The 112,437-nt window shown below is 71.3% G+C and carries 105 protein-coding genes, 11 pseudogenes and 1 riboswitch; of the genes and pseudogenes, 49 read left to right on the forward strand and 67 right to left on the reverse strand.

Annotated features, from left to right (window positions below):
• Positions 1–588 precede the first annotated feature (588 nt).
• Both ID554_RS10150 and ID554_RS10155 read left to right on the forward strand, forming a co-directional pair.
• Entirely contained in the window at positions 589–834 is a 246-nt protein-coding gene (locus ID554_RS10150) for a FitA-like ribbon-helix-helix domain-containing protein (RefSeq protein ID WP_117230341.1), read from the forward strand.
• Complete coding sequence (locus tag ID554_RS10155) at positions 834–1,259, forward strand: type II toxin-antitoxin system VapC family toxin (protein ID WP_117230382.1); 426 nt, start codon at positions 834–836, stop codon at positions 1,257–1,259. The genes ID554_RS10150 and ID554_RS10155 overlap by 1 nt, the downstream gene beginning before the upstream one ends.
• A 291-nt stretch (positions 1,260–1,550) precedes the next feature.
• On the opposite strand, the gene ID554_RS10160 is transcribed toward ID554_RS10155, so the two are convergent.
• Both ID554_RS10160 and ID554_RS10165 read right to left on the reverse strand, forming a co-directional pair.
• Entirely contained in the window at positions 1,551–2,702 is a 1,152-nt protein-coding gene (locus ID554_RS10160) for a hypothetical protein (RefSeq protein ID WP_117230343.1), read from the reverse strand.
• Between the two features lie 7 nt (positions 2,703–2,709).
• The gene (locus ID554_RS10165) at positions 2,710–2,895 is read right to left on the reverse strand and encodes a hypothetical protein (RefSeq protein WP_117230344.1); all 186 of its coding nucleotides are present in this window, start codon (positions 2,893–2,895) and stop codon (positions 2,710–2,712) included.
• Positions 2,896–3,189: 294 nt separating this feature from the next.
• Between ID554_RS10165 and ID554_RS10170 the strand changes: the two genes are divergently transcribed.
• From ID554_RS10170 to ID554_RS10205, 7 genes and pseudogenes are all read left to right on the forward strand, one after another.
• Positions 3,190–4,758, forward strand: a complete 1,569-nt coding sequence (locus ID554_RS10170) for a TIGR02677 family protein (RefSeq protein ID WP_117230345.1) — start codon at positions 3,190–3,192, stop codon at positions 4,756–4,758.
• Positions 4,755–6,146: a TIGR02678 family protein gene (locus tag ID554_RS10175; RefSeq protein ID WP_117230346.1), complete on the forward strand. Its 1,392-nt coding sequence runs from the start codon at positions 4,755–4,757 to the stop codon at positions 6,144–6,146. The genes ID554_RS10170 and ID554_RS10175 overlap by 4 nt, the downstream gene beginning before the upstream one ends.
• 12 nt (positions 6,147–6,158) lie before the next feature.
• Entirely contained in the window at positions 6,159–10,283 is a 4,125-nt protein-coding gene (locus ID554_RS10180; protein ID WP_117230347.1) for a TIGR02680 family protein, read from the forward strand.
• A complete protein-coding gene (locus ID554_RS10185) occupies positions 10,280–11,566 on the forward strand; it encodes a TIGR02679 domain-containing protein (RefSeq protein WP_117230348.1) in 1,287 nt (428 codons plus the stop codon). The genes ID554_RS10180 and ID554_RS10185 overlap by 4 nt, the downstream gene beginning before the upstream one ends.
• A gap of 656 nt (positions 11,567–12,222) precedes the next feature.
• A pseudogene (locus ID554_RS32750) lies at positions 12,223–12,414 on the forward strand (DUF4143 domain-containing protein); the annotation flags it as partial.
• Between the two features lie 29 nt (positions 12,415–12,443).
• A complete protein-coding gene (locus tag ID554_RS10200) occupies positions 12,444–13,766 on the forward strand; it encodes an ATP-grasp domain-containing protein (protein WP_117230349.1) in 1,323 nt (440 codons plus the stop codon).
• A gap of 572 nt (positions 13,767–14,338) precedes the next feature.
• On the forward strand, positions 14,339–14,473 hold the full coding sequence (locus ID554_RS10205; RefSeq protein ID WP_396888545.1) for a LuxR C-terminal-related transcriptional regulator: 135 nt from the start codon (positions 14,339–14,341) through the stop codon (positions 14,471–14,473).
• A gap of 261 nt (positions 14,474–14,734) precedes the next feature.
• Here the strand turns inward: ID554_RS10205 and ID554_RS10210 are convergent, their stop codons facing one another.
• From ID554_RS10210 to ID554_RS10225, 4 genes are read right to left on the reverse strand one after another with little or no spacing between them, the layout of a single operon-like run.
• The gene (locus ID554_RS10210) at positions 14,735–15,832 is read right to left on the reverse strand and encodes an ABC transporter ATP-binding protein (RefSeq protein WP_117230383.1); all 1,098 of its coding nucleotides are present in this window, start codon (positions 15,830–15,832) and stop codon (positions 14,735–14,737) included.
• Positions 15,829–16,641 (reverse strand): ABC transporter permease, encoded by an 813-nt coding sequence (locus tag ID554_RS10215; protein WP_117230351.1) that lies wholly within the window; start codon positions 16,639–16,641, stop codon positions 15,829–15,831. Before ID554_RS10215 ends, ID554_RS10210 begins: the two co-directional genes overlap by 4 nt.
• Before the next feature lie 3 nt (positions 16,642–16,644).
• A complete protein-coding gene (gene modA / locus ID554_RS10220; RefSeq protein ID WP_117230352.1) occupies positions 16,645–17,418 on the reverse strand; it encodes a molybdate ABC transporter substrate-binding protein in 774 nt (257 codons plus the stop codon).
• Positions 17,415–17,840 carry a TOBE domain-containing protein gene (locus ID554_RS10225; protein ID WP_117230353.1) on the reverse strand — a complete coding sequence of 142 codons (426 nt, stop codon included), beginning with the start codon at positions 17,838–17,840 and terminating at the stop codon, positions 17,415–17,417. Before ID554_RS10225 ends, modA begins: the two co-directional genes overlap by 4 nt.
• 153 nt (positions 17,841–17,993) lie before the next feature.
• Here ID554_RS10225 and ID554_RS10230 point away from each other — a divergent pair.
• The 3 genes and pseudogenes from ID554_RS10230 to ID554_RS10240 all read left to right on the forward strand — a co-directional run.
• Positions 17,994–18,200, forward strand: a pseudogene (locus tag ID554_RS10230) (copper chaperone PCu(A)C); the annotation flags it as partial.
• 4 nt (positions 18,201–18,204) lie between these two features.
• Positions 18,205–19,267: pseudogene (locus ID554_RS10235) on the forward strand (Dyp-type peroxidase); the annotation flags it as partial.
• A 16-nt stretch (positions 19,268–19,283) separates the two neighbouring features.
• Complete coding sequence (locus ID554_RS10240; RefSeq protein WP_117230354.1) at positions 19,284–19,898, forward strand: copper resistance CopC family protein; 615 nt, start codon at positions 19,284–19,286, stop codon at positions 19,896–19,898.
• Positions 19,899–19,977: 79 nt separating this feature from the next.
• Here the strand turns inward: ID554_RS10240 and ID554_RS31510 are convergent, their stop codons facing one another.
• The 6 genes from ID554_RS31510 to ID554_RS10265 all read right to left on the reverse strand — a co-directional run bounded on the left by ID554_RS31510 (position 19,978) and on the right by ID554_RS10265 (position 24,837).
• The gene (locus ID554_RS31510) at positions 19,978–20,352 is read right to left on the reverse strand and encodes a hypothetical protein (protein WP_117230355.1); all 375 of its coding nucleotides are present in this window, start codon (positions 20,350–20,352) and stop codon (positions 19,978–19,980) included.
• Complete coding sequence (locus ID554_RS10245; RefSeq protein WP_117230356.1) at positions 20,325–21,269, reverse strand: L-type lectin family protein; 945 nt, start codon at positions 21,267–21,269, stop codon at positions 20,325–20,327. The genes ID554_RS31510 and ID554_RS10245 overlap by 28 nt, the downstream gene beginning before the upstream one ends.
• Positions 21,270–21,684: 415 nt before the next feature.
• The gene (locus tag ID554_RS10250) at positions 21,685–22,020 is read right to left on the reverse strand and encodes a YnfA family protein (protein ID WP_117230384.1); all 336 of its coding nucleotides are present in this window, start codon (positions 22,018–22,020) and stop codon (positions 21,685–21,687) included.
• Between the two features lie 77 nt (positions 22,021–22,097).
• Complete coding sequence (locus ID554_RS10255) at positions 22,098–23,210, reverse strand: FUSC family protein (protein ID WP_117230385.1); 1,113 nt, start codon at positions 23,208–23,210, stop codon at positions 22,098–22,100.
• Between the two features lie 32 nt (positions 23,211–23,242).
• Positions 23,243–23,620, reverse strand: coding sequence for a sensory rhodopsin transducer (locus ID554_RS10260; RefSeq protein WP_191088773.1), 378 nt, complete (start codon positions 23,618–23,620; stop codon positions 23,243–23,245).
• Positions 23,620–24,837, reverse strand: coding sequence for a D-arabinono-1,4-lactone oxidase (locus ID554_RS10265; protein ID WP_117230358.1), 1,218 nt, complete (start codon positions 24,835–24,837; stop codon positions 23,620–23,622). The genes ID554_RS10260 and ID554_RS10265 overlap by 1 nt, the downstream gene beginning before the upstream one ends.
• Before the next feature lie 99 nt (positions 24,838–24,936).
• On the opposite strand from ID554_RS10265, the gene ID554_RS10270 reads away from it, so the two are divergent.
• A complete protein-coding gene (locus tag ID554_RS10270; protein ID WP_117230359.1) occupies positions 24,937–26,736 on the forward strand; it encodes a glycoside hydrolase family 15 protein in 1,800 nt (599 codons plus the stop codon).
• 80 nt (positions 26,737–26,816) lie between these two features.
• Positions 26,817–27,614, forward strand: coding sequence for a zf-HC2 domain-containing protein (locus tag ID554_RS10275; RefSeq protein ID WP_117230360.1), 798 nt, complete (start codon positions 26,817–26,819; stop codon positions 27,612–27,614).
• 36 nt (positions 27,615–27,650) lie between these two features.
• On the opposite strand, the gene ID554_RS10280 is transcribed toward ID554_RS10275, so the two are convergent.
• From ID554_RS10280 to ID554_RS10300, 5 genes are all read right to left on the reverse strand, one after another.
• A complete protein-coding gene (locus tag ID554_RS10280) occupies positions 27,651–28,232 on the reverse strand; it encodes a sigma-70 family RNA polymerase sigma factor (protein WP_117230361.1) in 582 nt (193 codons plus the stop codon).
• Positions 28,233–28,349: 117 nt separating this feature from the next.
• Positions 28,350–28,523 carry a CsbD family protein gene (locus ID554_RS10285; protein ID WP_117230362.1) on the reverse strand — a complete coding sequence of 58 codons (174 nt, stop codon included), beginning with the start codon at positions 28,521–28,523 and terminating at the stop codon, positions 28,350–28,352.
• A 42-nt stretch (positions 28,524–28,565) separates the two neighbouring features.
• On the reverse strand, positions 28,566–30,851 hold the full coding sequence (locus tag ID554_RS10290) for a heavy metal translocating P-type ATPase (RefSeq protein ID WP_117230363.1): 2,286 nt from the start codon (positions 30,849–30,851) through the stop codon (positions 28,566–28,568).
• A gap of 11 nt (positions 30,852–30,862) precedes the next feature.
• Complete coding sequence (locus ID554_RS10295) at positions 30,863–31,825, reverse strand: hypothetical protein (protein WP_117230364.1); 963 nt, start codon at positions 31,823–31,825, stop codon at positions 30,863–30,865.
• Positions 31,826–31,850: 25 nt separating this feature from the next.
• Positions 31,851–32,060 carry a heavy-metal-associated domain-containing protein gene (locus tag ID554_RS10300; protein ID WP_117230365.1) on the reverse strand — a complete coding sequence of 70 codons (210 nt, stop codon included), beginning with the start codon at positions 32,058–32,060 and terminating at the stop codon, positions 31,851–31,853.
• Between the two features lie 115 nt (positions 32,061–32,175).
• On the opposite strand from ID554_RS10300, the gene ID554_RS10305 reads away from it, so the two are divergent.
• From ID554_RS10305 to ID554_RS10315, 3 genes are all read left to right on the forward strand, one after another.
• Positions 32,176–32,472: a metal-sensitive transcriptional regulator gene (locus ID554_RS10305; RefSeq protein WP_117230386.1), complete on the forward strand. Its 297-nt coding sequence runs from the start codon at positions 32,176–32,178 to the stop codon at positions 32,470–32,472.
• Positions 32,473–32,804: 332 nt separating this feature from the next.
• Complete coding sequence (locus tag ID554_RS10310) at positions 32,805–34,184, forward strand: YibE/F family protein (RefSeq protein ID WP_117230366.1); 1,380 nt, start codon at positions 32,805–32,807, stop codon at positions 34,182–34,184.
• A gap of 166 nt (positions 34,185–34,350) precedes the next feature.
• A riboswitch (cyclic di-AMP (ydaO/yuaA leader) is annotated at positions 34,351–34,482 on the forward strand.
• Positions 34,483–34,485: 3 nt separating this feature from the next.
• Positions 34,486–35,502, forward strand: a complete 1,017-nt coding sequence (locus tag ID554_RS10315; RefSeq protein ID WP_117230367.1) for a coiled-coil domain-containing protein — start codon at positions 34,486–34,488, stop codon at positions 35,500–35,502.
• 77 nt (positions 35,503–35,579) lie between these two features.
• Here the strand turns inward: ID554_RS10315 and ID554_RS10320 are convergent, their stop codons facing one another.
• Positions 35,580–36,278, reverse strand: a complete 699-nt coding sequence (locus tag ID554_RS10320) for a carbonic anhydrase (protein ID WP_117230368.1) — start codon at positions 36,276–36,278, stop codon at positions 35,580–35,582.
• A gap of 198 nt (positions 36,279–36,476) precedes the next feature.
• Between ID554_RS10320 and ID554_RS10325 the strand changes: the two genes are divergently transcribed.
• From ID554_RS10325 to ID554_RS10340, 4 genes are all read left to right on the forward strand, one after another.
• The gene (locus tag ID554_RS10325; RefSeq protein ID WP_117230369.1) at positions 36,477–36,812 is read left to right on the forward strand and encodes a helix-turn-helix transcriptional regulator; all 336 of its coding nucleotides are present in this window, start codon (positions 36,477–36,479) and stop codon (positions 36,810–36,812) included.
• Between the two features lie 93 nt (positions 36,813–36,905).
• Positions 36,906–37,334 carry a hypothetical protein gene (locus ID554_RS10330; protein ID WP_117230370.1) on the forward strand — a complete coding sequence of 143 codons (429 nt, stop codon included), beginning with the start codon at positions 36,906–36,908 and terminating at the stop codon, positions 37,332–37,334.
• Between the two features lie 210 nt (positions 37,335–37,544).
• Complete coding sequence (locus ID554_RS10335; RefSeq protein WP_191088774.1) at positions 37,545–38,333, forward strand: hypothetical protein; 789 nt, start codon at positions 37,545–37,547, stop codon at positions 38,331–38,333.
• A 153-nt stretch (positions 38,334–38,486) separates the two neighbouring features.
• Positions 38,487–39,665, forward strand: a complete 1,179-nt coding sequence (locus ID554_RS10340; protein WP_117230372.1) for an AI-2E family transporter — start codon at positions 38,487–38,489, stop codon at positions 39,663–39,665.
• A 98-nt stretch (positions 39,666–39,763) separates the two neighbouring features.
• On the opposite strand, the pseudogene ID554_RS31515 reads toward ID554_RS10340, so the two are convergent.
• The 3 genes and pseudogenes from ID554_RS31515 to ID554_RS10350 all read right to left on the reverse strand — a co-directional run.
• Positions 39,764–40,147, reverse strand: a pseudogene (locus ID554_RS31515) (hydrolase); the annotation flags it as partial.
• A gap of 234 nt (positions 40,148–40,381) precedes the next feature.
• Positions 40,382–42,757, reverse strand: a complete 2,376-nt coding sequence (locus ID554_RS10345; RefSeq protein WP_117230373.1) for a glycoside hydrolase family 65 protein — start codon at positions 42,755–42,757, stop codon at positions 40,382–40,384.
• Positions 42,754–43,506: a beta-phosphoglucomutase family hydrolase gene (locus ID554_RS10350; RefSeq protein ID WP_117230374.1), complete on the reverse strand. Its 753-nt coding sequence runs from the start codon at positions 43,504–43,506 to the stop codon at positions 42,754–42,756. Before ID554_RS10350 ends, ID554_RS10345 begins: the two co-directional genes overlap by 4 nt.
• A gap of 389 nt (positions 43,507–43,895) precedes the next feature.
• Between ID554_RS10350 and ID554_RS10355 the strand changes: the two genes are divergently transcribed.
• From ID554_RS10355 to ID554_RS10365, 3 genes are read left to right on the forward strand one after another with little or no spacing between them, the layout of a single operon-like run.
• Positions 43,896–44,324: an SRPBCC domain-containing protein gene (locus ID554_RS10355; RefSeq protein ID WP_117230375.1), complete on the forward strand. Its 429-nt coding sequence runs from the start codon at positions 43,896–43,898 to the stop codon at positions 44,322–44,324.
• On the forward strand, positions 44,317–44,646 hold the full coding sequence (locus ID554_RS10360; protein WP_117230376.1) for an ArsR/SmtB family transcription factor: 330 nt from the start codon (positions 44,317–44,319) through the stop codon (positions 44,644–44,646). Before ID554_RS10355 ends, ID554_RS10360 begins: the two co-directional genes overlap by 8 nt.
• 22 nt (positions 44,647–44,668) lie before the next feature.
• Positions 44,669–45,145: an SRPBCC family protein gene (locus ID554_RS10365; protein WP_117230377.1), complete on the forward strand. Its 477-nt coding sequence runs from the start codon at positions 44,669–44,671 to the stop codon at positions 45,143–45,145.
• Between the two features lie 32 nt (positions 45,146–45,177).
• On the opposite strand, the gene ID554_RS10370 is transcribed toward ID554_RS10365, so the two are convergent.
• From ID554_RS10370 to ID554_RS10380, 3 genes and pseudogenes are all read right to left on the reverse strand, one after another.
• Entirely contained in the window at positions 45,178–45,642 is a 465-nt protein-coding gene (locus tag ID554_RS10370; protein ID WP_117230378.1) for a DUF4442 domain-containing protein, read from the reverse strand.
• 46 nt (positions 45,643–45,688) lie between these two features.
• Positions 45,689–45,877, reverse strand: coding sequence for a DUF397 domain-containing protein (locus ID554_RS10375; protein ID WP_117230379.1), 189 nt, complete (start codon positions 45,875–45,877; stop codon positions 45,689–45,691).
• Positions 45,868–46,529: pseudogene (locus ID554_RS10380) on the reverse strand (helix-turn-helix domain-containing protein). Before ID554_RS10380 ends, ID554_RS10375 begins: the two are co-directional and overlap by 10 nt.
• Positions 46,530–46,762: 233 nt before the next feature.
• Here ID554_RS10380 and ID554_RS31525 point away from each other — a divergent pair.
• Positions 46,763–47,014 (forward strand): annotated as a pseudogene (locus ID554_RS31525) (hypothetical protein); the annotation flags it as partial.
• Here the strand turns inward: ID554_RS31525 and ID554_RS10385 are convergent.
• The 8 genes from ID554_RS10385 to ID554_RS10415 form a co-directional block, all read right to left on the reverse strand.
• Positions 47,007–47,159 (reverse strand): hypothetical protein, encoded by a 153-nt coding sequence (locus tag ID554_RS10385; protein WP_158573816.1) that lies wholly within the window; start codon positions 47,157–47,159, stop codon positions 47,007–47,009. The pseudogene ID554_RS31525 and the gene ID554_RS10385 sit on opposite strands and share 8 nt — an antisense overlap.
• 243 nt (positions 47,160–47,402) lie before the next feature.
• Positions 47,403–48,299 (reverse strand): S1 family peptidase, encoded by an 897-nt coding sequence (locus tag ID554_RS10390; protein WP_117230380.1) that lies wholly within the window; start codon positions 48,297–48,299, stop codon positions 47,403–47,405.
• 90 nt (positions 48,300–48,389) lie between these two features.
• Positions 48,390–48,512 carry a hypothetical protein gene (locus ID554_RS32380; protein ID WP_263407330.1) on the reverse strand — a complete coding sequence of 41 codons (123 nt, stop codon included), beginning with the start codon at positions 48,510–48,512 and terminating at the stop codon, positions 48,390–48,392.
• Between the two features lie 31 nt (positions 48,513–48,543).
• Complete coding sequence (locus ID554_RS10395) at positions 48,544–49,023, reverse strand: hypothetical protein (protein WP_147333559.1); 480 nt, start codon at positions 49,021–49,023, stop codon at positions 48,544–48,546.
• Positions 49,020–49,937 carry an IS5 family transposase gene (locus ID554_RS10400; RefSeq protein WP_113974896.1) on the reverse strand — a complete coding sequence of 306 codons (918 nt, stop codon included), beginning with the start codon at positions 49,935–49,937 and terminating at the stop codon, positions 49,020–49,022. The genes ID554_RS10395 and ID554_RS10400 overlap by 4 nt, the downstream gene beginning before the upstream one ends.
• Positions 49,938–50,049: 112 nt before the next feature.
• Positions 50,050–50,412 carry a class I SAM-dependent methyltransferase gene (locus ID554_RS10405; protein ID WP_117231334.1) on the reverse strand — a complete coding sequence of 121 codons (363 nt, stop codon included), beginning with the start codon at positions 50,410–50,412 and terminating at the stop codon, positions 50,050–50,052.
• Between the two features lie 36 nt (positions 50,413–50,448).
• Positions 50,449–51,192, reverse strand: coding sequence for an ABC transporter permease (locus ID554_RS10410; protein ID WP_223884522.1), 744 nt, complete (start codon positions 51,190–51,192; stop codon positions 50,449–50,451).
• A 62-nt stretch (positions 51,193–51,254) separates the two neighbouring features.
• Positions 51,255–52,313 carry an ABC transporter substrate-binding protein gene (locus ID554_RS10415; protein ID WP_117231333.1) on the reverse strand — a complete coding sequence of 353 codons (1,059 nt, stop codon included), beginning with the start codon at positions 52,311–52,313 and terminating at the stop codon, positions 51,255–51,257.
• A 288-nt stretch (positions 52,314–52,601) separates the two neighbouring features.
• On the opposite strand from ID554_RS10415, the gene ID554_RS10420 reads away from it, so the two are divergent.
• On the forward strand, positions 52,602–52,847 hold the full coding sequence (locus ID554_RS10420) for a GntR family transcriptional regulator (protein WP_117231335.1): 246 nt from the start codon (positions 52,602–52,604) through the stop codon (positions 52,845–52,847).
• On the opposite strand, the gene ID554_RS10425 is transcribed toward ID554_RS10420, so the two are convergent.
• The 4 genes from ID554_RS10425 to ID554_RS10440 all read right to left on the reverse strand — a co-directional run bounded on the left by ID554_RS10425 (position 52,844) and on the right by ID554_RS10440 (position 54,421).
• Positions 52,844–53,095, reverse strand: a complete 252-nt coding sequence (locus tag ID554_RS10425; protein ID WP_117231332.1) for a hypothetical protein — start codon at positions 53,093–53,095, stop codon at positions 52,844–52,846. The genes ID554_RS10420 and ID554_RS10425 overlap by 4 nt on opposite strands.
• The gene (locus ID554_RS10430; protein ID WP_158573887.1) at positions 53,092–53,562 is read right to left on the reverse strand and encodes a hypothetical protein; all 471 of its coding nucleotides are present in this window, start codon (positions 53,560–53,562) and stop codon (positions 53,092–53,094) included. The genes ID554_RS10425 and ID554_RS10430 overlap by 4 nt, the downstream gene beginning before the upstream one ends.
• 86 nt (positions 53,563–53,648) lie before the next feature.
• The gene (locus ID554_RS10435; RefSeq protein ID WP_191088775.1) at positions 53,649–54,089 is read right to left on the reverse strand and encodes a helix-turn-helix domain-containing protein; all 441 of its coding nucleotides are present in this window, start codon (positions 54,087–54,089) and stop codon (positions 53,649–53,651) included.
• A 26-nt stretch (positions 54,090–54,115) separates the two neighbouring features.
• Positions 54,116–54,421: a hypothetical protein gene (locus ID554_RS10440; protein WP_147333649.1), complete on the reverse strand. Its 306-nt coding sequence runs from the start codon at positions 54,419–54,421 to the stop codon at positions 54,116–54,118.
• Between the two features lie 291 nt (positions 54,422–54,712).
• On the opposite strand from ID554_RS10440, the gene ID554_RS10445 reads away from it, so the two are divergent.
• Positions 54,713–56,145, forward strand: a protein-coding gene (locus ID554_RS10445) for an IS3 family transposase (RefSeq protein WP_396888540.1) whose coding sequence is annotated in 2 segments (ribosomal slippage) — positions 54,713–55,070 and positions 55,070–56,145 — 1,434 coding nt in all. Because the reading frame shifts where the segments join, the coding sequence is not laid out codon by codon here.
• Positions 56,146–56,196: 51 nt separating this feature from the next.
• Here the strand turns inward: ID554_RS10445 and ID554_RS10450 are convergent.
• The 3 genes from ID554_RS10450 to ID554_RS10460 all read right to left on the reverse strand — a co-directional run bounded on the left by ID554_RS10450 (position 56,197) and on the right by ID554_RS10460 (position 57,892).
• Positions 56,197–57,102: a JmjC domain-containing protein gene (locus ID554_RS10450; RefSeq protein WP_191088776.1), complete on the reverse strand. Its 906-nt coding sequence runs from the start codon at positions 57,100–57,102 to the stop codon at positions 56,197–56,199.
• A gap of 17 nt (positions 57,103–57,119) precedes the next feature.
• Positions 57,120–57,515, reverse strand: a complete 396-nt coding sequence (locus tag ID554_RS10455) for a hypothetical protein (protein WP_117231342.1) — start codon at positions 57,513–57,515, stop codon at positions 57,120–57,122.
• Between the two features lie 113 nt (positions 57,516–57,628).
• Complete coding sequence (locus ID554_RS10460; protein ID WP_117231343.1) at positions 57,629–57,892, reverse strand: DUF397 domain-containing protein; 264 nt, start codon at positions 57,890–57,892, stop codon at positions 57,629–57,631.
• Positions 57,893–58,281: 389 nt separating this feature from the next.
• On the opposite strand from ID554_RS10460, the gene ID554_RS10465 reads away from it, so the two are divergent.
• Together ID554_RS10465 and ID554_RS10470 are read left to right on the forward strand one after the other, a co-directional pair.
• Complete coding sequence (locus ID554_RS10465; RefSeq protein WP_117231344.1) at positions 58,282–59,487, forward strand: helix-turn-helix domain-containing protein; 1,206 nt, start codon at positions 58,282–58,284, stop codon at positions 59,485–59,487.
• Between the two features lie 1,007 nt (positions 59,488–60,494).
• Positions 60,495–62,549 (forward strand): reverse transcriptase/maturase family protein, encoded by a 2,055-nt coding sequence (locus tag ID554_RS10470; RefSeq protein ID WP_223884523.1) that lies wholly within the window; start codon positions 60,495–60,497, stop codon positions 62,547–62,549.
• Between the two features lie 197 nt (positions 62,550–62,746).
• On the opposite strand, the gene ID554_RS10480 is transcribed toward ID554_RS10470, so the two are convergent.
• From ID554_RS10480 to ID554_RS10505, 6 genes and pseudogenes are all read right to left on the reverse strand, one after another.
• Positions 62,747–64,108 carry an ABC transporter ATP-binding protein gene (locus ID554_RS10480; RefSeq protein WP_396888498.1) on the reverse strand — a complete coding sequence of 454 codons (1,362 nt, stop codon included), beginning with the start codon at positions 64,106–64,108 and terminating at the stop codon, positions 62,747–62,749.
• 92 nt (positions 64,109–64,200) lie between these two features.
• Entirely contained in the window at positions 64,201–66,402 is a 2,202-nt protein-coding gene (locus tag ID554_RS10485; RefSeq protein WP_117230300.1) for a bifunctional glycosyltransferase/CDP-glycerol:glycerophosphate glycerophosphotransferase, read from the reverse strand.
• Between the two features lie 15 nt (positions 66,403–66,417).
• Complete coding sequence (locus ID554_RS10490; RefSeq protein WP_117230301.1) at positions 66,418–68,397, reverse strand: DUF5941 domain-containing protein; 1,980 nt, start codon at positions 68,395–68,397, stop codon at positions 66,418–66,420.
• A pseudogene (locus ID554_RS10495) lies at positions 68,394–68,999 on the reverse strand (ABC transporter ATP-binding protein); the annotation flags it as partial. The gene ID554_RS10490 and the pseudogene ID554_RS10495, both read right to left, overlap by 4 nt.
• A gap of 140 nt (positions 69,000–69,139) precedes the next feature.
• Entirely contained in the window at positions 69,140–69,967 is an 828-nt protein-coding gene (locus ID554_RS10500; RefSeq protein ID WP_117230303.1) for an ABC transporter permease, read from the reverse strand.
• Between the two features lie 57 nt (positions 69,968–70,024).
• Positions 70,025–71,401 carry an L-serine ammonia-lyase gene (locus tag ID554_RS10505; RefSeq protein ID WP_117230304.1) on the reverse strand — a complete coding sequence of 459 codons (1,377 nt, stop codon included), beginning with the start codon at positions 71,399–71,401 and terminating at the stop codon, positions 70,025–70,027.
• 386 nt (positions 71,402–71,787) lie between these two features.
• Here ID554_RS10505 and ID554_RS10510 point away from each other — a divergent pair, with 386 nt between their 5' ends.
• Positions 71,788–71,994 (forward strand): PspC domain-containing protein, encoded by a 207-nt coding sequence (locus ID554_RS10510; RefSeq protein WP_117230305.1) that lies wholly within the window; start codon positions 71,788–71,790, stop codon positions 71,992–71,994.
• A gap of 296 nt (positions 71,995–72,290) precedes the next feature.
• On the opposite strand, the gene ID554_RS10515 is transcribed toward ID554_RS10510, so the two are convergent.
• From ID554_RS10515 to pdxH, 6 genes and pseudogenes are all read right to left on the reverse strand, one after another.
• Complete coding sequence (locus ID554_RS10515) at positions 72,291–73,046, reverse strand: DUF4230 domain-containing protein (RefSeq protein ID WP_117230306.1); 756 nt, start codon at positions 73,044–73,046, stop codon at positions 72,291–72,293.
• Between the two features lie 217 nt (positions 73,047–73,263).
• Complete coding sequence (locus ID554_RS10520) at positions 73,264–73,569, reverse strand: type II toxin-antitoxin system VapB family antitoxin (RefSeq protein WP_117230307.1); 306 nt, start codon at positions 73,567–73,569, stop codon at positions 73,264–73,266.
• Between the two features lie 185 nt (positions 73,570–73,754).
• Complete coding sequence (locus ID554_RS10525) at positions 73,755–74,357, reverse strand: nitroreductase family protein (RefSeq protein WP_117230308.1); 603 nt, start codon at positions 74,355–74,357, stop codon at positions 73,755–73,757.
• 19 nt (positions 74,358–74,376) lie between these two features.
• A complete protein-coding gene (locus ID554_RS10530; protein WP_117230309.1) occupies positions 74,377–75,306 on the reverse strand; it encodes an aldose 1-epimerase family protein in 930 nt (309 codons plus the stop codon).
• 56 nt (positions 75,307–75,362) lie between these two features.
• Positions 75,363–75,503 (reverse strand): annotated as a pseudogene (locus ID554_RS10535) (MFS transporter); the annotation flags it as partial.
• Complete coding sequence (gene pdxH / locus ID554_RS10540) at positions 75,500–76,126, reverse strand: pyridoxamine 5'-phosphate oxidase (RefSeq protein WP_117230338.1); 627 nt, start codon at positions 76,124–76,126, stop codon at positions 75,500–75,502. The gene pdxH and the pseudogene ID554_RS10535, both read right to left, overlap by 4 nt.
• Before the next feature lie 281 nt (positions 76,127–76,407).
• On the opposite strand from pdxH, the gene ID554_RS10545 reads away from it, so the two are divergent.
• The 3 genes from ID554_RS10545 to sepH all read left to right on the forward strand — a co-directional run bounded on the left by ID554_RS10545 (position 76,408) and on the right by sepH (position 80,212).
• The gene (locus ID554_RS10545; RefSeq protein ID WP_117230310.1) at positions 76,408–77,514 is read left to right on the forward strand and encodes a citrate synthase 2; all 1,107 of its coding nucleotides are present in this window, start codon (positions 76,408–76,410) and stop codon (positions 77,512–77,514) included.
• 228 nt (positions 77,515–77,742) lie between these two features.
• Complete coding sequence (serC, locus tag ID554_RS10550; RefSeq protein ID WP_117230311.1) at positions 77,743–78,870, forward strand: phosphoserine transaminase; 1,128 nt, start codon at positions 77,743–77,745, stop codon at positions 78,868–78,870.
• A 262-nt stretch (positions 78,871–79,132) separates the two neighbouring features.
• Positions 79,133–80,212 (forward strand): septation protein SepH, encoded by a 1,080-nt coding sequence (gene sepH / locus ID554_RS10555; RefSeq protein ID WP_117230312.1) that lies wholly within the window; start codon positions 79,133–79,135, stop codon positions 80,210–80,212.
• A gap of 171 nt (positions 80,213–80,383) precedes the next feature.
• Here sepH and ID554_RS10560 read toward each other — a convergent pair whose 3' ends face one another.
• Positions 80,384–81,661: an MFS transporter gene (locus tag ID554_RS10560; RefSeq protein WP_117230313.1), complete on the reverse strand. Its 1,278-nt coding sequence runs from the start codon at positions 81,659–81,661 to the stop codon at positions 80,384–80,386.
• A 76-nt stretch (positions 81,662–81,737) separates the two neighbouring features.
• Complete coding sequence (locus ID554_RS10565) at positions 81,738–82,187, reverse strand: MarR family winged helix-turn-helix transcriptional regulator (RefSeq protein WP_117230314.1); 450 nt, start codon at positions 82,185–82,187, stop codon at positions 81,738–81,740.
• A gap of 179 nt (positions 82,188–82,366) precedes the next feature.
• Between ID554_RS10565 and ID554_RS10570 the strand changes: the two genes are divergently transcribed.
• Positions 82,367–82,609 (forward strand): DUF2530 domain-containing protein, encoded by a 243-nt coding sequence (locus ID554_RS10570; protein WP_191088777.1) that lies wholly within the window; start codon positions 82,367–82,369, stop codon positions 82,607–82,609.
• A gap of 43 nt (positions 82,610–82,652) precedes the next feature.
• Here ID554_RS10570 and ID554_RS10575 read toward each other — a convergent pair whose 3' ends face one another.
• Positions 82,653–83,489 (reverse strand): DUF3027 domain-containing protein, encoded by an 837-nt coding sequence (locus ID554_RS10575; RefSeq protein WP_117230315.1) that lies wholly within the window; start codon positions 83,487–83,489, stop codon positions 82,653–82,655.
• Between the two features lie 87 nt (positions 83,490–83,576).
• Here ID554_RS10575 and ID554_RS10580 point away from each other — a divergent pair, with 87 nt between their 5' ends.
• A complete protein-coding gene (locus ID554_RS10580) occupies positions 83,577–85,235 on the forward strand; it encodes an MFS transporter (RefSeq protein WP_117230316.1) in 1,659 nt (552 codons plus the stop codon).
• Entirely contained in the window at positions 85,232–85,882 is a 651-nt protein-coding gene (locus tag ID554_RS10585; RefSeq protein ID WP_117230317.1) for a futalosine hydrolase, read from the forward strand. The genes ID554_RS10580 and ID554_RS10585 overlap by 4 nt, the downstream gene beginning before the upstream one ends.
• Positions 85,883–85,998: 116 nt before the next feature.
• Here ID554_RS10585 and ID554_RS10590 read toward each other — a convergent pair whose 3' ends face one another.
• Positions 85,999–86,853, reverse strand: coding sequence for a GNAT family N-acetyltransferase (locus ID554_RS10590; RefSeq protein WP_223884524.1), 855 nt, complete (start codon positions 86,851–86,853; stop codon positions 85,999–86,001).
• A gap of 589 nt (positions 86,854–87,442) precedes the next feature.
• Here ID554_RS10590 and ID554_RS10595 point away from each other — a divergent pair.
• The gene (locus ID554_RS10595) at positions 87,443–88,291 is read left to right on the forward strand and encodes a 1,4-dihydroxy-6-naphthoate synthase (RefSeq protein ID WP_117230318.1); all 849 of its coding nucleotides are present in this window, start codon (positions 87,443–87,445) and stop codon (positions 88,289–88,291) included.
• Here the strand turns inward: ID554_RS10595 and ID554_RS10600 are convergent.
• Entirely contained in the window at positions 88,252–88,638 is a 387-nt protein-coding gene (locus tag ID554_RS10600) for a cold-shock protein (RefSeq protein ID WP_091455543.1), read from the reverse strand. The two genes, ID554_RS10595 and ID554_RS10600, sit on opposite strands and share 40 nt — an antisense overlap.
• 28 nt (positions 88,639–88,666) lie before the next feature.
• Positions 88,667–89,290 (reverse strand): HAD family hydrolase, encoded by a 624-nt coding sequence (locus tag ID554_RS10605; RefSeq protein WP_117230319.1) that lies wholly within the window; start codon positions 89,288–89,290, stop codon positions 88,667–88,669.
• An 83-nt stretch (positions 89,291–89,373) separates the two neighbouring features.
• On the opposite strand from ID554_RS10605, the gene ID554_RS10610 reads away from it, so the two are divergent.
• Entirely contained in the window at positions 89,374–91,845 is a 2,472-nt protein-coding gene (locus ID554_RS10610) for a helicase-associated domain-containing protein (RefSeq protein ID WP_117230320.1), read from the forward strand.
• 29 nt (positions 91,846–91,874) lie between these two features.
• On the opposite strand, the gene ID554_RS10615 is transcribed toward ID554_RS10610, so the two are convergent.
• Positions 91,875–92,114: a hypothetical protein gene (locus ID554_RS10615; protein ID WP_117230321.1), complete on the reverse strand. Its 240-nt coding sequence runs from the start codon at positions 92,112–92,114 to the stop codon at positions 91,875–91,877.
• Positions 92,115–92,360: 246 nt separating this feature from the next.
• On the opposite strand from ID554_RS10615, the gene ID554_RS10620 reads away from it, so the two are divergent.
• On the forward strand, positions 92,361–94,040 hold the full coding sequence (locus ID554_RS10620; RefSeq protein ID WP_117230322.1) for a DNA repair helicase XPB: 1,680 nt from the start codon (positions 92,361–92,363) through the stop codon (positions 94,038–94,040).
• Between the two features lie 73 nt (positions 94,041–94,113).
• Here the strand turns inward: ID554_RS10620 and ID554_RS10625 are convergent, their stop codons facing one another.
• The 3 genes from ID554_RS10625 to ligD (ID554_RS10635) all read right to left on the reverse strand — a co-directional run bounded on the left by ID554_RS10625 (position 94,114) and on the right by ligD (ID554_RS10635) (position 96,970).
• Positions 94,114–94,866 (reverse strand): TIGR03089 family protein, encoded by a 753-nt coding sequence (locus tag ID554_RS10625; RefSeq protein WP_117230323.1) that lies wholly within the window; start codon positions 94,864–94,866, stop codon positions 94,114–94,116.
• A 261-nt stretch (positions 94,867–95,127) separates the two neighbouring features.
• Positions 95,128–96,039, reverse strand: a complete 912-nt coding sequence (gene ligD, locus ID554_RS10630; RefSeq protein ID WP_117230324.1) for a non-homologous end-joining DNA ligase — start codon at positions 96,037–96,039, stop codon at positions 95,128–95,130.
• The gene (gene ligD, locus ID554_RS10635) at positions 96,029–96,970 is read right to left on the reverse strand and encodes a non-homologous end-joining DNA ligase (protein ID WP_117230325.1); all 942 of its coding nucleotides are present in this window, start codon (positions 96,968–96,970) and stop codon (positions 96,029–96,031) included. The genes ligD (ID554_RS10630) and ligD (ID554_RS10635) overlap by 11 nt, the downstream gene beginning before the upstream one ends.
• Positions 96,971–97,056: 86 nt before the next feature.
• Between ligD (ID554_RS10635) and ku the strand changes: the two genes are divergently transcribed.
• The 9 genes and pseudogenes from ku to ID554_RS10680 all read left to right on the forward strand — a co-directional run bounded on the left by ku (position 97,057) and on the right by ID554_RS10680 (position 106,267).
• Positions 97,057–98,097 carry a non-homologous end joining protein Ku gene (gene ku, locus ID554_RS10640; protein ID WP_117230326.1) on the forward strand — a complete coding sequence of 347 codons (1,041 nt, stop codon included), beginning with the start codon at positions 97,057–97,059 and terminating at the stop codon, positions 98,095–98,097.
• 169 nt (positions 98,098–98,266) lie between these two features.
• On the forward strand, positions 98,267–98,914 hold the full coding sequence (locus ID554_RS10645; RefSeq protein WP_117230327.1) for an FKBP-type peptidyl-prolyl cis-trans isomerase: 648 nt from the start codon (positions 98,267–98,269) through the stop codon (positions 98,912–98,914).
• Positions 98,915–98,917: 3 nt separating this feature from the next.
• A pseudogene (locus tag ID554_RS10650) lies at positions 98,918–99,782 on the forward strand (SCO6745 family protein).
• 116 nt (positions 99,783–99,898) lie between these two features.
• The gene (locus ID554_RS10655) at positions 99,899–100,552 is read left to right on the forward strand and encodes an HAD family hydrolase (RefSeq protein ID WP_117230340.1); all 654 of its coding nucleotides are present in this window, start codon (positions 99,899–99,901) and stop codon (positions 100,550–100,552) included.
• A 41-nt stretch (positions 100,553–100,593) separates the two neighbouring features.
• Positions 100,594–101,730 (forward strand): glutathione-independent formaldehyde dehydrogenase, encoded by a 1,137-nt coding sequence (locus tag ID554_RS10660; protein WP_117230328.1) that lies wholly within the window; start codon positions 100,594–100,596, stop codon positions 101,728–101,730.
• Positions 101,731–101,908: 178 nt separating this feature from the next.
• Positions 101,909–102,458: pseudogene (locus ID554_RS10665) on the forward strand (hypothetical protein).
• Positions 102,459–102,701: 243 nt separating this feature from the next.
• Positions 102,702–103,193 (forward strand): NUDIX domain-containing protein, encoded by a 492-nt coding sequence (locus ID554_RS10670; RefSeq protein WP_117230329.1) that lies wholly within the window; start codon positions 102,702–102,704, stop codon positions 103,191–103,193.
• 273 nt (positions 103,194–103,466) lie between these two features.
• A complete protein-coding gene (rfaE2, locus tag ID554_RS10675) occupies positions 103,467–105,404 on the forward strand; it encodes a D-glycero-beta-D-manno-heptose 1-phosphate adenylyltransferase (RefSeq protein ID WP_117230330.1) in 1,938 nt (645 codons plus the stop codon).
• A complete protein-coding gene (locus ID554_RS10680) occupies positions 105,401–106,267 on the forward strand; it encodes a glycosyltransferase family 2 protein (RefSeq protein WP_117230331.1) in 867 nt (288 codons plus the stop codon). Before rfaE2 ends, ID554_RS10680 begins: the two co-directional genes overlap by 4 nt.
• Before the next feature lie 67 nt (positions 106,268–106,334).
• Here the strand turns inward: ID554_RS10680 and ID554_RS10685 are convergent, their stop codons facing one another.
• From ID554_RS10685 to ID554_RS10695, 3 genes are read right to left on the reverse strand one after another with little or no spacing between them, the layout of a single operon-like run.
• On the reverse strand, positions 106,335–107,441 hold the full coding sequence (locus tag ID554_RS10685; protein ID WP_117230332.1) for a glycosyltransferase family 9 protein: 1,107 nt from the start codon (positions 107,439–107,441) through the stop codon (positions 106,335–106,337).
• Positions 107,442–107,448: 7 nt separating this feature from the next.
• Positions 107,449–107,961: an Hsp20/alpha crystallin family protein gene (locus ID554_RS10690; RefSeq protein WP_117230333.1), complete on the reverse strand. Its 513-nt coding sequence runs from the start codon at positions 107,959–107,961 to the stop codon at positions 107,449–107,451.
• The gene (locus ID554_RS10695; protein ID WP_117230334.1) at positions 107,958–108,464 is read right to left on the reverse strand and encodes a DUF2231 domain-containing protein; all 507 of its coding nucleotides are present in this window, start codon (positions 108,462–108,464) and stop codon (positions 107,958–107,960) included. Before ID554_RS10695 ends, ID554_RS10690 begins: the two co-directional genes overlap by 4 nt.
• 167 nt (positions 108,465–108,631) lie before the next feature.
• Here ID554_RS10695 and ID554_RS10700 point away from each other — a divergent pair, with 167 nt between their 5' ends.
• Positions 108,632–109,249 (forward strand): pyridoxamine 5'-phosphate oxidase family protein, encoded by a 618-nt coding sequence (locus ID554_RS10700; protein ID WP_117230335.1) that lies wholly within the window; start codon positions 108,632–108,634, stop codon positions 109,247–109,249.
• On the opposite strand, the gene ID554_RS10705 is transcribed toward ID554_RS10700, so the two are convergent.
• The 3 genes and pseudogenes from ID554_RS10705 to ltrA all read right to left on the reverse strand — a co-directional run bounded on the left by ID554_RS10705 (position 109,240) and on the right by ltrA (position 112,020).
• Positions 109,240–109,656 carry a VOC family protein gene (locus ID554_RS10705; protein WP_117230336.1) on the reverse strand — a complete coding sequence of 139 codons (417 nt, stop codon included), beginning with the start codon at positions 109,654–109,656 and terminating at the stop codon, positions 109,240–109,242. The genes ID554_RS10700 and ID554_RS10705 overlap by 10 nt on opposite strands.
• Positions 109,559–109,813: pseudogene (locus ID554_RS33010) on the reverse strand (hypothetical protein); the annotation flags it as partial. The gene ID554_RS10705 and the pseudogene ID554_RS33010, both read right to left, overlap by 98 nt.
• 743 nt (positions 109,814–110,556) lie before the next feature.
• Positions 110,557–112,020 (reverse strand): group II intron reverse transcriptase/maturase, encoded by a 1,464-nt coding sequence (gene ltrA, locus ID554_RS10710; RefSeq protein WP_199489335.1) that lies wholly within the window; start codon positions 112,018–112,020, stop codon positions 110,557–110,559.
• Between the last annotated feature and the right edge of the window lie 417 nt (positions 112,021–112,437).

Raw genomic sequence — 112,437 nt, forward strand, 5'->3', positions numbered from 1 at the left:
GATAGAAGCGTCAACACTCCTATCCTTCCAGTTCAGGGGGCACTTTCTATACCCGGGGTCCCGCCGGTTCGACCTTCATCGGTGGATCGAGGCTAAGCGACAGGCCAACGTGGGGAGCATGCGGAAAACCGCCGGTCATCGGCCTGCATAAACGGGCAGCGACCGGCATTAGGAAACCGATGCTCTATCCCCTGAGCTACGAGGGCCGGACGATCGATACCGCTCGGCGGCGGCTGTCAGCGTACCGCAGGAAGCTCCCGGGGTGATCAGCGCTGGCACCGCCACCAGCGGATCACACGCCGACCGCACGTCGCCGGGCCGGCCGGGCCGGCCGGCACCGGCGGTCACGGTCGCGCGACGCCGTTCACCTACGGTCACCGGCTGCGGAGCACACATCGCACACATCAGCCAAGATCATCTACCGGGCTGGGGGCCCGCTGACCAAGGGTCCCGTCCCGGGGCCCGCAACTCTGGTGCCGATCTTGACGCTGTCAGCCGCACACCGAATGTATGTCCTGGCGAAGCTGCGGTGACCCACCCACTACAGGTGCTAGCATTGCTCTCATTGGCTCGGTGGCGGGAGAAGCGATGGCGGCCCTCAGCATCAGAGATCTCGACGACACGGTGCGGGAAAAGCTGCGTCTCCGCGCTGCACAGCACGGCCGATCCATGGAAGCCGAGGTCCGGCACATCCTCACCGCGGCCGTCGCCGAGGATGTGCCGGCAACCGATCTGTTCAGCGCACTCACCGATCGATTCGCCCGACTCGGCGGCGTCGAACTGGATCTACCGGCCCGTTCCACGCCACCCCGGGCGGCGAGCCTGCCCGAGTGATGATCGTTCTCGACACCAACGTCGTCTCCGAACTCATGCGGGCCGAGCCCGCGCCAGCGGTGGTCGCGTGGCTCCAGCAGAGTTCGAACGCCGGGTTGTACACCACAGCCGTCACCGTCGCCGAGATCCGCTACGGCATCGCTCGGCTGCCGGAGGGCCAGCGCCGGGAATCACTGCACCAAGCCGCCAATGAGATCTTCGCCGCCTTCCCCCGCCAGGTACTGCCCTTCGACCTGGCTGCAGCCGGCGCCTACGCCGACGTAGTCGCTGGCAGGGAAAGGCTGCGCCACCCGATCGACGGCTTCGACGCCCAGATTGCCGCCATCTGTCGTACCCGAACTGCCGCCCTCGCCACCCGTAACGCCAAGGACTTCACCGACACAGGGATCGAGGTTATCGATCCTTGGCAGGACGCGATCACCTGAGACGGTCACCCTGCCAGCCTCCGCGGAAGCGCTGTGGCGCGCGGCGCTTCACCCGCCACATGACGCTCGTCGCAGTGCGTGGCGGAACGGAGCGGACGCGCGGCATCCACCTGCGCGATGCGCACATCTGCCGCTCGGGGGGACTGGTCGTGCGGGAAGGCGGCGATGGCGGCGACGGTAGTGGCCGCGGGCCGCCGGGTCGTCTGGCGACACCGGAGCCGACCGGTGGTCACGAGGTGCAGCACGGCGTGCAGGTTGGTCTGGGCGGACGCGGCAGTCGCCCGGATCTGTTCAGGCATTCAGGCCTGCGAGGTTGAGGCGTTCGAGCAGGCTGGGCTTGCGGGCGTGCACCGCCCGCAGCTCGGCCAACCGGTTTCGGAACGATGAGCTGTCCCCGTCGCGTTCGCCGAGGTCGCGCAGATCGACGAGGAGTTGAACAGCGGTGTCGTACTCGCGGGGTTTCTTCGTGGCGATGAGTTCGGCGACCCGCTGCCAGGCGGCGGGTTGGTCGACCGCGAGGGTGTCGAGGTGCCGTTGCCGGGCGGCTGCTGCGGACCGTTCCCGGCGAGCCCGGTCGCGTTCGCGCCGCTCGGCGTCGAGGCGTTCCCGTTCGGCGCGTAGCTTCCCGGCGGTGGCGAGTAGTTCCCCGGCGGTGCGGGCGGCAGCCGGGGTGGGCATATCGGTGCGGTGTGCGTCGCGGTAGCGACGTAGCAGTCGGCTGCGCAGGTGACTGTCACTGTCGGTGATCAGGTCGGCCAGGATGGCGTCCTTGTCCCGGGCTGGCAGCCCGACGACCCAGGTGCGGAGTTGCGCGGCGGTCGGTTCACCGGGGGCGACCGGAGGCGACCCGGCCGCCGCGGCTGCGATCAGGTCAGGGTCGACGCGCAGGAACTCGGCGACGGCGGTGAGGGGCGCGTCGAGGGTGCCCAGGCCGGCCGGGACGGGCGGTTCGGGCTCGTCGTCGGCGATCTCGGCAGACTGTACGCAGCGCAGCCAGGCCAGGTAGAGCAGGCGCAGGTCGCCAGCGGCGAGGCCGGCCCGGACCGGGATGATGGAGGTGAGCAGGCCGTGGCCGTCGAGGTCCCACTCGTCGGTGCCGTCCTCGTCCTCGTCGTGGAGGTCGATGATGACGTGCTTGCCGACGGTCCAGACGGACGCGCTGTCGCCCTGGCAGTACCGGGCGACGGTGGCGGGGTCGAGCACGTGTTTCGGCAGCCGCAGCATGAGCTGGCGGGTGCCCCAGTTCGCCAGGTACAGGTGCGCGTCGAAGTACCGCTCCATCAGCGTGCGCGGGTCGCCCTTGAAGTCGCCCCACTCGTAGGTGTTCACGAAGCTGGTCGCGGTGATGTCGGCCCGGGTGGACAGCGACCGCAGCGCGGCCCGCTCCCGGTCGCTGAGAGGCCGGTCGACGGCGGTGAACTCGTAGTACTGGTACTCGCTCACTGCCGGCCTACCTTCCGGCCCAGTGCCGGTAGGCGTCGATCCACCCGGCGCCGCCCGACGCGGGGGTGGGCAGCGGCAGGTCGAGCAGGTCGATACTCTGCCGGTAATGGCGGACGCCGAAGACGGTGGTGAACGGCACCACCAGATGCTCCTCGGTCATCGCCTCCTGCGTGGCGTTGTCCTTCGATGCCATCGGCGGAGGCTACCGGACCGGTGCCGGGAGTTCGAAGTCTGGTACACGAGAATGGTCGGCATGGGTTCGGTGGGCGACACGACTTCGTCGGTCCCGCACGTGGCCAGCCTGTCCGATCTTGGGACTACCGGTCGCGCCGGCCAGGGCTGCGGGCCGCAGTGCCTGACCAGGCGCAGCAGCCCTGGACGCAGGTTCCACGGTCGCCTCGGAGACCCTGACGCCTCGCGCGTCTCGCCACCTTCCGGGGCCGGCTGGGTAGGGTAGATGGCTGTTCGCGTCCTGTGGAGGAGAACGATGACCGCGCAGCCATCCAAGCCCACGTTCGGTTTGGACGATTTCGGGCTGGACGACCGGATGCGGCTGTTCGGGTACGTCACGGCGGAGAACCGGTTCGCCTACCTGTGGCTGCTGCGGGCGTTCGACTCGGCGCGGTCCAGCTATCACGTGGTGCTGCACACCTCCGACGTGGCTGCCGCGCTGGCGGCGCTACACGAGACGCACGCCGACTGCCCGGCCCCGGCCGGGCTGGAGTTGCCGCGACTGCTCGACGCTCTGGTGGAGTGGGGGGTACTCGACCGGGGGCAGGACGGTTCCCGGGCCACGACGCTGGCGGAGTACCGCAACCGGCACTCGGTGTATCAGTTCACCGAGGCCGGATACCGGGCGCACCGGGCGGTGGAGGCGGTGCTGTCGGCGAGCATGGACGACTCGACGCTGTCCCGGCTGGTCTTCGCCGACCTCCTCGCCGACCTCACCGCGCTCGCGGTGGCCAACGAGGCCGGGGACGCCGAGGAGGTCTACCGCAAGTTCAACCGGCTGGACCGGGCGTTGGCCGACATCGCCGAGCGGGCGGCGCGCTTTTACCACATGCTGGGTGACCTGGGCCGGACCAACGACGTGCGGCCGGAGGTGTTCCTGGCCCACAAGGACGCGCTGCTGGCGCACCTGCGGGACTTCCACGACGAGTTGCAGCGGTACACACCCCGGCTACGCGCGGCGGTGCACGAGGTCGAGGCGACCGGGCTGGACCGGCTGATCGAGGCCGCCGCCGAGGCCGACGAGCGGCTGTTCCACACCCCGGTGCAGCGGATCGAGGACTGGCGGCGGCGCTGGGCGGGGCTGCGGTCATGGTTGGCGCCCCCGGGCCCGGAGCAGCGCAGCGAGGCGGACCGTTTGTCGGACGCCACCATCGCCGCGATCGGTGACGTCCTGGCCCTGCTGCGCCGGGTCACCGAGGCGCGACGTGGCGGGGTGAGCCGGGAGTCGCAGTTACGGCACCTGGCCGCGTGGTTCACCCGCACCGGCACCCAGGAGGCCGCGCACGCCCTGTTCGACATCGTGTTCGGCCTCGGCGCTCCGCGCCACGTCGGGGTGGCGCACCCGGACCCGGAGGCGATCGCCAGCCGGCTGTCGTGGTGGGAGGCGCCGGCGGTGGAGCTGTCCCGCACCCTGGTGACCACCGGCCGGGCACCGGGGCAGGGCCGGGGACGGCCGGCCCGGCTGGACCGGGTCGACGAGCGCCGGCACCGGCTACGCGGCGACCAACTCGCCCGGGAACGCCGGTGGGCCGACGCGGCGACGGCGCTGGCCTCCGAGGGTGTGGACGATCACCGGTTGGACGGGCCGCAGACCCAGGTCCTGCTGCGCCTGCTCGACATCGCGCTGGCCGCTCGGGTGGGCGGCCGAGCCGGGGTGCCGCTGGCGGCCGCCGCGCACGGCGTGCGGCTCACCCTCACCCCGACGCCGGGCGGGTTCACCACGGTGCGCACCGCCGAGGGCCGGCTGCATCTGGACGGGTACGCCCTGACGGTCACCGCCGCGCAGCACACCGCAGTCCGCCGTCCCGAGTTGGTGCCGGCGTGACGGCGGAATCCAACGCTCCCCGGCCGGCGGTCCACCGGTTCGCCGTCGACGTCCCAGAGCTGGAGTTGGCCGACTACCAGCGGGCGGTGCGGCTGGTCCTGCGCCACCCGCTGATCACGGCGACGTGGCCGGACGAGCGGGCGCTGCCCCGGGTGCGCCGGTTCTCCGCCGCCCTGCGCCGGGATCTCGCCGAGGCGTTCGGGTACCGGTTGGAGCTGCACGGTGCCACAGCCCGGCTGGTACGGGCGAAGGACCGGCTCGACGGCACCCAGCCGGCGGTGTCGCGCACCGGGCGGCCGTTCGACCGGCAGCGCTACGCGTACCTGTCGTTGTGCCTGGCGGTGCTGGGCCGTGCCGGGATCCAGATCACCCTCAGCGAGTTGGCGGACTCGGTGGCCGCAGATGCGAACCGGATCACCGGACTGGGGTTGGATCCGGATCACGGCTCGGACCGGCGGTCGTTCGTGGACGCGGTCGGCTGGCTGGAGGAGCGGGGCGTGCTGCGACTGGCCGATGGCTCCAGCGCCGCCTGGGCCAGTGACCCGGGCGCCGGAGAGGCGCTCTACGACGTGGCGCGGGACGTGGTGTTCGCGCTGTTCCGGCCGACCCGGGTGGTGCAGCACGTCGACTCGGTGTCGGCGCTGCTGGACCGGGCGATGAGCAGCAGCGGCAACGCCGAGCGCCGGCAGGCGGCCCAGGCAGCCCGGCGGGCGGTGGTGGAGTCGCCGGTCGTCTACCACGCCGACGTCGAACCGGCGGTCGCCAATCATCTGCGCGGCTCCGCGCTCGCCGCCGACCTGGCCCGGCTGACCGGGCTGCGGGTGGAACGGCGGGCCGAGGGCGTGCTGCTGGTGGACACCGCCGGGTTCACCGCAGAGCGGTTCCCGGGCACCGGCTCGGTGGCACAGGCCGCGGTGCTGCTGGCGGCGGAGATGGCCGACCGGGTGGCCGATCCCGACGGCCGCCGGGTCAAGCGGCTCGCCCCGCCCGACGGGCACGCCCAGCAGCAGGCGCTCGTAGGCCACATCGATGCCAGCCTGCCCACGGCCACCCTGGTACGCCTCGACGACGCCGACCCGGACAAGGACTGGACTGTCGAAGGCGAAAGCGGCCCCGACGAGGCCGACGGCACCGGCCGGTTGCCGTTCATCACCGACAGCTTCCTGCGTTCCGCCGTCGGGGAGATCCTGCAGCGGTACGGTACGGCGTTCGGGGCCCAGTGGCACGCCGACCCGGACCGGCTGCGCGCCGAGGCCGTCGCGCTGCTGGAACGATTCGGCGCGGTCACCGCCGTGCCGGGCGGGGTGCTCGTCCGGCCGCTGGTCGGTCGCTACCGCCACACCGTCGCCACGGTGAAGCCCCGCGCCACCACCGAAACCCTGTTCTGAGGAAAGTCGATCGTGATCGAGCAACGTGCCGTCGGCCGGTTCGCCCCGACCCGGGCCGGGATCATCAACCTGTGGGACTACCGGGACGAGGAGTTCATCTTCGTCGACGGGTGGCTGGTGCTGCGCGGGCCCAACGGCTCCGGCAAGACCAAGGCGCTGGAGGTGCTGTTCCCGTTCGTCCTCGACGGGCGGATCGAACCGCGCCGGCTCAACCCGTTCGCCAGCGAGGACCGGACGATGAAGTCGAACCTGCTCTACCGGGGGCAGGAGGTCACCCACGCGTACGTGTGGATGGAGTTCGGCGACGGCGAGCAGTACGTGACCGTCGGCATCGGGTTGCGGGCACACCGGCACGTCGACCGGGTCACCCGCTGGCACTTCGTGGTCGACGGCCGGGTCGGGGTGGACTTCTCCCTGCTGGACGCCGACGACCGGCCGCTGAACCGCCGCGACCTGATCGACCGGCTGGGCGCCGAGGCGGTTCGGGACTCGGCGGCGGACTACCGGCAGCTCGTCGACGACCGGCTGTTCGGCCTCGGCCCGGCCCGCTACGAGCAGCTGCTGGACCTGGTGCTGACCCTGCGCAAGCCGCAATTGGCCAAGGACCTCAACCCGGTGGAGTTGTCCCGCACGTTGCAACGGGGGCTGCGCCCGGTCGAGGACCACCTGCTGGTGGAGGCCGCCCGCTCGTTCGACGACATGGAGGCGGTCGCCCGTACCCTCGAAGGGCTGGTGGCGGCGGACGGCGCCACCGCCGCGTTCCTGACGGTCTACTCGACCTATCTGCGCACTCACGCGCGGGCGGCCGCCGATGCCCTGACCGCCCGCCGCGACGCGGTCGCCACCCGGTCGACCGCACTCGACGACGCCCGTCACGCTGCCGACGCCGCGGCCGAGTCAGCGACCGAGGCGGGTGAGCGGCTTCGGGCTGTCGAGGGCGAGCCCGGACGGCTCCGCGCCCACCTGGACAGTCTGAAGGCCTCAGCGGCATACCAGTCCCACGAGCAGCTCGCCGACCTGCAACGACACGTGCACGACCTGGCCGAGGCGGCCGGGCGTGCCGACGAGGCCGTCGTCGCCGAGGAGAGCGCGATGGCGCGGCGGCGTACCGAATGGGAACGGGCGACGGTCGCGGCCCGGGACACGCGGACGGCGGCCGATCGGCTCGCCGCCGATCTCCTGCTCGACGCCGAGGCGGCCGGGATCACCTGGAGCGCCGACGACACCGCCCCGGACGACCTGGCGGCCCGGATCACCGCGCGGGCTGCCGCCCGGCACGACGACGTGCGCGCCGTCCGCGCGCAGGTGGCGCGGCACGACCAGGCCGACCGGGACCACGCCCGGGCCGCCGCCGACGCGGCCGGCGCCTCGGCCGCCGCCGTCGACGCCGAGCAGGCCGAGCGGCACGCCGAGGACGCCGTCGCGCAGGCCCGCGCCCGGCTGCGCGCCCAGCTACAGCAGTGGGCGCAGGGCAACGCCGGGCTGCTGGCCGACATCGCCCGCCCGGACCTGACCGAGGTACTGGCCGCCGTCGTGGACGCCACCGGCGAGCCGGGCGCGCGGACCCTGCGCGAGGCGTACGCCGAGGCCACGGCTACCACGGTGGCCGAGCGGCGGGACCGGCTCGCGGCGCTGGCGGCGCAGCGCGCGGCGCTGGCCGACCGGCGGGCCGAGGTGGCCACCGAACGGGACCGGATCGCCGCCGAGCACGACGACGCGCCACCCGTCCCGGTGACCCGGCCCGCGCCACGCGCCGGCCGACCCGGGGCGCCGCTGTGGCGGCTGGTCCGTTTTGCCGACGGTGTGACCGGCGCGAACGCGGCGGCCGTCGAGGCGGCGCTACACGCGGCCGGGCTGCTGGACGCCTGGCTGCATCCCGACCCTGGGACCGCGACGGCCGCGCTGGCCGGCGACGACCTCGACGGCTACCTGCTGCCGCTGCCGCCGCACCGGCGGCCCACCGAAGCCACCCTCGCCGACGTGCTGGCACCCGAGAAACAGGACGACGTGCCGGCCGCACGGATCATCGAGGTGCTCACCTCGGTGGCGCTGGCCGACGTGACCACGCCCGACGCCGCGCCGGTGATCGGCGTGGACGGCCGGTACGTCCAGGGCATCGCCGCCGGACGGTTCGCCAAGACCTCCTGCGAGTACATCGGCGCGACCGCCCGGGCCACCCGCCGTGCCGCCCGGGTCGCCGAGTGCGACCGGCTGCTGGTCGTCATCGACGCCGACCTCGACGCGGTGGACCGCGACCGGGCGTCCGTCGAGGCGCTGCTGGCGGCGGTGGACGCGGCCGCCGCGCACCTGCCGGCACCCGCGCCGGTCCACACCGCGCTGCGTGAGCTGGATCGGGCCGCCGCGACGCTGCGCGCCCGGCAGGAGGCCAGCGCGGCCGCCGCCACCCGCCTCGACCAGGCCCTGGCCGAGGCGGCCGCTGCTGCGGCCGCGCTGCGCCGGAGCACGGCAGAGCGGTCGCTGCCGGTCGACCGGCTCGACGACACCGCCGAAGCGGTGAGCCGCTTCGAGAAGCGAGGGGTACGCCTGGAGGGCGCGCGGACCGCCGCCGCGCGTGCCACCGAGCAGGAGGACCAGGCCCGGCAGCGCCACGACGAGGCAGTCGACCGGTTCACCGCCGCGGCGGACACGGCACGCACCGCCCTCGTGCGGCACCAGGAGAAGGCGGAGGCGTACCGGACGTTGCGCGACAGCGTGGGCGTCGACGCGGAACGGGTGCTGGCCGACGTGGCCCGGACCGCCGACGCGATCATCGAGGCGGAACAGGCCGTCGAGCAGGCCCGCACCGCACTCGCCACTGCCCGGGAGCGGCGGATCGCCGTGCTCACCCGGGTGGAGTTGGGCGAGCAGGCCCTGGTTGCCGCCGTCACCGAGGCGCAGCACGACGCCCAGCGGCTGCGCCCGTACGCCCAGCCGGACCTGCTCGGCATGCTGCGCTGTCCGACCGACCTGCGTTGGCCGGCGCAGACCTCGGAGGACGAGCTGCATCCGCAGGTGGCCGCCCTGCACGAGGCGATCCTCGCCGCCACGCGGGAGCTGAGCCCCACCGAGACGTCGCTGAAGCAGAGCGCCACCCGCCTCACCACCGCGCTGACCGAGTTGCAGGCGCAACTTCCCGCCGCCGGCCTCGATCACCGGCCCGAGTGGGACACCGACGACGGGGTGATCGTGGTCCGGGTCGCCGACGAGCAGGGCTTGAGCCCGGTCGCGCACTTCGCCGACCGGATCGCCCGCGAGCGCCGCGACCAGGAGCAACTGCTGACCGACTCCGAGCAGCGGGTGCTGGAGGACGCCCTGCTCGGGCAACTCGCCCGGCAGATCCACCACCGGACCATCGAGGCCCGTGACCTGGTGGCGGCTATGGACAGCCAGATGCGGGCCCGACGGATGTCCTCCGGGCTCACCGTAGGCGTCGGCTGGCGGCTCGCCGACGACCTCGACGCCGAGCAACGCGACGTCTGCAAGCTCCTCGAACGCGACCCGGCCCGGCTCGGGCCGGCCCAGCTCACCACCATGCGCCGGCACTTCGCCGCCCGGATCAAGACGGCGCGGGCCACCGCGCCCGAACGGCCCTACCGGGAACTACTCGGCGACGTCCTCGACTACCGGCAGTGGCGGACGTTCGCGTTTACCCTGCACCGGCCCGGCGGCGGCACGGAGGCGCTGACCCGGGCCCGACACAGCCAGCTCTCCGGCGGCGAACAGTCGGTCTCCCTGCACCTGCCACTGTTCGCCGCCGCCAACGCGCTGTTCGGCTCGGCGCGACCCGATGCACCCCGGCTGCTCGGCCTCGACGAGGCATTCGCCGGCGTGGACGACACCGGACGGGGTGAGCTGATGGCCTTGGCGAAACAGTTCGACCTGGACCTGTTCATGACCGGCTACGACCTCTGGGCCACCCACCCGGCGGTCAGCGGCGCCGCCCACTACGACCTGTCGCACTCCGCCGTGGAACACGCCGTGTCGACGGTGCTGCTGGTCTGGGACGGCACAACCAACATCGCCGACTTCGACGGAACCCTGGCCCGTGCCCTCGGCTCCCCGGAGACCCGCCGCGCCCCCGGTGTTCGCGACGAACCTAAGCGGGCCGGCGTGCTGCTCGACCTCACCGACGAATGACCGACGGGCGCGGCGAACGGCCGTCGGACCGGTCCGCCGCACATCCGTCGCTCATGCCGGCCGGGCGGGATCGGCCGGGCGGTCCGGCGGGTCTCGTCGAGCAGCCCGGCTGGCGGCGATTGCTGGCGGCCGCCCGGCGCAGCCTGGAACGCAGCGGTGGCCGGCTCGACACCACTGTGACGCTTTCCATCCCCACCGACGACGAACGTCTCGTGATCATCGGCATCACCGGCACCCACCGCTCGGCCGCAGCGGCACGCCTCAGCGTCCGACTCGGCGCGGTGGACGAGCACCTTCACGCGGCGCACGGAGTCGGCCTGATCGAAGTGCTCACCGCGACGGCCCCACTGCGCAACCGACCGTCCGACCTCAAACGCGAGGCGGTGGCCCGCGATGCCGTCCTCGCTGCGGCCCACGAGGGCCGACACGCCGGCACCGCCTGGTACGCCGAGTGGCTCGACGGGCTGCGCCGCGACGGCACCCTGACCCGCATCGTCCGCGCCGGACTGCCGTTCGAGGATGTGGTCCGCGTCCTGGACGCGCTGCCCGTGGCCGACGAACCGATACCGGTCTTCGCCGATCGGGTGCTGGACGACACGAAGGCCCTCACTGACGGGCCGCTGCGCGGGCTCGTTCTCCGTGCCGTCGCCGCCTGGCAGCAGACGGCGCTCCCGGTCGACGGCGAGCAGGAACGGGCGTTGTGGGAATCGGTCGGTCTGGTCCCGGACGACCTCGCCAGCCAGGTGCTGGTACTCAACGCACCGGCCACCGGCGGGCTGGTCGGGCGGTGGCTGACGGAAGCCGCGCAGGCAGGTGTGCCAATGCGGGTCACCCTGCACCAACTGCGCCTGGCACCGCTCACACTGAACTGCGACGAGTTGTACGTCTGCGAGAACCCCGCTGTGCTGCGCGCGGCCACCACCGCGCTGGGGGCCCAGGCCCCACCGCTGATCTGCACCGAAGGGGTGCCGTCGGTCGCCGTTCACACGTTGCTGAGCGCGGCACAGGGAGCGGTGATCTGGTGGCGCAACGACTTCGACTGGGCCGGCGTACGACTGACCGCGGCGGCTCTCCAGCGGTATCCGGGCGCGGTTCCGTGGCGGATGACGGCGGCTGACTACCTGCCGAGGGCGGGCACCGGCACGGCACTGATCGGTACGCCCACCCGGACGCCGTGGGACGAGTCGCTGGGCGAGTCGATGCGGCGGACCAGCCGCGCGGTGATGGAGGAGCGGCTGCTCGACCTGCTGATCGCCGACCTGCGCGTGAGCGGAGCCGGGTAACGGCTGGCAGGAGTCGACCAACTCACTGGATGCCGCAGGTCGAACGCCGCAGGCCCGGGTAGCCGCAAATCGAAAGAGCGCCTCGTCGCAGATCGAACGTGCGCTGGTTGAGTTGACCGGTCATCGACGAGGTCCGACTCGCTCCGGAACTACTGCTGGCCATCAAGGCAACCCTCGGTGAGGACCCGGTCATCGGCCTGCATAAACGGGCAGCGACCGGTGTTAGGAAACCGGTGCTCTACTCCCTGAGCTACGCGGGCCGGACGATCAACGCCATTCGGCGGCGGCTGTCAGCGTACCGCAGGAAGCTCCCGGGGTGATCAGCGCTGGCACCGCCACCAGTGGATCACACACCGACCGCACATCGCTGCGACGGCCCCCTCGGGCGGTCTGTGTGCGCTGTCGAGCTGACAGCGCGAATGGGGTCGACCTCCGGGCGGAGCGGTTACGCGCGGAGAACGCCCGGCTGGCACGTCTGCTGGAACTGCGCGGCCAGGACACGACTGCGGCACCGGAACGCCCGTACCGGCGCTGCCGGGTGGATGCCTGCGGTCGCCGGAGGCTGGCGTAAGGGTGTGGACCGGCGGGGTGCCGCCTACCTGCCACGTACGACGGAGGTCGTCGCGGCGCATCTGGTCGGCGACATGTTCATGGGCCTGTCCGAGCTGTCCCGGCAGCTCACCTGGTCCGAGGAGTTCCTCGACCTGGCCCACTACCGCGACCAGAGCAGGTACGAAGTCGACGCAGTGCTGGAGAGCAGAGCCGGCCAGGTGCTCGGGATCGGAGTCAAAGCAGCCACCACCGTCGGACCCGACGACTTCCGCGGGCTACGCCGGCTCGCCGACCGCGGCAGGCACAGCCTTTCTCGGGAGGGCATATGACCAGGCCATCGGTTCTCATGATCGGCGCCGACCCATACGTGTTGCGGGCCTGCGAGGCGCACGACGTCGAGACCGTCCTCCTCTGCAACTCCGGCGCCTACGATTCGGGACGCATTCACATGCCCCCCGGCGGGACGATAATCCGGGTCGACGACGTGACCAATGTCGAGGACCTCGTCGGCGGGCTGCACCGCGCCGGCATGGGCGGTCGCTCGTTCGACGCCGTCCAGACGACCTGGGAGTTCTCGGTGGTCACCGCCGCCGTACTCGCCCGCACCATGGGCACCCGCGGCATCGCCCCAGAGACCGCCCTGCACTTCCGGGACAAGTCGCTGCAGAAGAGCAGGTTGGCGGCGGCAGGTGTCCCGGTCGCCCGCACCGAGGTCGTCCACGACCTATACGACGTCAGCACCGTCGAATTCGCTTTCGAACGCGCGGTGCTCAAGCCGATCGCCGGCGGCGGCACCACCTCGACCAGCGTCGTCCGCGACCGCGCCGAGCTGGAGAAGCTCAGCCGTGAGTGCCGCGAGAAGAAGGAGACCGCCCGGACCTTCTTGCTGGAGGAGTTTGTCGAGGGCGACGAGTGGATGGCCGAGGGCGTCGTCCACGACGGCGAGATTCTCTTCTTCGGCCTGGGCGCCTACACCGAGCCTTGCCTGGCGGCGGTCGACGGGCAGGAGCCGCTGTCGCTGCGCCGGCTCGACCCGACCACTGACGCCGACGCCTACGCCGCAACGGAGCCGGTCGTCCGCGACGCGATCGCCGCGCTGGGCCTGCGCGACAGCGTCTTCCACATGGAGCTGTTCCGCGAGAAGGAGACCGGGCGCATCGTCTTCAGCGAGTGTGCGGCCCGTCGTGGAGGCGCCCTCACCCAGGAACAGGTGCTCGCCAAGTTCAACGTCGACCTGGGCGAGGCCGCCCTGCTCTGCGCCCTCGGCCGCAGGCCGCGGCTCGATGTGAAGGTTCACCCGGGTACCGTCGGCTGCGCTGGCCTGTACGGTCCACCCGGAACCATCGTCGACTACCCGGACACCGACGCCCTGATGGCCTTGCCCGACGTCGCCTTCGTGCAGCTGTGGGTGCCGCCCGGCGCCACCCTGAGCAGCAAGTTCTCCGCCTCGGCCGACATGCTCGGCGCAGTCCTGCTGGTCAGTGACTCGGTGGAGGAGTTCGACCGGCGGGTGACCGAGACGAGGCAGTGGTTCGCCAATCGGCTGGCCGTCGCAGACCCGGCCTTGACCGGCGGGCAGCGCTGGGCATGGGTACGCCGGCAGTGGCCTGACCGCAACTACTCCGACAGCCTGTTCCCGCCGGCGTGACCGCCGGCCCGACGACGACCGCATCAGCACGTGCCCTGATCCGTCGCCTACTGCCTCCGACGGGGCCGCAGCGGGCGCTGGCCGGGTCGGTCTTCGCCGTCACCATCGGCGGCGGCATGATGTTCAGCAGCTCGCTGTACCTGACTCGGATCATCGGCAGCCGGTGCCCCGGCCGCCGCCCGGCCGTGGCCGCCCGCGGTACGACGCCATCACGGCAGGGCTGGCCACCGAAGGCCCGCAGTGGCGACACGCAGGACATCCGCCGTCCCCAGCGGCACCTTCGACCGCCCACCGGCGACCACCCGGCCGAACCATAATTCGAGCACTCGGCGAACGCGCTCCGGAGGGATACCCATTCCCTAAATGGCCGCGCCGACATCGGCACAAGAGAGGGTAGGAATTCCGGGCAGAACACACCGCGACCGCAGAATTCGGAGGGTCGCCGCGCTAATCGTTCGATCACCCACCCAGATCCAGATCGACGCCGTTGACGGCCACGTACCGGCCCGTTCTCACTCGCAAGCCCACGGCCTGCACTGTCGTCGTCACGATCTTCTCCGCTCAACGACGAGATCGCCGGACGGCTCTACGTGACGCTGTCGACGGTCAAGACGCATCTGGCGAACGTGCAACGCAAACTGGCCGCCCGCAACCGGGTCGAGATCGCGGCCTGGGCGTGGCGCAACGACGTCTGCTCCCCGACCTGACCGAGCCGGCACGCAAAAGACACACATCACATACCAACTGCCCGCAAATCGACCATGGATCTTCCCGCAAATCGAAAGCGGAAGGTGCCGCAGATCGAAAGTTTGCGGCCTATGCTGGTCCGATCGGGGTGCGGCGGTGCTGCACCTGCTGCGGGTGCAGCACGACGGGGCACGGGTGCTGGGTGCGCTCGGTGTTGATGTCGGCCTCCACCATCGTGGTCGCGCTCAACTGCTGCGCCGGGTCCGGCTCCGGCCGCAGGATCAGACGGGTGCGGCGGGGTAGGCGCGGGTCTCGGCGGCCTTGACCGCGGCCCAGACCGGTTGCCCCGGAGTGAGCGCGAGTTGGGCGGCGGCGGACGGGGTGACGTCGGCGGCGACCTCGATCGGGCCGGTGAGCTGGATGCGCAGGTTGTCGCCGTGCCGCTGGACCCCGGTGATGGTGGCCGGCCAGGTGTTGCGCGGGCTGCCGTCGGGTTGGCGGGGGTGCAGCGCCACCGCGGACGGCGGGAACGCCACGAACACGTCGCCGTCGTGCGGGTCCCCGGCGGTCAGCCGGAACCCGTCACCGAGCCGGACGTGATGCCCGCTGGCGTGCCCGCGGTAGAGGTTGAGGCCGACCAGGCGGGCCACGTAGTCGGTGCGGGGCTGCGCGGTGATGGTGGCGGCGCTGCCCTCCTGCACGACGCAGCCGTGTTCGATGATGACCAGCCGGTCGGCGAGCACCAGGGCGTCGAGCGGGTCGTGGGTGACCAGCAGGGTGGCTCCGGTGTGCGCGGCGAGGTGCCGCTGCAACTGGGCCCGGGTGTCGAGCCGGGTGCCGGCGTCGAGCGCGGCGAGTGGCTCGTCGAGCAGCAGCAGCGCCGGTTCGACAGCCAGAGCGCGGGCGAGGGCGACCCGCTGGGCCTGCCCGCCGGAGAGCTGCCGGGGCTTGTGCCGGGCGTACTCGGCCAGTCCCATCCGGGCCAGCCAGTCGGCGGCCCGCTGCCGGGCCCGCTGCCGGTTCAGGCCCTGCCGTCGGGGGCCGAAGGCGATGTTGTCCAGCGCGGTGAGGTGCGGAAAGAGTAGGTAGTCCTGGAAGACCACGCCGACGGACCGGCGCTCGGGCGGGGTCCAGATCCGCCGCTCGGGGTGGTCGAGGTCGCGGCCGTCCAGGGTGAGCTGCCCGGCCGAGAGCGGGAGCAGCCCGGCGAGGGTACGCAGCGCGGTGGTCTTGCCGGCCCCGTTGGGCCCGAGCAGCGCGACCACCTCGCCGGGGCCGATGGTCAGCGGCAGGTCCAGCCGGAAGTCACCCCGCGTCACCACCAGGTGGGCATCGAGCAGCGGCGACCCGGCGGCAGGTGTCGGTGGCGGTGTGGTCATGACGAGCTGATCCACCGGTCGCGGAGGCAGGCCAGGATCACCACGGAGACGGTGAGCAGGATGAGGCTGAGCACGATCGCGGCCTCCAGATCGGTCTCCAGGGCGAGGTAGACGGCCAGCGGCATGGTCTGGGTCCGACCGGGATAGTTGCCGGCGAAGGTGATGGTGGCGCCGAACTCGCCGAGGGCACGAGCCCAGCAGAGCACCGCCCCGGCCGCGATGCCGGGTGCGACGAGCGGCAGGGTGACGTGGGTGAAGGTGGTCCACCGGCCGGCGCCGAGGGTGGCGGCGGCCTCCTCGTAGCGGGTGTCGGCGCCGCGCAGCGCCCCCTCCACGGCGATGATCAGGAAGGGCATGGCGACGAACGCCTCGGCGAGCACCACCGCCGTGGTGGTGAACGGCAGGGTGATGCCGAACGTGCTGTCGAGCCAGGAGCCGACCAGCCCGCGCCGGCCGAAGACCAGCAGCAACGCCACGCCGCCCACCACCGGGGGCAGCACCAGCGGCACGGTGATCAGTGCGCGGACCACCCGGCGGCCGGGGAACGACACCCGTGCCAGCAACCAGGCCAGCGGGATGCCGAGGACGAGACAGAGCAGGGTGGCCAGCGAGGCGGTCTGCACCGACAGCCGCAGCGCGGTGAGCACGCCCGGTTCGGTGAGTCGCTGCGGCAGGGTGCTCCACGGCGTCCGGACCAGCAGCCCGACCAGGGGCAACACCAGGAAGACCAGTCCGAGCGCCGCAGGCACCAGCAGCCCGATCGGAATCCGCCCGGTACGCCGGGTACGGGTGCGCACGGTGCGGGTCACCGGCTACGGCGCCTGGAATCCGGCTTCGGTCAGCACGGCCTGCCCGGTGTCGGAACGGACGTACTCCAGGAAGGCCCGGGCGGTGGGCTTGTTGGTGGCGTCCTTGAGCAGCACGATCGGGTAGTCGTTGATCGCCCCCGCCGATTCGGGGAACTCCACGCCGTCGACCTCCGCGTCAGCGGCCCGTACGTCGGTGCGGTAGACCAGCGCGGCATCCACCTCGCCCAGGCGCACCTTGGACAACGCCGCCTTCACGTCCTGCTCCAGGGTGACCGGGGTGAGCGCCACGCCGGCCGCGTCCAGCACCGTACGCGCCGCCGCCCCGCAGGGCACCTGCTCGGCGCAGAGGGCGACCTTCGCGCCGGGCCTGGTCAGGTCACTCAGCCCGGTCACCCGGTCGGGGTTGCCCTGCGGTACGGCGATGACGAGCTGGTTGCGGACGAAGGTGGCCGGCTCACCGTCGGCGTTGCCCGCCTCGGTGACGGTGGCCATCGGGGCCGGGGCGGCGGAGGCGAACACATCGGCGGGTGCGCCCTGGTTGATCTGGGTGGCCAGCGCGGAACTGCCGGCGAAGCTGAAGGTCACCTGCACGCCCTGGTGGGCCGCCTCGAAGTCCCGCCCGATCCGGGTGAACGACTCGGTCAGTGACGCGGCGGCGAAGACGGTCAGCTCACCGCCGATCCCGTTCCCGCCGGCCGGTGGGGCGGCGGCGTCGTCGGCGCATCCGCCGAGCAGCGCGAGTGCGGTGACCGCGGCCAGGAGTCGTACTGCCTTCACGAGTGGGCCCTTCCTCTGGTGCCGGCCGGCACGGTGGGTCTCTCCACCACGACGGTGGTCGACTTGATCACTGCCACCGCCACGGACCCCACCTCCAGGCCGAGGTGGTCGACCGCTTCCCGGCTCATCAGCGAGACCAGCCGGAACGGGCCGGCCTGGATGTCGACCTGGGCCATCACCGCGTCCTTGACCACGGCGGTGACGATGCCGCGCAACCGGTTCCGCGCCGAGGACTCGTCGGCCCGCCCGCCGGGATCGGCGGCCTGGGCGCGGACGAACGCGGCCAGCTCGACGCCGTCGATCACCCGGTGGCCGTGCTCGTCACGGCCGGCGGTGAGCCGACCGGCGTCCACCCAGCGACGCATGGTGTCGACGCTGACCCCGAGCAGCTCGGCCGCCTCACCCATCCGGAACATGGTCACGGGCGGATCGTAGCGGGCCGCAGGTACGACTCGGAAGCCCTCATCTCGGCCGCATCCGCGATGCCCTACACGTAGCTGCGGCCGTATCCGCGCCGGGAAGACTCCTGCGGCCGACGGTGACCGGAGTTACCCCGCTCGGCGGAACTTCCGGCGTCGGCCACCCCGGCCGCCGCCGCGCCGAGCGAGGCCGCCGGAGTGCTGGGCGTACGTGATCCGTGGGTGAAGGCCGCCGACGACGGCATGACCGCGGCGTTCGCCACGCTGGTCAACGACGGCGACACCGACGTCACGCTGACCGGCGCCAGCACCGAGGTGTCCCCGATGGAGGTGCACGAGATGGCCATGCGGGACGGCGAGATGCGCGGCGGTCGAGCCGTTCCACGGCGTACACCAGTCCGGGATCGCGACCGAACCGCAGGCCCACGCGGCCTTCGTCGCCTTCACCCTGCGCCCCGGCACCGACCGGGCTGCCCTGCGCCGGATGCTGCGGCTGCTCTCCGACGACGCCGCCCGGCTCACCCAGGGCCGACCGGCGCTGGCCGACACCGAGCCGGAACTGGGTCTGCTGCCCGCCCGGCTCACCGTCACCTTCGGCTTCGGCCCCGGCCTGTTCACCGGCGCCAGCCTCGACGACCGCCGCCCGCCCTCGCTCGCCGACCTGCCCGCGTTCCGGATCGACCGGCTGCAACCACGGTGGTCCGGCGGGGACCTGCTCGTGCAGGTGTGCGCCGACGACCCGATCACGGTCGCGCACGCCCAGCGGGTGCTGGTCAAGGACAGCCGCCCGTTCGCCACCGTCCGTTGGGTCCAGCAGGGCTTCCGGCGGGCCGCTGGTGCCGAGCCGGGCCACACCCAACGCAACCTGTTCGGCCAGCTCGACGGCACCGCCAACCCGAAGCCGGGGCACACCGGTGGCGACTGCGGTCTGGGTGCCGGACTGGCCGGACTGGCTTCGGCACGGCACCACGCTCGTGGTGCGGCGGATCAGCATGGACCTGGAGACCTGGGACCTACTCGGCCGCGTCGACCGGGAACTGGCGGTCGGCCGGCGACTGGGCAGCGGTGCCCCGCTGACCGGGGTGCACGAGCACGACGAGCCCGACTTCGCGGCCCTCGGCCCGGACGGGTTGACCGTGATGCCGAATTTCTCGCACGTCACCCGGGCACACGTCACCGACGACCGGTTCCGGATCCTTCGCCGCCCCTACAACTACGATGGGACACCGGCCGCCGACGGCACCGCCGACAGCGGACTTATCTTCGCCTCCTACCAGGCCGACATCGACCGGAAGTTCCTGCCCATCCAGCGGCGGCTCGCCGAGCGGGACCTGCTCAACGAGTGGGTCACCCCGATCGGTTCCGCCGTCTTCGCCGTCCCGCCGGGGTGCCCGGAGGGCGGCTGGATCGGCCAGCAACTGCTCGACTGACGAGGAGAATCACCGCATGTCCACCCGCCTCCGCCACCGGGTCACCGCCGCACTGGCCGCCTCGCTGCTGGCCGCCACGGCGCTGCTGGCCACGCCCGCGTCCCCCGCGTACGCGCACAACGTGCTGACCAAGGCGACCCCGGCCCAGGACGCCGAGCTCACCAAGGCGCCGACCAAGGTCACCCTCCAGTTCCTGCAGCGGCTGAACCCCGACTACACCACGATCACGCTCAGCGACGCGGACAAGGCGAAGGTGGCCACCAGCGAGGCCGAGGTGGACGGCACCAAGGGCACGATCACCATCGACACGCCGCTGGTCAACGGCACCTACACGGTGGCGTACCGGATCGTCTCCGCCGACGGGCACCCGGTGCAGGGGTCGTACCAGTTCACCGTGGCCGACCCGACCGCCACCGCCGAGCCCACCCCCACGCTTAGCCCCACGCCCAGCCCGGAGCCGACCGAGGCGGCGCCGTCGGCCGAGCCGACCGTCTCCGCCAGCCCCGCCGCGAGCGGCGCCGACGACGACTCGACCCCGGTGGGGCTGCTGGTCGGTGCCGGGGTGCTGATCGTGCTGGCGGCCGGTGCGGCGGGGTTTCTGCTGCGCCGTCGCCGCACCGCCGGGCAGTGACCGACCCGGCTCACCGTCACCTTCGGCTTCGGCCCCGGCCGACCACCCTGGCCAACCCGACATCCGGCTAACCGAACTTTTAACCCATGCTGCCGTCGCCGACCGGCAGTCCGACGCCCGGCCCGCAGCCGACACCGCACCCGACAGGGCAGCCGACACCGCACCCGACCTGGCAACCGACAGCACACCCGAGCCGGCAGCCGCTGCCGGTCACCGGGCCGGGCTCCGGCCCGGGTCCGATGCCGGCCCCGGCCACCCTGCTGATCGCCGGAGTGACCGTGAGGCCGGTCGGCGCGGTCAGCGGGGTGGCCGCCGTGGTGTAGCCGGGACTCGCGTCGATGGACGACGCGGTGGCCACCGTGCCGGTCTGGATCAGCGCCGGTGTCACGGAGGTCCCGGTCACGGTGGCGACCACGGTGATCGGCGTCAGGTTACTGCCGCCGGGGAACGGCACGTTGGAGTTCGTGCAGGTGATGCTCTGCCCGGAGGGCGTGCCACAGGCGGTAGCGCGCCGGACAGGGTTCGGGCCGTACCGCCGACCGGGGTGAGCCGGACCGCGTACCGGCCTGCCGGCACGGTGATCCCGGTGCTGGTGGTGTACTCCGACCCGGTGGTGTTGGCGACCACCTCGACCGGCACCACGGAGGCAGTACGGGTGCTCGCCCGCAGCGCGATGGCCGCCGACGAGGTGCTGGTGGCGGTGCTGTTGATCGCGCAGTAGCCGACGCCGTTGCGGCCCGGTCCGCGGATCACGACCTGGCCCGGCACCCGCCCGCCGGTGGTGGAGATGTACGCCGGGTTCGTGCAGCCGGTGCCCTGGTAGATGCTGTTGCTGTAGTTGCCGTAGACGTCGAAGCCGATGCCCAGGTAACCGTTGGAGAGGCCGACCGAGCCGCCGCTGAAGGCGGCCGAGTAGCCGAGCGATCCGCCCGGCTGGCCGATGATCGACGGCGAGCGCGGGTCTGCGGGGTCGACGGCGGCGAGCACGAAGGCCAGGCCGTCCGCCCCGGTGCTGGTGCCGCCATACTGGTAGGCGTTGAAGGTGACGTGTAGTCCCTGTGACGTCGGCACGCTCACCGCACCGAACACGCCGCCCTGCCGGGTCAACGACGCGGGTGTCAGCCGGAGCTTGCCGCTGCCCGGCTGGTCGGTGCTGGTCGGGCAGCTCAGCAGCGGGCCGGTGGCGGTGTTGCCGGACGCGCTCAGGCAGGCGCTGTTGCTGCTGGTGCCCGAGGGCACACCCGGCACCGCCACCGCGCCGACGCCGTTGGCGGTGTTGTTGCGGAAGGGTTGGTCGAACAGCACGGTGCCATCCGCCGCAGCCGTGCCGGGCAGCGCGACCAGCACTCCTGCGGTCAGCGCGACCGACATCGCCGTTGCGACCCTCGGTCGTCCCCATCGCGCGAACGACATGCACCCCTCCGGACTCATCCACCTCGCCAACCTCACAGGAGCCTTGCGGTGCCTTTGGTGACAAAAGTGACCACACCCGACATTGAGGGTCAGGCGGGTCACTCGGCGCGGACACGACGTCGGGGTGACGGCCATGGCGCACCCCTCGGGCGGGTGGATGGCGCAGCACCCGGCGACACGCACACCGGACAAGCTACCGACTTCGTCACCGAAGGCGTTCGTAACGCTACCTATGGCCACTGTCGACGTGTCGCTGGTCCAGCCCTGTCGGCGTGCCGACCCGCCCGGGAGTCGGCGATGCGGCATCCGGCCGGAATCGATCACCTTCACGCCCTGGTGGGCCGCCTCGAAGTCCCCCTCACCGGTCGGTACGTCAGGCGCTGCGCGGGGCGTACATGATCACGGCCACGCCGAGCAGGCAGACCGCCGCGCCGGTGACGTCCCAGCGGTCCGGCCGGAACCCGTCGAAGATCATTCCCCAGGCCAGCGAACCGGCGACGAACACCCCGCCGTACGCGGCCAGGATGCGCCCGAAGTTCGGGTCCGGCTGGAAGGTGGCGACGAAGCCGTACGCCCCGAGGGCGAGCACCCCGGCGGCCACGAACCACAGTCCGCGATGCTCCCGCCAGCCCTGCCACACCAGCCAGGCCCCGCCGATCTCGGCGACGGCGGCGAGCACGAACAGCAGTACGGAACGCAGCACGGTCACGGCCCGCACCCTACCGCCGGCCCAGATGTAAGGAAGGGTCCCCTGCTATACACCAGGCGTTAGTACGGGACCCTTCCTTACATCCCGGCGGCGGCGTGCCGGACCAGGCGACGGGCTTCGTCGCCGGGTACTCCGGTGGCCCGCAGCAGGTCGTTGGCGACGGTCCGCAACTGCGACACCACGATGGTGCCGGAGAAGCCCATCTCCTGTCGGCACGCCACACCGGCCTCCCGGACCGCCCGCAGCACCCGCTCCCGGGCGCGCTGCGGCTCCTGCCTGGCCAGGAACTCCTGGTGCAGCAGGCGTACGGCCTGGCCGAAGTGCTCGATGGCGGCGGGCAGGTCCGCCGGTACCGGCTCCTGGTCGCGCAGCGTCGTGTGGATGCGGCGGACCAGGGTCCGGCTGTTGCGGAACGCCCGGTCCAGATGACCGGCTCCGGCCCGGTACGCGCTCAGCGCCCGCCGTCGCCGCCAGTACAGCGGTGAGAACCGGACCACCTCGGCGGCGGCGGTCACCACCTCGTGGACCTGCCGCAACTGCGTCTCCGAGTGACGCATATCGTTGAGCAGCCTCTCCACTCCGCGACCGTCGCCCCGAGCCAGCCTCTCGGCGGCGGTGGTCATCTGCCTGGCGAAGGTGTCCAGCGCCGGCCCTGCCACCCGGCGCAGGCTGCGGATCGGGTTCATCGGGGCGAGCAGCAGCACCACGACCAGTCCGGTCGCGCCACCGACCAGCGCGTTGACCGTCCGGGGCAGGAGGACGTCCGGTGAGTTCGGGGCCAGCGTGGCGATCAGCACCGCCGTACCGCCGGCCTGGGTCACCAGGCCACCGGTCCCCCGTACGGCCACCGCCGCCAGCAGCGCCCCGAACACGATCACGAAGGTCTGCCAGGGACCGGTGCCGACCGTGTCGACCAGCAGGTCGCCGACGAAGATGCCGAGCAGCACGCCGAGGATCAGTTCGGCGGCACGAATGGCGCGGCGGCCGATCGACGCGGCGATCACACCGACCGCGGCGGCCGGGGCAAAGGTGGGTTCCGGGTTGCCGAGCACCTGGCCGGCGATCACGAAGGCCAGTGTTGCGGCCAGCCCACCCTGGAACGCCAGCAGAAGGTACTGCCGCACCCGCCGGAAGCTGCTCTGCCCCGCGGTCGACGCGTGGCCGCGCAGGCTGTCCACCGAGATCCGCATGAGCACGGGTACCCGATGCGTGGCCGGGCAACCTAACCGGCCGGGTGGGCCATGGTGCCGGTGAGCGTGACGGTGCCCGAAAGCCGGGTGTCCTGCCGCAGGAACTGCACCACCACCGGCACCGGGGAGTGCAGGACGCAGCCGTACGGGCGGTCCAGGCGGACGGCCTCAGGATCGATCAGGTCGTTGACCCGTATGTGGCGGATCCGCCGGGGACCGACGGCGAAGTGGTACGGCCCGACCGGTTCGGCGTCCTCGTAGTAGAAGGTGAGCGTGAGCCTGGCCTCGGCATCGGTGGTGTTGAGCACGCAGATCTTGTCGTAGCTGGTGAACTCCGGTTCCGGTCCGTTGCTGTCGAGCGGGATGTGCCCGCCCGGCACCACCCAGACGCGCCCGCCGAGCTGTCCCATCACGCCTCCTCCAGCAGTCGGGCCAGAGCGGGGGTGAGAAACACCCCGCCCGGGTCGAGTCGACGCCGCGCCTGCCGGAAGTCGTCCCAGTGTGGGAAGAGCGGACGCAGCTCACGGGCGGTCAACCAGTGCTTCTTGCCCCAGTGCGGTCGACCGCCGTACTGGCGGAAGATCGCCTCCATGTCGCGGAAGTACTCCTCGTACGGCAACGAGACGTTCTGCAGGCAGGCGATGGTGGTGGTGGGCCGGTCGTAGGCGTTGCTGAGCCAGATGTCGTCGGCGGCGATCGTCCGCACCAACACCCGCCAGCCCACGATGCGCCGGTGCCGGTTCAGGATCCGCTTCCGGACCTCGGCGAAGCAGGCCGCGAACGCCTCTGCCGGAAGCATGTACTCGATCTCCTCGAAGCGCAGGTCCCGGTTCTGCGGAATGGTCCGGTGGGTCGGGCCGATCTCCAGTTCCCGGGGTTCGCTCCACGGCGTTGACTCCAGCGCCCGGCGGGCCCCCCACATCTGCCCCTCGGGCAGGTCGTCGGCGCGGTTCATGGTGCGGATCTGGGTCAGGTCGCTGCGCGGGTACCAGTAGAAGTCCATGTTGCGGTTGGTGTGCTGCAACTCGGCCAGGTGGTCCAGGGTCCAGTCGACCGGCGCGCACCAGGCCCGTCGGCGCAGCTCGTACCGGGGCTGGGCGTCGAGGGTGATCTGAGTGACCACGCCCAACGCGCCGAGCGAGAGTCGAGCGGCGGGCAGCAGGTCGACGTTGCTGGTCGGCGAGATCTCCAGCGCCTCGCCGGTGCCGGTGACCAGCCGTACTCCGGCGACCTGGGTCGAGAGGTTGCCGAACCGGACGCCGGTGCCGTGCGTACCGGTGGCGGTGGCGCCCGCGATCGACTGGTAGTCGACGTCGCCGAGGTTCTCCATCGCCAGCCCGGCGTCGTAGAGGCTCTCGCCGAGCGCCTTCAACCGGCTGCCGCCCCACACGGTGACCTGATCGCCGTCCTGACCGATCACCCCGGCCATCCGGTCCAGGCTGACCAGGGTCCCGTCGGTACGCACCAGCGGGCTCGACGAGTGACCCGAGCCGACCGGCCGCAGGTGCGTGCCCGACTCACGGGCCCGCAGCACCAGGTCGCGCAGTTCGTCCTCGTCGGCGGGCGCCGCGTGATCACCGGGGGTGAAGGACAGGCTGCCGGACCAGTTCACGAACGGGCGTGACATCCGCTACCTCTCTCCCTGCGGGCAGCACGCTTACCCCGCCTCCGCCCCGGGTAGTCGTAACCGCAGACGGCACCCCACCCACGTCCCTCCGGAGCTGCGATGACCTTTCCCCCGATCGACTCGTACGCGTTCCTCTCCGACACCCACACCGCCGCGCTGGTCGCCGCCGACGGCGCGGTCGAGTGGTTCTGCGTGCCGCATTTCGCCGGTGACGCCGTATTCGCCCGCCTGCTCGACCGGAAGGTCGGCGGCGCGCTCGACCTTTCCGTGGCCGGCTGCGACGGCCCGATCCGGCGGTACCTGCCCGACACGCTGGTGCTGGAGAGCCGGTGGTCGACGCCCGACGGGGTGGCGGTCGTCAAGGACTTCCTCGCGGTGGCGCCGGGGGACGCCGTCCAGCCGCTGCGCGCGGACAAGGTGCTGGTGCGCCGGGTGACGGTGGAGGAGGGCACGGTCCGGCTGGCCGTGCGGATCCGGCCCCGCCCCGACCACGGCGCCCGGGACACCGCGTGGGAACGGGTCGACGGGCGGTGGCGGGCCGCCGGCACCCCCCTCTGGGTGGACACCGACCTGCCGGCCGAGCACGGCGACGGGGTGCTGCGGATCGAGGCGGAGCTCTCCGCCGGTCAGCAGGCGGCAGTGCTGGTCGGCTACGACGAGGATGCCACCCGGGACGTCGATCCGGACGAGATGCTGGCGCGTACCTGCCGGACCTGGCAGGAGTGGTCCACCCGCAGCGACTATGCCGGTTTCGGCGCGGGTGCGGTCCGGCACAGCGCGTTGGTGCTGCGCGGGCTCTCCTTCGACGAGACCGGTGCGTTGATCGCCGCGCCGACCACCAGCTTGCCGGAGCACATCGGCGGGGTACGCAACTGGGACTACCGGTACGCCTGGCACCGGGACGCCGCGCTGCTGCTGCTCGCGTTGTTCCGTCTCGGGCACGCCGAGGAGGGCCGCCGCTACCTGCACTTCCTGCTCTCCGTCTGCACCGGCGACCTGCTCACCCCGCTGATCGGCATCCACGGTCACATCGACGAGGAGCGCGAGCTGTCGCACCTGGAGGGGTACGCCGGATCGCGGCCGGTCCGGGTCGGCAACGAGGCCGTCGAACAGGTGCAGTTCGACACGTACGGGCACATCCTGGACGCCGCGCTGGCGTACCACGAGTTGACCGGTGGGCTGACCGAGGACCAGTGGGCGCTGCTGCGCAAGCACGTCGAGGTGATGGCCGACCGGTGGAACGAGCCGGACCACGGCATCTGGGAGGTCCGTGGACCGCGCCAGCACTACGTCAACGCGAAGGTGATGACCTGGGTCTGCCTGGACCGGGGCATTCGGCTGGCCGAGCTGCTCGACGACCGGACGGCGGATGTCGACCGCTGGCGGGCGGCCCGCGACGCGGTGCACGCCGAGGTGCTCGAACGCGGTTTCGACCCGGAGGTCGGCAGCTTCGTGATGGCGTACGGCTCCACCGAGCTGGACGCCTCCCTGCTGCGCATCCCGCTGGTCGGCTTCCTGCCCGGCGACGACCCCCGGATGCAGTCCACCATCGACCGGCTCCGGCAGGAGCTGGAGGTCGGCCCCGCCCTGCTGCGCCGCTACCGGGCCGACGACGGACTGCCCGGCGAGGAGGGCGCGTTCCTGCTCTGCTCGTTCGAGCTGGTCTCGGCGCTGGTGCTGGCCGGTCGACGGGACGAGGCCCGCAAGGCGTTCGACCAGCTCCTCAGCTACGCGGGTCCGCTCGGCCTGTACGCCGAACAGCTCGACGCCGACGGGACGGCGCTGGGCAACTACCCGCAGGCGTTCACGCACCTGGCCTTGATCGAGGCGGCGTTGAACCTCGACGAGGCCGGTGACCGGGAGGCCCTGCACGCCTGGGCCGCCCGCGGCGGCTCCTGACCGCAGCGGCCAGGCCGGCTGACCTCGGCGCTTTCCGTTCCGGCGGGAACCATGCCGGGTCCGGGAGCGACTACGAATACATGGGGTGTGAGCAGTGGCGGGAGATTCTCTCGGCGCAGTTGGACGGCGAGGCGACGGCAGATGAGCTGCACGGGGTCGACCTGCACCTGAGCAGGTGCGCCGGTTGCCGCCGGTGGCTGGACACCGCGGCGACGGTGACCCGGCGGGCGCGTACCCAGGTGGTGACCGCGCTGCCGGACCTGACCGCCACGATCCTCGCCGCCGCACCGCCGCCGCGCCGGGGCTGGCGCGTCCGGCTCGCCGCCGTCACGCCGCGTGTCGACCTGTTCACGTCGCTGGCCGGACGTGCCCGTACGATCACCGGGCTGCGCGTGGCGCTGGGCCTGCTCGGCGCGGTGCAACTGGTGCTCGGCCTGGCGCAGATCGGCCGGGCCGGGGCGGCCGAGCACGGGCACGCCACCGGCCAGCACCTGTGGCACGAGTCCGCCGCCTGGAACGTGGCGGTCGGCGCCGGATTCCTCTTCGTCGCGCTGCGCCGGACCGCTCCGTCCGGGCTGCTGCCGATGCTCAGCGCCTTCGTGGCCACCCTGGTCCTGCTCTCGGTCAACGACCTGGTCACCTCGCAGGTCGCCGTGGAACGGCTGATCAGCCACGGGTTCCTGGTGGTCGGTTACCTGATCACCGTGTTGCTGGCCCGCAGCCTGCGTCGCCTCGGTGACCCGAGCGACCGGCAGCGACCCGAGCGCTCCCGCTGGCGGCTGCGGCTCGACGAGGTCGACGAGCCCGCGCCGCTGCGGCTGCTGCCGCCGCACTCGGCCCAGGCCCGGCACGGTCACGACCACCGCCGCGCTGCCTGACGGCGCGGTCCCAGTCGGGGCCGGGACGGCACCGCGTCAGCCGGCGGTGCCGTCCCGGCCCCGATGTCGGTGCGGGGTCGCCGGCGCCATCGCCGCGACGAGGTCCTCGCGGGCGCGGGCCACCCGGGACCGGATCGTGCCGACCGGTACGTCGCACACCTGGGCCGCCTCGGCGTAGGAGAGCCCCAGCAGTTGGGTGGCGACGAACGCCTCCCGCCGCTCGTGGACGAGCCCGTCCAGGAGCCCACGCAGCACCACCTGCTCGTCCACGGCGGCCTCGACGCCGCCCGGGGTCGCCTCGGCGGCGGCCTGCCAGTCGGCGAGGTTGGCGGTGCGGGGCCGGGCCACGGCCGCCCGCACCTGGTCGACGGCGACCCGGCGGGCGATGGAGAGCAGCCAGGTCCGGGCGCTGGAACGGCCGGCGAACGAGGGCAGCGCCCGCCAGGCCCGCAGGTACGTCTCCTGGACCAGGTCGTCGACCTCCCGCACCCCGGGCAGGTGGGCCAGGAACCGCCGTACGTCGTGCTGCGTGGCGCGCACGAACGCGGCGGCGGCGGCCTGGTCGCCCCGCCCCGCGGCGAACGCGTACCCGCTGATGTCGTCGGTCACGGCAGTCATCGCCGTATTGGTCGCTCGGACGCCCGGGTTGGTTCCCGGCGCCGGGCGGAATTCGTCGGCGCACGCGACACCGCCGGGCCGACGATGCGGCCCGGCGGTGTCGCAGGTTCGTTCCGGTCAGCTCCGGAAGACGTCCTTGATCTTCTCGCCCGCCTGCTTGAGGTTGGCGCGCGCCTGGTCGCCGCGACCCTCGGCCTCCAACCGCTCGTTGTCGGTGGCCCGGCCGACGCCTTCCTTCACCTTGCCGGTGGTGTTCTCGGTGGTGTTGTTGACCTTGTCCTCGAAGCCCATGTCAGCCTCCCGGGGTATCGGCTCGTGCTCTTGCTACGCAGATCAGGTACCCAGCCGAACCACACCGGAACCGTCTCGTTTCGAGGAAATCGGACGGAAGCGGCCTAGCCGGAGACTGTTGGCGACCACGAACACCGAGGAGAAGGCCATCGCCGCACCGGCGATCATCGGGTTCAGCAGTCCGGCAGCGGCCAGCGGCAGGGCTGCCACGTTGTAGGCAAAGGCCCAGAACAGGTTCCCCTTGATCGTGCCGAGGGTGCTGCGGGCGAGCCGGATGGCGTCCACCGCGGCCAGCAGGTCGTCGCGGACCAGGGTCAGGTCGGACGCCTCGATCGCCACATCCGTACCGGTGCCCATGGCCAGCCCCAGGTCGGCCTGGGCGAGCGCGGCGGCGTCGTTGACCCCGTCGCCGACCATCGCCACCGCCCGGCCCTCGGCCTGCAACCGCGCGACCACCTCGACCTTCTCGGTCGGCAGCACCTCGGCGATCACCTCGTCGATGCCGACCTCGGCGGCGACCGCCCGGGCGACGGTGGCGTTGTCGCCGGTGAGCAGCACCGGGGTCAGACCGAGGGCGCGCAGCCGCCGGACCGCCTCCCGGCTGGTCGGCTTGACCTGGTCGGCCACCGCGAGCATGCCCCGCGCCCGCCCCGACCAGCCGACCAGCACCGCGGTACGTCCGGCCGCCTCCGCGGCGGTCGCCGCCCGCACCAGGTCCTCGGGTACGACGAGCCCCCGCTCGCGCAGCAGCCGGGCCCGACCGAGCAGCACCTCGTGGCCGTCCACCGTGCCGGTCACGCCCAGCCCCTCGGCGTTGGCGAAGCCGGTGACCGGCGGCAGCTCGCCCATCTCGGCGGCACCGGCGACGACCGCCCGGGCGACCGGGTGCTCGGAGCCGGACTCCAGCGCGGCGGCCAACCGCAGCACCTCGGCGCGCTGCTCGCCCTCGCCCGGGTGGACGTCGAGCAGCGTCATCCGGCCGGTGGTGACGGTGCCGGTCTTGTCCAGCACGACGGTCTTCACCCGCCGGGTGGACTCCAGCGCCTCCGGCCCCTTGATCAGGACGCCGAACTGGGCACCCCGCCCGGTGCCGACCAGCAGCGCGGTCGGCGTGGCCAGGCCGAGGGCGCACGGGCAGGCGATGATCAGCACCGCCACCGCAGCGGTGAAGGCCGCGGTCGGCCCGGCGCCGGAGCCCAGCCACCAGCCCAGCGTGCCGGCGGCCAGGGCGATCACGATCGGGACGAAGATCCCGGAGATGCGGTCGGCGAGCCGCTGCGCGGCGGCCTTGCCGGTCTGCGCCTGCTCGACCAGCCGGGCCATCTGGGCCAGTTGGGTGTCGGCACCGACCCGGGTGGCGGTGACCACCAGCCGTCCGCCGGCGTTGACGCAGCCACCGACCACCGCGTCGCCCACGCCCACCTCGACCGGCACCGACTCACCGGTGACCATGCTGGCGTCGACCGCCGAGGAGCCCTCGTGCACCGTGCCGTCGGTGGCGATCTTCTCGCCGGGCCGCACCACGAACCGGTCCCCCACCGCGAGCCGGTCGACCGGAATCCGGGTCTCCACGCCGTTGCGCAGCACGGCGACGTCCTTGGCGCCCAACTCCAGCAACGCCCGCAGCGCCGCGCCCGCGGTGCGCTTCGCGCGGGCCTCGAAGTACCGGCCCGCGAGGATGAACGCGGTGACCCCGGCCGCCGCCTCCAGATAGATGTTGCCGGTGCCGTCGGTCCGGCTGATGGCGAAGCTGAACGGGTGGGTCATGCCGGGCGTGCCGGCGGTGCCCAGGAACAGCGCCCAGACCGACCAACCGAGCGCGGCGAGCGTGCCCACCGAGACCAGGGTGTCCATGGTCGCCGCGCCGTGCCGCAGGTTGACCAGGGCGGCCCGGTGGAACGGCAGCCCGCCGTAGACCACCACCGGGGCGGCCAGCGTCAGCGACAGCCACTGCCAGTACGTGAACTGCCACGCCGGCACCATGGCCAGCGCGATCACCGGCACGGTCAGCACCACCGACACCCACAGCCGGGTACGCAGCGGACGCAGCTCGTCCACCGGCGCGACGGCCTCCGGCGTGTCCTGCCGGGGCGGCGGCACCGCCGCCGTGTAGCCGGTCTTCTCGACCGTGGCGATCAGCTCCTGCGAGGTGACCGGGTCCGCGTAGGAGACGGTGGCCTTCTCGGTGGCGTAGTTCACGGTGGCCTGCACGCCGTCCAGGCGGTTCAGCTTCTTCTCGATGCGGGCGGCGCAGGAGGCGCAGGTCATGCCGCCGATGGACAACTCGATCAGGTTCGCTGCCGTGGGTAGGGGACGGCTCGTGGTCATGGCTGGTCCCCTCAGTCGTGCCCGTGTCCGGGCGTACCGTGCCCGTCTTCGGGGGCGGTGGTGGGGCCGACCGGGTTCCCGACGTGCACCGTGAACTCGGCGGTGCGGACCACCCCGTCGTGGCGGAAGTCGAGATAGAGCCGGTAGGCGCCGACGGACGGGAACTCGGTCGCGAAGCTCACCCGGGGCCCGGGCTGCGTGCGTCCGTCGCCCGGTACCCCCTCCGGGTGCACGTGCAGGTACGCCAGGTCGCCCTGCCGCAGCGCGACCAGATGCCCGTACGCCCCGAGGTACGGCTCCAGGTCGGTGACGGGTACGCCGCCGTCGCGCTCGACGGTCAGCGTCAGCGTGGACGGGTGGCCCGGCTGCGGGTTGCCGTCCAGGGTGACCGTGTAGCCGTCGACCGTGGCTCTGCGTGCCGGGGCTGGCAACGGCTGCTCGGTCAGGGCACCGGGGACGGTCACGTCGACACCGAGCGTCAGTGGCTCGCCACCGGTCGGGGTGAAGTCCGCGAACGCCCGCCAGACACCGGGCGAGGTCAGTGGCGTGGCGACCCGCCAGGTGCCGTCCGGGGCCAGCTCGGGGTGCACGTGGCGGAAGCCGGAGAGGTCACGCCGGGCGACGATCAGGTGCATCGGCTTGTCGTGCACCACGTCGTACCCGGTCACCGGCCGGCTGTCCGGGCCGGTGATCCGGAAGGCGAACTCACCGGTCGGCGCGCCGACCGGCACGAGGGTGTAGCCGCGCTCGGAGACGAGCAGTCCGCCGGGCAGGTGCCCGGCCGCGCTCTCGCCGTGTCCGGCGCTCTCGTCGTGCCCGGCGAGGTCCGGGCCGTCGCCGTGGCTCGCCGCGCCGTCGTGGCCGGTGGCGGTGATCGGAGCCGCCGGGCCGGTCACCTGGCCGACGCCGTACGCCGCGCCGAACACCGCCGCGAGGCCGACCGCGAAGCCGCTCAGCTTCGTCGCCGTGTTCATCGGGACACCTCGGTCTCCGGTCGCCTCAGGCGGCGACCAGCTCGTAGCCGGCCTCGTCGACCGCCGCCCGGACGGCGGCCGGGTCAAGGGGCCGCTGGCTGGTGACGGTGATCTGGCCGGTGGCCAGGTCGACCTGGATGTCGTCGACACCCGGGATCGCGCCGACCTCGGCGCTGACCGCGCTGACGCAGTGGCCGCAGGTCATGCCCTGCACCTGGTACGTCGTGGTGACCATGGCAACTCTCCTCTCCAGGCCCGTCCACCCGGGCGGGCACGCGCCAAATACCCTCAGGGGGTATTGACAACCGCGACCGTACCATACCCCCCAGGGGTACGTTATCCTCGTGTTCATGAGCACACCCGCGCCGATCCGCGGCTACACCGCCAGCAAGGACCAACTGCTCGCCCGGCTGCGCCGGGTCGAGGGGCAGGTGCGCGGCGTCGAGAAGATGGTCGACGAGGATCGCTACTGCATCGACGTGCTCACCCAGATCTCCGCGATCCAGGCCGCGCTGGACAAGGTCGCCCTCGGCCTACTCGACGGGCACGCCCGGCACTGCATGCACGAGGGTGCCGCCGAGGGCCGCGCCGACGAGATGGCCTCCGAGATGATGGCCGCCGTCGGTCGCCTGATGAAACGCGGCTGACCCGCCCCACCCAGCACGCCCGACCGGGTGCCTTTTCCGGCGTCCGGCTCCCGACACACGCTCGCGACCTGCGTTCCGATACTGATCTGGCTACCATTCGCCACGATGGCCAGCCGACACGGATGCCTCCCGGCCCCCGCCCGCCGTCGGGCGCGCACCGCCGTCGCAGCGCTTCTGCGACGGCTGGCCAGAGCCGGCCCCGCCCTCACGGTACGCGGCCATCCTGCCACGCTCGGGCCAATTCTGGGGCCCGCCGCAGCGGCCGTCCGGCGGCGCTGAACCAACCCGCCCGTCGGTACGTAGTTCGCCTTGGAATCGTTGGGAGACAATGAATGGGCGCCGACCACACCCGTTCCGCTCCGCCCACCCCACCCCGGGTGCGGCGGATCCTCATCGTTCTGGTGGTCCCCCTCTTCCTCGCCACGCTGGTCGCCGCCCTCGTGCTCTGGCCCTCGGACCCACCCCGTCCCGAGGCCGCCAACGACACTCCGCGATACCACGGCACGGTCACCCGGGTGGTGAACGAGCCCTGCCCACCGAACCCGGTCGTGCCCGAGGGCACCCCGACCACCGCCGGGCGGCAGTGCGGCACGGTGACCGTACGGGTCGACAGCGGCCCGGACGCCGGCCAGGACGTGCAGACGCCGCTGCCGGACGGGCCGGGGGCACCCCGGGTCAGCGTCGGCAACGAGATCATCCTGGTCTCCCTGATCGATCCCGAGGACCCCTCGATCAGCGCCTACAACATCGCCGAGCACCAGCGGGGCAAACCGCTGATCTGGCTCGCGGTGATGTTCGCCGCCGCCATCGTCGCCTTCGGACGGCTTCGCGGCCTGGCCGCGTTGGGCGGTCTGGCGGCCAGCTTCGCCATCCTGATCACCTTCGTGCTGCCCGGCATCAGCGCCGGCCAGCCGCCGCTGGTGGTGGCCATCGTCGGCGCGGCACTGATCATGTTCGTGGTGCTGTACCTGACGCACGGCATCTCCGCAGAGACCTCGGTGGCCGTCCTCGGCACGCTCGGCAGCCTGGTGCTCACCGGCCTGCTCGGGCTGGCCGCCACCCGGGCCACCCACCTGACCGGTTTCGGCAGCGAGGACGCCACCACGCTGTCCATGTTCCGCAGCGACGTCGACCTGCACGGCCTGCTGCTCGCCGGCATCATCATCGGCTCGCTCGGTGTGCTCGACGACGTCACGGTGACCCAGTCCGCCGCCGTGACCGAGCTACGTCACGCCAACCCGAGCTTCACCCGCCGGGAGTTGTACCGCTCGGCGACCCGGGTCGGCCGGGCGCACATCGCCTCGGTGGTCAACACCATCGTACTGGCGTACGCGGGCGCATCCCTGCCGCTGTTGCTCCTGCTCACCGCCGACACCCGCGCGCTCGGCCAGATCGTGACCAGCGAGTTCCTCACCCAGGAGATCGTCCGCAGCGTGGTGGCCACGTTGGGGCTGGTCGCCGCCGTACCGCTGACGACCGCACTGGCCGCGCTGGTGGTCACCGCCGGGTGGCGGGACACGCCGGGGCCCGGCGGGCCCGGCGGTCACGACGACGGGCCGGACGGCGACGGACCCACCCCACCGACTCCCCGGCCCGGGACGGACCGGTCCGAGGCCCTGCACGCGCTCAGCACCGCGCGTGCGCGTGACACATCCCCCGCCACCGGATCGCGGTGGCCCGACCCGGACAGGAGCACGGACACCACATGGTGACACCCCGCAGCGTGACCGCCCCTGCCGACACGGTTCGTGCCCGTGTCGTTGGTCACCCATCGCGATTACGAAATGACGCATCTAGTCGGGTTCGAGGCGTAGAGACCGACATGGACTGTCGGGTAACCTCACTGCCGGTCACCGACGAAGGCGCGCAGCGGCGCCTGCGGTGCCACCGCCCAATCGCCGCGAGGCGAGCCGGGGACCCAGGTAGGTGGGGTGAATCCGCGTCAGCGGTAGGGGCCACTTCCGTTCCGAACCCGTCAGCTAACCCGGTCGGCGGTCGATGGAAGGGAAAGAAGTGACGGCACCCCTACGCCGCTGGATGACACCTGTGGTGGCCGTGTTCGCCGCGTTCGCCGTGTTCGCCGGGCCCCTGCCGGCCATGGCCACACCGACACCACCCCGCCCCGCCGAGCACGACGACGACCCGCCGATGCTCAACGACTTGATCGAGTCCGCCAACCGCGACTTCTCCAAGGCCAAGAACCAGCTGGAGAAGTCCAAGAAACGGCAGCTCAAGCTCGACGTCGAGCTACGCCGCGCACAGGCCGACCTCGACGCGCTCACACCGCAGGTCGCCAAGATCGCGACGCAGTCGTACCGGACCGGCCGGGTGGGCGCGATAGCGATGTTGTTGCAGAGCAGCGCTCCGGACTCGTTCATGGACCGCGCCTCCGCCCTGGACGAGTTGAACCTGGTCAACGACAAGAAGTTGGGCGAGATCAACGCGGTCAAGGAGCGCGCCGACCAGGCCAAGATCGCGTCCGACGCCGAGGTGCGCGAGCAGCAGAAGCTGACCAACGACATGGCCCGCAAGAAGACCGAGGCGGAGAAGTCGCTGCGTCTGGTCGGCGGCGAGAGCCTGACCGGTGGCCTGGTGGCCGCCACCTCGCCGGTCGCCCGGGTGGCGCCGAACCGCGCGTCCGACGGCAGTTGGAAGCCGGAGTCGTGCAACCAGAACGACCCGACCACGTCGGGCTGCATCACGCCCCGCACGCTGCACATGTACAAGGAGGTCAAGCGGGCCGGCTTCAACCGCTTCGTCGGTTGCTGGCGACCGGGTGACAAGTTCGAGCACCCCAAGGGCCGGGCCTGTGACTGGTCGTTGCAGAACAGCGGGTTCAGCCCCTGGCACAACAACGACACCCGGATCTACGGCAACAACCTGGCGGCCTTCCTGGTTCGCAACGCCGACCGGCTCGGCATCTACTACGTGATCTGGAACCGGCAGATCTGGTTCCCGACCGAGAATAGGTGGCGGTCCTACAGCGGCCCGTCCAACCACACGGACCACGTGCACGTGTCGCTGCTCTGAGCACCAGCCGGTGACCTGCGAGGGCCGTTCCGCCATCCGGCGGAACGGCCCTCGTCGTCCGTGTCGGTGAGCGCGGGTCAGGCCGCGGCTGCCACCACACCCGCCATCTCGGTGGGCTCCGCCGCGACGATCCGCACCTCACCGGCGGCCAGCCGGTACGACATGCCCACCACCGCGCACCCGCCCGCAGCCACCTCGGCGGCGAGCGCCTCGGACGACTCCAGCATCGCCTCGACGGTCTGCGCGATGTGGATGTCGACGATCGCGTCCAGGTCGTCGACCCCCGCCTGCTGGGCCCGACGCAGGCTGGGCACCACCGCGTCCACCACGGCACGCAGGTGCCCGGTGGGCGCGGTGCCGGTGGCCGCTGCGGCCCGGGCCGCCTGGACGGCACCGCACGAGTCGTGCCCGAGCACCACCACGAGCGGCGTACGCAGCACGCTCACCGCGTACTCGACGCTGCCCAGCACCTCGGGGCCGATGGTGTGCCCAGCGGTGCGGACCACGAAGAGGTCACCCAACCCCCGGTCAAAGATGATCTCCGCAGCGAGCCGGGAGTCGGAGCAACCGACGATCACCGCGAAGGGGTGCTGCTCGGTGGCGACGGCGGCCCGGTGGCTGGCGTTCTGGTTGGGGTGCCGGAGCGTGTCGGTGACGAACCGACGGTTGCCGGCCATCAGCTCGGCGAGGGCGCGCTGCCGCGCGCCGGGCAGGTCGGCGGTCAGGTACTCGCGCTCGAGACCGGGCTGCGCCCCGATCGTTCCGGGTCGACTCATCCGGCGTCACCTCGCCTCTCGGTGGAATGCCTGGTCATCCCGGCCGACGTTGGCCACGGGCTGCCGACCAACCGTCACACGCAGCGCAAGGCCCGTCAAGCTATGCGTGATCTGCATTTCATGTATTCCAGAACGCTTGCCAACCGGGCGTGAGCGAACGAACGCGCAGCCCCGGAGCACGGCTGGACAGGCCATACCATGGCGGGCATGGCGACCTCAGGCGAGCGAGAGAGCACCCGCAACTGGACTTTCCTGACAAATCACGCACACGTGCTGCTCGCCATCGCCCGCGATCCCACCGCCCGGCTGCGCGACGTCGCCACCGAGGTGGGGGTCACCGAACGCGCCGCCCAGGCCATCGTCGCCGACCTGGAGGCGGGCGGTTACCTGTTCCGCACCCGGGTGGGCCGCCGCAACGAGTACACCCTCAACCCGGCCGGCCGGTTCCGCCACCCTGCGGAGGCCGACCGCCAGGTCGGCGACCTGCTGGCCCTGTTCGCCGACGAGCCGGAGAACGGGGACACCGGCCGCTGAAGGAGTCCACACTGGACGACGTGGCGAGATTCACCGACCGGACGCGGCGCACACCCATGTGCATTCTCCGGACGCGAACGATAGGTTGAACGCGTGTCGTCCGTCGCGCTCGCCCGTCCCTTGTGGCCGGCGACGCTGCGCACGCTCCGCGAGCTGACCCGGCTGGCGCTGGCCGCCCTCGTGCTGGCGGTCGGCCTCGGTGCGGCCGCCGCCGATCTGCCACTGCGCCCGGCCGGCGACCAGCCGACCCGCGTAGCCGCCGTCGATCACCGCGCCTGGTCCGTCGCCGCCGACCTCCCGGCCTGGCCGGGCACCGTCACACCGGTCACCGAGCAGGTCCGGGCATCCGGCGTGCTGGCCACGTCGCATCCGCAGCCGACGATCCCGACCGCGCCGCCGGCCCGCCCCGAGCCCACCGCCGGGTCCGGCCTGGCCGGCACCACCACGGTCCACCAGAGCGCCGTGCCGCGCCCCGCCGTCGGTCACGGCGAGCCAACCCGTCGAGGCCCACCGGCCGCCTGACCGTCGGCCTGCCCCAGGACACCCCACGGCCCACGTGGCCCGCCCGTCGACCCGGCCCCGACCTCGGACACACGGCCACCACGGCCCACGGGTACGGGCACGCCGCCGTCGCCGATCCGCCCGATACACCGGCCCCGGGCAGCGCAGCCGGATCAGCCCACCGACCTTCCCCGATCGACGACCCTCATCCGACCGCGAGAGGTGTTGATGATGCAGACCGCTCTCTCCTACGTCCTGCCCGACGTCCCCCGGGCCGCCGCGATCTGGCTGAGCCTGCTGGGCGTGGTGATCCTCGTCATCGCCGCTCTGCTGCTGCGCCCCCGGCACCTCCTGCGTTTCGACGCGGGCACCCGGATCCGCGAGGCCGCACTGCCAAGTCGCGCCGAGCACACCGAGGAACAGCGGGACCAGGACCGCTGGGCGGAAGAGGTCGCGGTGGCCGCCGACCGGGCCGACGCCACGGCCCGGCGACGCCGCGAGGAGTGGCTCACCGCGCAGGACGAGGCCGAGCAGGCGTGGCAGGCGTACGAGGTGGCGGAGTCGGACGTCCGCCGGCTGACCGGAGCCGCCGGGATGCCGCTGCCGCAGACCCCGCGCACCCCCTCGGAGTACGCCGACCGGGAGCGCTGGCTGCACCGGGCGGCCATGGCGGCGTACTGGCAGCGGGAGCTGTCGGTGGAACAGCTCAGCGACGTCTTCGCGCACCGGGGCTGGGACCCGCGACTGCACCCGGTCGAACAGGAGCTGGCGCTGCGCCGGGCCGTACGCGACCACCTCTTCGCGCTTCAGCAGACTGCCCACGAGCGGGCGCAGGAGAGCTGGCGGGCCACCGAGTTGGCCGCCTCGGCGGCACGCAGCCTGCGGGACGAGGCGCTCTCGGCGCTGCTGCCGCAGGTCGAGGAACGCGACTCCGTGCTGCCGTTGACCGCGCTGGGTGGCGTCGAGCAGACCCGGGAGATGCCGACCGTGGTTCCCGGGCGGGCGGCCGCCGCGTACTGACCGGTTCGGCGGCGTAGCCGCGTACTGACCGGTTCGGCCCTGACGGGCAGATGGCGCGAACCTCCTCCGGCGCGTCGGGCGGGAACCTAGCGTGGGATCGGTGTCGGACGGGCACCGGCCGGGTACCGACCTCGCCGGACAGAGGAGGCCGACGTGGTCGCACGAGGTGGCGGTCGTACGCCCGAGGAGTCGACGCGGCGGGGTGCCGGGCCGAGACAGACCTGGGCGGCTCTGCCCTGGCTGGTGCGGACGGCGGTGGTGTGGAGCGCCTGCCTGGTGGTGATCGCCGCCGGGCTGTACCTGCTGGCGCGGATCACGCTGCTGGTCACCCCGCTGGCCATCGCGCTGGCCGCCACCTTCTTCCTGGCCGCGCTGCTCGACCCGGTCCAGCTCGCATTGCGCCGGCTGCGACTGCCCGCCGCGCTGGCCGCCCTGCTCACCGTCCTGCTCCTGCTCGGTGTCCTGTTCGGCGTGGGCCTGCTGGTCTGGAACATGACCGCGAGCCAGTTCAGCGAGCTGGGCGACGAGCTGCGGGAAGGCCTGGAACGCAGCCGCGACTTCGTCACCTCCACGCTGCCGGTCACCGACGAGCAACTCGACGGCCTCGTCGGGCAGCTCCGCCAGGCGCTCAGCCAGCAGGAGGTCGACCCGGTCGCCAGCGCGCAGACGGTGGCGGAGGTCTTCGGCTCCGTCCTGCTCGCCCTGGTGCTGCTCTTCTTCCTGCTCAAGGACGGCCGGTCGATGTGGCACTGGACGTTGCGCCGGGCGGGCGGGCCGAACCGGGAGATCGCCGCCAAGGCGGGTCGGGTCGGCTGGCGTACGCTCGGTTCGTACAGCCGGGGCACGATGCTGATCGCGGCGATCGACGCCATCGGCATCGGTCTGGCGCTGGTGCTGCTCGGGGTGCCGCTGGCCTTCCCGCTCGCGTTGATCACGTTCTTCGGCGGTTTCGTACCGATCATCGGCGCCACCGTGGCCGGCGCGGTCGCGGTGCTGGTGGCGCTGGCCGCCAACGGCCCCACCACCGCTCTGCTCACCCTGGCTGCGGTGATCGCCGTGCAGCAGATCGAGGGCAACCTGCTCGAACCGCTGGTCATGAAGCGACAGGTCCGGCTGCACCCGGTGGTGATCCTGCTCGCGGTCACGGCCGGCACGCTCATCGCCGGCATCGCGGGTGCCTTCGTCGCGGTTCCGATCGCCGCCGTCGTGTGGCGGGTCATCGACAGCGTGCAGCAGCAGCGCCAGGTCGCCGCATCGAGGCGGCGGTGGACGAGGATCATCCGGGGACGAACGGCCCAGGCCCGTGCCCGCAGGACGGTCCGCAAGGTCTGAGCCTCAGCTCGGCGTGCGTACCGGGACGGGCCGGGGATGCAGGTGGTCGCGGAACCAGCCCGCCGTCGCGTCGGCCACCTGTTCCAAGGTCCCGGGTTCCTCCGCGCCGCCGCGATCAGGGCGGCGGCGGCACCCGTGCTGGCACCGAAGAGACCGATCGGCACCGCGCCGAAGGGCCGCTCGACGGCCAGCCAGTCCAGGGTCGCGACCAGCCGGTCGGCCAACAGTCCGATGTCGAAACGCAGCTCGGCGGTGACCGCGTCCACCTCGTCCTCGGCTGGGGTGAGCAGGTCGACCAGCACGGTGCCGAGACCGCCCCCGATGAGGCGGTGGGCCACCGAGACGTTGCGGGGGCTGTGGCGGGAACTGCCGCTGCCGTGTGCGAACAGCACCCCGCCGGCCACCTCGGTCGGCACCAGCAGATCGGCCGACAGGTCCACCTCACCTGCCGGGATGGTCACCTCGCTGCCGCGCACGTCCATCTCGCCTCCCGTCGCTCGCCCTCGCATACCCCGGCCGGCGCGCCCCACGCGCGTTTGTGGCCGGGAGCGACGGGTAGCCGACGGACGGGACTGGGCGGACGACGCGGCCCAGGCACGTTCCGCCGACGATCCCCGGGCGAGGACGCCGCACGACGCCACCGGCCGTCCCTCCCAGGGCGAGCCGATCTGAGCTTTCCGCGTCGACCGGCGACCTGCCGGTCGACACGGCGCGTCTCAGGTGGGCTGTTCCGGGAGCCGGAGCAGCGGTGCCCGGCCGGCAGCCTGTTCCGGCGCCGGCAGGTCGCCGGCAGCCGGTGGGATCGGTACGGTGACCGACTCGTCGCAGGTGACGCGGATCGACTTGCCGTAGTGGCGGACCTCCATCGCCGCGTCGTGCGCGGCGTGGTGCAGCGAGTACGTCGTCTCGTGCGGACGCACGTCGACCCGTAGCCGCATCCCGCACCACTGGAGCGAGAAGGCCAACCGCCCCAACCGGCTCGACAGTCGCGGTGCGAACGACGGCACCCCGTCGTGGTCCCGAAGGCCCCCGAAGCCGGCGACCAGCGCGATCCACGCCCCGGCGAGGGACGCCATGTGCACCCCGTCGCGGGTGTTCTCGTTCAGGTCGTGCAGGTCCATCAGCGCGGCCTCGCGCAGATAGCTGTGCGCCAGCTCCGAGTAGCCGACCTCGGCCGCCAGCACCGCCTGGGTGCAGGCGGAGAGCGAGGAGTCCCGGACGGTACGCCGCTCGTAGTAGAGGAAGTTGCGCAGCTTCTCCTCGGGCGTGAACGCGTCCCCGCGCCAGTGCATCGCCAGCACCAGGTCGGCCTGCTTGACCACCTGCTTGCGGTACAGGTCGAAGTACGGGTAGTGCAGCAGCAGCGGGTACTTGTCCGACGGGGTGCCCGCGAAGTCCCACTCCTCCAGCCGGGTGAAGCCCTCCACCTCCTGATGCACGTCGAGCTCTTCGTCGTAGGGGATGTGCATGGCGGAGGCGGCGTCCCGCCAGGCGGCGGCTTCCTCGTCGGTGACCCCGAGGTGGTGCGCCTCGTCGCGGTAGCGCATCGCCACCTCGGCGGCGGTCTGCAGGTTCCGCTGCGCCATCAGGTTCGTGTAGATGTTGTCGTTCTTCACCGCGGTGTACTCGTCCGGGCCGGTCACCCCGTCGATGTGGAACTGGCCGTTGCGGTCGTGGTGCCCGAGCGAACGCCACAGCCGCGCGGTCTCCACCAGCAGGGTCAGTCCGATCTCCCGCTCCAGCTCGCGGTCACCGCTGACCAGCACGTACCGCCGCATCGCGTCGGCGATGCCGGCGGCGATGTGGAACGCCGCCGTGCCCGCAGGCCAGTAGCCGGACGACTCCGGTCCCTCGATGGTGCGCCAGGGGAAGGCCGCGCCCTGCAGGTTGAGTGTGCGGGCCCGCTCGTGTGCCTGTTCCAGGGTGGAGTACCGCCAGTGCAACGCGTCCCGCACCGCCGCCGGATGGGTGTACGTCAGCACCGGCAGCACGAACATCTCGGTGTCCCAGAACGCGTGGCCGTCGTACCCGGGGCCGGTGAGCCCCTTGGCGCTGATCGGCCGCCGCTCCGCGCGGGCACCGGCCTGGAGCACGTGGAACAGCCCGAACCGGACCGCCTGCTGCACCTCCGGGTCGCCGTCGACCTCCACGTCGGCGGCGTCCCAGAACTCGTTCAGATATTCGCGCTGCTCGCGGACCAACCCGTGCCAGCCGTCCAGCTTCGCGGCGGCGAGGGCGGCGCCGACCTGGTCGCGCACGGCCGGCAGCGAGCGGCGGCTGGACCAGCCGTAGGTCAGGTACTTCACCACGCGGAGCGTCTGGCCCGGCTCCAGCACACAGCCGACGGTCGTCCGCACCCAGTCCTCGTACCCCTCGGACTCCACCGTGGTCCGCGCGGGCGACTCGATCTCGTGCTCCATCGCGGCGGCGACCCGCAGGCCGGACACCTTGGTCCGGTGGATCAGCAGCCCGCCGTCGGAGGTCGTCAGCTCCTCCTCCGCCTCCAACGGCGACTCCAGCACCGCGGCGACGCGGGGATCGCGGCTCTGCGGCGGCAGCGTCTCGTTGGCCACCAGCTCCGACTGCACGATCAGCCGCAACGGCTTGCCGTCGGCCACCTCCACCTCGTACCGGATGGCGGCGACCGAGCGCTGCCGGAAGGAGACCAGCCGGGTGGTGTTGACTCGCACCTCACGCCCGGCCGGGGAGCGCCAGTGCAGGGAGCGGTGCAGGGTGCCGGCGCGCATGTCGAGTACCCGCTCGTGGGCGAGCAGTTCGCCGTAGCGCACGTCGAGCGGCTCGTCGTCGACGAGCAGCCGGATCAGCTTGCCGTTGGTGACGTTGACGATGGTCTGACCGGACTCCGGAAAGCCGAAACCCGCCTCCGCGTACGGCAGCGGGCGCAACTCGTAGAACGAGTTGAGGTATGTGCCGGGCAACCCGTGCGGTTCGCCCTCGTCCAGGTTGCCGCGCAACCCGACGTGCCCGTTGGAGAGGGCGAAGACCGACTCGGACTGGGCGAGCACATCCATGTCGAGCCGGGTCTCCCGCACGTGCCACGGCTCGACCGGGTACGCCCGCTCCCGGATCATTCGTGCCCTCCGGCGGCGAGCAGGTCGGCGAGATCGTCGACCACCACGTCGGCGCCGTGTGCCCTCAACTCGTCGGCCTGACCGGCCCGGTCCACCCCCACCACGTACCCGAATCCGCCGGCCTTCCCGGCGGCGACACCGGCCAGCGCGTCCTCGAACACCACCGCGTTCGCGGGATCGACGCCGAGCAGCTTCGCCCCGGCGAGGAAGGTGTCCGGCGCCGGCTTGCCGCGCAGCCCCTCGGCCTGTGCGGTCAGTCCGTCCACCCGGGCCTCCAGCAGTGGCTCCAGCCCAGCGGAGGCCACCACGTCCCGGCCGTTGGCGCTGGCGGTGACCACCGCCCGACGCAGCCCCGCGTCGCGTACCGCCTTGAGGTAGGTCACCGAGCCCGGATAGACGTCCACACCGGCGGTACGCATCCGTTCCAGCACCAGCGAGTTCTTGCGGTTCCCCAGGCCGTACACGGTCTGCGCGCCGGGCGGGTCCTCCGGCGTACCCTCCGGCAGCGTGATGTCGCGTGAGGCGAGGAAGGTGCGTACGCCGTCCAGGCGGGGCCGCCCGTCGACGTAGCGGTGGTAGTCCGGACCCGGGTCGAACGGGCGGAAGGGCTCACCGGTGGTGGCCGCGTGCCGCCGCAGGAAGTCGTCGAAGGTCTCGGTCCAGGCGGCGTTGTGCAGCCGGGCGGTCTGCGTCAGCACACCGTCCAGGTCGAAGAGACATGCGGTCACATGATCAGGCAGGCCGAGCACCGTACCAATCTATCCACCAGGGCGTACGGGCAAACGCACCTCTACCGACCCGGGCGTGCCCTCCGCTGGCAGCCGGCGCCCCGAATGCTCCGATTGGCCGCCTTCGTTCCAGCGATTCGCGCCTCGAGTTGCCGAAGGTGAATCGGACTCATGCGTTCCTCGCAGCAAGCATCGTGAAGCGAGTCATCACGGGGAGTCTCGTTGTCCAGCATTGTTTGGAAGCGCCGACGAAAAGGTGCTCGTCGTGAGTTCCCGGATGAAGTGGGCGGCCGTGATGACGGCACCCAAGCCGTCGAATCGTGACGAGGTCGACCGCCCCGGTTGACGCAACCGGATAGTTGCCATAGCTTCTGTAGCAACCTACTGGTTGCTACAGAAGGGTCGCGACGATGGGATTTCCCGACCGGATCGAACGCACCGTGCGGATAGCCCGCCCGGTCGACGACGTGTGGGCCGCGATCACCAGCGCGGAAGGGCTCGGCACCTGGTTCGGCCAGCGCGCCGAGGTGGACCTGCGTGTCGGCGGCATCGCCACGGTCGCCTGGGACAGCGGCGAGCGGTCGCAGTTGCGGATCGAGCGACTCGAACCGAAGACGATCTTCGGCTACACCTGGCCCGTGCACGGCCTGCCCGCCGACGATCCGCGCCGCACGTACGTCGAGTTCACGCTGAACCCCGACGGCGACGGCACCAGCCTCACCGTGGTCGAGACCGGGTTCGCGCAGCTCGGCCCGGACGAACACGACGTGGCGTTCGCCGGCAACACCCGGGGCTGGGCGAGCGAGCTAGACGAGCTGGTCGCCTATCTCCATGACTGACCCCGCGTCCGAGGCCGTCGCGGAGGCGGTCTTCGTCGCCCTGGCCGACCCGAACCGGCGCGCCATCCTCGCCTCCCTGGCCGAGGGCGGCCCGGCCACCGCCACCGACCTCGCCACCCGGCTGCCGATCACCCGGCAGGGGATCGCCAAGCACCTCGCCCTGCTCGCCGAGGCGGGCCTGGTGAGCGCCGAGCCGGGCGAGCGCCGCCGGGTCCGGTACTCCCTGCGATCAGCGCCGATGCAGGTCGCCCAGCGGTTCCTGGCCGCCCTGGCCCGCGACTGGGACGGCCCGCTCGCCGCCCTCCGCACACACCTCGAATGACACCGATCGAAAGACAGGCCCCATGACCGAGCGAAGTTTCACCACCACTAACGTGGTCGACCAGACCCCGATGGAGGTGTTCGACGCCGTCAACAACGTACGCGGCTGGTGGTCGACGGACATCGACGGGCCGACCGACGTCGCCGGTGCCGAGTTCTCCTACCACTACCAGGACATCCACCGGCACCGGTTCAAGATCGTGGAGTTCGTGCCCGGCGAGACGGTCGAGTGGCTCTGCGTGGAGGGCTACTTCAACTTCACCGCCGACCCGCAGGAGCGGACCGACACCCGGATCCGCTTCGACATCTCCCCCGAGGGCGAGGGCACCCGGCTGCGCTTCACGCACGTGGGCCTGACCCGGCACCACGAGTGCTACGACGTCTGCGCGAACGCCTGGGGCGGCTACGTGGGCAGCAGCCTCAAGACCCTGATCGCCACCGGCAGCGGCGACCGCAACAACGAGGTACGCAACGCCGAAGCGTTGCAGCAGCGCCACTGACCCTGTTCGTCAGCCTGACCAGGCCCCTTGCGTCAGTTCGGGCGCAGCGTCCAGATGACGGTCATCTCCGAGGTCGGCTTGCCCTCCTCGGTGGCGATTTCCACGCGTACCGGGAACTCCGGTCGCCCGCCGGCCTCCAGCTCCGCGATCACTTCGGCCGGCGGGCGACCGAGCCGCGCCGTGGCCAGCACCGCCCCCAGGGCGAGTTTGCGGTACGCGATCTCGGCGCGCACCGCCAGCGGCGTGGCCCGGTCGAGCAGGTGGCCGAACACGGCCATCACCACCGCGCCAGAGGCGGTCTCGCCGAGGGTGAACACGGCCCCGGCGTGCGGCCCGCCGACGTGATTGTGGGTGGCCGGCGAGTCGGGCAAGCGCACCACGGCCCGGACCGAGCCTTCCGCCTCCGGGGCCACCTCGACGAATTCGAAGCCGAGCGTACGGGCGAAGGGCACCGCCTGAAGCATGCCGGCGGCCACCTGCCGCGAGTCGATGGTCATGCCCGAACGCTACCGGCAAGTAACTTGACCGACAAGGCGAACCCGGTCAGCGTGTCTTGGTGGACTGCACGAAGGCTCGCCAGGTCTCGGGCGTGAAGGTGAGCACCGGCCCCTGCCGGTCCTTGCTGTCGCGCACCCCGACGACCTGCGCCAGGTTGTCGGCCACCTCGACACAGTCGCCCTGGTTGCCACTGCTGCGGGTGCTCTTGCGCCAGATCGCGCCGGTCAGGTCCATGCTTCCGCCGCCTCCGAGATCATTGTGAGGGTGGTTCCCTGGGGTAACGCCTCGGCCCGAACAGCCTCCCAGGTCTGCCGAAGGGAGTTTACGTCCACAGTGCACTCCACGATGGTGCCGCGCATCTGGTTGTCGAGGTAGGCGATGTCGTCACCCTCCGGCGGGGTGGCGATCACGAAGGCGCCGTTGAGCCCCGGATAGGCGCCCACCCCCTTCGGCACGACGTGCAGGTGCACCTTGCGAGCCGGGCGGCCAGCGGCGCCTCGACCTGGTCGCCGACGAGATGGCTCGCGCCCTCGTAGAGCGCGCGAGCGTACCCCTCGGTCTGGAGCAGCCCCGGCACCACCAACGGCTGGAAGCTGCACAGGGAGGTCGCCTCCTGCTCGATCGTGACCCACTCGCGGAACCACGGCATCAGGCTCTCCTTGAGGATCGCCTCCCGGATCCGGACCAGCAGCCCCTCGCCGTGCAGGACGTCGTCGCAGCGCACGGTGAACTCCTCCCGGGGAGCCCGACGACACTGCTCGACCGAGGCGACGAGTGAGGCCGAATAGCTGATCTGTTGGCCGAGCGCCTCCTGGGAGATGCCTGCCTTGGTCCGCAGCCGACGTAACTCACCGGCGAACAGCTCCAACATGGGCAACCGATCCATCTGCACACCTCTGCACTTCGGTGACGACCGGCTCGTACGGCCGGGCTGGTGGAGGGTGATTCCCTTCCGAAAGTAGTGGTGTCCTCACCAGACTGTCACGTAGAAAGTTCCCCGATTGCGGCAGATCGTGGGGATTTCTGTCGGGGCCCGTCCGCTCGTCCCCCGCTTGGACGGGCCCCGACCCAGGTCAGGCGCTCCACCCGGAGCACAGCATCCGCGCAGAGGAGTTTTCGATAATCATTCACCAGTTGCCGCAACCGGGTGACGGGCCGCCGCCGGACCGGCCTCGGGCGTACCCCCTGCACGAGAAACCGCACACCCCGCTGCGCCCGATGTGGTGTTGCCGGGCCTGCGGGCACCCGTGGCCGTGCGCGACCGCGCGCATCCTCTTGAAGGCCGAGTACGGCCGCAACGAGATCGGCCTGTCGATCTACCTGTCGGGCCTGTTCTACGAGGCCACCCGCGACCTCTACCGCCTCAACCCCGGTAGTACTTGGCTTCACAGAACAGGATGATCGCGGGCGCAATATCGAGGACAGAGAAGGTCTGTTGCAGGGGCTTCATGGTGAAGGTGCCGTCGCGGTAGCCGCCCGCCTCGTAGTTGTTGGTCGCGATCATCAGGCGCGTCATCAGCGGGTTCCTTCGGACATGGTGGATAGCGACGGCGATGCTCTGCGCGAGCGCGGGTCGGGACGAGACGCTGGGTTGCACCACCGCGAGGCATATCGCCGCGAGGCCGCCAGAGGTGAGACTCCGCAGCTCGCATGCATGCATGCGACCTGATTCGAGTGCCGAGTCGTGGCGGCGGCGTTACCGGTACCCGCCTGCCCCTGTGTGGCAGGGGCAGGCGGGCCGGAGGTCCCTACCGTCAGGCTATTGAAGGCTCTTGATCTTCATTGTGGTCGTGAGGTTGTTCGTGGCCGTGGCTCGCAGGGGTGGGCGGGGCTGGTTCTTGCGGGTGAGGATCGTGGTGTAGATCCAGGTGGCGAAGGGTGTGTGGGTGGGGTCGGTGTAGATGGTGGGGGCGTCGCAGGGGTTGTCGGGGGTGGTTTCGCGGCTGGCGACGCCGGTCGCGGTCCACAGCGCACGCGTGCCCAGGGCGGTGTGTTTGTGGAGGGCGGAGCTGCCGGAGTCGCCGAAGCAGGCGCTGGTGTCGTAGCAGACCTCGCCGGTGCTGATCATGCCGGTCGCGCAGGCGGCGGCCGGGAGATGGCGACTGTCTCGCTCCTGGAGCATGGCCGGGGGCGTGGCTCCGGGTGCGGGTGGGAACTGGGTGAGGCCCCACCCGACGAGCCGGACCTGGCTCTGCTCGGGCGCCTGGCGGACGGCCAGTGGCATCAGCGGTGCCCGTGCCGGCGTGGTGAGTTCGACCAGGGCGAGGTCCGCGATCGGGCCGGTGGGTGCGTTCGCGCCCCATGCCCATGTCGGGTGCAGGTAGACCTTCTTGCCGGTGATGACCTGGCCGCCGGTGGTGCGGTTGCTGCTGGCGACGCGGGCGGTGATGGTGTCGCCGGGCGTCGCGACGGGGTTGGACGCGGCGGTCTGATCGCTGACGCAGTGGGCTGCGGTCAGGATCCAGGAGGGGTGGATCAGGGTGCCGCCGCACAGACCGGTGCCGAGGCCGAGGAATTCGACCTGGATGCTCGTGACGCCGGGATAGGTCTGGGTGGCGTTACGCCCGCCGACGATCGCGGAGGCCGGTGCCGCCGTGCCAGCGAGAACGCCGGTGAGCGTGACCGCCGCGATGATCGACCGTGTGAGGAGGTTCATGGAGCCCTTTCTCGATGGTGTGGTTTCACGGCCCGGCACGATGCCGGGTTGCCTTCTCCCGTGGCACGGTGCGTGCCGGGCGGGGAGGGTTTACAGGTCGCCCAGGTGTTTCAGGACGATCGGGATCGTGAAGCGGATGACGTTGGCGGCTTTGGTGAGCCAGGAGTGGTGTTCTGCCAGCAGGACGGCGCAGGCGATGGCGAGGATCAGCACGAGGCTTCCGGCCCGAATCCGGCGGCGGTTGTCAGCCGGCGCGGCGTCCGATGTGGGACAGCGCGAGGTTGCTTTTGACGATCAGGTCGGGATCGAGCAGGAGCTGTCGGAAGGCGTCGATGTCGGGGCCAGGCATGCCGGCGGCGATGAGCCGGTCACGGATGACTGCGGCGGTGGCGTGCGGCAGCAGACAGGCGGGGCTGCCACCGGTCCACGTCCTGGTGGTGCCCTCGGTGTCGACGGTCAGGCCGCGGCTGCGTAGTGCGTGGTGGGCGTGGCGTCCCCAGCGGGGGTCGTTACCGGACCCGGCGAGAGCGGCTTGGAACGCCTGGTGGTAGGCGTTGAAGAGGTGGTCGGCCTCGTCGAGGTCGGGGGCGGACAGCACGGCGGTTTGCCAGGTCGGCTCGAATTCCTCCACTACCAACAGGCCCTCGGGTGCGAGCGCGTCAACGAGTCGGTCGAGGGTTGCCTCCCGCTCGCGCGCCGGGAGATGTCCTAGGTCGTGTGTCATAAGTGCCGTTCGAGGCGCCGGAGCCAGTTGTCGATCATGCTGATGGTGGCGGTGGCTTCGTAGCGCACTGCGAGTTTGTCGTAGCGGGTAGCCACGGCACGGTGCTGTTTGAGCAGGCTGATGCCGCACTCCACGGCGTGACGCTGCCGGTATGCGCTGGGGTCGAAGGCGGGTGGCCGGCCACCCGCCGAGCCCTTCTTACGACGGTTCGCGGCCTGGTCGGCCTTGACCGGGATGACACAGCCGATACCACGGCGCCGCAGGTAGCCGCGGTTGGCCTTGCTGCTGTACGCCTTGTCCGCCAGGACCCGCTGCGGCCGACACCGGGGCCGCCCGACACCGAGACGAGGCACCCGGATGCGGTCCAGCACAGTGGTGAACTGCGGGCTGTCGCCGCGCTGCCCACCGGTGATGACGAACGCCAGCACCATGCGGCCCTGCTCGCAGGCCAGGTGCAGCTTGGTCGTCAGACCGCCCCGGGACCGGCCCAGCGCGTGATCCGCCGGCTCGGCGGCGCTGCTGCCGCCCGGCGGCTCGACCTGCGTGTGACTGCCCCGGCGGGCGCCGGCGGCGTGCTGATGCGCCCGCACGATCGTGGAGTCCACACTCACGTCCCAGGAGATCAACCCGAGCGCGTCGGCCCTACCCTGCAACCCGGCCAGGATCCCCGCCCACACCCCCGCCCGCTGCCAGCGCCGGTACAGCCCGTACACCGTCCGCCAGTGCCCATAGCAGTCCGGCACGTCCCGCCACGGCGCACCCGTACGGACCCGCCACCTGATCCCGTCAATGAGCTGCCGCTTGCTCCACTTCGGCGGCCGACCCGGCTTCTTCCGCCCGGGCAGCAACGGCTCCAGCACCGCCCACTGCGCGTCGGTCAGGTCGTGCCGCCTCGTCACCGCTACGCTGGCCACGAGGTCTCCGTGCAGATGGTTGTCTTGGTCGATAACCCATCTACCGGAGACCTCACCGCATATCGATCACCGACACACCCAGCCGATCACCTCACAGCAGGGCCACGGGCACTTATGACACACGGCCTAGGAGCAGACGGACGTGGATGATGTGGAAGGGGCCTGGCGGTAGTGGGTCGGTGACGATGTCGTGGCGGAGCAGCGTGACGCGGGGGTGTCGGCGGCACGGGGTGAGGTCGAGATCCGTGGCGGTGACCTCGCCTTTGTGGGCCATTTCGGCGAGGGTCGCGGCGATGCTGCTGGCGCCGACGGCGATGACCAGGCAGCGGGCGTCGGCTCGTACGCCGACGTGGCGGATCCGTTGTCGGGAGATCGGGTCGTAGGTGCCGGCCAGCGCGTCGAGCATCACCGCGCCGCCACTGCTGTCGGCGGCTGGGCTGTCCTGGAAGAGGTAACCGGACGTGGACGTAGACATGGGGCGCTCCATCGGGGGGTGTGTAGGGGCAGATGGTCAGGCGGTGGTGTCGCGGACCCACGGGGCTGCCGCGCGGCAGGTGAGGGTGAGTAGCCCGAACAGGGCGGTGCTCATCGCGGCGAGCAGGGTGATGGCGGCGAACGCGAGGTCGGCGCGGGTGCCGGCGTTCTGGATGACGACACCGAGTCCGGCGAGCCCGCCGAACAACTCGGACACGACGGCGCCGATCAGCGCTAGCGGTAACGCGATTCGTAGTCCGTTGAATAGGTGTGGCAGGGCTGCGGGTAGGCGGATCGTGGCGAAGGTTCGCCAGCGGGAGGCAGTGAGGGATCGGGCCAGTTCGACCAGTTCGGTTGGGGTGGTGGTGAGTCCGGCGGTGGTCGCGAGTGCGATCGGGAGGAAGCACATCAGCCAGACCAGGACGATCTTCGGTCCGGTGCCGAATCCGAGTGCGATGATCAGGACCGGTACCAGGGCGGGTTTCGGGATGGTGCTGAGGATCAGCAGGGTCGGTGTCACCGCCTGGGCGAGGCGGCGGGACATCGCCAGGACGATGCCGAGTGCCAGGGCGGTGGCGATGGCCAGGGCGTAGCCGGCCATCGCGGTGGCGAGGGTGACGCCCGCGTGGTGCAGCAGGTAGCCGGGTTGGTCCCGGATGGCGGCGGCGACCGCTGGTGGTGCCGGTACCACGTACGGGGCCACGTCCAGCAACTCCACGGCCGCCCACCAGCCGGCGACCAGTCCGACCATGCCCGCCAGCGGCGCGACCGCCCCCGCCACGGCCGCTCTGAGACGACCGGTGAATGACGCTAGAAGGTCTGTCACAGGTTCTGGGCCTTGGGTCAGCCGGCGAGGTCGGGGGCGATGATGTCGTCCGGCGTCAGCCCCGGCCCGAGGGCACCGGCGGCGTGCAGGATCGCGATGTTGCGGGCTACCCGGCCGAGGTCGAAGTGACCCATCTGCCCGTCGGTGACCGGCGTGACGTAGCCCTTCAACGCGGTCAGCTCGGCGGTGGCGAGGGTGGCCTGCTGACCCTGCGTCTCCGGCTGCCCGGCATACACCGTGCCGGCCGCCTCCGGGTTTCGTCTGCAGTAGTCCAACCCGGCCAGCAGGGCCCGGTTGAAGCGGCGGACGACATCGGCCCGCCGCTGCCCGGTCTGCGTGGACACCGCCATCGCCGACCCGTGGAGATCACCGATGTAGTCGCTGAACGGGAACACCACGAGATCCTGCTTGGCCACCGACCGCACCGACTCCACCGCCGGCACGAACTGACTGATCGCGTCGACCTGCCGCGCAGCGAGTAACGCCGCGTGCTGCGGCGCCACCGGGTTACCGACCCACTCCACGCCGGACGGGTCGAAGCCCGCCAGCCGGGCGTACGTCGGGAACAGCACGTAGTTGATCCCGCCCGGCAGGTACGACAACCGCTTACCCTCGAAGTCGCGGGGCACCCTGATCCCGCTCGACCTCAGCGCGACGAAGCAGGCCAGGTTCCGCTGGTGCAACACCGTGGTCAGCCGGAAGTCACGGATCCCGTCGGGCTTACTCGCCTCGATCATCGCCGCACTGACATCCAACGTCGCGACATCGACCTCACCGGCGGCCAACAGCTTCAGGTTCTCCCCACTGCCCTTCCCCGGCAGCACCTCCACATCGAGCCCCTCCTCCTGGAACCACCCCTGCGCCCGCGCCACCAGCAGCGGCGCCTCCCGGCCCTGGAAACCCGCCCCCGTCAGAACCCGGACCTTGTCGGCGGTGGAGCTGTTGGTCCTGTCTCGGGCGCAGCCGGTGACGGTGGTCAGGACGGTGCCGGCAAGGACGGCGGCTCCGGCGGTGGCCAGGCGGCGACGAGTGATGCCCATGGGTGCCTCGCTCAGGTAGAAGCGCGACTCGCGCATAGCGCGAGCCGACGGGGTTTGGGGATGGACTGCTCTCCCCACCCGACCCAGCTCACGGGGGGTATGCCGCAGGTGGGTGGGGAGAGCAGGACGTGACCCGGTCCGCGCCTGAATCCCGATTTCCTCCGCAAGGGCCGGGGCGGTGGGCCGACGCGAACAATATGCAGCTATGCCGTACAAGTCAACATAGACGTACAAGCAATGTCTGCCTATGCCGACTTGGTCGTCTTGCTTGCGCAGGTCGGCTGTGGTGCCATAGGGCCACCTACACAAGGGGACAAGATCACAATGCCTGCACCATCCCAACCGGCCGAGCCGGTCTACCGGCGCATCATGCGTGACCTAGAGACAGCCATCGAGCGCGGCGACCTCAAGCCCGGCGAGAAGATCCCCTCCACCGCCGAGCTACGCGAGCAGTACGCCTGCGCCGCGCACACAGTGCGTCAAGCCCTCTCCCGGCTACAGGAACGGGGCATCCTGCAAGGCCACCAGGGGCGCGGCGTGTACGTCGCCGAGACGGGCAAGGACGACTAGGCCGGCGGCTTCCACGTGCCAGCGTCGAGGTCGACGAGCATGCCGGGTAGCTCCCTGGCATCGAAGCTGGCCCACACACGTGCGACAGGTCCACCGGTGACGGTGGACAGCCGCCAACCGGCGACCTCCACCGTCGCCCCGTAGACCAGGCTCGCGTAGTCCACCCGCACGGACACGGTGCTGCCACCGTGCGGGACCGCCAGCACCACCCGCCTGACGGCGGCGTCCTCGCCGTCCTCGGCTGTCATGACCGCGCTGTTCGCAAAATCTTCACCAACGCGGTGGTCAACTCCTCGGCCTGCCGCACCGGCAGGTAGTAGGAGTCACTGCCGTCAACGCCGTCACCCACCAGCAGACGAGCGAACAGAACCCCGTCGGGATCCTCGACGAACCGCACCAGCTGCGCGGCGACCGTCGGCCCCTGCCTACCCGGCAACGGCGAGCAGGTGTAAAGGGTGCCTCGGTGTGCTGGCGGCGGCGCTGCCGGGTCGAACACCCTGCTGCCAGGGATGCACTGGCTCGGGTCACACCAGTCCGGATGATCCATGTGCTGTAGTCCTGTCCGTAGAAGGGACGGCGACACCGAATCGACGGCAGTGCCGCCACCGGGACGCCGGTAGGTCACCAGCACCGCGAACGGCGAGCTGGCATTGATCTGGCCGGGACACCACCGCGCGTCGCCCTGCGACGGACTGGCAACGGGGGTGGAAGGCATCGTCGGTACTCCTCTTGCCATCAGTCGTGGGGTCTTCGCTCGTTACGCCTGCGGCACCATGAACGCGCCGGTGCGCGGCGGGCCGATCAGGTCGGCGCGTGGGTGCGGTTCGGCAGGCGTCGACCGATGGTCCAGCCCTGCCGCGACTCGTCCACGAGCCGCCGCACCGTCGCCTCGTCCGCGCCGTACAGGCGCGCCAAGAACCGCATGTCCGTCACGCTGACGCCGCACTGCCCCTGCTCGATCCGGTAGACCTTCGAGGTCACCCAGCCTGCCTCGGCCGCGACCTGACGGCCGGTGAGGCCACGAGCGCGACGCATCCGCTGAAGCTCGTGCCGGTAACCACGCAACTCCTGACCAGGCACCACACGAGGCAACCGACGACCCTGCTCAACCAGCCCACGCACCTGCTGCCGCAACGCCGCCTGGTCGCCGGGCGGATCGGCAATGAGGCACACGATCGCCTGCACGACATCCTCAATGCTGGTCAACTTCGCGTGCAGCCCATTGAAGTCAGGATGATCCATCCGCTGCTCCGTCCGTCGCGAGGTGATCATGCTGGGACGGTCGACGCAACCGACCGGAGCGGCAGTGCACCGTCGACCCGGTCGAAGATCGGGTCAGGGTCGGTACGCGCCATCACGTCACGCGGCAACACCGAGTCGACACCGGTGGCACCGCCGGGACGCCGGTACGTTGCCAGCACCGCGACAGCAGAGCGGTTCTCGATACGGCCGGGACACCACTGCGCGTCGCGTGGCGCCCACACCCAGACCAGAGCCCCCGGCTCGTAGGCGTAGCTGGCGGCTATCTCATCAGACCGCCGCTGCACCGGACTGACCACGGGAAGCGGAGACATCCTCGTCGCTCCTTTCTTGCTGTAGCACCGCGCCGACGATGATGAGGAAGTCGACTGCGGTGGCGCGTGTCTTGCACGCGGAGACGTGGCAGATCGGGCACGGTTGGAATGGTCGGCGACGATCGCTAGCGCGGAGAGTTTGGCGACAGCGGTGTCAGTGGTCCCCGCTCCCGGCCTGGTTCGCCCCCGGACACCCCCTGTCTGCCAGGGTGAGTTGAGGCCAGCGGTTCATAGCAAGTCCGCCGGACAGGGCGAGTTGAGGATTGAGAAGCGTTGACTACTGCTGTTGACATGGCCGTGGCCGAGGATGGGGTCATGAGTCGTAAGAAGGGACCGCGTTCGGGTGGTCCGCGTGCCCGCCGGTCGTTCACCCCGGGTCAGAAGTTGGAGCTACTGGCCGGATACGAGAAGGCCGTCGCGGCCGGTGACGGTGGGGCGTTCCTGCGGCGTGAGGGCTTGTACTCGTCGTTGATGTCGGAGTGGCGCCGGGCCCGTGACGCCGGGTTGTTGCAGGGCAAGCCGGCTGGGCAGACGGTAGGGCGGCCGTCGGCGGAGCAGGCGGAGATCGCCCGGTTGCGCCGTGAGCTGGAACTGGCGCAGGCGAAGTTGGCGCGGACGGAGACGGCGTTGACGATCATGGGAAAAGCGCGCGAGCTCTTGGAGGACATCTCCAGGAGCGAGCCGGACGGTCCGGACGTGTTCGGGCTCGGCAGACGCTGATGGACACCTACCACCAGCTGACCAGCGCGAAGGTCCCGACGCGGGAGGCGAAGCGGCTGACCGGGATCGCTCGGTCCAGCGCGGATCGGGACCGGCGGCGTCCGACACCGGCCCGGCCGATGCGACGCACGCCAGCGAACGCGCTCACCCTGGCCGAGCGGGAGCATGTGCTGCGGCTGGTGAACAGCCCGGAGTTCGTCGACGCGGCCCCGGCGCAGATCTACGCGGCGCTGCTGGATCAGGGTGTGTACGTCGGCTCGATCGCCACCATGTACCGGATCTTGCGCGAACACGAGCAGGTCCGCGAGCGTCGCCGGCAGGCCCGGCGCCCGGCCCGGCAGCGCCCGGAGCTGGTCGCCGACGCGCCGCGGCAGGTCTACACGTGGGACATCACGAAACTCGCTGGCCCCGTGAAAGGGATCTACTACGACGCGTACGTGATGATCGACGTCTACTCCCGGTACATCGTCGGCGTCCGCGTGCACGCCCGCGAGTCCGGCCCGCTTGCCGAGAACATGATGCGCGAGGTGTTCGACGTCCACGGCGTCCCCCACGTGGTCCACGCCGACCGGGGCACGTCTATGACCTCGAAATCGGTCGCTGACCTGCTCGAAGACCTTCAGGTAGCCCGCTCGCACTCGCGGCCCAAGACGTCCAACGACAACCCGTACAGCGAAGCATGGTTCAAGACGTTGAAGTACGCGCCGGTCTTCCCCAACCGGTTCGCGTCGCTCGCCCACTCCCGAGCGTTCATGAACGACTTCGTCACCTGGTACAACCACGCCCACCGGCACTCCGGAATCGGCCTGCACACCCCCGCCGACGTCCACCACGGCCGCCACCACCAAGTCCACGCCGCACGCCTCGACACTCTCGCCGCAGCCCGCGCCGCGCATCCGGAACGGTTCGGCGCCACCACCCGGACCACACCAAAGATCCTCGACCTGCCCGAACAGGTCTGGATCAACCAACCCCAGCCCCAGCCGCAACAACAAGCCGCTTAACTCCCGTTGGCCTCAAACCCTTGACACGTTCCGACCCGACAAAGCCACAGGTCACAGCGTGGCGTGGCTCATTTCCTTCTCGGCGGCGTGCCGCAACGCCGGCACCATCTCCTCGACGTTGAGCCCGTTGAGGTAGTCGATCACCAGAGCCCGCACGCCCTTGATCGTTTCCGGCATCTGCGCCGGATCAAGACCTGACGGCGGAATGACGGTACGGAAGCGGACATCGTTGATCGCACTACCGATCAGCCGCTCGGCCACCCATTGAGGCACCCGCTCCTTCAACACGAAGGTCAGGTGCACGCTGGCCTCAGAAGCGTTCCGCGAGTGCGGATTGTGTACCCACCCTCGCGGCAACACCAGCACGTCACCAACGGTCAGCTCGAACTCGTAGTCCGGGCCGGCTTGCATCCACTGCGCAACCCACTCGTCCTGCCACAGGTCGGTCGACATGGAGTGGTCACGGTAAGGCGCGTCGACTCTCGGCTTCCACAGCTCCCAGGTCTTCGACCCTTCCAACTGCACGACGATGCTGAGGTACTGGTCCCAGTGGTAGTCCAACCCTTGGTGGCCGGGCGGCGTGATGAAAGCGGTGACGTACCCCGCGCAGCCAGTCTCGGCCTGAATGCCCGCGCAGAAGACGCCCAACGGCGGGTGCCATCGATTCAGCTCCCGCAACTGAAAGGTGCATCCCTTGTCCAACAGCACCTGCGCGGAGGCCGGCAACACCCGGTCATCGGAGCTGTACCGCGCCGGGTGCAGCCCTTCGCCTCGATGGAACACGTTGACGTAGGCACTCGGCGCGCAGCCAGTGTCCAGGAACCCCCGGATCGTCTGCGCGCTGATCACCCGGCCGATCGGGCTGTCGCCGGGCAGCGTAAGCGTGTAAGGGCGGTCGGGCCACGCCGCGACAAGATCATGGGCGGCTTCGGACCCAAGGAGCAGTTCGAGGGACATAGGTATCTCCCAAAATTTCAGTGCGGTGGGAGGGGACACGGGGTGCGGGTGTGGTGGCGATGCGGGCAGCAGATCACCACGTACACGATCACCCGGTCGGCTCCGACGCTGGTGGTGTAGTGCCACACGGCGTCGCTGCCGGCCATCAGACCAGTGCGGGTGTGATGCAGCCGCGCTTCCTGGGGCAGGTAGCTCAACGTCCGGTCCGGCGGGTGCATGGCGTACGTCTCCGCCAGCCAACCCAGCGCGCCATCCACGTCCGTCCAGGTGCGCTCCCGGGCGGTCTGCGACCGACGCAGCAGGTAGTGACCTGTCTCGATCGACGGGACCGTGGCTCGGACAAACGCCACCGCCTGCGCGGAACCGAGATCCCGCCCCGGTGAGCGTTCGTGGTCGTGCTTGCGGTCGAACATTTCATGTCGGCCTGTCCACGGCCCGTACCCGTGCCAGTGATCCTGCTGCCTCGTCGCCACTATTCCCCCAGAGTGGACGGCTGGCCGCGCGCTGCGCGACCAGCCCGGGTGAATCAGATCTCGCCGGCCTGGTAGGCGGCGAAGAAGTTGTCCAGCTCGTCGCGGTTGAAGACCAGCAGCGGTGAGGCGGCGCCCAGCTTCGAGTCTCCGATGATGATGGCGTTCGGGTCGTTCGGGTGGACTCCAGCCGCCACGCAGCTCTCCATCGTGTTGGTGATTCCCCCACCGCACAGCCGCCGGAGGCTGACGTTGGAGATGTCGCCTGCGTACAGGTCGTCCGCGCCCGGGTTACTGCCCGGGGGTGTGCCCTGATCCATGATCGCCTTCCCTTCGGGAATGCCGCTATGCGGGGATTCGGTCCCCGCCCCGTGTTGCACTTGCGCCCATCGGGGAGCAGGAGCATGTCCCCTGGCAGTCCAGGTCGACTCGCACGCTCGCCCCTCCCGATGACCGTTGGTGGGGCTGCGGTGGCCACTGCAAGCACGCGACCAGGGAAAGTGCGCGCTCGGGTGGCCGGGGCCACCGCAGCCCCAGCGGACTTCCGCAGGCCACCAGCCGCGACAATGTCGTCAACGACCAGCGGCGCGTTCATCCAGTCGGACCCACCGGTTGGCCAGGGTGGGTCCTTGCCGCTCAGCATCACCCCGCCTACTGTCCGCAGGGGAGGGTGATGCTGTCCCTATCTGTCCCCACGTGGAGTGCGAGCATGGCGGAACGGTTCGGTGAGGTGCTGAAATCGATGCGGGAGGCGGCAGGTGTCAGCCTGCGAGCCCTCGCCGAACGGACCTACTACAGCAAGTCGGAAATCGCCCGGGTCGAATCCGGTCAGCGTCCACCGACATCCGGCCTCGTGGCCGCCTACGACACCGCGCTCGGCACGGCGCCGCTGCTGACCACTCTGCTTGCCCTCGATGGGGAGGACCACACCATGCAGCGACGTGCACTACTGGCCACGCTCACCGCCGCGACCGGCGCGGCCGGTATCGCCGGGGTTACTGCCGTCGCCGAGCTGATCCGGCATGGGTTGCTGGACGGTGCCGGGGAGGTCGAGGACTGGGGGCAGACGGTGACCGAGTATTCGCGCCGCCTAGTCGTGGACCCGTCCCCGGCGTTCGGTGCCGCGTTGCTGGGGCAGGTGATGTTGTGCAAGCAACAAATCGTGGACGCGGGTCCGACGGCAGAGCGGCTACGCGCTGCTGCCCTGCTCGGCCAGTTGTACGGACTCTGGCAGGGCAACCAGGACAAGATCAGTGAGGCGCATGGGTGGTACCGCGCCGCCGCGACCCTCGCCGACCGGTCTGGCGACACCCCCGCCCGCGTGTTCACCCGGGCTCGCACCGCGAGCCGGGGGATTTTCGAGGGGTACACCCTCACCGAGACGCGCGACCATGCCCGGGAAGCCCTCGACATTTCCGACCGGCCATCCCTCGGCGCTCTCGAAGCGCACTCCGCGCTGGTGCACGTCCACGCCCTCGCAGAAGATCTGCCCGGTGGCCGGCGTGCGCTGGCGGGGATGCTCGACGTCGCTGACCGACTTGACGACAACAGCCCCGACGGGCCGGCGGCCCGCACCATCTCCTTCGTCCACTACCTCGAATCTCGGTGCGGGTCACCGCGCTCCGCTGACCGGATATGGGAGCAGGCCGAACCCATGTTGCGGCCCATCCCTGTGTGGTGGCGCGAGGCGCAATGCTACTACGGGCTGTCGTTGGTTCGACGCGGTGACGTGGCCGAGGGGGTGCGGTACGCGCTCGACGCGGTCGCTGCCCTGCCCGCCCCGGTGCGGACCGTCGGTGTGGCCGTGGCCGATCTGCTGCGGGTGGTGCCGGCCGGGTACCGGTCAGCCGAGTTGGACGAGCTACGCGCCCACGCCCCCACCACCCCCGGCCCGTGGGTAGCCTTGGCCGTGTGACGAAGCCACGGCGGCACACCCCGGAGGATCTGGCCAGGGCTCAGGCTGCCCGGGATGAGGCCCGGCCGATGATCGAGCTAGTTGAGGCGGTGCGAGACGAGCCGGGCCGCTTGGTGCGCAACCCCTGCGACGACCGGACTTGCCCGACTTGCTGGGGCACCCCAGAAGAGGGCGAACACGCGCGGCGGACGGGCCTGCCGCTCGGGCATCCGTCGGCGCCACCGGTACGGCCGGAGCAGCGTGGCTTCGTGTCGAAGGATGGTGGGCCGAAGCCGTGGGAGCGGGACTGAGGCGCCAGCATGGTTGCCGCCCCCGTTTACCCCCCCCCCCCCCCCCCCCCCCCCCCCCCCCGAAAACCACTGCCAACGGTTGACCAGCGGCGACAAGCGATGATCACCTTGCCTGGTTGTTTGCGCAGGTCAACGCACAATACTGACAGCCGATGACGATGCCAAGGTCAAAGGGTTCGGGACGAGAGGCAGAGGTTAACCAGGGTCTTTGTTCAGGCGCTGGAGTCGGATCGGGTGCGCCGGGGCGAGCGATAGGCACCATTGACAGTCGGTCGCTGCTGTGCATAACCGTTCACTGTAAGCAACCTGTCGAGGGGGATCTATGAACAGTATGCGTGCAGCGAGCTGCGCTATCGCCCTGACCGTCGCCTTGCTCTCGACCGGAGCGAGCGCAGTAGCCTCTCCGCCGGCATCGGATCCGTCGCCAGCCGCGGCTCAACCCGGACTGGCGCCCGCCGGTGCGGAAGGTACGCACCTCGACGAGGAGGGCAACGTCCTGTCGATGCAGGGGGTGGACGCCGACCGAGTAGCAGGCGTCGGGCTCGACACGTATGACGAAGACGTACCACGGGATCGCCTACGGGACGCGAGTCCTACGGCGACGGAGTGCCCGTAGTAGTCGCGGGAGTCACGACCCGCCAGGGAGGCCGGGAAAGCCGGACCGCAGGGCGAAGGGGCACAGGTGATCACGACGTCCAGCGATGGGAGGTACGCGTGATGCGGAACGCCGCAACGGTGCTGGGCGTCATCCGGGAACGCGGCAGGCGTGGCCTGCCGATCGAGAGGCTGTATCGGCAACTGTTCAATCCGCAGTTGTTCCTGCTGGCCTACGGGCGCATCTACGCCAACAAGGGGTCGATGACGCCCGGAGTCACGCCGGAGACCGTGGACGGCATGTCCCTGGCCAAGATCGAAGCGATCATCGACGTGCTACGTCGTGAGCGCTACCGATGGCGGCCGGTCAAGCGGGTGCACATCCCGAAGAGCAACGGGAGATCGCGCCCGCTGGGCCTGCCGACGTGGTCGGACAAACTGGTCGCTGAGGTGGTGCGTCTGCTGTTGGAGGCGTACTACGACGTCCAGTTCTCCGACCGGTCCCACGGTTTCCGTCCGGGCCGGGGCTGCCACACCGCGTTGAGTGAGGTGGTCGAGGTCTGGAAGGGAACGCACTGGTTCATCGAGGGCGACATCTCCGACTGCTTCGGGTCTCTTGATCACCAGGTCATGGGCTCGACTCTTGCGGAGAAGATCCATGACGGCCGGTTCCTGCGGCTGGTGTCCAACATGCTCACGGCCGGGTACCTGCAGGACTGGCGATGGCACGCCACGCTCAGCGGTGCGCCGCAGGGCGGGGTGGCGTCACCGGTCCTGTCGAACATCTACCTGGACCGGTTGGACCGATTCGTCGAGCAGACCCTGCTGCCTGAATACCATCAAGGCATCCGGCGTCGGCGCCACCGCGCCTACCAAGTCGTCGTCGACCAGATCGCGAAGGCCAAACGCCACGGTGACCGTGCTGCGGTCCGGCTGCTCACGCAGCGCCGCCGCCGGATACCGAGCCAGGACCCCAACGATCCGGGCTATCGACGACTTCGGTATGTGCGCTACGCCGACGACTGGCTGCTGGGGTTCGCCGGACCGCGGCACGAAGCCGAACAGATCAAGACGCGGATCGCGACGTTCCTGCGCGAGGAACTCAAGCTGGAACTCTCGCCATCCAAGACGTTGATCACCCACGCCACCAGCCAGGCGGCGCGGTTCCTCGGCTACGAGGTCAAGACGCAACACTCGGACACGAAGATCACCCGGGGCCGCCGAGCGGCCAACGGGGCAATCGGACTGTTCGTGCCCCGCGACGTCATCAGGCAGCGATGCGCGAACTACCTGCGCGAAGGCAAACCCGCTCAACGCGGTGCGCTGCTTCACGACGACGACTTCACCATCGTCGCGAAGTACCAGGCCGAGTACCGGGGCCTGGTCCAGTACTACCTCCTCGCCCAGGACGTGTTCCGCCTGGACACCCTGCGCTGGGTCATGGAGACCTCCATGCTCAAGACCCTCGCAGGCAAACACCGGTCCACCGTCACGAAGATGGCCCGCAAGTACAAGACGGTCATCGGCACCCCTGACGGGCCACGGACCTGTTTCCAGGTCACCGTCCCCCGGGACCGGGGCAGGAAACCACTGGTCGCCCGCTTCGGTGGAATACCGCTACGCCGCCAACGCGCAGCGGTCCTGACCGACACGTCACCGATCATGGCCAGCGCCAAACGCAACGAACTGATCCACCGGCTGCTGGCCGGACGCTGCGAGCTCTGCGAGTCCACCGACAGGTTGGAAGTCCATCACCTGCGGAAACTCGCCGACCTCAACCGCCGCGATCGACCCGACAAACCCGCATGGGGTGCACCTCATGGCCAAACGCCGCCGCAAGACCCTCGTGATCTGCCGGAACTGCCACGAGGACATCCATGCCGGTCGGACACGCACATCCACCCGGAACTGACCACTGGAGAGCCGTGTGTCAGGGAAACCGACCAGCACGGTTCGGGAAGAGGCCGACGGAAAAGGACCCACACCACGGGCACCTCGCCGGCGGCCCACTTCACCCGTGCGGGCGGGTCCGGAAAACGGACCTGGAGCAATCCAGGCACCGCGCCCGGGCCCGACCCAACACCTTCGCCTGGTTCACCGGCTACCGCCGCCTCACCATCCGCTACGAACGCAACCCCGGCCTCTACTGCGCATTCGTCGCCCTCGCCGCCGCCCTGACCTGCCACAAGCTCTACCTCAAACTCACCACCTGAGACAGGCTCTAAACGGCTAGCTATTTACGAAACACAACACTAGCCGCTTGTGGAGGCGCGTTAACAGGGGACCCGTGCTATACCTCAGGCGTTAACAAGGTGCCCTTCCTTGCATCAGTGCGCGCTGCATCGGCGCTTCCCTGCATCAGTGCTTGCGTGCAGTCAGCGCCAGCCGACGTCGATGCGGTCGCCTCGGTCGTCGAAGAAGTGCAGGGCGTCCATCCGGACCTTCACGCTGAGCGGATGACCGGTGGAGACCGCCGGGTACGGTGCCAGCCGGACGGCCAACTCGGCCGGGCGGCGGTGGTGGCGGCCCGGATCGTTCAGGACGCTGGTGTTGGTGCCGCCGATCGACGCGTGTTCGCCCTGCTCGACGGCGACCCGACCGGTGAACCGCTGCATCATCTGTCCGAACCGGCGCAGGCCACGCTGACCGAGCGGGGTGTCACCGTCGATCGGACCACCGACCTCGTCGACCACGATCGCGGAGGCCCCGATGTCGAGGAAGGCCAGGGACTCGTGGCCGTGGTGTTCGAGGTAGCGGATCCGGCCCCGGAGAACGTCGCCGGAGGTGTCCGGAGCGACCGGGGTGAGCGCCTCCGCACGCATCCCGACCACGATCCGCTCCCCGTGGTAGTGCGCCACCGCCCGGCTGCGGATGTCGTTCCAGGGCAGGTAGAGCGCCTGCTCGCCGAGGGTGAGGGTGACGTACCGGTCGAGGTGGACGTAGACCGACGCCTCCAGCAGGTTCATCCGGGGGCTGCCAAGGAACGCGGCGACATAGAGGGTGGCCGGGCGGCCGTACACCTGGGTGGGGGTGCCGACGTCCTGGAGGACGCCCTTGCGCATGATGGCGACCCGGTCGGCCATGGTCAGCGCCTCGGCCTGGTCGTGGGTCACGTAGACGGTGGTGACGCCCAGCTCACGGGTCAGGCCGGAGATCTCCGCGCGCAGCTCGGCGCGCAGGCCGCTGTCCAGGTTCGACAGCGGTTCGTCCATCAGGAACAGGCCGGGCCGGCGTACGATCGCCCGGCCCATCGCCACCCGTTGCCGCTGCCCGCCGGAGAGCTGGCTGGGACGTCGGGCCAGCACGTCGCCGATACCGAGGGCGCTGGCCACGTCGCCGACCCGCTCGCCGCGCGGGGTCGGTTCGACGCCGGCCAGCTTGAGCGGGAAGGCGATGTTGTCGTTGACGCTCATGTGCGGATAGAGGGCGAAGTCCTGGAAGACCATCGCGATCCGCCGTTCCCGGGGCGGCAGCTCGTTCGCCCACTCGCCGTCGAGCATCACCGCGCCTGAGGTCGGTTCCTCCAGCCCGGCGATCATCCGGAGTACCGTGGACTTGCCACAGCCGGACGGCCCGAGCAGCACCATGAACTCGCCGTCGTTGACCTCGAGATTGATGGTGTCGACGGCGACGGTGCCGTCCCGGAAGACCTTTATCACATCCTTGAGCGCGACGGTTGTCACCGTCTCCTCCCCCAGCTCGTCGGCGAACCCGGAAATGACTGTGGCGAGGATCATGCGGTGAGCACATCGGGTAAACGTGCCATGTTCGAATCGTGACAGACCTATTTCGGTCCATCGAATGACGGCGATTGCACGGAAAGAGGAACTCAGGCGGCCGTCTCGCCCAGGAAGACCTGCCGGGCCACCCGTTCGGCGGCGTGCCCGTCCTCCAGCGCGCAGAACCGTTCCCGGAACGCGGTCCGGGCCCGGTCGGCCTCCGGTGTGTCCAGCGCGCCGGAGCGGAACACGTCGAGCAGTTCGGGGAAGGTACGCGCCACCGCACCGGGCGGCTCGGCGGTGACGTCGAAGTAGACCCCCCGGGTCAACCGGTACGCGTCCCAGTCCGGCGCGTAGACGACGATCGGCCGGTCCAGGACCGCGTAGTCGAACATCGCGGACGAGTAGTCGGTGACCAGCACGTCGGCCGCGAGATAGAGGTTTTCGACGCGGGGATGGTCGCTGACGTCGACGATCCGGGCCCGGCTGCTCGGGCCCGGCGTCCGGAGATCCCGGTCATGGAAGTAGTGGCTGCGCATCAGCAGCAGGCCGGACGGGCCGACCGCGTCGAGGAACCGCTCCGGGTCGAACGGTGGACGGTAGCCGGGCAGGTGCTCCCGGTGCGTCGGGGCGTACAGCACCACCCGCTCGCCGAGGCCGGCACCCACCTCCGCGCGCAGCCGCAGGACCTCCTCGGCGGTGGCGGTCACCAACCGGTCGTTGCGGGGATAGCCCACCTCCAGAGTGGTGTACGCGGCCGGATAGGCCCGTTCCCACATCTGCGTGGAGAAGCTGTTCGCGGTGACCGAGAAGTCCCAGCGGTCCACCCGGCGCAGCAGCCCGGCGAAGTCCATGCCGGTCGCGCCCAGCGGGTACCGCTGCTGGTCCAGCCCCATCACCTTGACCGGGGTGCCGTGGTGGGTCTGCACGTGCACCGTGCCCGGTCGCTTGCGGACCGAGTCCGGAAAGTTGACGTTGTTGATCAGCCACCGGGCGCGGGCCAGCACCCGGTGGTACGCGGCCGTACCGGCCACCACGTACTCAATCCCGTCGGGCAGGGTGTGCACCCGGTCCCGCCGGACGATCCAGACGCCCCGCACGTGCGGCGCCAGCCGCCGCGCCGCCTCGTACACCGCAGCCGGGTTGCAGGCGTACCCGCGATACCAGTACGCCGCGTACACGGCCAGGTTCTCGTCGACCGGCCGGCGTCGCTCGATCCACTGGTACTCGCGCAGCGCGGCGTCACGGGCCAGGCGTACGCCCCGACGGGCCGGCGGGCCCACCCGGTGCCGGGCCCGGCGGGCGACCCGGCGGGCGACCCGGCGGGCCGTCTCGCCCGCGCGGCCGGTGGCCCGTAGTGCGCTGAACGTCCGCCATCGACCGGCCGCGACCAGGCGATGCTTGAGCCCTTCGAGCCCGTCCGGGACGCGATGGCCACCGGGCGGGCGGAAGCGGGCATGCTCGATGGTGATCCGGGCGAAGAAGGTCGGCCGCAGTTCCGCCGGGATCCGCTCGTCGGTGCCGAGCACGGTCAGGTAGTGCCACATCATCCGCGTGAACACCGCCGGCCGCAGGTCCTCGGCACCGAACCGGTCCAGGTCCCGGAACACCCGGTGCCACTGGTGGAACACCTCGAAGTGCCGCTCGCCCTGGGTCTTCGTGATCGCGCCGGCCCGCCGCTGCCGGTAGTTGACGCAGACCACGTCGAGCACGCCGATCCGGTCGGCGGCCAGCAGCGCCGGATAGCTGAACGACACGTCCTCGTACCAGCCGGGGGCGAAGCGCAGCTCGGCGTCGGCGAGAAACTGTCGGCGCAGCAGCCGGTTCCAGGCGGTGTGCAGCAGTTCCAGCGTCTCCGGCCGCTCGGCCAGCCGGAACGTCTCCGGCCCCGGCGGCTCCGGGAAGACCTCCGCCATCGCGCTGGCGCTGGCCCGGTCGTCCCAGTACGTGCGGACGTGGTCGACCAGCAGCACGTCGGGTCGGGTCGCGCGGAGCCGGTCGGCCACCTCGGCCAGGCAGCCCGGCGCGAGCCAGTCGTCACCGTCGACGAACCAGACGTACTCGCCGACGGCCAGGTCCAGCCCGACGTTGCGGGCCGGGCCGAGCCCGACGTTGTCCTCCAGCCGGACCGCCTTTACCCGGTCGTCGCGGGCGGCGTACTCGTCGAGGATGTCGCCGACCGCGTCGGGCGAGCAGTCGTCGATCCCGATCACCTCGATGTCGGCGATCGGCTGTCCGAGGATCGAGTCCAGGCACTCCCGCAGGTAGCCCTGCACCCGGAAGGCCGGGACGACGAAGCTGATCAGCGTCATCGTCCCGGCCTCCCGTCAGAGCGTCGCGCCTTGTCGCGTACCCGCCGGTGCCCGGGTGGGACGGGTCGGCCGGACGAACCAGGCCAACACCACACTTGCCACGAACAGCACCAGAAGGTAGATACTGAGTGTAGCCAGACCGATACTCGCGATTCCGGCGATCGCCGTCAGCGCCAGCACCACCGACCGCCCCTCCCAACCCAGCGTCGCCGAGTGCAGCGGCGGCGCCGGTTGCCGCTTCTCCAGGCGGGCGACCAGGTCGTAGTGGTGCAGGGTGAGCACGAAGACGTACCCGAAGATCAGCCACGCGGGCACGCCGCCGATCACCCCGACCGCGACGGCGAAGAGGAACTCGGCGGCCCGCAACGCGGCCGGCGCCAGCCAGTCCAACGGCCCGTTGTGCGCCGCACCGGTCCCCGCCGCAGCGGCCAGCAGCACCAGCAGCACCACCGGCACCGCCGCCCAACGCAGCCAGGCCGCCGGATCGCCGCCGTCCCCCAGCAGCGTCACCAGCACCAACCCCGCCGCAGCCAGCGCCGCGACCACCGCCAGGACCAGCGGCCCCGGCCGGCGCAGCACCGGCAGCCGGGTGGCCAGCGGGCCGTCGTCGCGGTGCAGGGTCGCGTCGACCGTGTCCAGCACCGGCACCCACATCCAGCGGGCCCGCAGGGTACGCAGCGCACCGGTGTACGCGAACGCCAGCACACCCCAGGTGAGCACCGCGAACAGGGCGACCCGCTGGTCGAACAGCGCGGCGGCCAGCGCGATCAGCGCCCACCGTTCCCCGATCGGGAAGACGACCGTGCGCTTGAGCCAGTACGACAGCGACCCCGAGTCGGCCTGCACCCGGTTGGAGGCGGCGTTCAGCCGGTCGCCGATACCGCCACCGCCGGTGCCCACCGTCTTCGGTCGACGGGCCGCCTCGTCGTGCAGCACGCCGTACCACGCGTCGGTCATGTGCCGCACGGTCTGCAGGGTCATCGCGGCGATGGCCAGCGCCCAGCCGTACCGGAACCCGGCCGCCGTGGCGCCCCACCCGAGACCCGCGTAGACCAGGTACTCCTTGGCCCGGTCGGCCATGGTGTCCAGCCAGCCGCCCCAGGCGCTGAAGTGGCGGGTGTAGCGGGCGAGCTGACCGTCCACACAGTCGAGCACGAAGCCGAGATAGAGCAGGACCGCACCGCCGACCAGCGCCGGCCGGCCACCGGTGGCGAACAACGCGGCGGCGGCGACCGCGAAGGCCACCGAGATCATGGTGACCGCCGTCGGGCTCAGCCCCAACCGGGCGCAGACCTTGGTGACCTGCGGCGACCAGGTGCTGACGAAGTACGTGGTGAAGAAGTCGTCCTTCTCCTTCACCGAGAGCCGCAGCTCGGCCCGGTCCTCGTCGACGGCGGCCACCGCCGCCTCGGCGGCGGCCAGCCCGGGCGCGTCGTCGACCCGGTGCGCGACCAGCAGGCGTACCCGGTGGGCGAAGACCAGCGCCCCCTGCCCGGTGAGGCCCGCGAAGACCTGGTCCACGGCCGGGCCCGGGGTCCGCCGGTCGGTGCCGGCCGCGCGAGCGGCGGCGACCAGCGCCGGTACGTCGTCCCGACCGACCCGCACCGCGCCCCCGAAGATGCCGGTGGCCTCGCCGTCGAGCCGCTCGACCGGACCGGCGTCGACCACCTGGCCACGCTCCTCACGGACCACTGTCCGCCCAGCGGTGGGCGGGTCCGTGAGCACCAGCGCCACGGTCGGCCCGACCGGGCTGGTCACCAGATGCCGCAGTACGGCGGTGTGCGCCACCAGGTCCGCACCGCTGACCACCACCGGGCCGCCCGCCGTAGCGGCTAGGTCCGCCACCTCGTCCAGGGTCGCGGCGAACCGCACGTCAGCCACCCCGGCCCGCCGCCACTGCTCGGCCAGCCGGTCCGCCAGGGAGCCGCCCGGCGCCGCACCCGTCGGCAGGCTCGCGGCCGGCGAACCGGCGGCGAGCACGATCGCGATAGTCACCGGGGAACCGCGTCGTGATAAGCGGCCAGCGCCTCGGCGATGGTTCCGTCGACGCTCAGCCGGCCGCCGTCGAGGAAGAGTCCTCGACGACAGAACCGGGTCAGGTCCTTTTCGTTGTGTGAGACCAGCACCAGAGTGCGCCCCTCCCCGAGCAGACGATCGATGGTCGTGTAGCACTTGTCGCGGAACTCGGCGTCGCCCACCGCCGTCACCTCGTCCATCAACAGGATGGGGTGCGGCAGGTGAGAGATGATCGCAAACCCGAGCCGGACCTTCATGCCGGACGAGTAGTGGCGTACCGAGGTGTCGATGGCCCCCTGCACCTGCTCGCCCGCGAACGAGACGATCTCGTCGAAGTGCCGCTTCAGGTATCTCGACGACAGCCCGTGCAGCCCACCCACCAGGTACAGGTTCTCCCGCCCGGTCAGGTCGTTGGAGAAACCGGCGGAGAGTTCCAGTAGCGGCGCGACGTCGCCACGGACCCGGATCCGCCCCTCGTCCGGGATCAGCACCCCGGCGATCAGCCGCAGCAGGGTGCTCTTGCCGGTGCCGTTACGGCCGATCACCCCGAGCGTCTCGCCCGGCGCGATCGAGAAGGAGACGTCCCGCAGCGGCCAGAACCGGCCATCGGAGGCGCCGCGCGTACCCCGGTGGATGAACAGCTCGCGGAGCCGCAACTGCCGGCGGCGGTTGCGGACGAACCGGATGCCGAGGCCCTCCGCCTCGATGATCGCCTCGGCCATCAGAGTTCCTTGAGCACGGCGGGTTCGAGCCGACGGAACGTCCACCAGCCCACCACCAGGACCAGCAGGCTGATGCCGACGGTGGTGGCGAGCATCCGGGCGTGCGGGAACTCGTCCGGGTACCAGACCGCGTGATGCAGTTGGAAGATGCCGACCAGCGGGTTGAGTTCGTAGCCCGACTTGAGCCAGCCGGGCAGGCCGGAGTCCCGGACCAGGCTCAGTGGATAGATGATCGGCGTGGCATAGAACAGCACCCGGATGAGCAGACGCATGAACCGCTCCACATCGCGCATCAGCACGTTCGCCGCCGACAGCAGCAGCGCCAACCCGACCAGCAGGGTGGCCTGCACCAGCACCGCCAGCGGCAGGGCGAGCAGCGACCAGCCCGGGTCGATCCTGCCGTCGGCCGCGTACCAGATCGCGATGGCGGCCAGGATCGGCAGGCCGGCGGCGTACTCGGCGAAACGGCCGGTGACCCGACCGATCGGGAAGACCTGCCGGGGCACGTTCATCGTGGTGATCAACCGGGACTGACCGGTCAGCGCGTTGGTCGCCTCGCTCAACGCCGAGCTGGTCCACATCCAGGCGAAGATCCCGGTGATCAGGAACAACGGATACGACCCGGCGGCCTCGCCGAGATGCCGGTTGGTGTCCCGGGAGTACAGGACGCCGAAGACGAACCAATAGATCGCCCCCATACCCAGCGGCTCGATCAGCGACCAGAGATACCCCAGCACGGACTGCTGGTACTTGACCGCGAGATCACGCCGGACCAGGATGCGCAGCGAATTGCGGTGCGACCACAACGCCCCCACGCCAGAGGTCACCGCCGTCTCCCGCCTGCTGAACGGACGACAGGTTAGCAGCCGGTGAACGTCGTCCGCTCAGCACTCGATCACGTTGACCGCGAGGCCGCCGCGCGCCGTCTCCTTGTACTTGACCTTCATGTCGGCGCCGGTCTCGCGCATGGTCTTGATGACCTTGTCGAGCGACACGGCGTGCACCCCGTCACCACGCAACGCGAGCCGGGCGGCGGTGATCGCCTTGATGCTAGCCACCGCGTTACGTTCGATGCACGGGATCTGCACCAGGCCCCCGACCGGGTCGCAGGTCAACCCCAGGTTGTGCTCCATGCCGATCTCGGCGGCGTTCTCCACCTGGGCCGGCGTACCGCCCAGCGCCTCGGCCAACCCGGCCGCCGCCATCGAACACGCCGACCCGACCTCACCCTGGCAGCCCACCTCGGCACCGGAGATCGACGCGTTCTCCTTGTACAGCACCCCGATCGCCCCGGCCGCCAGCAGGAACCGCAGCACCCCCTCGTCGGAGGCCCCCGGCATGAACCGCGTGTAGTAGTGCAACACCGCCGGAATGATCCCGGCCGCACCGTTGGTCGGCGCGGTCACCACCCGCCCGCCGGCCGCGTTCTCCTCGTTGACCGCCAGGGCGAACAGCGTCACCCAGTCCATCACGTGCAGCGGATCCCCGTCCGGCACCACCGTGTCGGTCTCCAGACTGCGACGCAGTTCGGCCGCGCGGCGGCGCACCTTCAACCCGCCCGGCAGCGTGCCGTGCCGGGAACAGCCGCGCTCCACGCACTCGCGCATCACCCGCCAGATGTCCAGCAGCCCGGCCCGCACGTCCGCCTCGGCCCGCCAGGACACCTCGTTGGCGAGCATCACCTCGCTGATCGACAGGCCGGTCGAGGCGGTCACGTCGAGCAGGTCCGCGCCGGTCAGGAACGGATACCGCACCGGTGTGCCGTCGGGCGTGATCCGATCCGCCCCGGCCGCCGCCTCGTCCACCACGAACCCGCCGCCGACCGAATAGTAGGTCCGCGTCCTGACCTCGGATCCGCTCGCGTCGAAGGCCGCGAAGACCATCCCGTTCGGGTGGTACGGCAACGACCGCCGCCGGTGCAACGTCAGATCCCGGTCCGGCTCGAAGTCGATGACGTGCGTGTCGACCAGCGCCAACCGGCCCTCCGCCCGGATCCGGGCCACCCGCGCGTCGACGCTGTCGGTGTCGACCGTCTCCGGCGCCTCACCGGCCAGTCCGAGCAGCACCGCCCGATCACTGCCGTGCCCGTGCCCCGTCGCGCCGAGAGAACCGAACAGCTCCGCCCGCACCCGGGCCACGTTGGCGAGCAGACCATCGGCCTTCAGCCCCGCGACGAACGTACGCGCCGCCCGCATCGGCCCCACCGTGTGCGAACTGGACGGCCCGATGCCCACACTGAACAGGTCGAACACACTGATCATGACTGCACTTCCTCGCCCTGCCCCGGGATCACCGGTCAACGGCCCGCCGAAAGAGGTGGCCGCCTCCCCGGTCCGAACGCGGCCCGCCACACGCCCTGGTCAGGACGCACAACCCACCGAGCCTATCCCCCCTCCTCCACACCCCCTCCCACCGCACCTCAGCCACCCCCACACGCCCGCCCTCGGCGTGCGGGACCGGGCACGGGCGGGCGCGAGGCGAGGCGGGACCTGGGGGTTGCTCGGGGATGGGTGGCTGGGTGCGGACGCGGGTAAGTACCTACGGGTGGGCGCGGTGAGGTTCGTTCTCGCGGGCGAGGGCATGGACGTCATCCGTTCCTAGCTTTGATTGCAGGAGCGGCGGATCGCCGCAGAGGGGAATTGCCACCATGAGTCGCAAACTGGTCCGGCCCCGGCAGGGGCGCATGTTCGCCGGGGTCTGCGCCGGCCTGGCCCAACGCTTCGGCACCTCGGCCGGGCTCATCCGGCTGTTGTTCCTGCTGTCGCTGCTGCTGCCCGGCACCCAGGTCGTCATCTACCTGGCGCTCTGGATCATCATGCCCAACGAGGACCGTTACCTCGTCGCAGGCCACTGACCGGTCCGCCCCCGTACGCGAGGCCATCCCGGTCACCGAGAGGCGCTCCCGCGCAAGCTGCCCACCCAGGCCAACGGCACCCACCAAGATCATCCGGGCCGCCGGCTCACGTCGGCGGCCCTCGGCTTTCCACACTATGGGGCCGAACGGACGGTCGAGGGAGGCGAGCAGCGGATCCCGGAACTCAGGCCCGGGCCACGCACCCTCATGGTTGTTGCTGCCTCCATCCGCGCCAGCGGGAAAACCCACCCCGCCGGCTGGTCAAAGAACGGCAGCCAGCGGGGTGGGGAGTGCGGTCAGGTGGCGGTGTAGGTGATGGTGACCTGCTCGAAGCCGAGGGAGGCGAGCAGGCCGGTCAGCATCTTGCGGGTGTTCTCCTCGGCGCGGGCGGTCAGGCCGCTGTCCCGGGCGGCGGCGGTGATCCGGTCCTCGGCGAGTTGGTAGACCTGCTGCTGCCGGTTCGGGTCGCCGCCGATCAGGTCGCCGACGCGGTTGAGCAGCCCCCGCTCCTCCGCGAAGACGTAGCTCTTGTCGAGGTCGAGGTTGGTCTCGGCGAGTTGTGGCGCGGGCAGTTTGACCTCGACGGACTTGCCGTCGGCGGACTGCACGATCGCGCCTTCGCTGAGGGCGCCGAAGTCCACGTACGCCTCGACGCTGCCGGACCCGACGAACAGCGTGCGCTGGTTGAGCAGCCAGTCCGGTACGTTGCGCCGGTCGTTCTCCAAGTCGACCACGACCTGGAAGTTGCCTTCGGCAGCCACGTAGCGGCTGAGGTCCTGCATCGACTCCAGTAGTGCGGGCTGGGTGCGGTCGGTCTGCTCCTTGCTGAACGGGTTGCGGAACTCCGGCAGGAGCCCGGTGGTCTGCACGCCGAGCAGCACCACCACCGCCATCGCCGCGGCGCCGAGCACCCAGAGCAGGGCCCTCGCGGCACCGCCACCGCCGCCGCCCGGTGGCACGGGTGGGGCGTCCGGCCGCCCTGTGTCCTCGTCACGGGGCTCGTGATCGGCAAACGTGCTGGTGGGCTGGTTGATGTCGCCGTCGCGTGCCATCGCCCTCACCGTCCTCGTCAGACGCGTTGTCTGATGATGACGGTAAGCCCCCCGTACGACAGCCGCTCGCCGAGTCGCCCGAACGCGTGTTTCCGCAGGCCAGAAGGGCGAATGATCAGGTGAACACGGAGACGCCGGTGAGCTGTTGCCCGATCACCAACTGGTGGATCTCGGAGGTGCCCTCGTACGTCAGGACGCTCTCCAGGTTGTTGGCGGGTCACTCGATCGCTTCGGCGAGCACGAACACCCGGGCGTGGATCTGGTTGCGCTGTTGCAGGGCGGCGCGCAACGCGCGGTGCAGGCCGTCCTCCAGGAAGAGGCCGCCGTTCCACTGCACCACGTGCGGGAACAGGTCACCGTAGAAGGTGGAGTCCTCAGCGAGCAGCTTGTCCAGCGCCAGCTCCCGCTTGGTGGTGATGAGCTGGTCCAGTCGCAGCGGCCGGGGCGGGATCTCCGCCCACTGCTTGAGGGTCAGATTGTGTTCCGGGTAGGGACGCCCGTCCCGGACCGCTCTGAAGATCACGACGGCACGCTCCTCCCCCTGGTCGGGCCGAACCACGACGCCGGGCCGGGTCGCGGCGGGCGCTGCGGTACGCGGCGCCCGTGACCGTGCCAGCGTAGCCGCAGCACGCACCCCACGTTCTGCTCCTTGTTGCCAGTTTCGCCACCGGTCGTCCGGTTCTGTACCGGACGAACCTCCGGTTTCGGTCAGCTCCACTGCCCCCGACGGACGACCTCATCGACCGGCCGGCGCCCCCGACGCAGCGACGGTGACCGGTGGTCGGGGGCACGGTAACCGATCGTGAGCGCGCCGATCGGGTGGTACGCCTCGGGCACGCCGAACACCTCCCGGTAGGACGACAACCGCTGCGGCGGGATGCCGAAGAAACACGAACCGAGCCCCTCGTCCACCGCGGTCAGCATCATCAGCAACGCGGCGAACCCGGTGTCGACGTACCAGTACGGCACCGGCCACCGGTCCGTCGACCGGTCCGCCCAACCCTTGTCCGGCTCGGCGTACCGTTCGAGGTAGACGGAGCGGTTCGCGTGCGGCACCACGATCAGCGGGGCCCGCCGCATCCCGCTCAGCCAGCGTTGCGTACCGCCGCCCTCCGGGGTGCTGGCCGCCCAGAACCGCTCCCGGTCCGCCGGCTCCTCCAGCACCAGGAAGCCCCAGCCCTGCGAGAAGCCGGCCGACGGCGCGCGGACCGCGTGGTCCAGTACCCGCTCCACGATCTCCGGCGGGACCGGACGGTCCGGGTCGTAGTTGCGCACCATGCGGCGCCGCCGGACGACCTCTGCGAACTCCACGTCCTACCTCCTCGCCGGCTCAGTTGCCGGGCCGGATGCCCCAGTCGCCGCGCCAGGTGTCGCCCGGCGCCAGCGTGATCAGATCCCGGCCGGATCGGAAGGCATCCGGCGGGCAGGTCATCGGCTCCACCGCCACCGACCGGCGGAAGCGCTCACCGGTCAGTGTGTCACCGGTGTAGACCTGCCACCAGCCGAACTGGGCGTCGGCCCAGATCCGCAGGCCGTGCGACCGGTCCGGTGCGGTGAGCGTCACCGCGGAGCCGCCGTCGGCGTCCCGGATCACCTGCCCGAAGGCCAGGTCCAGCACCGCGTCGCCGATCCGGCGCGGCTCGGTGTAGTCGTACTCGGTGCCGGCGACCTTGGCCACGCCCACCGGCAGCAGCCGCCCGTCCAGCAGCAGCCGGGTCTCCCCCGGCACCCGCATCACGACGTCCTCCACCGCCACCCCGGGCAGCCGCAGGTACGGGTGCACGGAGAAGCCGAACGGCGCCGGCTCCACGCCGACGTTGGTGACCTCGTGCGCGGCCCGCAGCCCGGCGGCCCCCACGCTCCACCGGGTACGCAGCCGCAGCGGCCACGGGTAGCCCGGCTGCGCCGGCATGTCGAGCCCCACGACGACCTCGTCCGGACGCTGCTCGATCAGCTCCCAGCGGGCCCAGTTGACCAGGCCGTGGATGGCGTTGTGCCGCTCCGGCTCGGTCAGGTGGAGCTGGTACGACTGCTCGTCGAAGGGGTACACGCCGTCGCGGATGCGGTTCGGCCAGGGCGCCAGCACCTGCCCGGCCGAGCCGGGGCACAGCTCGTCGGTGGCGTACCCGTCGAGGTGCTCGACCCCGTCCTGCCGGTAGGTGCGGACCCCGCCGCCCACCTCGACGATGACCGCCTCGTGACCGGCGGCGGAAATGGCCCATTGTGCCCCGGACAGGGGACAGGGCTCGCGGCTGCTCATGTCGCCAGACCCTAGCCCCCGGAACCGCTGTCCGCTCGCCGTGGTGGTTGATCTTCGGCGACTGCGGTGAACTGGAAGCCGAACATGGCGATGGCGTTGCCGAGCCACAGTCGCCGGTACGCGGTCGCCCGCAGTGGGCGCAGGTCGATGGCCCAGCGCCGCCATTCGCGGGGCCGTTGGGTGTCGGTCGAGGTCACGGAGCCAGTCGCTCCACGACCCAGTCGTCGGTGTCCCGGCGGAACCGCAGCCGGTCGTGCAACCGGCTGGCCCGGCCCTGCCAGAACTCGACCGAATCGGGCCGGACCCGCAGCCCGCCCCAGTGCGGCGGGGCGGGGATCGGGTCCACGTCGGCGAACCGCTCCGCCACCACCCGGTACGCCTCGTCCAGCGCCGCCCGGTCCGGCAGGACCGACGACTGGGCGCTCGCCCAGGCGCCCAGTCGGGAGCCGCGCGGTCGGCTGGCGAAGTACGCCTCGGTCTCCGCCCGGTCGACCCGTTCCAGCCGGCCGGCGACGATCACCTGCCGCTGCATCGGGAACCACGGGAAGACCAGGCTGGCGTACGGGTTCACGTCCGCCTCGACGCCCTTGCGGGAGTGGTAGTTGGTGAAGAACACGAAGCCCGCCGGGTCGTAGCCCTTGAGCAGCACCGTCCGCGCGCTCGGCCGACCCGAGGCGTCGGCGGTGCCGACCACCATGGCGTTGGGCTCGGGCAGCCCGGCGGCGACCGCGTCGGCGAACCACCTGTCGAACTGCGTGTGCCACTGCGCCGCCAGGTCGCCCTCGATCAGGCCGGAGTCTGCGGCGTACTCGTGACGCATCTCCGCGGGTGGCGGTGTGTCGCCCGTCACGTTTCCTCCCTCTGGATCGGGCCGCCCGCCCCCGCGACCAGCCCGTGAGGCCCAGTCTTACCCGAGGGCCCCGCGGCGGGTGCGGCCGGGGATGTCGTCAGCAGCACATCCGCAGTGGGTCGCATACCCGATCACCAGCAGGCAAGATGTCACGAACACACATCCGGAGAGGGTCGCCCAGGGCGCTCACCCGGCCGGGGCCGGGACACCGAGCCGGGCTGGCGCACCGACCACACACCAGGAGTAGTGAGATGGCGGATTTCAAGCCCGGACTTGAGGGCGTCGTAGCCTTCGAGACCGAGATCGCCGAACCGGACCGCGAGGGTGGCGCGCTGCGCTACCGCGGCGTCGACATCGAGGATCTGATTGGCCAGGTCTCCTTCGGCAACGTCTGGGCGCTGCTGGTCGACGGCCGGTTCGGCCCGGGCCTGCCGCCCGCCGAGCCGTTCCCGGTGCCGGTGCACTCCGGCGACATCCGGGTCGACGTGCAGTCCGCGGTGGCGATGCTCGCCCCGTACTGGGGCTTGCAGCAGATGCTGGACATCTCCGACGAGCAGGCGCGGGAGGACCTCGCCCGGGTATCGGTGACCGCACTGTCCTTCGTCGCCCAGTCCGCCCGTGGCCTCGGGCTGCCGGCGGTGCCGCAGAAGGAGATCGACAAGGCGGAGACGATCGTCGAGCGCTTCATGAAGCGGTGGCGCGGCGAGCCCGACCCGAGGCACGTCAAGGCCGTCGACGCGTACTTCATCTCCGCCGCCGAGCACGGCCTGAACGCCTCCACCTTCACCGCCCGGATCGTCGCCTCCACCGGCGCGGACGCCGCCGCCTGCATCTCGTCGGGCATCGGTGCGCTCTCCGGCCCGCTGCACGGCGGCGCCCCGTCGCGGGTGCTGAGCATGCTGGAGGCGGTCGAGCGCAGCGGCGACGCGGAGAGCTACGTCAAGGGTGTGCTCGACCGGGGTGAGCGACTGATGGGCTTCGGCCACCGCGTCTACCGGGCCGAGGACCCGCGTGCCCGGGTGCTGCGCCGCACCGCCAAGGAGCTGGGTGCGCCGCGCTTCGAGGTCGCCGAGGCGCTGGAGCGGGCCGCGCTGGCAGAGTTGCAGGCCCGCCGACCGGACCGGGTGCTCGCCACCAACGTCGAGTTCTGGTCCGCCGTGGTGCTCGACTTCGCCGAGGTGCCGGCGCACATGTTCACCTCGATGTTCACCTGCGCCCGGATGGGTGGGTGGAGCGCGCACATCCTGGAGCAGAAGCGGCTCCAGCGGCTGGTCCGCCCCTCCGCCCGGTACGTGGGCCACGGCCCGCGCAAGCCGCACGAGGTGGAGGGCTGGGACGCCGTCCCGCACGACGTCTGAGGTGTAAGGAAGGGACCCTTTTTACCGTCTCCGGTAGTACCGGGGTCCCTTCCTAACATCCAGACATCCAGGTCAGGTCGGGCGGCACGGTGCGGCGGCGAGGTATGTGGGCGACGCCACGGCCTGTGGCGGACGACTCACGGTTGGGGCTGGGACCAGCGCCCGGTCAGGCGTCCACGGGTGCAAGGATGAATTGGCCCCGACCCATGCGGAAGGATCTTTACGACCGTGGCTGACGCACCGACCATCCGGATTCCCGACGAGATCAAGCCCGCCGACGGCCGGTTCGGCTGCGGGCCGTCCAAGGTCCGTCCGGCGGCGGTCTCCGCGCTCGCCGAGGTGGCGACCAGCTACCTGGGCACCTCGCACCGGCAGAAGACCGTCCGCGACCAGGTGGCCCGGCTGCGCTCCGGCATCGCCGAGTTCTTCTCGCTGCCCGAGGGCTACGAGGTGGTCATCGGCAACGGCGGCACCACCGCGTTCTGGGAGGTCGCCACGTTCGGCCTGGTCCGTGACCGGGCCCAGTTCGCCAGTTTCGGCGAGTTCGGCGCCAAGTTCGCCAAGTCGGTCAAGGACGCGCCGTTCCTGGGCGAGCCGACGATCCGCAAGTCGGACGCGGGCAGCGCGCCGACCCTGACCGCCGAGGCCGGCGTGGACGTCTACGCCACCCCGCACAACGAGACCTCGACCGGTGTGGCGGTGCCGATCAGCCGGGTGGCCGGCGCCGACCCGGGTTCGCTGCTGCTGGTCGACGCGACCTCCGGCGCCGGCGGCCTGGAGGTCAACGTCGGCGAGACCGACGTCTACTACTTCGCCCCGCAGAAGTGCTTCGGCTCCGACGGCGGGCTCTGGCTGGCCCTGATGTCGCCGGCCGCGCTGGAGCGGGCCGCCGAGATCAAGGCGTCCGGCCGGTACATCCCGGCCTTCCTCGACCTGGTCACCGCGATCGACAACTCGCGGCTGGAGCAGACCTACAACACCCCGGCGCTGGCCACCATCTTCCTCGCCGCCGAGCAGACCGACTGGATGAACTCCCAGGGCGGGCTGGCCTGGGCGGCCAAGCGCACGGCCGAGAGCGCCGCGACCGTGTACGGCTGGGCCGAGCGCTCGGCCGTCGCCACGCCGTTCGTCACCGACCCGACGCTGCGCTCCAACGTGGTCGCCACCGTCGACTTCGCCGACGGGGTGGACGCCACCGCGATCGCCAAGGCGCTGCGGGCCAACGGCATCGTGGACACCGAGCCGTACCGGAAGCTGGGCCGCAACCAGCTCCGGGTGGCACTCTTCCCGGCCGTCGAGCCGGCCGACGTGGAGGCGCTGACCGTCTCGATCGACTACGTCGTCGAGCGACTCTGAGTAAGCTCGTGGTGACCCTGCGGGCCCGGTCGACCCACGGTCGCCGGGCCCGCGTCGTACTGCGACCAACGCCACTGCCCGCGCTTCGCTCGCGGTACTGACCCGCCGCACAGCGCTGGGCGGCGGGGAATTAGGCTGCTCAGCTCGACTTGCCCGGGCGTGGCGTCTCCCACCTGGGCCCGGATGGGCGTACCGTGGAGCGCAACGCCCCGGGTGGCCGGCTCGTGGCGTACGGCCAGCGAAGCGGGACGGAGGCAACGCGATGCGCCCAGTACGCTTCGTCGCCCTCTCCGAGGACGGCCAGGCCCTGGTGCTCGCCGACGAGGTCGGGCGTCTGCTCGCCCTGCCCATCGACGAGCGTATCGCCGGAGCGATGCACGCCGAGCCGGGCGCACCGACGCTCGCGGTGGCGCCGTCCACCGCCGACCCGGTGCCGTCCCTGTCCCCTCGGGACATCCAGGCCCGGATCCGTTCCGGCGAGTCCGCCGAGGACGTGGCCCGGATCGCCGGTGTTCCGGTCGACCGGGTGCTCCGCTACGCCGGGCCGGTGCTCCAGGAGCGGGCCATGCTCGCCCAGCACGCCCGCCGCACCCGACTCAAGGGGGCCGAGAAGCCCACGCCCCTCGCCGAAGTGGTCAACGGCCGGCTCGCCCAGCACGGGATCGACACCGAGAAGATCTCCTGGGACGCGTGGCGCCGCGACGACGGCACCTGGCGGATCGTCGCCACCTGGCCGTCCGGCAAGGCCACCGCCCAGGCGGTCTGGGATCTGGACAAGACCCGCCAGTCGGTGGCCCCGCACGACGACATGGCGCAATACCTGTGCGCCGAGCGGCCCGCGCCGCTCCTCGGCCAGGAGCCGGCACCGGAGCGGGGCGGGCACGCCCTGCCCGGTCCGTCACGCGGTGAGCCGAGCCGGGGCGGGCACGGGCTGCCCGCGCCGACCGATCCGAACCGGTCGGGCCGGGATCCGATCCGGGCCGGTCGGGACGCGCTGCTCGCCTCCCTCGACCGTCCGCTCGGCCCCACCTCGGGTCGTGGTCTCGAGCCCCGCTCGCCGGCCGCGCTGGCCGGTGGCCAGGACACGCCCCGCCGCGCCGTCGGCGGCGGCGCAGCCGCCCTGCTCGGCGGCGGTCAGGGTTCCGCTTTCGACGACGACGCCGACGCGCCCAAGGAGATCCCGGCCGTGCCGTCGCTGGCGGTGCTGCGACCGCGTCGCACGGGTGCCCCGGCCGCCACGACCAACGAGTCGACCGAGGCCGGCGCCAAGCCGCGTAAGCGCCTGCCGAGCTGGGACGACGTCCTGTTCGGAAGCGGCCCTGCGGCCCGCGAGTCCTCCTGATCGGGCACCGGCCACACGCCGGTGCCCGGCTAGGACAGCGGCCACGCCGCGAGGCGGTGGTGGGCCAGATGACGTCCCAGTTCCTGTGGGTGAGGACGAGTTCCTCGGCCAGCCGCCCCGCCACCCGGTCGGTGAGGCGTGCCACACCACCGCCGCACCGGCACCACAGGCTCAGACCTCGGTGACATAGAAGCGCGGCATCGGCAGCACCCGGAACCGCAGCCGGGCACCGTCGCGGCGGAGCTGCCAGGCCAGCGCGAGCAGAGCGGTGGCCAGCGAGATCAGGCCGCCGGCCCAGATGCTGACCCCGGCGCCGAAGGTCTCCGCGACCCAGCCGATCAGGGGCGCACCGACCGGGTTGGTGCCCAGGAACACCAGCACCCACAGCGCCATGACCCTCCCCCGGAACGCCGCGTCGGTGCCGAGTTGGACCCGCTGGTTGGCCGCCTGGGCGAAATAGACCATGAAGAAGCCGGTCGGCAACAGCAACACCACGACCATCCAGTACGTCGGCGCGAGGCCGACGAGCGTGCCGAAGACGGCACAGGCGATCGCGGCGCCCAGCACCAACCAGACCGAGGGACGGCTGCGCCGCCCGGTACCGGCCAACGCGCCCACCAGCGCACCCACCGCCAGCGTGGTGCTGAACAGGCCGAACGAGGCCGCCCCGGTCTCGAACACGGTCTTGGCCAGCGCCGCGAGGGTGAGCTGGAAGTTGAACAACGACATGCCGATCACCGACATCACGACCATCGGCAGCACCAGGTCGGCGCGCCGGCTGACGTAACGCAACCCGTCCAGCACGGTCGCCGCGGCCCGCTCGTTGCGCGGCGGCAGCGGCTCCCGGTGCAGCTCGGCGGTACGCATCTGGATCACCGTGACCAGCGGGCCGATCGAGCTGAGCGCGGTGAACAGGAAGACCGGCCCGACGCCGAAGAGGGCGATGGCGACACCGGCGACGGCGGGGCCGATGATCCGGGCCGAGTTGAACACGGCCGCGTTGAGCGAGAGCGCGTTGGGCAGCAACGGGGTGCCGACCATCTCGGAGACGAACGCCTGGCGTACCGGGGTCTCCACCGCGTTGGCCACACCCAGCAGGGCGGCGAAGACGAAGACGTGCCAGAGCTGAACCAGACCGGTGAGCACCAGCAGGGCCATCGCCAGCGACAACACGGTCCAGAAGGCGTTGGCGACGAAGAGGAGCATCCGCTTGTCGTACCGGTCGGCCAACCGCCCGGAGATCAGCGTGAGCAGGAGTACCGGGGTGAACTGGAGGGCGACGACCACGCCGAGCGCGGTGGCCGAATCGCCGGATAGCTCGAGAACCAGCCAGTCCTGGGCGATGAACATCATCCAGACACCGATCAGTTTGACCAGTTGCCCAGACGCGAATAGCCGGTAGTTGCGGACCTGTAGGGACTGGAACATCATGCTGAGCCTCGCCTGCACGCTTGGTGCGCCTCCTCGCGTCGTACGCGTCATCAACGACGGACGTCACGGCACGGCGCACACCCGGTGTGCGGTGTCAGGCGCGGGAGACTCGCTGCAGAATCTCCGCGGCGTGGTGCAGGGCCTCCCGGTCGGCATCGCTCAGCTCGGCCAGCCGGTGGGCCAGCCATTCGTCCCGTACCCGCTCGAACTGGTCGAGCACGGCCCGGCCTCCCTCGGTCGTCGCGAGGATGACCTGCCGGCCGTCGGTCGGGTGGGGCGTGCGCTGCACGAGGCCGCGCTCCTCCAGCTTCGCGACGATCTTGGTCATCGTCGGTGGCTGCACCCGTTCGACGTCGGCGAGTTCCCGCGGCGTGAGCGCGCCCGCCAGCTTGAGGCTGGTGAGCGCGGACAACTGGGTGACCGTCAGGTCACCGACCGGCCGGGCCTGGCGGACCCGCCGGTTGAGCCGGGTGATCGCATCCCGCAGCTGATGGGCCAGCTGCGCCGGTGGCATGCTGTGAGCCGTCACCGTCCGCTCCGTCACGTTAGTTAGCCTAGCTAATGAGACCCGGAGCCGGCAGCGAATATGACCACGCTCACCCGGGTGATCACCGGCCCCGAGCCGGCGTCAGAACAGCGGAAGTCATGACCACGTACGCGATGAGCCCGGCACCATCGTCGCAGAACCCGAGGCGGCGGAAAAGCGTCACGTACCCTGGCCAGGTGCCGAAGCAGCAGCCCCGCCCCGAGCCGCTCGACCCGCCGATGGTGCCGTTCGCGCTGGCCGGGATGGCGGCCTGGGCAGTCGCCGGGCTGGTGCTGCTGCTGTTCCGCGACCGGCTGGTCGACAGCGGTCACGAGAACTGGCTCTGGATCTGCCTGGCCGGTTTTTTGTGGGGCTTCCCCGGTCTCGCGGTGATGATGCGCCACGACACCCACCGACGGCGACGACGCGCCGCCGGCTGAGCGACCCGCCAGCGTGTCGCCGAGGCGGTCCGCCTCCGGTCAGTCAGGAATGGCCGTAGGGCTCCGCCGACTCGCCGGGCTCCACGGACCCGGGCGCACGGCTAACCGGCATCGGCTCCACCGCGCTGTCGTCGTAGACGGTGGGCATCTCGTCCACCGCCGTCTCGGCGTCGACCAGGGTCTCCGAGTGCGCGCCGCACCCGTGGTCGGCGCTGACCGCCCGACCGTCGTCGGGCGCGTAGAAGTTGCCGCACACACCGAAACACTGCCGCAGGTTACCGGCGAGGGGCAGGTAGAAGCCGCAGGTGCCACAGCGGGCAGCGGCGGGCGCAGCGGTCGAGATGGGCGCCGACGGGCCGTGGTCGCCGTCGTACCAGCGCTGCGCCGCCTCGGCCCGGCCCTCCCGCGACAGCACCCGGGGCCGACCGAGCCCCAACTCCCACGCGGTCTCCTCGACCGCCGGGTCGTCGGAGAGCAGGTATCCGGGCTGGAGCCGCTCGTCGTCCGGCGGCGTCGGCAGCAGGTCACCGGGGCCCAGATCGCCCGGCTTGAGCCGCTCCTGCCAGGGCAGCCAACCGGGCGCGAGTAGCGCGTCCGGACCGGGCAGCAGCACCGTCTCACAGATCGTCACGGTCCGGCTGCGCGGCACCCGGGCGACCGTGACCGCCCACCGCCAACCGCGGTATCCGGCCTGGCGGCACTCGAAGTAGTGGGTGACGAGTCGGTCACCCTCGGCCACGACTTGCAGGTGGTCGCCGACGTCGTCGGGATCCACCTCGGTGATGCCGGCGCGGGCCACCTCGACGGCGGCGGCGCAGACCTGGTCGAGACGAGCGGCGCGGGCGGAGGTGGGCCTGGTCACCCAACCATTGTCACCCATGCGCGGGGTTGGCTGTGAGGCACTCCCCAGAGGTGTTCTGTGGCGGTGGCGCGCCAAGTGCCGGGTGGATGGTTCAGGATGGGTGCCATGCCGCTGTCCTCCCGCCCCGAGAGGTCCCTCCTGGGGCGGACCGTCGGCACCGGAATCCGGGCCGTCCGGCTGCTGCTGCGCGGCTCGGTCAGCAGCGGACGCTGGGTGACCCGCAGTGCCGCCCGGGCCCGGTCCCGGGGGGCCGGCGGCGAGACCGGCATGGTCCGCATGTTCGATCTGCACGCCGTCTCCTGCGCCGGAGACACGCTGATCGCCATCGGTCTGGCCGGGACGATCTTCTTCAACGTGCCGCTCGGCGAGGCCCGCAGCAAGGTCGCGCTCTACCTGCTGGTGACCATGGTGCCGTTCGCCATGCTCGCCCCGGTGGTCGGCCCGCTGCTCGACCACTTCCGGCACGGCCGGCGGTACGCGTTGGCCACGACCATGCTGGGCCGAGCCTTCCTGGCCTGGCTGATCTCCGACTACATCCACGGATTCGGGCTGTACCCGGCGGCCTTCGGCGTACTCGCGCTCTCCCGGGCGTACGGCGTGGCGCGGTCCGCCGCCGTGCCCAGACTGCTGCCCGAAGGACTCGGGCTGTCCCAGGTCGGCGCACGCGCCAGCGTGTACGGCACGGTGGCCGGTGCCCTGGTCGCGCCGATCGGGCTGGCCGCGTTCTGGTTCGGGCCGCAGTGGCCGCTCCGGGTCGCCTCGGTCATCTTCCTGATCGGCATGGTGGTGGCGCTCCGACTACCGCCGAAGGCCGACTCCGAGCCACCGGAGCGGGTGCCCCGACCGTTCCGCGCGTTGTTGCGCCGTACCGGTGACCGACCACTCGGCCGGGGCCGACCCGCCGGGCGGTTGGTGATCTCCACCCTCGTCGGCGCGGCCACGTTACGCGCGGTCTACGGCTTCCTGCTGCTCTTCCTCGCCTTCACCATCAAGGCGGGCGACCTGACCACCGTGGTGTTCGGCCGCGACCTGGGCGACGAGGGGGCGCTCGGGGTGGTCGGCGGCGCCTTGGCCGTCGGCACGTTCCTGGCCACCGCGATCGGCACCCGACTGCGTATCCACCGGCCGGCCGCACTCCAGTCCAGCGGCATGATCATCCTGGCCGGGGTCGGCGTGCTCACCGTCCTGAACTTCTCCCTGCCGATGGTCGCCCTGCTCTGCGTGGTCGCGGCCATGATGAGCGGCATCGCCAAGCTGGCCGTGGACGCCTCGATCCAGGAACGCATCCCGGAACGGCTGCGGGCGAGTTCCTTCGCGCACTCCGAGACTGCCCTGATGCTCGCCTTCGTGGCCGGCGGCGGGCTGGGACTCGTACCCTTCGAGGGCTGGATCGGCATCGCGGTCGCCGCCGGTGTCGCCACGCTCGCCGCCGCGCGCGGCATGGAGATGGCCCGCAGGCTGCGGGCCGAGCGGTTGCGCGGCCGGCCGCTGACCGACGACGAGCTGGCCAGCGAGGAACGGGCCGCCGACGAACAGGCCGCCACCGAGCAGGCCGCCCGGGACAAGAAGGCCGCTGAACAGGCCGAAGCCGCCGAACAGGCGAGGGCCGCCGACGCCGCGCCAACCTCCCCGGCGCCCTACCAGGGCGGCACGGCCGACGAGCGCGACCTCGCACCGCCCGGCTTCCACATCTACCGTCCGTCGTCGGCCGTCACCGGCGGCGACGACGAGACCCGACGCAGTTCGCCGGGATCGATCCCGTGACCGGTCTGCTCGTGGTCACCGCGGTACCCGCTGAGGCGGAGGCGATCCAGGCCGGTCTCACCGACCCCACCGTGGCGGTGGTGCCGGTGGGCGTGGGCCCGGCCGTCGCAGGCGCGGCGGCCGCCCGTCTCCTCGCCCTCGCCGAGGGTGCCGGACGGCCGTACCGAGGGGTGGTCAGCGCCGGCGTGGCCGGCGGTTTCCGGGGCCGGGTACCGGTCGGCGGCACGGTGCTCGGCACCCGGGCCGTCGCCGCCGACCTCGGTGCCGAGTCGCCCGACGGCTTCATCCCCCTCGACGACCTCGGTATGCCGGCAGAACTGCTCGGCGGCGGCACCTCCATCGCCGTCGACCCGACCCTGCTGGCCACTCTGCGCGCCGCGCTACCGGACGCCACCGTCGGGCCGGTGCTGACCGTCAACACCGTGACCGGCACCGCCGCCAGCACCGAGGCGTTAAGCCGGCGTCACCCGGACGCCGTGGCCGAGGCCATGGAGGGGTACGGCGTGGCCGTCGCCGCCGCCCACGCCGGCGTGCCCTTCGCGGAGCTGCGGACCGTCTCCAACCCGATCGGCCCCCGCGACCGTGATGCCTGGCGGATGCGCGAGGCGCTCGTCGCCCTCACCGCCGCCGCCTCCGCCCTGCGTTAGCCGCCGGCCGCGCCCTGCGTTAGCCGCCACCGTTCTGCGCTGGTCCGCTGTTCCCGCCAGCCCCGCTGTTCCCGCCGGTCCCGGTGTTCCAGGCGGAACGACACGGGTCTGCTCGACTAGATGCGGAAGCCGCAGGCCGACAGGAAGCGCGCTCCACCGAACTCCGCAATGGCGCAGACCGCTGCCAGGCCGACCCCACGTGTCTCCTCGACGAGCCGGCCCACCAGTCGCCGTCCGATGCCCAACCGCTGCAGCCGGGGAGCAACCAGCACACCGTCCAACACCACCTCGCGCCGGTCACCCAACTCCTCGCCGTACAGCAGGTCGAGGCTGCGCTCATGGGCACGCAACTCGCCGACCGGATCCCCGTCCGACAGCTCGGCGACCAGACGCCAGCACGTCTCCGGCACGCCGTCGGTGACGCGACGGATCCGCACCTCGGTAAGCAACCGCTCACGCAGACGCCGCTCGTCCCGGTACCGCCGATTCAGGTCGAAGGTCACCTCGGGTACCCGTAACGGCCACCGCTCAGGCGGCAACGAGTACCAGTTCGCCCACCAGGCCCCCGGCCAGTCCTTGAGCGTGCGTACCCGGCGAGCGTCGAGATGGGCCGGATAGCGACGCCCCGCCGCGTCCCGCCAGGCGTCGTCGGAAGCCACGTCGCTCGGCTCTGCCGGGCCCGGGTCGTCCCCGGTGGCGAGGGTGCCGCCCGAAACGAGGCCCAGCGTGCCACCCGCCGCGCGGACGAGCCGCTGCACGGTCCGGAACCGCGGGTCGGCGCCTCGCCCCGACTCGATCCGCGCCACCGTCGACTGCGGCGCCCCGGACAGCGCAGCAAGCTCCCGCTGACTCAGGTCGGCTCGTCGACGCAACGCCCGCAGCATCGCTCCCACGTCAATCAGCCGTTCACCACCAGCACCATCGCTGTCCCCCGTGCCATCAATACCACCCATGCCGTCGCTGTCCCCCATGCCATCGATGCTGACCGAACCAGGCAGCCCGCTCAACCCGGCCGGCGAACCTGTGGACAACGCCTGTGGATAACTCCCAGGGCAGGCTCCCGTACCCGCTGGTGGCAGGTGCTCTGGCCCCGACGGGTCGAGCCTCCCGTACTCGTCCTGGCTGCCTTTCGAGCTGAACCGTTGGTGCTATCGCCCCCCACCCCGTCACCCCGCCCACCCCGCGACTCCGGACCCGGTCCACTGCCGTGACCCAGTCCACTGCCGTGACCCAGTCCACTGCCGTGACCCGATCCACTGCCGTGACCCGGTCCCCTGTCGTGACCCGGTCCATCTTCGTGGCCCGGTCCACTGTCGTGGCGAGGTCCGATCCGTCGCTGCAGTCAGCTCGAAAGGGGCCTCGGTGGACAAGGTGTCAGGGCCGAGCGAGGCCCGGCGGCTGCGCCGCAAGGTGCGCCGGCCTCGGCGGTCCGCTGCGGTGCGCAGATGCGCGCGCAGAGCCGCCGGGCCCCTCCTCGGGCCGCTCTCCGGACCGCTCTCCGGGCTGACGGTGGTGGTACCGGCGGGTGGCGGGCGGTCGAGGCGGGGTTACGGTGGGTTCGTGGCGCTCTCGCTGGCGATCTCGCCCTGCCCCAACGACACGTTCGTCTTTCATGCGCTGGTGCACGGGCAGGTGCCCGGCGCACCGCCGGTCGAGGTGACGTACGCCGACGTCGACGTCACCAACACGGCCGCCGAGCGGGGGGCGTTCGACCTGGTGAAGGTGAGCTACGCCGCGTTGCCATGGCTGCTGGCGGACTATCACCTGCTGCCCTGCGGGGGTGCGCTGGGGCGCGGGTGCGGGCCGCTGGTGCTCACCCGGGCCGACCGGGACGGTGGGCCCGACCGTACCGACCTGAGTGATGCGACGGTGGCGGTGCCGGGCGATCGGACCACGGCGTACCTGCTGTTCCGGCTCTGGGCCGCCGGCCGGACGCCGCGCCGCATCGAGGTGGTGCCGTTCCACGAGATCATGCCCGGGGTGGCCGCCGGGCGGTACGACGCCGGGCTGGTGATCCACGAAGCCCGCTTCACCTATCCGCGGCACGGGCTGACCGCCCTGGTCGACCTCGGCGAGTGGTGGGAGGCCGACACCGGGCTGCCCATCCCGCTCGGCGCCATCCTGGCCCGGCGTGGTGTGGTCGACCCACAGCAGGCCGCCGGGTGGATCCGGGAGTCCGTCCAGCGGGCCTGGGCCGACCCGGCGGCCAGTCGGGCGTACGTGGTGGCGCACGCGCAGGAGATGGAGCCCGACGTGGTGGACCGGCACATCGGCCTCTACGTCAACGAGTTCACCGCCGACCTGGGGGACGCGGGGTTCGCTGCCGTGGAGGCGCTGCTCGGCCGGGCCGCCGACGCCGGGCTCGTGCCTCAGACCTCCAGCTCGCGGGCGACCGCGTGGACCAACTGAGCGATCTTCTGCGCGGTCTTGCGGTCCGGAAAGCGGCCCCGGCGCAGGTCCGGCTGGACCTTCGCCTCCAGCACCTTGATCATGTCTTCGACCAGCCCGTGCAGCTCCTCGGCGGGCCGGCGCCGCAGCTCCGCCACCGAGGGCGGGGCGTCGAGCAGCTTCACTCCCATCGCCTGCGCGCCGCGCCGGCTGTCCACCACGCTGAAGTCGACCCGCTGGCCGCCCTTGAGGTCGGTGACACCCGCCGGTAGCGCGCCCTTCGGCAGGAACACGTCGCCACCCTCGTCACTGGTGACGAACCCGTATCCCTTGGCCGCGTCGTACCACTTCACTCGACCCGTAGGCACCTGAGAACCCCTGCTTCGCTTGAGACGTCTACTGCCTCAAGGCTAGCCGGATCATGCCGTCGAGTGCCGCTGGGAATCCGGTGAGATCCACGAGCACGGTCGCGGCCCCGGCGGCCCGCAGTTCGTCGGCCGAACAGGGGCCCGTCGCCACCGCGATCCCGGGCACGTCGGCCGCCTGTGCCGCCACCATGTCGGCCACGTGGTCACCGACGTAGTGGGTCGCGCCGTGCTCCCGCAACGCCGTCGCCTTTCCCTCGGCGAACAGGTCGCCGGCCACCTCGTCGACCGTCAGACCCAGGTGTTCCAGGTGCAGCCGGGCCAGCCGCCCCAGCTTCGAGGTGACCACCAGCACCCGGCCGCCCCGCTGCCGTACCGCGTCGAGGGCGGCCACGGCGCCGGGCAGCGGCACGGTCGGCGTGATCGCGTACGCGGGGTAGAGCTCGCGGAAGGCGTGCACCGCCTCGTCGACCCGCTCCGGCGGGAACCAGTGGGCGATCTCGGTCCGCAGCGGCGGGCCGAGCCGCGACACGGCGACCTCGGCGTCGACGGGTACGCCGGTCCGCTCGGTCAACGCCCGGTAGGTCGCGGCGATGCCGGGGCGCGAGTCCACCAGGGTCATGTCGAGGTCGAAACCGACCGTCAGTTGGCGCATGCTGCGAAGCTACCCGGCCACCCAGACCAGCCGGGACGTCCGATGGGCGCGAGCGGCCCCGGCCGGGCTAGCGTGGAACGACGATGAGCACCTCACTCGCCGACCACCTGCGGGCGCTGCCCGACGAGTCGCTCGCCGCGCTGCTCCAGGCGCGGCCCGACCTCGTCGTGCCGGTGCCCACCGACGTCGCCGCCCTCGCCATCCGGGCCCAGTCCCGGGTCTCGGTGTCACGCGCGCTGGACGGGCTGGACCAGTTCACCCTGCTGATCATGGATGCCGCCCGGTTGACCCGTGACCCGGCCGACGGCACCACCTCGGTCGACGGGGTTCTCGCGATGGCCACCGCCGGCCCGCACCCGCCCGCACCGGCCGCCGTCCGCGCCGCCGTCGACCGGCTACGCGCCCTTCTCCTGCTGTACGGCCCCGACCACCAACTGCGCCTGGTCGGCGGCGTCGACGAGATCTCCCCGTACCCGGCGGGACTCGGCCGGCCCGCCACCGAGCTGGACCCGCGCACGGCCGCGCTCTGCGCGGACCCGGCGAAGCTGCGACGCACGCTGCTCTCCGCGCCGCCGTCGGCGCGGGCCATCCTGGACCGTCTGGCGGCTGGGCCACCGGTCGGCAGCGTGCCGGCCGGCGCGTTGCGGGCCCCGGCCGTCGGCACCGACGACGACCTGCCGCCGGACGACACCAACGGCGGGACGGCGACCGGTTCGCCGGTCCGCTGGCTGGTCGACCATCGGCTGCTGGTGCGGGTCGCCGGTGGCAAGGGCGGCACCGCGGGCATGGTCGAGCTGCCCCGGGAGGTCGGGCTGCTGCTGCGCCGCGACACCGGGCCGCTCGGTCCGCTGCGCACCAGCCCACCGGCGGTCGTCAGCACCCCGCGCGAGCCGAAGGCCGCCGACTCCGCCGGGGCCGGGCAGACCATGGAGGTGGTACGCCACACCGAGGCGCTGCTGGAACAGTTGGCCGCCGAACCCGCGCCGGTGCTCCGCTCGGGTGGCCTGGGCGTACGCGACCTGCGCCGGTTGGCGCGTGCCACCGGCCTGGACGAGCAGGCCGCAGCGCTGCTGCTGGAGGTCGCGTACGCGACCGGGCTGACCGGCGAGGTGGAGCTGCCCGGTTCCGCCGGCCGGTACGGCGCCGACCAGCAGGTGATGCCCACCGCCGGGTACGAGATGTGGCGGGCCGGTTCGCTGGCACAGCGCTGGGAGCAGGTGGCCCGGGCCTGGCTGACCATGACCCGCCAGGTCGGGCTGGTCGGGCAGCGGGACGACCGGGACCGCCCGATCACGGTGCTCTCCGCCGAGGCGGAACGCGCCGGGGCACCTGCCGCCCGGCGGGCGGTGCTCGGCGTACTCGCCGACCTGGAACCGGCCAGCGCGCCCACCATCGACGAGGTGTTGGCGCTGCTCGACTGGCGGGCACCGCGCCGCAGCCGGGGCCGGGAGGCGGCGCATCGGGAGGTGCTGGCCGAGGCGGCCACGCTGGGCGTGACGGGGCTGGGGGCGCTCACCTCGTACGGGCGGCTGCTGCTGGCCGAGGCGACCGCGAGCGAGGACCGCGACGCGGACGACCCGCTCGGGCTCCGGGCCGACGCCGAGGACGGCGCGGGTACCGCCGTGCGGGCGCTGGACGCGCTGCTGCCCGCTCCGGTGGACCACTTCCTGGTGCAGGCCGACCTGACCGTTGTGGTGCCGGGCCCGCCCGAGCCGGCGCTCGCCGCCGAGTTGGAGGTGATCGCCGAGCCGGAGTCCGCAGGTGGGGCGAGCGTGCACCGGATCACCACCGCCAGCGTGCGCCGAGCGCTCGACGCCGGCTACTCCGCCGACGACCTGCACGACCTGTTCCGCCGCCGGTCCCGTACCCCGGTGCCGCAGGGTTTGACGTACCTGGTGGACGACGTGGCCCGCAAGCACGGCGGGCTGCGGGTCGGTTCCGCCGGGGCGTACCTGCGCAGCGACGACGAGGCGCTGCTGGCCGAGGTGCTGGCGGACCGGCGGGTGGAGGCGCTGGCGCTGCGGCGGCTCGCGCCCACCGTGCTGGTGACGCCCTACCAGGCCGGGCGGATGCTGGCCCTGCTGCGGGAGGCGGGCTACGCCCCGGTGGCCGAGGACGCCACCGGCTCGGCGGTGCTGACCCGGCCGAAGGCTCGGCGGGCACCCGCCCGGGTCTCGGTCGCCACCCGGGCCCTCGACCCGTTGGCCACTCCGCGGCTGCCCCTGCCGCGCCTGCTGGGCGTGGTGGAGCAGATCCGCCGAGGTGACGCGGCGGCGCGGGCGGCCCGGCGGGCACCGGCGGCGGTGCGAGGCCGTACGCCGGCCGGCCCGACCCCGGTGACCGGGCACAGCGAGGCTCTGGCGGTGCTGCAACAGGCGGTACGCGACAAGGCGCTGGTCTGGGTCGGCTACGTCGACGCGCACGGGGCGACCGCGTCCCGGCTGGTACGGCCCGTCTCGCTGGGCGCCGGCTACCTGCGCGCCGAGGACGAGCGCACCGAGATGCTGCACACGTTCGCGCTGCACCGGATCACTGCTGCCGTGCTGGAGAGGTGAGGTGACGCAGTGGCTGAGGGCGTGACCGGTCAGCGCAGGCTGCGCCGGACCGATCCGACGATCGCCACGACCAGCAGCAGCGCGAAGCCGGTGCCGAGCGCCTCACCGACCGAGTCCACGAAGCCCTGCTGAAGGACGAGCCAGCCGAAGAGGAACCAGCCGAACAGCGCCACCCCGACGGTCGCGTACGCGATCACCGTGGCGGTGGAGACGGGTTCTGTGGACTGCGCCTGCTCGCGGTCGAGAATCATTTCCTGGTCAACGGTCATGCGCCCTCCCCTGTACGGTTCGGCCCTGCCGTCCAGGGTGACATTCCGGACGGCTGCCGACCAGCACCATCGCGTGACGATCCGGCCCAGTCCGTACCCCGGAGCAGGCGACGGTGAACCGGCGTTGCTGCTGGTCGGCGACTTTCTGGTGACCCGGTCGCGCATGCAACACTGGATGGTCGCCCGTCGGCAGGTCAGCCACCTGCCGGAGCGGCCTGATCAGCCGTACCGAGGAGGGGGTTCCGCGTGAGCGGTGGACCACTGATCGTGCAGTCGGACAAGACGCTGCTGCTGGAGATCGATCACTCCGATGCGCAGGCCTGCCGGATGGTCATCGCGCCCTTCGCGGAGCTGGAGCGCTCCCCCGAGCACGTGCACACCTACCGGTTGACCCCGCTCGGGCTCTGGAACGCCCGGGCCGCCGGCCACGACGCCGAGGGCGTGGTGGACGCGTTGATCAAGTACTCCCGCTATCCGGTGCCGCACGCCCTGCTGGTGGACGTGGCCGAGACCATGGACCGGTACGGCCGACTCCAGCTCGCCAACGACCCGGCGCACGGCCTGGTCCTGCGGGCCCTCGACCGGATGGTGCTGGTCGAGGTGGCCAAGAGCAAGAAGCTCGCCGGAATGCTCGGCAACAAGATCGACGACGACACCGTGGCGGTGCACCCGTCCGAGCGGGGCCGACTCAAGCAGGCCCTGCTCAAGCTCGGCTGGCCGGCGGAGGACCTGGCCGGGTACGTCGACGGCGAGGCCCACCCGATCGAGCTGGCGCAGGGCGGCGAGGACGGCGGCAAGCCGTGGACGCTGCGGTCGTACCAGCGGGAGGCCGTCGAGGCGTTCTGGGCGGGCGGCTCGGGCGTGGTGGTGCTGCCCTGCGGCGCCGGCAAGACGCTGGTCGGTGCGGCGGCGATGGCCGAGGCGAAGGCGACCACACTGATCCTGGTCACCAACACGGTCGCCGGCCGGCAGTGGAAGCGGGAGCTGATCGCCCGTACCTCGCTGACCGAGGAGGAGATCGGCGAGTACTCCGGCGAGCGCAAGGAGATCCGGCCGGTCACCATCGCCACGTACCAGGTGCTCACCTCACGGCGCGGCGGCGCCTTCACCCACCTGGACCTGTTCGGCGCCCGCGACTGGGGTCTGGTCGTCTACGACGAGGTGCACCTGCTGCCCGCGCCGATCTTCCGGTTCACCGCCGACCTCCAGGCCCGCCGCCGACTCGGGCTGACCGCCACCCTGGTCCGCGAGGACGGCCGGGAGGGCGACGTGTTCAGCCTGATCGGCCCGAAGCGGTACGACGCGCCGTGGAAGGACATCGAGTCGCAGGGCTGGATCGCCCCGGCACACTGCACCGAGGTCAGGGTCACCCTGACCGACGCCGAGCGGATGTCGTACGCGACGGCGGAGGCCGAGGAGCGCTACCGGATGGCAGCCACCGCCCGCACCAAGCTGCCGGTGGTACGCGCACTGGTCGAGCGGCACCCGGAGGAACAGACACTGGTGATCGGCGCGTACATCGACCAGTTGCACCAGCTCGGTGAATACCTGGACGCCCCGATCGTGCAGGGCTCGACCACCAACAAGGAACGCGAGCGGCTGTTCGACGCGTTCCGTTCTGGCGAGATCCGCACCCTGGTGATCTCCAAGGTCGGCAACTTCTCGATCGACCTGCCCGAGGCGGCGGTGGCGATCCAGGTGTCCGGCACGTTCGGCTCCCGCCAGGAGGAGGCGCAACGGTTGGGCCGGGTGCTGCGTCCGAAGGCCGACGGCCGGCAGGCGCACTTCTACACCGTCGTCTCGCGGGACACCATCGACACCGAGTACGCCGCCCACCGCCAGCGCTTCCTCGCCGAGCAGGGGTACGCGTACACCATCGTCGACGCCGACGACGTCCTCGGCCCACCCCTACCGACCGTCGACTGAGGTGCAAGGAAGGGACCCCTACTACCGTCTCCGGTATAGCAGGGGTCCCTTCCTAACATCTCGGAGCCGAAGATCAGAGGACTCGGGTGATCTGCTCGGCGGCGACGATCGCGTCCCGGCTCTCCGGGTCGGGGTTGGCGCAGAGCACCACGGAGGCACCGGCGGAGAGCGGGGCCAGCAGCCACTTCAACGGCTGGTCGTGCTCGGTGACGTCGACCAGCAGCCGGTCACCGACCCGCAGGTCGAGTTGCTCGGCGACGACCTTCGCGATCGAGCCCCACTCGGCGTAGCTGGTGCCGTCCGGGCTGGCCGCGTCACCGGCATGCAGCACGGGACGGTCGGTCGGGGCCTCGCTGTGTCGCAAAACCTCCACGGACCAGTCGAGCCAACCGGTCGGCACGTCGGTCAGCGGCTCCGGCCCGGTGCCGACGAGGTAGCGGTGCAGGCCCTCCGGCACGTCCTCCAGCCAGTCGTCGAGCCGTTCCGGGGTGACCAGCACGGCGTCGTACGGCCGATCACCGCCCGGCTCCAGCACCGGCAGCCCGGCGGTGGCCCACGGCCGGAACGACACCGCCATCCCCACCGACCCGGCACCGAGCAGCACCGCAGCGGTACGCCAGTGCGGCGGCAGCAGCACCGCGACCCGGCTTCCCGGGGCCAGCATGCACCCGTCACGCAGCAGGCCGGCCGCCCGCGCCGACCAGCGACCCAGCTCGGCGGCGGACAGCTCGTGCCGTTCGCCGGTGCGGTGATCGAGATAGGTGATCAGCGGCCGGTCCCGCTCGGCGAGGCCGGTGGCGGACAGTACGGGCAGGGCGGTCTCCATCCGTCGATAGTCCCTTGCCCACACTCGGTGACGAAATGAGGGCCCCGGCGAGGACTGTCCCTTCCCGTGGTCGGTGCGCGGCTGGCTGCCCGGCGACACGGCGGACCGGGGACGTGTCGACGACCTGGCGTACTTCGCCGTCTCGGTGGGCGAGTTCGTGCTGGCGCTACAGTCCAGGTCCCGGCTGACCACGACCGCCTGGGCCAGGGCGGTTAGGAAGGGTCCCCTGCTATACCGGAGGCGTTAACAAGGTGCCCTTCCTTACTCCGGCAGCGCACGCCCAGGTTCGCGCAGCGGAGCGAGCAGGTCGCCGTGCTCCTCGACCCGGTCCAGCACCTCGCCGGCCGTGTAGGGCCGCGTCGACGGTCGCTTGCCGGCCGCGCCGGCCTCCACCTCGTCCCAGGTCAGCGGCGCGGACACCGAGGGCACGGGCTGGGCCCGCAGCGAGTACGGGGCCACCGTGGTCTTCGCCGCGTTGTTCTGGCTCCAGTCGATGAAGACCTTGCCGGGCCGGAGGTTCTTCGCCATCTTCGACACGATCAGCTTCGGGTGCTCACGCTCCAGTTCCTGGGCGATCCGCCGGGCGTACCCGGTCACGTCGTCGGCGGACTGGGTGCCGGCGATCGGGCAGCAGAGCTGCATGCCCTTCTTGCCGGAGGTCTTCGGGTAGCTGTCCACCCCGTCGGCGGCCAGCCGGTCGCGCAGCAGCAGCGCCACCTGGCAGCACTGCCGCAGGGTCGCCGGCGGCCCGGGGTCCAGGTCGACCACCATCAGGTCCGGGTGCCCGCCGACCTTCCACTGCGGGGTGTGCAGTTCCAGGGCGGCGAGGTTGGCCAGCCAGACCAGGGTGGGCAGGTCGTCGGCGACCACGTAGTCGATGCTCTCCCGGCCCTTCGTCGAGCCGGGCGCGGGCAACGTCTCGACGTGTACCCAGGACGGCGTGGCGGCCGGGGCGTTCTTCTCGAAGAAGGAGTTGCCCTCCACCCCGTTCGGGTAGCGGATCCGGGTCAGCGCCCGGTCGCACAGGTGCGGCAGCAGCACCGGCGAGATCCGGGTGTAGTAGTCGATCACCTCGCCCTTGGTGAAGCCGGCCTTCGGATAGAGGATCTTGTCCAGGTTCGACAGCTCCAGGGTGCGTCCGGCGACGTCGACCCGGAGGCGGTCAGTTGGCATCGTCCACCTCCTCGGCCGACTTGTCCGGCCGCAGTCGCAGGACTCGGGGGAACCGCAGTCGCCCGTCCGGCGTGCGCTGGCCGTACTTGACCTCCACCACCACCTGGGGGGTCACCCAGATCGCGCCCCGGGCATCCTCCCGTGGCACGTCGCCGCCGAACGGAGAGGCGATGGTCCGCAGCGGCTCCAGTTCGCGCAGCAGCTCGCGTTCCAGGGCCGTTCCGATGCCGCCACCGACCCGCCCTCGGTAGACCAGCCGTCCACCGGCGCCGGGCACCCCGACCAGCAGGCCACCGATCCGGCGGGCACCGGGGCGCCAGCCGCCGATCACGAAGTCGCCGGTCACCTCCAGCTTGACCTTGACCCAGTCCGGCGAGCGCACGCCGGGCCGGTAGGTCGAGTCCGCCCGCTTGGCCACCACCCCTTCCAGGCCGTGCTCACCGGCGACGTCGTAGGTGGCCGGGCCATCGGTGAAGACCGGTGGCACCGTCCACCGCGCCGCCCCCAGCCCCAGCGCGTCCAGGGCTTCCCGACGCCGGGTGTACGGCCAGCCGGTGAGGTCCGTGCCGCGCAGCCGCAACAGGTCGAAGATCATGTACGTGACCGGCACGGTCGCCGCCAGCCGGGCCGCCTTGACCGGGTCCCGTACGTGCATCCGCTCGGCCAGAGCGGTGAACGAGGGTCGACCGGCCCGGTCGAAGAGGACCACCTCACCGTCGAGCAGCGCGTCGTCGACCTGTTCACCGAGCGGAATCAGCTCGGGGTAGGCGGTGGTGATCTCCACACCGGAGCGCGCGTAGAGGTGCTGCCGTCCGGCGGCGATGTCGGCCAGTGCGCGTACGCCGTCCCACTTGAACTCGTACGCCCACCCGGCGCCGGCGGGGAGTTGCCGGGTCACCGCGAGCATCGGCTTCAGTGGCGCGCCGGGCACGAACCGACTGTAGTAGCAGGCAGAACGCCTCACGCCCGGTTCCGTCTGATGCGAGCATGGTCGATACCGGGGAAGGAGGGCGCAGGATGCGGGCCATCTGGAAGGGGGCCGTGTCGTTCGGCCTTGTCTCGATCGCGGTGAAGCTGTACTCCGCGACCGAGGAGAAGGACATCCGGTTCCATCAGGTGCACCGGTCCGACGGAGGACGGATCCGGTACAAGCGCACCTGTCAGGTCTGCGGCGAGGAGGTCAGCTACGACGACATCGCCAAGGGCTACGACATCGGCGGCGGGGAGATGGTGATCCTGACCGACGAGGACTTCGCCGAACTACCGTTGAGCACTTCCCACGCGATCGACGTGCTGGAGTTCGTACCGGCCGAACAGGTCGACCCGATCCTCTACAACAAGGCGTACTTCCTGGAGCCGGAGGGCACGGCGACCAAGCCGTACCTGCTGTTGCGGGACGCGCTGACCGACTCCGAGCGGGTGGCGATCGTCAAGGTGGCGCTGCGCCAGCGCGAGCAGTTGGCCACCCTGCGGGTACGTGAGAGCGTGCTGCTGTTGAACACCATGCTCTGGCCCGACGAGATCCGTAAGCCGGCCTTCGGCTTCCTGGACGAGGACCTCAAGGTCCGGCCGCCGGAGCTGGCGATGGCCACCTCGCTCGTCGACTCGATGGCCGGTGACTTCCATCCGGACGAGTTCACCGACGACTACCGGGCGGCCCTCCAGGAGGTCATCGACGCGAAGGTGGAGGGCCGTGAGGTCGTCCAGCCGGAGGAGGTCGAGGAGGCACCGCCCGCCGCCATCGACCTGATGGCCGCTCTGAAGGCCTCGGTGGAGCGGGCCAGGGCGGCCCGTGGCGAGGGCGGCGGCGGTGGTGCCGGTGAACCCACCCCGATCACGTCCGCCCGCTCGGCGCAGAAGAAAACAACCGCGAAGAAGGCACCGGCGAAGACCGCCGGGAAGAAGGCCACCGGTACGAAGGCCACCGACGCGAAGGGCGGCGGCACGAAGAAGGCACCGGCGAAGAAGGCCGAGCAGGCCAAGAAGACCGCCGAGAAGAAGGCGACCAAGGCCGCGAAGTCCCCGGCCAGGAAGACGGCTCCCCGTAAGACCGCCTGACCGCCGATCGTCCCGGCCCGTCGCGCCCGTTCCCCGTTGTCCCGGCAGCCGCACAATTCCCACGGGTCACGATCGACGGTCGGAACTACGTCGGCTACCAGGTACCGTGTGTCGGCGACGGCGTCTGTAGCCGGACGCACCCACACCTCTCAGCAGGGGAGTCGAGGACGTGAGCGAGCAGGGGACCAAGGCACGACGGCGACTGGCCGAACAGTTGGCGGCCCAGAAGGCGGCCGAGGCCAAGCGGCGGCGGCAGGCCTGGGCCGGTGGGTTCGCCGGGATCGCCGTGGTCGCGGTGCTGATCACCGTCTTCGTGATCGTCGGCCAGCGCGGCGGCGACGACGCTCCCGAGCAGGTTGCCGGCTCGCCCTCGGCCCCGGCGGACGCCCCCGCCGAGCCGGGTGCGCCGGGTGCGCCGCCGGCCCCGCAACTGCCCGAGGGCGCGGACCCGGCGCTCGGCACCAAGCCGAACGTGACCGGCGGTGAGGGCGAACTGACCAAGCTCACCGTGACCCCGCTGATCGAGGGGACCGGGCCGGCCGTCACCACCGGGCAATCCATCACCACGAACTACGTGGGCGTACTCTTCGCCAACGGCGAGCAGTTCGACTCCTCCTGGGACCGGGGGCAGCCGGCCACCTTCCCGATCGGGGTCGGACAGGTCATCGAGGGCTGGGACAAGGGCCTGGTCGGGGTCAAGGTGGGCAGCCGGGTGCAGCTCGACATCCCGGCCGAGCAGGCGTACGGCACGGACGGCGCGGGTGGGCGGCCGGCCGGCCCGCTGCGCTTCGTGGTGGACATCCTCGCCGCCCAGTAGGAGATGACGGTGGCGACGGCGGACGAGCCCGGGCGGACGGCCCGGTTGATGTGGACGCACTACGAGCCGGTGCACACCGTCACCTAACTTCCACCCGCGCGCCCGCGCCGCCTACGAGGCGGCCGGGCTGCGCGGGTACTGGCGGGGCTATTTCGCCGGCCGGGCCGCCCCGCTCGGGCCGACCGGTCCCGCCCCGGTGGTCGCGGCCTTCTCCACCTTCGCCCCGCACATGGTGGCGCGTGCCCTGCCGGCGGTGTGGCAGTTGGCCGGCCCCGAGGAGGCGCTGCGGTCCCGGCTGACCGGCGCGGTGCAGGCCCTCGCCGAGCTGGTCTACGAGCTGCCCGAGCAGCACCTGGCCGAGGCCGCCGAGTTGTTGTCGGCCGCCGCCGACGAGGTCGGTGCCGCCGTCCGGGTGCTCGGGGCCGCCAACGCCGCGCTGCCGCGCGGTGAGTACCCGCTGGCCCGGCTCTGGCAGGCCGCCACCACGCTGCGCGAGCATCGCGGTGACGGGCACGTGGCGGCTCTGGTCGCCGCCGACCTCGATCCGGTGGAGACGCTGGCCTGGCGGGTCGCGGTCGACATGCCGCCCGCCGATCTGCTCGGCCGGGGCTGGTCGGAGCAGGAGTGGGCGCAGGCACGGGAGCGGCTGGCCGACCGGGGTTGGCTGACCCCGGACGGACGGCCGACGGACCGTGGCCGGGCCGGTTTCCGAGCCGTCGAGGAGGCCACCGATCACGCCGCCGCCCGCCCTTGGCAGGCGCTGGGCACGGCGCGGACGGAACGACTGCGCGAACTGCTCGACCCGATCGCCCTGGCCGCCCACCGGGTGATCCCGCCGGACACCCCGATCGGCCTACCCGCTCGGTAGAGCACGGCCCGCTGCGGTCCGCCGGTTGGACGTTAGGAAGGGTCCCTTCCTATACACGAGGCGTTAGCAGGGGACCCTTCCTTTCACTCAGCTGCGGGTGCGGCAGGATGGTGCCCGTGGTGGATGCGGTGGTCTTCGACCTGGACGGCGTGATCGTGGACTCCGAGCCGGTCTGGGAGGAGGTCCGTCGGGCGTACGTGGCGACGTACGGCGGCACCTGGCAGCCGGACACCCAGCGCCGGCTGATGGGCATGAGCACCGGCGAGTGGGCCCACTATCTCAGCGGCGAGCTGGGCGTACGGCGGACCGCCGAGCAGGTCGCCACCGAAGTGGTCGACGAGATGAGCCGGCGGTACGCGCAACGCGTACCGCTGATCGACGGAGCGGACGAGGTGGTGCGCCGGTTGGCCGCGCGGTGGCCGCTGGGGCTGGCCAGTTCGTCGCCGACCCGGCTGATCGCGGCGGCGCTGACGGCCACCGGCCTGACCGACGCGTTCGGCAGCACGTTGTCCACGGAGGAGACGGCACGCGGCAAGCCGGCGCCGGATGTGTACCTGACGGTGGCGGAACGCCTCGGTGTCGACCCGGCCCGTTGCGTCGCGGTGGAGGACTCCTCCAACGGCATCCGGTCGGCTGCCGCCGCCGGGATGGTCGTGGTGGCGGTGCCGCACGGGTCGTACCCGCTGGATCCGGACGCGCAGCGGCTGGCGGCGAGGGTGCTCGGCTCGATCGGTGAGCTGACCCCGCAGATCGTCGACCGGCTCGGCTGAACCGCCACCTCGCGGTCACCGACCGGCTTACGGTCGGTGGCATGAGGGCTGTGATGTATCAGGGAGCACACGATGTCGCGGTCACCGAGGTCCCGGACCCGACGATCGAGGCGCCGACGGACGTGATCGTGCAGATCACGACGACCGCGATCTGCGGTTCCGACCTGCACATGTACGAGGGCCGGACGGACGCCGAGCCGGGCATCGTCCTCGGGCACGAGAACATGGGCACGATCGTGGAGGCCGGGCCGGGCGTGGTGAGCCTGCGTACGGGTGACCGGGTTTGCATGCCGTTCAACGTCGCCTGCGGCTTCTGCCGCAACTGCCGTGAGGGCAAGACCGGCTTCTGCCTGACCGTCAATCCAGGCTTCGCCGGTGGCGCGTACGGCTACGTGTCGATGGGGCCGTACCGGGGCGGGCAGGCGGAGTACCTCCGGGTGCCGTTCGCCGACTTCAACTGTCTGAAACTGCCGCCGGGCACGGAGCACGAGAACGACTTCGCGATGCTGGCGGACATCTTCCCCACCGGCTACCACGGGGTGGCCATGAGCGAGATGCGGCCGGGCGAGACGATCACCGTGATGGGCGGTGGGCCGGTCGGCCTGATGGCCGCGTACTCGGCGATGCTGCGGGGCGCGGCGGAGGTGTTCCTGGTCGACCGGGTGCCGGACCGGTTGCGGCTGGCCGAGTCGATCGGCGCCACTCCGATCGATTTCTCCGCCGGGGACCCGGTCGAACAGATCCGGGACCGCACCGGCGGCGTCGGCACCGACCGGGGTGTGGACGCGGTCGGCTACCAGGCGTCCGGCAAGGGTGGCGAGGAGCATCCGGCATCGGTCCTGAACAGCCTGGTCGAGGTGGTCCGGGCGACCGGCGTGATCGGTGTGGTCGGGCTCTATCTGGCGCACGACCCGGGCGCTCCGGATGAGCACTCCGGCCGCGGTGAGCTGCTGTTCAAGATGGGCAAGTTCTTCGAGAAGGGCTTGCGGATGGGTACCGGCCAGGCCAACGTCAAGGCGTACAACGAGTACCTGCGCAACCTGATCATCGCGGGCCGGGCGAAGCCGAGCTTCGTGGTGAGCAAGGAACTGCCTCTGGACGCGGCGCCGGAGGCGTACCAGCGCTTCGATCGGCGCGAGGAGGGCTATTCGAAGGTGGTGCTCAAGCCGGCCGCCTGACCGGCACAGCCGCGCTGGGCGGGGTGGGTTGTCGGGACCCACTGCTCCGGACGTCCGCTACGTGCCCGCATGTCCGCTCCTTGCGCCGGTCGTCCGATCACCGGCCGTCGCCGGGTCGGCATGGGCACCGGTCCGCCGGGTAGGGCAACGGCGCCCACGGCGAGGCGAGGAGGGCGCGATGGGGACGATCGTGTACGAGCGCACCGGCGACCCCACGGTGTTCCAGGTGGTGGACCGGCCGGTGCCGGACCCGGTCAAGGTGAGGTGCTGGTCCGCGTCGCCTGCTCCGGGGTGAATCCGACCGACTGGAAGGCCCGCCGCCAGGCCCCGCTACCGACGGGCTGGCAGACACCAGGCCAGGGTGCCTGCCTGGGCATCCCGTTCCTGACCGCGCACCGCTGCCTGACTCCGGCGAGTACCTGCCGGACAGCCTGGGCCCGGGCGCGTTGAGCGATCACACGGTGCTGGTCCAGGGCGGCGCGGGTGCGGTGGGCATCGCCGCGATCCAACTCGCGTCCCGGGCCGACGCCTGCGTGATCGCCACCGTGAGCAGCGCGGAGAAGGCACAGGCGGTGGACGTGGCGGCGGCCGCCGCCCAGGGCGGCATCCGGGTGGGCGAGGAGGCCGGCCTGCCGCTGCACCGTTTTCGGCTGTCGGCGACCGCCGACGCGCACCGGGCGGTGGAGGACTCGGTCGTCGGAAAGGTCCTGGTCGACACCGCCGAATAGGGCCTGAGCTGGGATTATTTCCCCATCAGCGGGACAGATGCGAACAAGTTTCGCAATACTGGCAGTGCGGGTCGCCCCGCAAGGAACGGGTGGCCCCGGCGCGGTGCGAACGCCGGGGCCACCCACCGGGAGTGAGTCTTCGAGAGCCCCCCCCCTGTCCCTAACGGCGATGATGCGCCCGGAAACGTGACGGCGTGGCCGGTTCCGGCACATCCACGGCGAGAACCCCCGTACTTTGTCCGGGTGAGCATCTCCTGGGCCGATTCGTACGTCGGCCAGCTACGTGCCCTGGCCGGCGACCGTACGCTGATGTTCGTCGGCGCCCGCGCCGTGGTCCGCGACAGCTCCGCGCGGATCCTGCTGATCCGACGCTCCGACAACGGGCAGTGGGCGATGCCCGCCGGTGCGATGGAGCTGGGCGAGTCCATCGCCGACTGCGCCGTGCGGGAGGTACGCGAGGAGACCGGACTGCGGGCACTGCGGGTCAGCGCCTTCGCCCTCTACACCGGACCCGACCGCACCCACACCAACATGTACGGCCACACGTACCAGATCTTCACGGCCGCGTTCCGGGTCGAGGAGTGGGACGGCCGACTGGCCCGGGTCACCGAGGAGACCACCGACGCCGGCTTCTTCCACCGCGAGGCACTGCCGCAGCCGCTCTCCACGAGCGTCCTGGAAACCCTCGCCGACCTGGACGTCTTCGAGCAGACCAACCGCCTGATCCTCAAGTGACCTCACCGGAGCGTCCCCCGCCGCCGCCGTGGTGATGCGCGTTTCATCGTGGCGGTGTAGCTGTTCGCGCGTCGGCGTGTCGAGCAGCCACACTGCCACGATCGGGGGCCGCGTCAGAGGAGTGTCTGGGTCTTCGCCTCCAATTCCTCTCCAGGGGGTCAGCCGAACCCTTCCCGGCCGCGTACGCCCGAAAAGCCCCATGGTGCGTGACCCACCCCGCACCCGTCGCCGATCCGGCAGGTTTGACCCGGACCGGCCCGGGGATCCGCCGGCATGGCACGAGCAGCAGCGGAACAGCTCCGGCTCGCCGACGTCGTGCAGAGCTGGCTCGGGCGCCCGGTCCTGGTGATCGGCGACGCCATGCTCGACGAATGGCGGTTCGCCGACTCCGACCGGCTGTGCCGGGAGGCCCCGGCCCCGGTACTCACCCTGCGGCGCCGCATCTCGGCGGCGGGCGGCGCGGCCAACACCGCGGTCAACGTCGCCGCCCTCGGCGGCCGGTCGGTGCTGGTGGCGCCGGTCGGTGCCGATGTGGCCGGCGACGAGCTGCACGACTGTCTGGACCGGGCGGGCGTCTGGGACCGGACCGTCAGCCAACCGGGCCGCCCCACCCCGGTCAAGCGCCGGATGCTGGCCGCCGACCAGATCCTGCTCCGCGAGGACTCCGGCGACCCGGACGACCCGCTCACCGACGTGGGCGTGGACTGCCTGCTCACCGCCCTCGACTGCGCGACCGAGGAGTTGCAGGCCGCCGCCGGTGGAGAAGCCCCGACGCTGGTGATCTGCGACTACGGGCTGGGCGCGCTACCGGCACCGGTACGCGCCTGGCTGGTCGCGCACCGCAACCGGTACGCCACCGTCGCGCTGGACGCGCACGACCTCGCCGACTGGCGCGGCCTCGCCCCGACCGTGGTGACGCCGAGCTTCGCGGAGGCGAGCCGACTGCTCGCCCGCGCCGGAACCGCCGGACTGGCCGCCGCCGACGCTCCGACCGACCTGCACCTGGAACATCCCGAGGTGGACCCGAACGACGGGCCGTCGGAGCTGACCGTGGGCGCCGCGCCGGGCGGGTTGCGGTGCACCGACGGACCGACCGGTGAGCCCACCCCCGGTGAGGGCCGGGTCGCGATGACCCGCGACGGGCTCAGCGTGACCGGCACCGGGGTGACCGTGAACGCCGACGCCGGAGCGGGCGTCGACCGGGCCGTACTGGCTGAGTCCCGGCTGGCGGAGCTGCGTGCGCACACCGGCGCGGACGTGGTCGCGGTGACCCTGGACACCGACGGTGCGGTGGTGGGCGGCGCCGAGGGAGAACCCGCCCGCAGCCACAGCACACCGGTACCGGCCAGCCACGCGGTCGGCGCCGGTGACGCGTACCTGGCGGCCATGACGCTCGCACTGGCCGCCGGTGCGCCACTGCCGACCGCCGCGCAGCTCGCCCAACTCGCCGCGACCAGCACCGTCACGGCCACCGGCACCTGCGTGTGCCGACGCGACGACCTGCTGGCCGCGCTGGGCCGCCCGACGCCCGGCGGCTCGGCGCTGGTCGGCGTCGAGGGCATAAGCGGGATCATCGCGGAGCACCGGCGGGACGGGCGCTCGATCGTGTTCACCAACGGCTGCTTCGACGTGCTGCACCGGGGCCACGTGCGGTACCTGGAACAGGCGCGCGCCCTCGGCGACCTGCTGGTGGTGGCGGTCAACTCGGACGACAGCGTCCGCCGGCTCAAGGGTGCCGACCGTCCGGTCAACCCGGTGGAGGACCGCACCGCCCTGCTCGCCGCGCTGTCCAGCGTCGACCACGTGGTCGTCTTCGAGGAGGACTCGCCGGCCGCGCTGATCGAGGCCATCCGACCGGACGTCTACGTCAAGGGCGGCGACTACCCGCCCGACCTGGTGCCCGAGGCACCGCTGGTGCAGCGGCTGGGCGGGCAGGTCCGCACGCTCGGGTACGTGCCGGACCGGTCCACCTCGGCGATCATCGACCGGATCCGCGCCCACGGCCAGGGCGGCACAGTCGACGTGGTCGGCTCAGTCGACACGGTCTACGCGGGCCGGGAGGCCGACGCGGGCCGACCGGTCGCTGCGGGCGACGCGGTCACCGTCGGTCAGGACTCCGCTGCGGCCGCCGGTCAGGAGGTCGCCGCCGGTCAGGACGGTGTGGCGGTACCCGGTGCGGGCATCCCGCCGACGACCGGCAAGGCACCGTGAACCGACCGCTCGACACCGGCGACCACGCGGACTTCCGCGCCGACCGTCTGCTCGACGTGCTGGTCCCGACCCGGGACCGGCCCGCCGAACTCGCCGTCACCCTCTCCGGGCTCGCCGCCCAGGAGGGGGTGCCGGGGTTCGGGGTGGTGGTCAGCGACCAGTCCGACGGCGAACCCGGGTACGCCCACCCGGCCGCGGCCACCATGGTCCGCGCCCTGCGGTATCGCGGGCACCCGGTGCTGCTGACCCGTCGACTGCCCCGGCGCGGGCTGGCCGAACACCGGGCCGCCCTACTCGCCGCGTCCGCCGCACGGTACGTGCTCTTCCTCGACGACGACGTCTGGCTGGAACCCGGCACGCTGTCCCGGCTGGTCACCGCGATCGAGGAACTGGGCTGCGGGTTCGTCGGCAACGGTGTGCACGGACTGTCGTACCTGGACGACGTACGCGCGCAGACGCACCGGCACTACCGGGAGTGGACCGGCCGGCCGGTGCCCGAGCGCATCCGTCCGGGTACTCCCGAGTGGGACCGGGCTCAGATCCATTCGGCGGCGAACCTGCTGCACGTCACCGAGGCACTGGAGTTGCCTGTGGGGGGCTGGCGCGCGTACCAGGTCTCCTGGATCGGCGGCTGCGTCCTGTACGACCGCGCCAAGCTGGTCGACTGCGGCGGTTTCGAGTTCTGGCGACGGGTGCAGGAGCGGCACCAGGGCGAGGACGTCGCCGCCCAGCTCAGCGTGTTGGCGCGGCACGGCGGCGCCGGCGTCCTGCCCAGCGGGGCCTACCACCTGGAGTCACCGACCACCGTCACCGAACGGGACGTGGAGGCGTGGGAGGTCGTCCTCGCCGACCCTGGGATGTGAGGAAGGGACCCTTCCTATACACCAGACGTTAGTAGGGGACCCTTCCTTACATCCGGCAGCGCCGTCCTCAGCGGAACAGCAGTTCGCGGGCGGCTTCGAGGACCTCGACGACCGGTACGTCGGTGACGAAGGAGTCCCGGTGCGGGCAGTCGCCGTCGCCGGGGCGGTGCGGGTAGATGCCCGGGGTGCAGTCCACTCCGCAGGCCGGGCAGTGCACCGTCCACGAGGTGATCGGCCGGTGCCGCCCGCGCAGTCCGGTGGCGGTGGTGATCAGGTTTCCCACCCAGAAGATGCCGACCGTGGCGGTGCCCACCGCACCGGCGAGATGCAGCGGACCGGTGTCGTTGGAGATCAGCAACTCGCAGCCGGCGTAGCAGCCGGCGAGCCCGCCCAGGCTGAGCGTGCCGACCTGGGGCCGGACCGGCACCCCGGCCGCCGCCACCACCTCGTCGACCACGTCCTGCTCGGCAGGGGTACCGGTGACCAGTACCTCGTACCCGTCGGCGTGCAGCATCCGGGCCACCCGGGCGAACCGGTCGGCGGGCCAGCGGCGCCGGGTGTCGGTGGCCCCGGGGTGCAGTGCCACCCGGGGACGCGCCGGCTCCCCGAGCACGGTACGGGCCTCGGCCCGATCCGCCTCGGTGACCGCCAGCGTCGGCGTGATCGTGGTCGCCGGAGCACCCACCAGCGCCGCCGCCTCCAGGTAGCGGATCACCTCCGGTTGGTAGTAGACGTACCGCAGCCACCGGTCCAGCGGTGGGGCGTCCTCGGCGCGCAGCCCGGCGGTGACCCGGGCACCGAGCGCGGCGACCAGCGGGTTCGAGTTCGCACCGCCGCCGTGCAGTTGCAACGCCAGGTCGAAGTGCTGCTCGCGGGCGGCGGCCAGGAAGTCGACCATGCTCGACTCGGGCTCGCCGGGGCCCGCCGCCCGGATGCCCGGTGCCGGCGGCACCACCTGCACCCGGTCCACCGGGCCCGGCCGGTCGGCCCACAGCTCCGCGTGCCACGGCGCGCCGAGCAGCACGATCTCCGCCCCCGGGTACGCGGCCCGCAACGCGTCCAGCGCCGGCAGCACGAAGATGAAGTCACCGAGCGCATTGGCCCGCAGTACGGCGATCCTGGCCACGTCGGGCACCAGCCCGGTGGCCGGGGCGAGCAGATCCGGGGCGGCCACGGTGGAGTTACCGGTCGTACTCGCCGGTGGTGACGTCCGGCTGGTGGAGTTCCCGGTCCGCCGCCGGGTCGACACCGCGCGACGTACCCGCAGCGGTGGGCCCGGTGCGACCGACGGTGATGGTGCGCGGCGCGGGCCGGGTCGCCCGGGGCAGCCGTACCCGCAGCAGGCCGTGGTCCATCACCGCGTCGATGGCCTCCGGGTCCACCCGGGACGGCAGCGGTATGCGGTACTCGAAGCCCCGCGTCTCGAACCCGCCGGGAATGCCGTGGTCGGCGTTGACCTCGGCCTCGGTCCGGGCCCGTACGCACAGTTCGCGGTCGTCCAACTCGACCGCCACCTCTTCGGGCGCGACACCGGGCAGCCGGACCACCACCTCCCAGCCGTCGGGGATCTCGCCCAGTTCGACCTCGGGCGGTCCCGGGCGGCCCCCGAGCAACCGACTCAGCTCGGCGCGCAGCGACTGCAACTCGCCCATCGGATCCCAGCCCTGCTGGCCGCCCCGCCACCCCCGGGTCATCGCACACCGCCCGTCGGCTGACCGACCGACGCCGGCCGCAGCGAGCTCGGCGCATCGAGATGGGCGTCCCGGTCGATCCCGACGCCGAGCCGGTCGACGAGTTCCCCACCCAACCAGGCGCTGACGCCGAGAATGCCCAGCGCCACCACCTCAATCGCGATCAGTGCGCCACCGGCGGCCCGCGTGTCGGCGTTGAGGCGTACCACCCAGACGGCAGCGAAGAGCAGGATCACTGCGAGGTTCGCCACGGCGTGGGTGATGCCCACCCGCTTCGCGCGGGTCCCGGCCGGGATGGCCAGCAGGTCGAACGCACCGGCCACTGCGGCCAGCAGGCCACCGACCAGCCCGACGGTGAGGTTCCAGTACGCCACCTCGCCGAGAAACCGCGGTCCGCCGAGCGTGTCGACGAGGTCGAACAGCACGGCGGTGACCAGCAGGGCCACCGGGAACATCACCAGCATCGGGTGCACCGGGTGGCCCAGTACCTTGAGTCGGCTCTCCATGGTCCGGCCTCCACTGCTCGGGTCGTTTCGCCGTCGACGGCTCGTGCTGCGGCCACCCCCGCCCGCCAAAGGGGGACAGGTCATCACAGTAGGCGCGGCCACACTGCCCGTGGCGGTTTCCCGCCTGGATGCCGCCACAGGGGTTCAACTCCACGGGGAGGTTCACAGTGACGGCAGAGATCACCTCATTGGCGGAGTTACGCGCACTGCTCGGCACGCCGGCACCCCGCGCCGCCGACAAGGAACGCACCACCCTGCACGAGCGCGACCGGCAGTGGCTCGCCGCGTCGCCGTTCTGCCTGGTGGCCACGGCCGGGGCGGACGGCAGCTGCGACGTCTCGCCCAAGGGCGACCCGGCCGGCTTCGCGCACGTGCTGGACGACCGGACGATCGCGATCCCGGAGCGTCCCGGCAACAAGCGGGCGGACGGCTACCGCAACATCCTGGAGAACCCGCACGTCGGGCTGATCTTCCTCATCCCGGGCCGCAGCGACACTCTGCGGATCAACGGGCGGGCCCGGCTGCTGCGCGACGCGCCCTGGTTCGACGAGATGGCGGTCAGGGGGCACCGCCCGGTGCTCGCCGTGGTGGTGGAGATCGAGCAGATCTTCTTCCACTGCGCGAAGGCGTTCCTCCGCTCCGGGCTGTGGCAGCCGGAGACCTGGCCAGCGGACCCGCTGCCCAGCACGGCCCGCTTGATCAAGGAGGTGCAGAACCCGGCGGAGACCCTGGCCGACCTGGAGCGCCACTACGGCCCGGAGTACGCCCGCAAGCTCTACGCCTGACCGACCCCACCGGCGGCGGTGATCATCCACAGGTGACCGTCCGGGTCGGCGAACGTGCCCGTGTATCCCCAGGGTTGCGGCCTCGGCTCGGTGACCACCTCCGCACCAGCGTCACACGCGCGGGAGACCAGGCTGCCGACCTCGGCCGGACCGTCCACGGTCAACCCGAGTACGCACTCGCTGTTCCGGCGGTCGGCCACCTCTCGACCACCGAGCACCCAGCCGAAGCCACCGGTCGGCACCAGCATCAGGCGCAACCCGGCGTTGACCTCGAACTGCAACGGCTCGGGCAGGCCGTCCTCGGCCGGCTCACCGACGGTGGGCAGACCGAGGGCGTCCCGGTAGAAGTCGTGGGAGACCTGCCGGTCGGCGATCGGCAGGCTGACAACGACTGGTGCGTACGGCACGGCAGGACCTCTGGCTGTCTTCGCGAGTATGGTGCCGTTGAGTATGGGGTTCACCTGTGACGCCGGTGCCGGTGCGGATCTGGCTACGGTCTTCGTCGAAGGTGACGTCGCGGACCCAGTGGATCTTGTTCTCGATCGACCAGTGGCCACGGATCCAGCCAACCATCTGCTCCGGTTTCGCCTACCGCAGTGGGTGATGGACACCTTCTCGCAGGTCATGGACGAACTTGTGGAGCAGCAGACCAGCCACCTCGGGCGCCGGTCAGCACCGCCGCGACCGCAGTGGCCAACACCGAGGCCAGCGCGTGGGACACCACGAGGGTCACGCCGGTCCGGCACCGCCGCCAACGCCGTGACCAGGCCAGCCCCGCGCTCATCCGGTGACGGGTCGTCCACCAGGTAGTCCGCGTGCACGGCCAACACGTCAATCAGCGGTGATGATCCCACGGGCGTGGTCCTTCTTGATCTACCCAAACTCGACACCTGGATGATCATCGAGAGACCGCGCCCGTCTCTTTACCGCCATGATCCGGCGCGCCTACCCCCAACCACCCACAACGGTCAAATCGCCACCCTGGCCGGAGCCCTGCTCCGCCCGCTCGTCGCGCCAGGTGGACGATCTACGCTCGTTCACCGGCGGCCGCCGCGTTAAGAGCGTGTCTCAGGTGGTGAGTTTGAGGTAGCGCTTGTGGCAGGTCAGGGCGGCGGCGAGGGTGACGAATGCGCAGTAAAGGGCCGGGGTTGCGTTCGTAGCGGATGGTGAGGCGGCGGTAGCCGGTGAACCAGGCGAAGGTGTTGGGTCGGGCCCGGGCGCGGTGCCTGGATTGCTCCAGGTCCGTTTCCCGGACCCGCCCGCCGAACCCGGCGTGCGACTCTCACCGCACCGGGCTCTCCACGAGGTCATGCCGTTGGGGGTGGGCTTGTCGGTGTGGGCTGCCAGGGGTTCGGGATCTTGGTGCCGCGATAGCGGTATCGGGTCACGGGGACCTTCGCCATCTTGAACAACTCGACCCCGTCGAAGGCGATGGGCTGCCACCCTTGCGGGGTGCGCAGCCATCGCTGGATGGCTCTCCAGGTCATGCGGTTGCGGCGCATCACCCAGTTGATCACTCGCCACCAGATGAAGTTCTGCAGGTGGGAGAAGGTGTGCTTGGCGACCGCGTGCTTGAAGTAGTTGGCCCATCCACGCTGGATGTAGTTGATCTTGACCAGCGTCTCCCGGTAGCTCAGGTGCGACAACCGGCGGGTCAGTGACTTGATCTTCCGTTTCAGCGCCTGGACCGGCTTGTCGGCGATGAACGTGTATACATGCCACTTGTCCGTTCCTCGTTTCCGCTTCCAGACGATGCGGAAGCCGAGGAAGTCGACCCCGTCGGCAAGGTGGGTGATCCTGGTCTTGGACTCAGATAGGCGCAGGCCCATCGTCGCCAGAACGGTACTCACCTGGTCGCGCAGGTCCTCGACGTGTTCCTGGTTGCCATGGACCAGGACGAGGAAGTCGTCGGCGTAGCGGACCAACTGCCACGTCGCCAGTCCTTTGGCGCGTCGTTGCCTGCGCTGCTGGCCGGTGCCCGCTGCCGCCCATTGCTCGACGAAGAACTCGTCGAGAACCGACAACGCGATGTTGGCCAGCAGTGGTGAGAGGATCCCTCCTTGGGGTGTGCCGGACGTGGTCTCGTTCCGCTCGCCGAGCTCAGTCATGATCCCGGCCTTGAGGAACGCCTTCACCAGCGCGAGCACTCGCTTGTCCTTCACCCGCGCTCGCACCCGACCCATCAAGGCCGGGTGGTCGATACGGTCGAAGCACGCCTCGATGTCCGCGTCCAGCACCCACCGGTAACCGGCGGTGGCCAGATGATGGATCTCGGCGATCGCGTCGTGCGCGCGCCGGTTCGGCCGGAACCCATACGAACAAGGCTGGAAATCCGCCTCGAAGATGGGCTCCAGGACCAGCTTCAGCGCTGCCTGGACCACACGGTCCGTGATGGTCGGTATCCCCAGCCGGCGTAGTTTCCCGCCGGTCTTGGGAATCATCTTCTCCCGTACTGGTAGTGGCCGGAACGTGCCGGTCTTCAGCAGGGAACGGACATGGTCCAGGAACACTTCGGGCCCGGCCATGCTCACGTGGACAGCGGTGACGCCGTCCACTCCGGCAGTGCGGGCTCCGGCATTCCCGGCGACCCGTTGCAACGCCACGACCAGCGTGGCGGGGTCGCTGACGAAGTTGTAGACATCGTCAAACCGGCGACCGTGGTCGGCCGCCGCCCAACGGTGCAGTTTGATCTGCATTCCCCGTACCCGCGTCCATGCCTCTTCCGGGGTCGGCCACGTGACGGCGGTATCCACCACCGTGTCTTCGGGCATTGCAGTACCTCCCTTGCGATCTCGCTGCCGCCCTTCCCCATGTGACCGGCTCTCCCGGCCTCGGAGTACTACGGCGGCTCCGCCCTCTCCCGACCCGATCGGCCGACGGTGAACCCAACCCGAGGCGTCGTCTCTGGCTGAGACGGCCCCGGGCAAAGCCGGGAAAGTTCCCGTGTTCACTGACTGATCGCTCGACGAAGGAGGCACCCGGCTATACCCCCGCGGCATCGCCACGGCTACCCCGCAGCACTTCACCGTGGCCTCCCGGACCGCCGAACGTCAGCAGCCGCAGGAGTTCCCCGTCCCGAGAGAAGAGGACCAGGACGCACCGCACCCAGCCCACATCCGCCAGGTTCGAGCTGGTAGGGATCGTTAGGAGGCTTCAGACACCGGTTCCTCGCGTATACCTCTCCGTCT

The sequence above is a fragment of the Micromonospora craniellae genome (assembly GCF_014764405.1).
GTDB classification, from domain to species: Bacteria; Actinomycetota; Actinomycetes; order Mycobacteriales; family Micromonosporaceae; genus Micromonospora; species Micromonospora craniellae.

Coding starts and splice junctions, on each gene's coding strand:
- ID554_RS10150 (WP_117230341.1), top strand. CDS start 589: ATGGCGGCCCTCAGCATCAGAGATCTCGACGACACGGTGCGGGAAAAG.
- ID554_RS10155 (WP_117230382.1), top strand. CDS start 834: ATGATCGTTCTCGACACCAACGTCGTCTCCGAACTCATGCGGGCCGAG.
- ID554_RS10165 (WP_117230344.1), bottom strand. CDS start 2,895: ATGGCATCGAAGGACAACGCCACGCAGGAGGCGATGACCGAGGAGCAT.
- ID554_RS10170 (WP_117230345.1), top strand. CDS start 3,190: ATGACCGCGCAGCCATCCAAGCCCACGTTCGGTTTGGACGATTTCGGG.
- ID554_RS10185 (WP_117230348.1), top strand. CDS start 10,280: ATGACCGACGGGCGCGGCGAACGGCCGTCGGACCGGTCCGCCGCACAT.
- ID554_RS10200 (WP_117230349.1), top strand. CDS start 12,444: ATGACCAGGCCATCGGTTCTCATGATCGGCGCCGACCCATACGTGTTG.
- ID554_RS10210 (WP_117230383.1), bottom strand. CDS start 15,832: ATGACCACACCGCCACCGACACCTGCCGCCGGGTCGCCGCTGCTCGAT.
- ID554_RS10240 (WP_117230354.1), top strand. CDS start 19,284: ATGTCCACCCGCCTCCGCCACCGGGTCACCGCCGCACTGGCCGCCTCG.
- ID554_RS10245 (WP_117230356.1), bottom strand. CDS start 21,269: ATGTCGGTCGCGCTGACCGCAGGAGTGCTGGTCGCGCTGCCCGGCACG.
- ID554_RS10255 (WP_117230385.1), bottom strand. CDS start 23,210: ATGCGGATCTCGGTGGACAGCCTGCGCGGCCACGCGTCGACCGCGGGG.
- ID554_RS10260 (WP_191088773.1), bottom strand. CDS start 23,620: ATGGGACAGCTCGGCGGGCGCGTCTGGGTGGTGCCGGGCGGGCACATC.
- ID554_RS10265 (WP_117230358.1), bottom strand. CDS start 24,837: ATGTCACGCCCGTTCGTGAACTGGTCCGGCAGCCTGTCCTTCACCCCC.
- ID554_RS10270 (WP_117230359.1), top strand. CDS start 24,937: ATGACCTTTCCCCCGATCGACTCGTACGCGTTCCTCTCCGACACCCAC.
- ID554_RS10275 (WP_117230360.1), top strand. CDS start 26,817: ATGGGGTGTGAGCAGTGGCGGGAGATTCTCTCGGCGCAGTTGGACGGC.
- ID554_RS10280 (WP_117230361.1), bottom strand. CDS start 28,232: ATGACTGCCGTGACCGACGACATCAGCGGGTACGCGTTCGCCGCGGGG.
- ID554_RS10285 (WP_117230362.1), bottom strand. CDS start 28,523: ATGGGCTTCGAGGACAAGGTCAACAACACCACCGAGAACACCACCGGC.
- ID554_RS10290 (WP_117230363.1), bottom strand. CDS start 30,851: ATGACCACGAGCCGTCCCCTACCCACGGCAGCGAACCTGATCGAGTTG.
- ID554_RS10295 (WP_117230364.1), bottom strand. CDS start 31,825: ATGAACACGGCGACGAAGCTGAGCGGCTTCGCGGTCGGCCTCGCGGCG.
- ID554_RS10300 (WP_117230365.1), bottom strand. CDS start 32,060: ATGGTCACCACGACGTACCAGGTGCAGGGCATGACCTGCGGCCACTGC.
- ID554_RS10305 (WP_117230386.1), top strand. CDS start 32,176: ATGAGCACACCCGCGCCGATCCGCGGCTACACCGCCAGCAAGGACCAA.
- ID554_RS10310 (WP_117230366.1), top strand. CDS start 32,805: ATGGGCGCCGACCACACCCGTTCCGCTCCGCCCACCCCACCCCGGGTG.
- ID554_RS10320 (WP_117230368.1), bottom strand. CDS start 36,278: ATGAGTCGACCCGGAACGATCGGGGCGCAGCCCGGTCTCGAGCGCGAG.
- ID554_RS10325 (WP_117230369.1), top strand. CDS start 36,477: ATGGCGGGCATGGCGACCTCAGGCGAGCGAGAGAGCACCCGCAACTGG.
- ID554_RS10335 (WP_191088774.1), top strand. CDS start 37,545: ATGCAGACCGCTCTCTCCTACGTCCTGCCCGACGTCCCCCGGGCCGCC.
- ID554_RS10345 (WP_117230373.1), bottom strand. CDS start 42,757: ATGATCCGGGAGCGGGCGTACCCGGTCGAGCCGTGGCACGTGCGGGAG.
- ID554_RS10355 (WP_117230375.1), top strand. CDS start 43,896: ATGGGATTTCCCGACCGGATCGAACGCACCGTGCGGATAGCCCGCCCG.
- ID554_RS10360 (WP_117230376.1), top strand. CDS start 44,317: ATGACTGACCCCGCGTCCGAGGCCGTCGCGGAGGCGGTCTTCGTCGCC.
- ID554_RS10365 (WP_117230377.1), top strand. CDS start 44,669: ATGACCGAGCGAAGTTTCACCACCACTAACGTGGTCGACCAGACCCCG.
- ID554_RS10370 (WP_117230378.1), bottom strand. CDS start 45,642: ATGACCATCGACTCGCGGCAGGTGGCCGCCGGCATGCTTCAGGCGGTG.
- ID554_RS10375 (WP_117230379.1), bottom strand. CDS start 45,877: ATGGACCTGACCGGCGCGATCTGGCGCAAGAGCACCCGCAGCAGTGGC.
- ID554_RS10385 (WP_158573816.1), bottom strand. CDS start 47,159: ATGACGCGCCTGATGATCGCGACCAACAACTACGAGGCGGGCGGCTAC.
- ID554_RS10390 (WP_117230380.1), bottom strand. CDS start 48,299: ATGAACCTCCTCACACGGTCGATCATCGCGGCGGTCACGCTCACCGGC.
- ID554_RS10395 (WP_147333559.1), bottom strand. CDS start 49,023: ATGACACACGACCTAGGACATCTCCCGGCGCGCGAGCGGGAGGCAACC.
- ID554_RS10405 (WP_117231334.1), bottom strand. CDS start 50,412: ATGTCTACGTCCACGTCCGGTTACCTCTTCCAGGACAGCCCAGCCGCC.
- ID554_RS10415 (WP_117231333.1), bottom strand. CDS start 52,313: ATGCGCGAGTCGCGCTTCTACCTGAGCGAGGCACCCATGGGCATCACT.
- ID554_RS10420 (WP_117231335.1), top strand. CDS start 52,602: ATGCCTGCACCATCCCAACCGGCCGAGCCGGTCTACCGGCGCATCATG.
- ID554_RS10425 (WP_117231332.1), bottom strand. CDS start 53,095: ATGACAGCCGAGGACGGCGAGGACGCCGCCGTCAGGCGGGTGGTGCTG.
- ID554_RS10430 (WP_158573887.1), bottom strand. CDS start 53,562: ATGCCTTCCACCCCCGTTGCCAGTCCGTCGCAGGGCGACGCGCGGTGG.
- ID554_RS10435 (WP_191088775.1), bottom strand. CDS start 54,089: ATGGATCATCCTGACTTCAATGGGCTGCACGCGAAGTTGACCAGCATT.
- ID554_RS10440 (WP_147333649.1), bottom strand. CDS start 54,421: ATGTCTCCGCTTCCCGTGGTCAGTCCGGTGCAGCGGCGGTCTGATGAG.
- ID554_RS10450 (WP_191088776.1), bottom strand. CDS start 57,102: ATGTCCCTCGAACTGCTCCTTGGGTCCGAAGCCGCCCATGATCTTGTC.
- ID554_RS10455 (WP_117231342.1), bottom strand. CDS start 57,515: ATGTTCGACCGCAAGCACGACCACGAACGCTCACCGGGGCGGGATCTC.
- ID554_RS10460 (WP_117231343.1), bottom strand. CDS start 57,892: ATGGATCAGGGCACACCCCCGGGCAGTAACCCGGGCGCGGACGACCTG.
- ID554_RS10465 (WP_117231344.1), top strand. CDS start 58,282: ATGGCGGAACGGTTCGGTGAGGTGCTGAAATCGATGCGGGAGGCGGCA.
- ID554_RS10470 (WP_223884523.1), top strand. CDS start 60,495: ATGCGGAACGCCGCAACGGTGCTGGGCGTCATCCGGGAACGCGGCAGG.
- ID554_RS10480 (WP_396888498.1), bottom strand. CDS start 64,108: ATGATCCTCGCCACAGTCATTTCCGGGTTCGCCGACGAGCTGGGGGAG.
- ID554_RS10485 (WP_117230300.1), bottom strand. CDS start 66,402: ATGACGCTGATCAGCTTCGTCGTCCCGGCCTTCCGGGTGCAGGGCTAC.
- ID554_RS10505 (WP_117230304.1), bottom strand. CDS start 71,401: ATGATCAGTGTGTTCGACCTGTTCAGTGTGGGCATCGGGCCGTCCAGT.
- ID554_RS10510 (WP_117230305.1), top strand. CDS start 71,788: ATGAGTCGCAAACTGGTCCGGCCCCGGCAGGGGCGCATGTTCGCCGGG.
- ID554_RS10515 (WP_117230306.1), bottom strand. CDS start 73,046: ATGGCACGCGACGGCGACATCAACCAGCCCACCAGCACGTTTGCCGAT.
- ID554_RS10530 (WP_117230309.1), bottom strand. CDS start 75,306: ATGAGCAGCCGCGAGCCCTGTCCCCTGTCCGGGGCACAATGGGCCATT.
- pdxH (WP_117230338.1), bottom strand. CDS start 76,126: ATGCGTCACGAGTACGCCGCAGACTCCGGCCTGATCGAGGGCGACCTG.
- ID554_RS10545 (WP_117230310.1), top strand. CDS start 76,408: ATGGCGGATTTCAAGCCCGGACTTGAGGGCGTCGTAGCCTTCGAGACC.
- sepH (WP_117230312.1), top strand. CDS start 79,133: ATGCGCCCAGTACGCTTCGTCGCCCTCTCCGAGGACGGCCAGGCCCTG.
- ID554_RS10575 (WP_117230315.1), bottom strand. CDS start 83,489: ATGGGTGACAATGGTTGGGTGACCAGGCCCACCTCCGCCCGCGCCGCT.
- ID554_RS10580 (WP_117230316.1), top strand. CDS start 83,577: ATGCCGCTGTCCTCCCGCCCCGAGAGGTCCCTCCTGGGGCGGACCGTC.
- ID554_RS10590 (WP_223884524.1), bottom strand. CDS start 86,853: ATGGGGGACAGCGACGGCATGGGTGGTATTGATGGCACGGGGGACAGC.
- ID554_RS10605 (WP_117230319.1), bottom strand. CDS start 89,290: ATGCGCCAACTGACGGTCGGTTTCGACCTCGACATGACCCTGGTGGAC.
- ID554_RS10610 (WP_117230320.1), top strand. CDS start 89,374: ATGAGCACCTCACTCGCCGACCACCTGCGGGCGCTGCCCGACGAGTCG.
- ID554_RS10615 (WP_117230321.1), bottom strand. CDS start 92,114: ATGACCGTTGACCAGGAAATGATTCTCGACCGCGAGCAGGCGCAGTCC.
- ID554_RS10625 (WP_117230323.1), bottom strand. CDS start 94,866: ATGGAGACCGCCCTGCCCGTACTGTCCGCCACCGGCCTCGCCGAGCGG.
- ligD (WP_117230324.1), bottom strand. CDS start 96,039: ATGCCAACTGACCGCCTCCGGGTCGACGTCGCCGGACGCACCCTGGAG.
- ku (WP_117230326.1), top strand. CDS start 97,057: ATGCGGGCCATCTGGAAGGGGGCCGTGTCGTTCGGCCTTGTCTCGATC.
- ID554_RS10660 (WP_117230328.1), top strand. CDS start 100,594: ATGAGGGCTGTGATGTATCAGGGAGCACACGATGTCGCGGTCACCGAG.
- rfaE2 (WP_117230330.1), top strand. CDS start 103,467: ATGGCACGAGCAGCAGCGGAACAGCTCCGGCTCGCCGACGTCGTGCAG.
- ID554_RS10690 (WP_117230333.1), bottom strand. CDS start 107,961: ATGACCCGGGGGTGGCGGGGCGGCCAGCAGGGCTGGGATCCGATGGGC.
- ID554_RS10695 (WP_117230334.1), bottom strand. CDS start 108,464: ATGGAGAGCCGACTCAAGGTACTGGGCCACCCGGTGCACCCGATGCTG.
- ltrA (WP_199489335.1), bottom strand. CDS start 112,020: ATGCCCGAAGACACGGTGGTGGATACCGCCGTCACGTGGCCGACCCCG.